This window comes from Streptomyces sp. STR69, from assembly GCF_024519455.1.
Taxonomy (GTDB): domain Bacteria; phylum Actinomycetota; class Actinomycetes; order Streptomycetales; family Streptomycetaceae; genus Streptomyces.
This window is the reverse complement of record NZ_JALJRY010000016.1, coordinates 114,643-227,369: the sequence shown is the minus strand read 5'-3', so window position 1 is coordinate 227,369 and position 112,727 is coordinate 114,643. Positions and strand designations below refer to the sequence as shown.

At 69.3% G+C, this 112,727-nt stretch carries 113 protein-coding genes, 4 tRNA genes and 3 pseudogenes (2 of these 120 only partly in view); 61 read left to right on the top strand and 59 right to left on the bottom strand.

The genetic code is table 11. The features are described 5' to 3' along the window. From OC490_RS29035 to OC490_RS29025, 3 genes are all read right to left on the bottom strand, one after another. Positions 1-1,510, bottom strand: partial view of a tyrosine-type recombinase/integrase gene (locus OC490_RS29035; protein WP_262060958.1) — the 5' portion only. The gene continues 230 nt to the left of window position 1, outside the view; the window shows 1,510 of its 1,740 coding nt (coding positions 1-1,510); its start codon is at positions 1,508-1,510; its stop codon lies beyond the left edge, outside the window. Between the two features lie 10 nt (positions 1,511-1,520). Then, positions 1,521-1,820 carry a helix-turn-helix domain-containing protein gene (locus tag OC490_RS29030; RefSeq protein WP_262060957.1) on the bottom strand — a complete coding sequence of 100 codons (300 nt, stop codon included), beginning with the start codon at positions 1,818-1,820 and terminating at the stop codon, positions 1,521-1,523. A gap of 130 nt (positions 1,821-1,950) precedes the next feature. Continuing rightward, the gene (locus tag OC490_RS29025) at positions 1,951-2,496 is read right to left on the bottom strand and encodes a helix-turn-helix transcriptional regulator (RefSeq protein WP_262060956.1); all 546 of its coding nucleotides are present in this window, start codon (positions 2,494-2,496) and stop codon (positions 1,951-1,953) included. Between the two features lie 277 nt (positions 2,497-2,773). Between OC490_RS29025 and OC490_RS29020 the strand changes: the two genes are divergently transcribed. The 6 genes from OC490_RS29020 (at position 2,774) to OC490_RS28995 (ending at position 10,261) form a co-directional block, all read left to right on the top strand. Continuing rightward, a complete protein-coding gene (locus OC490_RS29020; protein ID WP_262060985.1) occupies positions 2,774-4,303 on the top strand; it encodes a DnaB-like helicase N-terminal domain-containing protein in 1,530 nt (509 codons plus the stop codon). Positions 4,304-4,491: 188 nt separating this feature from the next. Further along, positions 4,492-5,388 carry a DUF2637 domain-containing protein gene (locus OC490_RS29015; protein ID WP_262060955.1) on the top strand — a complete coding sequence of 299 codons (897 nt, stop codon included), beginning with the start codon at positions 4,492-4,494 and terminating at the stop codon, positions 5,386-5,388. 239 nt (positions 5,389-5,627) lie between these two features. Beyond that, the gene (locus tag OC490_RS29010) at positions 5,628-6,275 is read left to right on the top strand and encodes a MobC family plasmid mobilization relaxosome protein (RefSeq protein WP_262060954.1); all 648 of its coding nucleotides are present in this window, start codon (positions 5,628-5,630) and stop codon (positions 6,273-6,275) included. After that, positions 6,272-7,972 (top strand): relaxase/mobilization nuclease domain-containing protein, encoded by a 1,701-nt coding sequence (locus OC490_RS29005; protein WP_262060953.1) that lies wholly within the window; start codon positions 6,272-6,274, stop codon positions 7,970-7,972. Before OC490_RS29010 ends, OC490_RS29005 begins: the two co-directional genes overlap by 4 nt. A 293-nt stretch (positions 7,973-8,265) precedes the next feature. Further along, positions 8,266-9,840 carry a hypothetical protein gene (locus OC490_RS29000; RefSeq protein ID WP_262060952.1) on the top strand — a complete coding sequence of 525 codons (1,575 nt, stop codon included), beginning with the start codon at positions 8,266-8,268 and terminating at the stop codon, positions 9,838-9,840. Between the two features lie 25 nt (positions 9,841-9,865). Next, positions 9,866-10,261 (top strand): hypothetical protein, encoded by a 396-nt coding sequence (locus tag OC490_RS28995; RefSeq protein WP_262060951.1) that lies wholly within the window; start codon positions 9,866-9,868, stop codon positions 10,259-10,261. 16 nt (positions 10,262-10,277) lie between these two features. On the opposite strand, the gene OC490_RS28990 is transcribed toward OC490_RS28995, so the two are convergent. Both OC490_RS28990 and OC490_RS28985 read right to left on the bottom strand, forming a co-directional pair. Beyond that, positions 10,278-10,817 (bottom strand): flavoprotein, encoded by a 540-nt coding sequence (locus OC490_RS28990; protein WP_262060950.1) that lies wholly within the window; start codon positions 10,815-10,817, stop codon positions 10,278-10,280. Then, positions 10,814-12,085 carry a helix-turn-helix domain-containing protein gene (locus OC490_RS28985; RefSeq protein ID WP_262060949.1) on the bottom strand — a complete coding sequence of 424 codons (1,272 nt, stop codon included), beginning with the start codon at positions 12,083-12,085 and terminating at the stop codon, positions 10,814-10,816. Before OC490_RS28985 ends, OC490_RS28990 begins: the two co-directional genes overlap by 4 nt. A 176-nt stretch (positions 12,086-12,261) precedes the next feature. Between OC490_RS28985 and OC490_RS28980 the strand changes: the two genes are divergently transcribed. The 7 genes from OC490_RS28980 to OC490_RS28950 all read left to right on the top strand — a co-directional run bounded on the left by OC490_RS28980 (position 12,262) and on the right by OC490_RS28950 (position 18,586). After that, a complete protein-coding gene (locus OC490_RS28980; protein WP_262060948.1) occupies positions 12,262-12,693 on the top strand; it encodes an ATP-binding protein in 432 nt (143 codons plus the stop codon). A 39-nt stretch (positions 12,694-12,732) separates the two neighbouring features. Further along, the gene (locus tag OC490_RS28975; protein ID WP_262060984.1) at positions 12,733-14,016 is read left to right on the top strand and encodes a UDP-N-acetylglucosamine 1-carboxyvinyltransferase; all 1,284 of its coding nucleotides are present in this window, start codon (positions 12,733-12,735) and stop codon (positions 14,014-14,016) included. After that, complete coding sequence (locus OC490_RS28970) at positions 14,013-15,242, top strand: metallophosphoesterase (protein ID WP_262060947.1); 1,230 nt, start codon at positions 14,013-14,015, stop codon at positions 15,240-15,242. The genes OC490_RS28975 and OC490_RS28970 overlap by 4 nt, the downstream gene beginning before the upstream one ends. Further along, entirely contained in the window at positions 15,239-15,778 is a 540-nt protein-coding gene (gene dcd / locus OC490_RS28965; protein ID WP_262060946.1) for a dCTP deaminase, read from the top strand. The genes OC490_RS28970 and dcd overlap by 4 nt, the downstream gene beginning before the upstream one ends. Beyond that, positions 15,775-16,311, top strand: a complete 537-nt coding sequence (locus OC490_RS28960) for a dCTP deaminase domain-containing protein (protein WP_262060945.1) — start codon at positions 15,775-15,777, stop codon at positions 16,309-16,311. Before dcd ends, OC490_RS28960 begins: the two co-directional genes overlap by 4 nt. After that, positions 16,308-17,423: a glycosyltransferase family 4 protein gene (locus tag OC490_RS28955; RefSeq protein WP_262060944.1), complete on the top strand. Its 1,116-nt coding sequence runs from the start codon at positions 16,308-16,310 to the stop codon at positions 17,421-17,423. The genes OC490_RS28960 and OC490_RS28955 overlap by 4 nt, the downstream gene beginning before the upstream one ends. Before the next feature lie 119 nt (positions 17,424-17,542). Next, entirely contained in the window at positions 17,543-18,586 is a 1,044-nt protein-coding gene (locus OC490_RS28950) for a serine hydrolase domain-containing protein (RefSeq protein ID WP_262060983.1), read from the top strand. 24 nt (positions 18,587-18,610) lie between these two features. Here the strand turns inward: OC490_RS28950 and OC490_RS28945 are convergent. Both OC490_RS28945 and OC490_RS28940 read right to left on the bottom strand, forming a co-directional pair. Then, positions 18,611-19,345: pseudogene (locus tag OC490_RS28945) on the bottom strand (NAD(P)/FAD-dependent oxidoreductase); the annotation flags it as partial. Beyond that, on the bottom strand, positions 19,342-19,755 hold the full coding sequence (locus tag OC490_RS28940) for an arsenate reductase ArsC (RefSeq protein WP_262060943.1): 414 nt from the start codon (positions 19,753-19,755) through the stop codon (positions 19,342-19,344). The pseudogene OC490_RS28945 and the gene OC490_RS28940, both read right to left, overlap by 4 nt. Positions 19,756-19,858: 103 nt before the next feature. Here OC490_RS28940 and OC490_RS28935 point away from each other — a divergent pair, with 103 nt between their 5' ends. The 3 genes from OC490_RS28935 to OC490_RS28925 are packed head-to-tail and all read left to right on the top strand — an operon-like array spanning position 19,859 to position 22,312. Beyond that, the gene (locus OC490_RS28935; RefSeq protein WP_262060942.1) at positions 19,859-20,167 is read left to right on the top strand and encodes an ArsR/SmtB family transcription factor; all 309 of its coding nucleotides are present in this window, start codon (positions 19,859-19,861) and stop codon (positions 20,165-20,167) included. After that, a complete protein-coding gene (locus OC490_RS28930; protein ID WP_262060941.1) occupies positions 20,164-20,946 on the top strand; it encodes an aquaporin in 783 nt (260 codons plus the stop codon). The genes OC490_RS28935 and OC490_RS28930 overlap by 4 nt, the downstream gene beginning before the upstream one ends. Before the next feature lie 58 nt (positions 20,947-21,004). Continuing rightward, positions 21,005-22,312 carry a hypothetical protein gene (locus OC490_RS28925; RefSeq protein ID WP_262060940.1) on the top strand — a complete coding sequence of 436 codons (1,308 nt, stop codon included), beginning with the start codon at positions 21,005-21,007 and terminating at the stop codon, positions 22,310-22,312. A 16-nt stretch (positions 22,313-22,328) separates the two neighbouring features. Here OC490_RS28925 and OC490_RS28920 read toward each other — a convergent pair. Together OC490_RS28920 and OC490_RS28915 are read right to left on the bottom strand one after the other, a co-directional pair. Beyond that, a pseudogene (locus tag OC490_RS28920) lies at positions 22,329-22,565 on the bottom strand (N-acetyltransferase family protein); the annotation flags it as partial. A 46-nt stretch (positions 22,566-22,611) separates the two neighbouring features. Then, positions 22,612-22,989, bottom strand: coding sequence for an ArsR/SmtB family transcription factor (locus OC490_RS28915; protein WP_262060939.1), 378 nt, complete (start codon positions 22,987-22,989; stop codon positions 22,612-22,614). Positions 22,990-23,135: 146 nt separating this feature from the next. Between OC490_RS28915 and OC490_RS28910 the strand changes: the two genes are divergently transcribed. From OC490_RS28910 to OC490_RS28900, 3 genes are read left to right on the top strand one after another with little or no spacing between them, the layout of a single operon-like run. Continuing rightward, positions 23,136-24,500: an NAD(P)-binding domain-containing protein gene (locus OC490_RS28910; RefSeq protein WP_262060938.1), complete on the top strand. Its 1,365-nt coding sequence runs from the start codon at positions 23,136-23,138 to the stop codon at positions 24,498-24,500. 28 nt (positions 24,501-24,528) lie between these two features. Further along, the gene (locus tag OC490_RS28905; protein WP_262060937.1) at positions 24,529-24,942 is read left to right on the top strand and encodes an ArsI/CadI family heavy metal resistance metalloenzyme; all 414 of its coding nucleotides are present in this window, start codon (positions 24,529-24,531) and stop codon (positions 24,940-24,942) included. Positions 24,943-24,949: 7 nt separating this feature from the next. Further along, positions 24,950-26,167: an MFS transporter gene (locus OC490_RS28900; protein WP_262060936.1), complete on the top strand. Its 1,218-nt coding sequence runs from the start codon at positions 24,950-24,952 to the stop codon at positions 26,165-26,167. Between the two features lie 527 nt (positions 26,168-26,694). Here the strand turns inward: OC490_RS28900 and OC490_RS28895 are convergent. The 11 genes from OC490_RS28895 to OC490_RS28845 form a co-directional block, all read right to left on the bottom strand. Next, positions 26,695-27,945 (bottom strand): tyrosine-type recombinase/integrase, encoded by a 1,251-nt coding sequence (locus OC490_RS28895; RefSeq protein WP_262060935.1) that lies wholly within the window; start codon positions 27,943-27,945, stop codon positions 26,695-26,697. A 10-nt stretch (positions 27,946-27,955) separates the two neighbouring features. Then, entirely contained in the window at positions 27,956-28,189 is a 234-nt protein-coding gene (locus OC490_RS28890; protein WP_262060934.1) for an excisionase family DNA-binding protein, read from the bottom strand. After that, positions 28,182-29,486, bottom strand: a complete 1,305-nt coding sequence (locus OC490_RS28885) for a replication initiator (RefSeq protein ID WP_262060982.1) — start codon at positions 29,484-29,486, stop codon at positions 28,182-28,184. Before OC490_RS28885 ends, OC490_RS28890 begins: the two co-directional genes overlap by 8 nt. Positions 29,487-29,638: 152 nt before the next feature. Beyond that, entirely contained in the window at positions 29,639-29,884 is a 246-nt protein-coding gene (locus OC490_RS28880) for a SpdD protein (RefSeq protein WP_262060933.1), read from the bottom strand. A 25-nt stretch (positions 29,885-29,909) separates the two neighbouring features. Beyond that, positions 29,910-30,104 carry a hypothetical protein gene (locus tag OC490_RS28875; protein WP_262060932.1) on the bottom strand — a complete coding sequence of 65 codons (195 nt, stop codon included), beginning with the start codon at positions 30,102-30,104 and terminating at the stop codon, positions 29,910-29,912. Between the two features lie 16 nt (positions 30,105-30,120). Then, positions 30,121-30,312, bottom strand: coding sequence for a mobile element transfer protein (locus tag OC490_RS28870; RefSeq protein WP_262060931.1), 192 nt, complete (start codon positions 30,310-30,312; stop codon positions 30,121-30,123). Between the two features lie 2 nt (positions 30,313-30,314). Continuing rightward, positions 30,315-30,497 (bottom strand): hypothetical protein, encoded by a 183-nt coding sequence (locus OC490_RS28865; RefSeq protein ID WP_262060930.1) that lies wholly within the window; start codon positions 30,495-30,497, stop codon positions 30,315-30,317. Between the two features lie 3 nt (positions 30,498-30,500). After that, entirely contained in the window at positions 30,501-31,142 is a 642-nt protein-coding gene (locus OC490_RS28860; RefSeq protein WP_262060929.1) for a DUF2637 domain-containing protein, read from the bottom strand. 82 nt (positions 31,143-31,224) lie between these two features. Continuing rightward, complete coding sequence (locus tag OC490_RS28855; RefSeq protein ID WP_262060928.1) at positions 31,225-32,607, bottom strand: FtsK/SpoIIIE domain-containing protein; 1,383 nt, start codon at positions 32,605-32,607, stop codon at positions 31,225-31,227. After that, positions 32,607-32,963: a hypothetical protein gene (locus OC490_RS28850; RefSeq protein ID WP_262060927.1), complete on the bottom strand. Its 357-nt coding sequence runs from the start codon at positions 32,961-32,963 to the stop codon at positions 32,607-32,609. Before OC490_RS28850 ends, OC490_RS28855 begins: the two co-directional genes overlap by 1 nt. A 168-nt stretch (positions 32,964-33,131) precedes the next feature. After that, positions 33,132-33,920, bottom strand: a complete 789-nt coding sequence (locus tag OC490_RS28845) for a GntR family transcriptional regulator (RefSeq protein WP_262060926.1) — start codon at positions 33,918-33,920, stop codon at positions 33,132-33,134. Positions 33,921-34,030: 110 nt separating this feature from the next. Here OC490_RS28845 and OC490_RS28840 point away from each other — a divergent pair, with 110 nt between their 5' ends. From OC490_RS28840 to OC490_RS28825, 4 genes are all read left to right on the top strand, one after another. After that, positions 34,031-34,438: an NUDIX hydrolase gene (locus OC490_RS28840; protein ID WP_262060981.1), complete on the top strand. Its 408-nt coding sequence runs from the start codon at positions 34,031-34,033 to the stop codon at positions 34,436-34,438. 46 nt (positions 34,439-34,484) lie between these two features. Beyond that, entirely contained in the window at positions 34,485-34,913 is a 429-nt protein-coding gene (locus tag OC490_RS28835) for an ATP-binding protein (RefSeq protein WP_262060925.1), read from the top strand. Further along, positions 34,907-35,290: a hypothetical protein gene (locus OC490_RS28830; RefSeq protein ID WP_262060924.1), complete on the top strand. Its 384-nt coding sequence runs from the start codon at positions 34,907-34,909 to the stop codon at positions 35,288-35,290. The genes OC490_RS28835 and OC490_RS28830 overlap by 7 nt, the downstream gene beginning before the upstream one ends. Positions 35,291-35,387: 97 nt before the next feature. Then, the gene (locus OC490_RS28825; RefSeq protein ID WP_262060923.1) at positions 35,388-36,005 is read left to right on the top strand and encodes a hypothetical protein; all 618 of its coding nucleotides are present in this window, start codon (positions 35,388-35,390) and stop codon (positions 36,003-36,005) included. Between the two features lie 174 nt (positions 36,006-36,179). Here the strand turns inward: OC490_RS28825 and OC490_RS28820 are convergent, their stop codons facing one another. Continuing rightward, the gene (locus OC490_RS28820; RefSeq protein WP_262060922.1) at positions 36,180-37,883 is read right to left on the bottom strand and encodes a PIN-like domain-containing protein; all 1,704 of its coding nucleotides are present in this window, start codon (positions 37,881-37,883) and stop codon (positions 36,180-36,182) included. A 1,006-nt stretch (positions 37,884-38,889) separates the two neighbouring features. On the opposite strand from OC490_RS28820, the gene OC490_RS28815 reads away from it, so the two are divergent. From OC490_RS28815 to OC490_RS28805, 3 genes are all read left to right on the top strand, one after another. Further along, positions 38,890-40,128: a type II toxin-antitoxin system death-on-curing family toxin gene (locus OC490_RS28815; protein WP_262060921.1), complete on the top strand. Its 1,239-nt coding sequence runs from the start codon at positions 38,890-38,892 to the stop codon at positions 40,126-40,128. A gap of 966 nt (positions 40,129-41,094) precedes the next feature. Beyond that, positions 41,095-43,521 (top strand): helicase C-terminal domain-containing protein, encoded by a 2,427-nt coding sequence (locus tag OC490_RS28810; protein WP_262060920.1) that lies wholly within the window; start codon positions 41,095-41,097, stop codon positions 43,519-43,521. 64 nt (positions 43,522-43,585) lie between these two features. Next, entirely contained in the window at positions 43,586-45,007 is a 1,422-nt protein-coding gene (locus OC490_RS28805) for an ATP-binding protein (RefSeq protein ID WP_262060919.1), read from the top strand. Positions 45,008-45,330: 323 nt separating this feature from the next. Here the strand turns inward: OC490_RS28805 and OC490_RS28800 are convergent. Further along, a pseudogene (locus OC490_RS28800) lies at positions 45,331-46,165 on the bottom strand (tyrosine-type recombinase/integrase); the annotation flags it as partial. Between the two features lie 77 nt (positions 46,166-46,242). Between OC490_RS28800 and OC490_RS28795 the strand changes: the two are divergent. Beyond that, entirely contained in the window at positions 46,243-46,647 is a 405-nt protein-coding gene (locus OC490_RS28795; protein ID WP_262060918.1) for a hypothetical protein, read from the top strand. 382 nt (positions 46,648-47,029) lie between these two features. On the opposite strand, the gene OC490_RS28790 is transcribed toward OC490_RS28795, so the two are convergent. After that, positions 47,030-47,515: a hypothetical protein gene (locus OC490_RS28790; protein ID WP_262060917.1), complete on the bottom strand. Its 486-nt coding sequence runs from the start codon at positions 47,513-47,515 to the stop codon at positions 47,030-47,032. A gap of 533 nt (positions 47,516-48,048) precedes the next feature. Here OC490_RS28790 and OC490_RS28785 point away from each other — a divergent pair. Together OC490_RS28785 and OC490_RS28780 are read left to right on the top strand one after the other, a co-directional pair. Next, on the top strand, positions 48,049-48,492 hold the full coding sequence (locus tag OC490_RS28785; protein WP_262060916.1) for a hypothetical protein: 444 nt from the start codon (positions 48,049-48,051) through the stop codon (positions 48,490-48,492). A 398-nt stretch (positions 48,493-48,890) separates the two neighbouring features. Further along, the gene (locus tag OC490_RS28780; RefSeq protein ID WP_262060915.1) at positions 48,891-49,739 is read left to right on the top strand and encodes a tetratricopeptide repeat protein; all 849 of its coding nucleotides are present in this window, start codon (positions 48,891-48,893) and stop codon (positions 49,737-49,739) included. 35 nt (positions 49,740-49,774) lie between these two features. Here the strand turns inward: OC490_RS28780 and OC490_RS28775 are convergent, their stop codons facing one another. Next, a complete protein-coding gene (locus OC490_RS28775; RefSeq protein ID WP_262060914.1) occupies positions 49,775-50,332 on the bottom strand; it encodes a hypothetical protein in 558 nt (185 codons plus the stop codon). A gap of 216 nt (positions 50,333-50,548) precedes the next feature. Between OC490_RS28775 and OC490_RS28770 the strand changes: the two genes are divergently transcribed. The 3 genes from OC490_RS28770 (at position 50,549) to OC490_RS28760 (ending at position 53,068) form a co-directional block, all read left to right on the top strand. Then, positions 50,549-51,196, top strand: a complete 648-nt coding sequence (locus tag OC490_RS28770; RefSeq protein WP_262060980.1) for an ABC transporter ATP-binding protein — start codon at positions 50,549-50,551, stop codon at positions 51,194-51,196. Further along, complete coding sequence (locus OC490_RS28765) at positions 51,193-51,978, top strand: hypothetical protein (protein ID WP_262060913.1); 786 nt, start codon at positions 51,193-51,195, stop codon at positions 51,976-51,978. The genes OC490_RS28770 and OC490_RS28765 overlap by 4 nt, the downstream gene beginning before the upstream one ends. 121 nt (positions 51,979-52,099) lie before the next feature. Beyond that, positions 52,100-53,068, top strand: a complete 969-nt coding sequence (locus tag OC490_RS28760; protein WP_262060912.1) for a cytochrome c oxidase assembly protein — start codon at positions 52,100-52,102, stop codon at positions 53,066-53,068. Positions 53,069-53,075: 7 nt separating this feature from the next. Here OC490_RS28760 and OC490_RS28755 read toward each other — a convergent pair whose 3' ends face one another. Beyond that, positions 53,076-53,711 carry a TetR/AcrR family transcriptional regulator gene (locus tag OC490_RS28755; RefSeq protein ID WP_410099084.1) on the bottom strand — a complete coding sequence of 212 codons (636 nt, stop codon included), beginning with the start codon at positions 53,709-53,711 and terminating at the stop codon, positions 53,076-53,078. A 108-nt stretch (positions 53,712-53,819) separates the two neighbouring features. On the opposite strand from OC490_RS28755, the gene OC490_RS28750 reads away from it, so the two are divergent. Then, entirely contained in the window at positions 53,820-54,623 is an 804-nt protein-coding gene (locus OC490_RS28750; RefSeq protein WP_262060911.1) for an SDR family oxidoreductase, read from the top strand. Further along, positions 54,620-55,492: a haloalkane dehalogenase gene (locus tag OC490_RS28745; RefSeq protein WP_410099100.1), complete on the top strand. Its 873-nt coding sequence runs from the start codon at positions 54,620-54,622 to the stop codon at positions 55,490-55,492. The genes OC490_RS28750 and OC490_RS28745 overlap by 4 nt, the downstream gene beginning before the upstream one ends. A gap of 11 nt (positions 55,493-55,503) precedes the next feature. Here the strand turns inward: OC490_RS28745 and OC490_RS28740 are convergent, their stop codons facing one another. The 4 genes from OC490_RS28740 to OC490_RS28725 all read right to left on the bottom strand — a co-directional run bounded on the left by OC490_RS28740 (position 55,504) and on the right by OC490_RS28725 (position 61,358). Further along, positions 55,504-57,264 carry a copper resistance CopC/CopD family protein gene (locus OC490_RS28740; RefSeq protein ID WP_262060909.1) on the bottom strand — a complete coding sequence of 587 codons (1,761 nt, stop codon included), beginning with the start codon at positions 57,262-57,264 and terminating at the stop codon, positions 55,504-55,506. Positions 57,265-57,420: 156 nt separating this feature from the next. Beyond that, entirely contained in the window at positions 57,421-58,197 is a 777-nt protein-coding gene (locus OC490_RS28735; protein ID WP_262060908.1) for an SDR family NAD(P)-dependent oxidoreductase, read from the bottom strand. Beyond that, positions 58,185-58,658, bottom strand: a complete 474-nt coding sequence (locus tag OC490_RS28730; protein ID WP_262060907.1) for a cupin domain-containing protein — start codon at positions 58,656-58,658, stop codon at positions 58,185-58,187. The genes OC490_RS28735 and OC490_RS28730 overlap by 13 nt, the downstream gene beginning before the upstream one ends. A 9-nt stretch (positions 58,659-58,667) precedes the next feature. After that, positions 58,668-61,358 (bottom strand): GNAT family N-acetyltransferase, encoded by a 2,691-nt coding sequence (locus OC490_RS28725; RefSeq protein WP_262060906.1) that lies wholly within the window; start codon positions 61,356-61,358, stop codon positions 58,668-58,670. A gap of 98 nt (positions 61,359-61,456) precedes the next feature. Here OC490_RS28725 and OC490_RS28720 point away from each other — a divergent pair, with 98 nt between their 5' ends. The 5 genes from OC490_RS28720 to OC490_RS28700 all read left to right on the top strand — a co-directional run bounded on the left by OC490_RS28720 (position 61,457) and on the right by OC490_RS28700 (position 64,225). Next, the gene (locus OC490_RS28720; protein WP_262060905.1) at positions 61,457-62,170 is read left to right on the top strand and encodes a siderophore-interacting protein; all 714 of its coding nucleotides are present in this window, start codon (positions 61,457-61,459) and stop codon (positions 62,168-62,170) included. A 142-nt stretch (positions 62,171-62,312) separates the two neighbouring features. After that, complete coding sequence (locus tag OC490_RS28715; protein WP_262060904.1) at positions 62,313-62,909, top strand: HhH-GPD-type base excision DNA repair protein; 597 nt, start codon at positions 62,313-62,315, stop codon at positions 62,907-62,909. A gap of 62 nt (positions 62,910-62,971) precedes the next feature. Continuing rightward, positions 62,972-63,637, top strand: a complete 666-nt coding sequence (locus OC490_RS28710; protein WP_262060903.1) for an HdeD family acid-resistance protein — start codon at positions 62,972-62,974, stop codon at positions 63,635-63,637. Positions 63,638-63,716: 79 nt separating this feature from the next. After that, complete coding sequence (locus OC490_RS28705) at positions 63,717-64,040, top strand: hypothetical protein (protein WP_262060902.1); 324 nt, start codon at positions 63,717-63,719, stop codon at positions 64,038-64,040. Positions 64,041-64,102: 62 nt separating this feature from the next. Next, positions 64,103-64,225, top strand: a complete 123-nt coding sequence (locus OC490_RS28700; protein ID WP_262060901.1) for a hypothetical protein — start codon at positions 64,103-64,105, stop codon at positions 64,223-64,225. 24 nt (positions 64,226-64,249) lie between these two features. Here OC490_RS28700 and OC490_RS28695 read toward each other — a convergent pair whose 3' ends face one another. Beyond that, positions 64,250-65,761, bottom strand: coding sequence for a DUF853 domain-containing protein (locus tag OC490_RS28695; RefSeq protein ID WP_262060900.1), 1,512 nt, complete (start codon positions 65,759-65,761; stop codon positions 64,250-64,252). Positions 65,762-65,866: 105 nt separating this feature from the next. Here OC490_RS28695 and OC490_RS28690 point away from each other — a divergent pair, with 105 nt between their 5' ends. Both OC490_RS28690 and OC490_RS28685 read left to right on the top strand, forming a co-directional pair. Further along, positions 65,867-66,163: a type II toxin-antitoxin system VapB family antitoxin gene (locus tag OC490_RS28690; RefSeq protein WP_003999914.1), complete on the top strand. Its 297-nt coding sequence runs from the start codon at positions 65,867-65,869 to the stop codon at positions 66,161-66,163. Positions 66,164-66,286: 123 nt separating this feature from the next. Next, positions 66,287-66,910, top strand: a complete 624-nt coding sequence (locus OC490_RS28685) for a LytR C-terminal domain-containing protein (RefSeq protein ID WP_262060978.1) — start codon at positions 66,287-66,289, stop codon at positions 66,908-66,910. Positions 66,911-66,993: 83 nt separating this feature from the next. On the opposite strand, the gene upp is transcribed toward OC490_RS28685, so the two are convergent. Continuing rightward, positions 66,994-67,629: a uracil phosphoribosyltransferase gene (gene upp / locus OC490_RS28680; RefSeq protein ID WP_262060899.1), complete on the bottom strand. Its 636-nt coding sequence runs from the start codon at positions 67,627-67,629 to the stop codon at positions 66,994-66,996. Positions 67,630-67,725: 96 nt separating this feature from the next. On the opposite strand from upp, the gene OC490_RS28675 reads away from it, so the two are divergent. The 9 genes from OC490_RS28675 (at position 67,726) to OC490_RS28635 (ending at position 72,982) form a co-directional block, all read left to right on the top strand. Then, positions 67,726-67,920 carry a hypothetical protein gene (locus OC490_RS28675; protein WP_262060898.1) on the top strand — a complete coding sequence of 65 codons (195 nt, stop codon included), beginning with the start codon at positions 67,726-67,728 and terminating at the stop codon, positions 67,918-67,920. 244 nt (positions 67,921-68,164) lie between these two features. Continuing rightward, positions 68,165-68,698 (top strand): hypothetical protein, encoded by a 534-nt coding sequence (locus tag OC490_RS28670; protein WP_262060897.1) that lies wholly within the window; start codon positions 68,165-68,167, stop codon positions 68,696-68,698. A gap of 56 nt (positions 68,699-68,754) precedes the next feature. Beyond that, positions 68,755-69,186, top strand: coding sequence for a tRNA adenosine(34) deaminase TadA (tadA, locus tag OC490_RS28665; RefSeq protein ID WP_262060896.1), 432 nt, complete (start codon positions 68,755-68,757; stop codon positions 69,184-69,186). 67 nt (positions 69,187-69,253) lie between these two features. Continuing rightward, positions 69,254-69,338 (top strand) — tRNA-Ser (locus tag OC490_RS28660). 103 nt (positions 69,339-69,441) lie between these two features. Beyond that, on the top strand, positions 69,442-69,684 hold the full coding sequence (locus tag OC490_RS28655; RefSeq protein ID WP_262060986.1) for a hypothetical protein: 243 nt from the start codon (positions 69,442-69,444) through the stop codon (positions 69,682-69,684). 25 nt (positions 69,685-69,709) lie between these two features. Then, on the top strand, positions 69,710-70,003 hold the full coding sequence (locus OC490_RS28650) for a Dabb family protein (protein ID WP_262060895.1): 294 nt from the start codon (positions 69,710-69,712) through the stop codon (positions 70,001-70,003). 172 nt (positions 70,004-70,175) lie between these two features. After that, complete coding sequence (locus OC490_RS28645; protein ID WP_262060894.1) at positions 70,176-71,024, top strand: RNA polymerase sigma factor SigF; 849 nt, start codon at positions 70,176-70,178, stop codon at positions 71,022-71,024. Between the two features lie 268 nt (positions 71,025-71,292). Then, positions 71,293-72,183, top strand: a complete 891-nt coding sequence (locus OC490_RS28640; RefSeq protein WP_019073292.1) for an RNA polymerase sigma factor SigF — start codon at positions 71,293-71,295, stop codon at positions 72,181-72,183. A gap of 355 nt (positions 72,184-72,538) precedes the next feature. After that, positions 72,539-72,982 carry a GNAT family N-acetyltransferase gene (locus tag OC490_RS28635; protein WP_262060893.1) on the top strand — a complete coding sequence of 148 codons (444 nt, stop codon included), beginning with the start codon at positions 72,539-72,541 and terminating at the stop codon, positions 72,980-72,982. A gap of 23 nt (positions 72,983-73,005) precedes the next feature. On the opposite strand, the gene OC490_RS28630 is transcribed toward OC490_RS28635, so the two are convergent. Further along, the gene (locus OC490_RS28630; protein WP_262060892.1) at positions 73,006-73,209 is read right to left on the bottom strand and encodes a hypothetical protein; all 204 of its coding nucleotides are present in this window, start codon (positions 73,207-73,209) and stop codon (positions 73,006-73,008) included. A gap of 198 nt (positions 73,210-73,407) precedes the next feature. Here OC490_RS28630 and OC490_RS28625 point away from each other — a divergent pair, with 198 nt between their 5' ends. From OC490_RS28625 to OC490_RS28610, 4 genes are all read left to right on the top strand, one after another. Continuing rightward, positions 73,408-73,932, top strand: a complete 525-nt coding sequence (locus OC490_RS28625) for a MarR family winged helix-turn-helix transcriptional regulator (RefSeq protein WP_262060977.1) — start codon at positions 73,408-73,410, stop codon at positions 73,930-73,932. 21 nt (positions 73,933-73,953) lie between these two features. Beyond that, a complete protein-coding gene (locus OC490_RS28620; RefSeq protein WP_262060891.1) occupies positions 73,954-76,482 on the top strand; it encodes an MFS transporter in 2,529 nt (842 codons plus the stop codon). 87 nt (positions 76,483-76,569) lie between these two features. Further along, a complete protein-coding gene (locus OC490_RS28615; RefSeq protein ID WP_262060890.1) occupies positions 76,570-77,409 on the top strand; it encodes a YceI family protein in 840 nt (279 codons plus the stop codon). A gap of 28 nt (positions 77,410-77,437) precedes the next feature. Further along, the gene (locus OC490_RS28610) at positions 77,438-77,908 is read left to right on the top strand and encodes a PPOX class F420-dependent oxidoreductase (RefSeq protein ID WP_262060889.1); all 471 of its coding nucleotides are present in this window, start codon (positions 77,438-77,440) and stop codon (positions 77,906-77,908) included. Between the two features lie 9 nt (positions 77,909-77,917). Here the strand turns inward: OC490_RS28610 and OC490_RS28605 are convergent, their stop codons facing one another. The 10 genes from OC490_RS28605 to OC490_RS28560 all read right to left on the bottom strand — a co-directional run bounded on the left by OC490_RS28605 (position 77,918) and on the right by OC490_RS28560 (position 89,546). Next, positions 77,918-78,688, bottom strand: coding sequence for a TetR/AcrR family transcriptional regulator (locus OC490_RS28605; RefSeq protein ID WP_262060888.1), 771 nt, complete (start codon positions 78,686-78,688; stop codon positions 77,918-77,920). Between the two features lie 133 nt (positions 78,689-78,821). Continuing rightward, positions 78,822-80,276 (bottom strand): MFS transporter, encoded by a 1,455-nt coding sequence (locus OC490_RS28600; RefSeq protein WP_262060887.1) that lies wholly within the window; start codon positions 80,274-80,276, stop codon positions 78,822-78,824. A gap of 105 nt (positions 80,277-80,381) precedes the next feature. Continuing rightward, positions 80,382-82,619, bottom strand: a complete 2,238-nt coding sequence (locus OC490_RS28595) for an ArnT family glycosyltransferase (RefSeq protein WP_262060886.1) — start codon at positions 82,617-82,619, stop codon at positions 80,382-80,384. After that, positions 82,616-84,121 (bottom strand): bifunctional glycosyltransferase family 2/GtrA family protein, encoded by a 1,506-nt coding sequence (locus OC490_RS28590; RefSeq protein WP_262060885.1) that lies wholly within the window; start codon positions 84,119-84,121, stop codon positions 82,616-82,618. Before OC490_RS28590 ends, OC490_RS28595 begins: the two co-directional genes overlap by 4 nt. Positions 84,122-84,134: 13 nt before the next feature. Further along, positions 84,135-85,787: a sensor histidine kinase gene (locus tag OC490_RS28585; RefSeq protein WP_262060884.1), complete on the bottom strand. Its 1,653-nt coding sequence runs from the start codon at positions 85,785-85,787 to the stop codon at positions 84,135-84,137. Beyond that, complete coding sequence (locus OC490_RS28580) at positions 85,784-86,524, bottom strand: response regulator transcription factor (RefSeq protein WP_026179246.1); 741 nt, start codon at positions 86,522-86,524, stop codon at positions 85,784-85,786. The genes OC490_RS28585 and OC490_RS28580 overlap by 4 nt, the downstream gene beginning before the upstream one ends. A 205-nt stretch (positions 86,525-86,729) precedes the next feature. After that, positions 86,730-87,695: an amidohydrolase family protein gene (locus tag OC490_RS28575; RefSeq protein WP_410099078.1), complete on the bottom strand. Its 966-nt coding sequence runs from the start codon at positions 87,693-87,695 to the stop codon at positions 86,730-86,732. A gap of 30 nt (positions 87,696-87,725) precedes the next feature. After that, positions 87,726-88,208, bottom strand: a complete 483-nt coding sequence (locus OC490_RS28570) for a hypothetical protein (RefSeq protein ID WP_262060883.1) — start codon at positions 88,206-88,208, stop codon at positions 87,726-87,728. Positions 88,209-88,247: 39 nt separating this feature from the next. After that, the gene (locus OC490_RS28565) at positions 88,248-89,147 is read right to left on the bottom strand and encodes a DUF2797 domain-containing protein (protein ID WP_262060882.1); all 900 of its coding nucleotides are present in this window, start codon (positions 89,145-89,147) and stop codon (positions 88,248-88,250) included. Between the two features lie 36 nt (positions 89,148-89,183). Beyond that, a complete protein-coding gene (locus OC490_RS28560; protein ID WP_262060881.1) occupies positions 89,184-89,546 on the bottom strand; it encodes an HGxxPAAW family protein in 363 nt (120 codons plus the stop codon). Between the two features lie 115 nt (positions 89,547-89,661). Here OC490_RS28560 and OC490_RS28555 point away from each other — a divergent pair, with 115 nt between their 5' ends. Next, entirely contained in the window at positions 89,662-90,147 is a 486-nt protein-coding gene (locus OC490_RS28555) for a MarR family winged helix-turn-helix transcriptional regulator (RefSeq protein ID WP_262060880.1), read from the top strand. 156 nt (positions 90,148-90,303) lie between these two features. After that, complete coding sequence (locus tag OC490_RS28550) at positions 90,304-90,834, top strand: hypothetical protein (protein WP_262060879.1); 531 nt, start codon at positions 90,304-90,306, stop codon at positions 90,832-90,834. On the opposite strand, the gene OC490_RS28545 is transcribed toward OC490_RS28550, so the two are convergent. After that, complete coding sequence (locus tag OC490_RS28545; protein WP_262060878.1) at positions 90,818-91,774, bottom strand: phosphotransferase family protein; 957 nt, start codon at positions 91,772-91,774, stop codon at positions 90,818-90,820. The two genes, OC490_RS28550 and OC490_RS28545, sit on opposite strands and share 17 nt — an antisense overlap. An 80-nt stretch (positions 91,775-91,854) precedes the next feature. Here OC490_RS28545 and OC490_RS28540 point away from each other — a divergent pair, with 80 nt between their 5' ends. Continuing rightward, positions 91,855-92,601, top strand: coding sequence for an SMI1/KNR4 family protein (locus OC490_RS28540; RefSeq protein WP_262060877.1), 747 nt, complete (start codon positions 91,855-91,857; stop codon positions 92,599-92,601). A 752-nt stretch (positions 92,602-93,353) separates the two neighbouring features. On the opposite strand, the gene OC490_RS28535 is transcribed toward OC490_RS28540, so the two are convergent. The 4 genes from OC490_RS28535 to OC490_RS28520 all read right to left on the bottom strand — a co-directional run bounded on the left by OC490_RS28535 (position 93,354) and on the right by OC490_RS28520 (position 94,729). Then, positions 93,354-93,575 carry a hypothetical protein gene (locus OC490_RS28535; protein ID WP_019073270.1) on the bottom strand — a complete coding sequence of 74 codons (222 nt, stop codon included), beginning with the start codon at positions 93,573-93,575 and terminating at the stop codon, positions 93,354-93,356. 200 nt (positions 93,576-93,775) lie between these two features. Then, the gene (locus tag OC490_RS28530; protein WP_262060876.1) at positions 93,776-94,252 is read right to left on the bottom strand and encodes a hypothetical protein; all 477 of its coding nucleotides are present in this window, start codon (positions 94,250-94,252) and stop codon (positions 93,776-93,778) included. Between the two features lie 118 nt (positions 94,253-94,370). Next, positions 94,371-94,443, bottom strand: a tRNA-Arg gene (locus OC490_RS28525). Between the two features lie 195 nt (positions 94,444-94,638). Continuing rightward, positions 94,639-94,729 (bottom strand) — tRNA-Ser (locus OC490_RS28520). Between the two features lie 169 nt (positions 94,730-94,898). On the opposite strand from OC490_RS28520, the gene OC490_RS28515 reads away from it, so the two are divergent. Together OC490_RS28515 and OC490_RS28510 are read left to right on the top strand one after the other, a co-directional pair. Further along, positions 94,899-95,369, top strand: a complete 471-nt coding sequence (locus tag OC490_RS28515; RefSeq protein WP_262060875.1) for an SSI family serine proteinase inhibitor — start codon at positions 94,899-94,901, stop codon at positions 95,367-95,369. A 175-nt stretch (positions 95,370-95,544) separates the two neighbouring features. Then, entirely contained in the window at positions 95,545-100,224 is a 4,680-nt protein-coding gene (locus tag OC490_RS28510) for a PAS domain-containing protein (protein ID WP_262060874.1), read from the top strand. A 98-nt stretch (positions 100,225-100,322) separates the two neighbouring features. Here OC490_RS28510 and OC490_RS28505 read toward each other — a convergent pair whose 3' ends face one another. The 8 genes from OC490_RS28505 to OC490_RS28470 all read right to left on the bottom strand — a co-directional run bounded on the left by OC490_RS28505 (position 100,323) and on the right by OC490_RS28470 (position 108,759). Further along, positions 100,323-101,999, bottom strand: coding sequence for a long-chain fatty acid--CoA ligase (locus OC490_RS28505; RefSeq protein WP_262060873.1), 1,677 nt, complete (start codon positions 101,997-101,999; stop codon positions 100,323-100,325). Between the two features lie 148 nt (positions 102,000-102,147). Then, on the bottom strand, positions 102,148-102,786 hold the full coding sequence (locus tag OC490_RS28500) for a SigE family RNA polymerase sigma factor (protein ID WP_410099098.1): 639 nt from the start codon (positions 102,784-102,786) through the stop codon (positions 102,148-102,150). 234 nt (positions 102,787-103,020) lie between these two features. Further along, complete coding sequence (locus tag OC490_RS28495) at positions 103,021-104,187, bottom strand: lipid-transfer protein (protein ID WP_262060871.1); 1,167 nt, start codon at positions 104,185-104,187, stop codon at positions 103,021-103,023. Then, positions 104,184-104,603 carry a MaoC family dehydratase gene (locus tag OC490_RS28490; protein WP_262060870.1) on the bottom strand — a complete coding sequence of 140 codons (420 nt, stop codon included), beginning with the start codon at positions 104,601-104,603 and terminating at the stop codon, positions 104,184-104,186. The genes OC490_RS28495 and OC490_RS28490 overlap by 4 nt, the downstream gene beginning before the upstream one ends. Positions 104,604-104,662: 59 nt before the next feature. Further along, on the bottom strand, positions 104,663-105,889 hold the full coding sequence (locus OC490_RS28485; RefSeq protein WP_262060869.1) for an acyl-CoA dehydrogenase family protein: 1,227 nt from the start codon (positions 105,887-105,889) through the stop codon (positions 104,663-104,665). A 1-nt stretch (position 105,890) separates the two neighbouring features. Then, positions 105,891-106,907: a bifunctional MaoC family dehydratase N-terminal/OB-fold nucleic acid binding domain-containing protein gene (locus OC490_RS28480; protein WP_262060868.1), complete on the bottom strand. Its 1,017-nt coding sequence runs from the start codon at positions 106,905-106,907 to the stop codon at positions 105,891-105,893. Further along, positions 106,904-108,133: an acyl-CoA dehydrogenase family protein gene (locus tag OC490_RS28475; protein WP_262060975.1), complete on the bottom strand. Its 1,230-nt coding sequence runs from the start codon at positions 108,131-108,133 to the stop codon at positions 106,904-106,906. The genes OC490_RS28480 and OC490_RS28475 overlap by 4 nt, the downstream gene beginning before the upstream one ends. Positions 108,134-108,447: 314 nt before the next feature. Then, positions 108,448-108,759: a hypothetical protein gene (locus tag OC490_RS28470; protein ID WP_033285529.1), complete on the bottom strand. Its 312-nt coding sequence runs from the start codon at positions 108,757-108,759 to the stop codon at positions 108,448-108,450. Positions 108,760-109,128: 369 nt separating this feature from the next. Between OC490_RS28470 and OC490_RS28465 the strand changes: the two genes are divergently transcribed. Next, positions 109,129-110,067, top strand: coding sequence for a bifunctional DNA primase/polymerase (locus OC490_RS28465; RefSeq protein ID WP_262060867.1), 939 nt, complete (start codon positions 109,129-109,131; stop codon positions 110,065-110,067). A gap of 42 nt (positions 110,068-110,109) precedes the next feature. Beyond that, complete coding sequence (locus OC490_RS28460; RefSeq protein ID WP_262060866.1) at positions 110,110-110,316, top strand: hypothetical protein; 207 nt, start codon at positions 110,110-110,112, stop codon at positions 110,314-110,316. A gap of 58 nt (positions 110,317-110,374) precedes the next feature. Here the strand turns inward: OC490_RS28460 and OC490_RS28455 are convergent. The 4 genes from OC490_RS28455 to OC490_RS28440 all read right to left on the bottom strand — a co-directional run. Beyond that, a tRNA-Ser gene (locus OC490_RS28455) sits at positions 110,375-110,461 on the bottom strand. 92 nt (positions 110,462-110,553) lie between these two features. Further along, positions 110,554-111,522, bottom strand: coding sequence for a GNAT family N-acetyltransferase (locus OC490_RS28450; RefSeq protein ID WP_262060865.1), 969 nt, complete (start codon positions 111,520-111,522; stop codon positions 110,554-110,556). Positions 111,523-111,585: 63 nt separating this feature from the next. After that, on the bottom strand, positions 111,586-112,515 hold the full coding sequence (locus OC490_RS28445) for a CU044_5270 family protein (RefSeq protein ID WP_262060864.1): 930 nt from the start codon (positions 112,513-112,515) through the stop codon (positions 111,586-111,588). Then, a protein-coding gene (locus tag OC490_RS28440) for an RNA polymerase sigma factor (protein WP_262060863.1) crosses the window boundary here: on the bottom strand, positions 112,508-112,727 show its end. The gene runs 428 nt beyond the window's last position; only the last 220 of its 648 coding nucleotides appear in the window; the start codon falls outside the window, past its right edge; its stop codon occupies positions 112,508-112,510. Before OC490_RS28440 ends, OC490_RS28445 begins: the two co-directional genes overlap by 8 nt.

The window sequence follows — 112,727 nt, the reverse complement described above, 5'->3', positions numbered from 1 at the left end:
TCAGCCTCTCGCCGCCAGGTGCGAAGAGGGCACGGGCATGGAAGACGATCCTGTGGTCGGGCATCCGCTCGCGGATGGCCCGCACGTCGGCCAGCCCGTTGCTCTCCCACTTCCGCCGGTCCCACTCCTCGACCTCGGCGGAGCGGTCGGGCCGGTTGGCGTCCCATCGGGCGACCACAGCCTCGGCGTGCTCGCGGTGTAGGAAGGGAACGCGGCGTTCGCCCAGGAGAGCCACGTAGACCGTCCGGCCGACCGAGACGGGGTTCTCGCTCGGGCTGGGTAGGGAGTTCGGGGGCGGGGTTCCCCAGAGCAGTCCGCCGATCTTGGCGGCCGTCTGCTGCAGGACAGGGCCCGTGACATGCTGGTAGCGGCGGCGCATCCTCGCGGACTTGCCGGGTTCCCACCCCATGATGGTGTCGACGACCGTGTCGGGGACACCGAGGATCAGCAGGACCGTCGCGGCGGTGTGGCGGGCGTCGTGCAAGCGACCGTCGCGGACGTCCGCCGCCTTCAACAGGTCCTTCCACCTGTGGAAGTCGGTGTTGGGGTTGAGCGGCTCGCCGGTCGGCGAGGTGAACACGTACCCCTTCTCCACCCACAGATCACGGGCGAGAACCCGCTCACGGTCCTGCTCCTGCTTGTGCAGCCGCAGCAGCTTGATCAGCTCGTCGGGCACGCCGATGGGGCGCTTGCCCGCGCGGGACTTGGTGTCCTTCGTCTCGCGCCGGATGCTGATCTTCTTCGGGCAGTAGCCGGGCTTGCGTCCGCACTTGTCGCCGCAGCCGTGCTTGTAGCGGGGTCGCAGGCGGCCACGGCGTACGCGGATCACGCCCGTCTCCGTATCGACGTCCGTCCATTGGAGGCCGAGGACCTCGCCCTGGCGCAGGCCGAGCGCGAGTGCGATGACCCAGCGGGCGGTGTTGCGGTGCTTGCCCGCTTCGAGGAGCAGGCGCTGGACCTCCTCCAGGGAGTACGGCTCCACCTCCTCCTCTTCCAGCTTGGGAGCCTTGGCGATCGTGGCCGGGTTGAGGGTGAGGTGGCGTCGCCGCTTGGCTTCGTTGAGCGCCGTACGGACGGTGCGGTGAGCCTGATGGGCCGTACCGGCTGAACTGCCGTTCGCCTGCATCTTCTTGTAGAGGCGCTCCAGGTGCTCCGGCTCCAGCTTCTCCAGTCGGTGGGCGCCAAGTCCGGGGATGAGGTGGTGGTAGACCGCGACCCGATAGCCGTCGATGGTGTTCTCGGAGACGCTCGGCGCGGCGATGCTCTCGACCCAGTGGGTCAGCCAGTCCTTGACCGTCCAGGTCTGACCGGCCTTGCGGACGCCACCGGAGTCGCGCAGCTTCTCCAGTTCGCGTACGGCCCTGGTGACCTCGGCGCGCGTCTTGCGTCCCACGTGACGACGATCGGGGGTGCCGTCGTCCTTGACACCGACGGTGACACGGCCGTGCCAGCGGCCGTCCTTGCCGAAGTAGATGGTGGAAGCCCCGTTGGGCTGGCGGGAGGTGGTCATGTCCGCCCCCTCAGGCCGCGATGCCGAGGTCGCCACGACCGAGGCGGCGTAGGAGGAACTCGTTCACCGCCTCGGCGGGAACGCGGCGCAGGCGGCCGACCTTCGCGGAGGGGATCTCGCCGGAGGAGATGTACTCGTACATCTTGGTACGGCTGATACCGATGCGGCGGGCCGCCTCGGCGACGGTGAGGCCGACGAGGGTGGGGTCGCCTCCGGCGGAGCCACGGTCGGCCATCAGGGAGCGCAGGGCGTCCTCGGGGATGTCCAGGAGTCGGGCTATCTGGGCAAGCGGCAGGTCGTCTCGGCGCAAGGGAGAGTCCTCTTCTGGCGAGCCGCGGGACGGCGAATCCCGGGCTGCCGGTCAGTCGTTCAGGGATGGGCGTAAAGGGGTGAGCGGGTGTCGCGGTACCACGCCGTTCGTAGCAGCGCGGTGCACGAGTTCAGCTCTGTTCGGGCGGCGCGTCCATGCGGTCGCCGAGGAAGCTGCGGAGCCTGCTCGGGGCTCCGAGATGGTGGTGGAACTCACCGTTGGAAGCGACGGTCAGCTCGTGCGTCAGCAGAGCCTTGACCATGTCCTCCTGGTTCGGGTTGGCGTCCGTGTACGCCTTGAGCTCGTCCTGGATCCGGCGCATGTCCTTGCCCAGGGCGCGCCACTCCTTCCATCTGGAGACGTACTCGCCGACCAGACGGCGGACCAGCGGATTGGCGAGCTGGCCGGGTGGGGTGGTCAGTTCGTCGAGGTCGAGGTCGAAGACCTTGCAGAAGCCGAGCGCCTCGTCGAGGTTGACCCGCCGGCGGGGCTTGCCGCTCTCGATGCGCCAGATGGCCGCCTGGTTGACCGGATGGCCGGCCTCGGCCATCCGCTCGGCGAGTGCGACCGTGCTCCACCCCCGCGCCTCGCGTTCGAGCTTGACGCGTTCGGCGACGTAGTCCTCCGGCAACGGCCGGTCCGGGCCGGCACGGGCCGCGCCTTCGTCGCTGCTCACCACTCCACCTCCTCCACAGGGCCCAGAGCACATCCGGGGCGATGGTGACAAGGAAACACCATTGCGGAGACGAATGCAACCGTTGCAATGCCGAAGACGTCAGGTACTGTGTGTCGTCCGCCCCCGTACGGGGGTGAACGCAAAAAAACCCCCGGTGCTACGAACACCGGGGGCCACGCTCGAACTCTCCTAACCGCCCATCCCTGAACGATTGACCCGCGTGGCCTGGGATTCGCCGTCCCGTATGGCCCGCGAGCTGAGGAGCTCAGTGTCCAGTATGGACGACCCCCGGCCGAACGCGCCACACCTCACCGGGAACGGCCACCTGCCCTCGCCCGCCGACATCACCGCGATACCGCCACACGATGCGGCCGCCGAAGCCGCCGTGCTGGGCGCCTGCATGCACGACGCGGCCATGGTCGACACCGTGCGCAACCTGCTCGACGGGCCCGACTTCTACCGCCCGGCCCACGAGACGGTCTGGCGTGCGATCCTCGCCCTGCGCAGCGAGGGCAAGCCGACCGACCCTGTCGTCCTCTGCGATCGGCTGCGCGCGCAGGATGATCTGGAGCGGGTCGGCGGCACGGTGTACGTCCATCAGCTAGCCGGCGCCGCACCCGCGGTCAGTCACGCCGTCCACTACGCGGGCATCGTGCGGAAGATGTCCGACCTGCGCCGTCTGCGCGCCTCCGGCATACGTACCGTGCAGCGCACCATGGAGCCGGGCGCCGACCCCGACCTGATCCGCAGCGAGGCCGAGGCGGAGGTCCGCGCCGAGCGCGAGCGGGCCCTTGCCTCGGGCCAGGGTCGGCTCTCCCGCTACATCGTCGACGGGTGGTGGTTCGTCACCGAGACCGGCGCCGACAAGGAACCCCTGTGGGGAACCCGCGCGCAGACGGCCTGGGCCTCGGGCGAGAGCCTGATGATCGTCGGAGCACCGGGTGTCGGCAAGACCACCCTGGCCCACCAGGTGATCATCGGCCGCCTCGGACTGGCCGACCGAGTCCTGGACATGCCGGTCGCGCCGGGCAAACGCGTGCTGTACCTGGCCATGGACCGGCCCCAGCAGATCGCCCGCGCCCTGGCCCGACGCGTCGAGCCCGAGCACGAGCAGCGCATGCGCGACGGGCTAGTCGTCTGGCAGGGCCCATTGCCCGCCACCCTCGACAAGGAGCCCGACCTCCTTGCAGACCTCGCCGCCGCCCACCAGGCCGACACCATCGTGATCGACAGCCTCAAGGACGGAGTGAGCACCCTGGTGGACGACGCTCTGGCCAGCGCGTACAACAACGCGCGCCAGCGAGCCATCCGCAACGGCGTCGAGGTCATGGAACTGCACCACCAGCGCAAGGCCGCCGAGGGCACTCCCCGCGCCCAGCGACCGGCACTCGACCGCGTCTACGGCTCGACGTGGATCACCTCCGGCGCGGGCAGCGTGCTGTTCATCTCCGGAGAGGCCGGCGATCTCGCGGTTACCGTGCACCACCTCAAGTGCCCGACCGGCGAGATCGGTCCCCTCCAGGTCATCCACGACCACGAACGCGGCACCACCACGGTCGATCCCGCCCTGGATCCGGTCGAGATCCTGCGCAAGCGCCCCGACGGGCTGACCGTCCGCGAACTCGCCACCATCCAGTGCGGCGAGAACAACCCCGACCGCGCCGCCACCGAGAAAGCCAGGCGCACCCTGGACCGCCTTGTCAAAGCCGGACTCGCAGCCAAGGCCGAAGGAACCGCAGGCGGCACCGGAGGCGGCCAGCAGGCCCGCTACCGCGCCTCGGCCCGCCACATCGGCGCCGTCTCCTAACCCCACACGTCAGGCGCCCGGACCGTACACGAGGGCGTACACGCGCCCCTCCCCCGCAACCGGGCCCACGCCACGGCTCACGCGTACACGCTCACCGCGAATCCGCTGGTCAGACGTTCACGCAACCACACACGCCGTACACGCGGCTCAGCGTTCACGCGCGAGCCCCCCTTTAGAAGGGGGCTCGCGTGTACGCCCCCCTCGTGAACGCCGTGAACGCACCGGCTCCCCAGTCCCACCGCAACACCCTTGGAGTACCCGCCCACATGCCCCCGGCCCCGAACCCCGCGCCCGGAAGCACCTCCATACGCATCGGCATCGCCCTGCTCGGCGCCGTCGCCTTCGCTCTCTCCTACGACGCCCTGCGCCAAATGGCCATCGCCAGCCACGTGCGCGGGCTTCTCACCTACCTCTTCCCCCTCGTGATCGACGGCTTCATCGCCATCGGCATCGTCGCCCTGCTCATCCTGCGCACCGCCCCGCTGCGCTCCCGCCTGTACGTGTGGACGCTCGTCGGCGCGGCTACCCTCACCAGCATCGGGGCCAACGTCGTACACGCCGTCGGCCTCAACGAAGGGACCCGCCTCCAGCTCAACAACGTGACGGTCGGCGCCCTGTCGGGCATTGCCCCACTTGCCCTCGCCGGCGCCGTTCACCTCTACCTCGTCATGAACCGTCATCTCGGCGGCAACGGCGCCATGGCGGAGGCGCGCCCCGCCACGCCACCCGCCAAATCCGCCATGCCAAGGCCGGACCACCAGATCCGCCACGAGCAGGCCGCCGCCAACAGCACCCCGCCCGCCAAGGCGAACAACACACCCACCCCCGAGGCGAAGCCCGCCACGGTCATGACGCCGACCGCAAAGAAGGCGCCCAAGACGGGCCAGCGCAAACGCACCGTCCCCGAAGAGGAACTGCTGGCCATTGCCCGCGCCATGGGCGCCGAAACCGGCCAAGTCCCCCGCCCCGCCTTGGAGAAGGCGGTCCGCGCCAAGGGCTACACGATCAACAAGGACGACGCTCAGAAGGCCGCCAACACCGTCAAGGCGGAACTGAACGCCGCCGAGAACGCCGTCGCCGCATGACCGCCACGGCAGAACGTCAGGCTCGGACGGATCACGTTCCGCCGACGCATGGCACAGCCATCCGAGCGTCGCCGGCGGCCCGTGCCCCAGCACTGCGGCGCTTCACCTGAACCACGCCAATCCCCGAGTCCGCCACTTGTGGCCTTCGCAGAGCCAACTCCAACTCGGCCGTCCCCGACCCCGGCTCCACGGCGGCGAGTACGGCCCACATCGCGCACGACTCCATGGAGACGAACCGCATGCATGACGAGCACCGCGAACTCCCCACCCCCAAGCGGGGGATGACCACCACCCCAGCCACCCAGCCAGCAAGGTATCCCGTTGGACCGTCCAAGGGCCGGTCCAACGAGGGCCCCTCCGCCCCGGGGGTGGCGGAGGGGCTCGGGCACCAGGGGATGCCCGAGGAGGACAAGCTCGTCGAGACCCCCGCCTTTCCACTGACACGAGCAGCCGATGCCGCCGCACTGCACCGAGTCGCCCGCCGCCGTCAGCGCGAACCCGTCCAGCGCAAAGAGCGCGTCGACGTGCGCTACAGCGCCGACGAGAAGACCGCGATCCTCGCCAAGGCCCGGTCCCTGAACATCGCCGGCGCCCACTACGTCGGCGCCGTCGTCATGGCCCACCTCCACGGTGACCTTGCTCTGCCCGGCCAGCGCACCCCACTGGACGACTACATCGACGAACTGACCTCCCTGCGCAGGGAGGTCGCCAGGATCGGCCACAACATCAACCAGATCGCCAAGAAGCTCCACTCCGGCGGCCATCCACACCCTGGGGACAACGCCGTGCTGGCCCAGGTAGAACCCACCTTGGACGCAGTAGGCGCCACCGTCCTCCACATCGCGTCCGCCGCGAACCAAGCCGTCGCCCAAAGGGCCGCCCGATGATCGCGAAGATCAGCGGCGGCAAGGACACAGCCGGTCTGATCCGGTACCTGTTCGACACGAAGAAGGCCAAGGACCACACCGACCCCCACCTGGTCGCCTCCTGGGACGGCTTCGCCCCCGACCCCGGCCGCGCCGACAACTTCGACGCCACTCGAAAGCTCCTCGTGGCCGACCTCGACCTGCACGTCAAACAGGCCCGGCGACTGGGCCACGCCCCCGAGAAGCACACGTGGCACTGCTCGATCCGGGCAGCCGAGACCGACCGCCACCTCAGCGACGAGGAGTGGGCCGACATCGCCCGCCGGGTCGTCGCGGCCACCGGCATCGCCCCCGACGGAGATCCGGACGGCTGTCGGTGGGTCGCCGTCCGCCACGCCCCCGACCACATCCACATCGCCGCCACTAGGGTCCGCGCGGACCTGCGCACCGCCCGCCACTGGAACGACTACCTCACCGCCGACCGCGAACTCGCCGCCATCGAGAAGGAATACGGCCTCTTCCAAGTTGCCCGCGGTGACCGCACCGCCGCCAAGCGCCCCACCCGCGCCGAACAGGAGAAGGCCCGCCGCGCTGGCCACGACAAGACCGCCCGCGAACGCCTGCGCACCACCGTCCGCACCGCCGTGGCCGCCGCCTCCACCATCGAGGAGTTCGTCGACCTGCTCGGCCACATCGACGGCGTGCTCGTCGAAGTCGTGCACTTCCCCTCAGGCGACGTACGGGGATACAAGGTCGCCGTCGCGGACGACGTCCAAGGCCCCATCTGGTACTCCGGCTCCAAACTCGCCCCGGACCTGTCCCTCCCCAAGATCCAAGAACGCCTGGCGAGCATGGGGCCGCAGCCCACCAGCCAGTCGGGCACGCGCAGGCCCAACCCCTGGCACCAGGCCACCGCCGCAGCCGAATGCATCCCCCACCACCTTGACCAGGTCGACGACCAAGCCTCCCAAGCACACCTGGCCGCCTTCGGTGAAACTCTCGACGCCCTTCTCCTTGTCACGCCCCAAGCCGTACGCCCCCAACTCCGAGAGGCAGCAACCTCGTTCGAGCGCGCCACTCGCTCCCGCATCCACGCCGAACATCACCACGCCCGGGCTCTGCGCGGCGCCGTACGCGCGATGCTCCGGGAACCTGCCCCCAAAGACGGCGCTGTCCTGGCGATGTTTCTCGACGCCGCGATCCTCGTCGTCATCGCCGCCGCCCGCTGGCACCAACTCCACCACCACGACCAGCAGGTCGCAGCCGCCCACCAGACCCTGCTCCACCTCAAAGCCGCCTATGGTCAAGCCGCAGCCGCCCCCTTGGCCGCTCTCGCGCAACGCCGACCACCCCAGAAGACCGTGGACCAACACATTCGGCACCTGCATCAGACCGTGCCCGTCCATGCCGAGCAGGTCGTCGAAGACCCCGCCTTCGGCGCCCTCACCGCCGCCCTCGACAAGGCCGAGGCGGCAGGCCACGATCCGCAGCAACTCCTCCAACAGGCCGCCGACCAGCGTGCCCTGGACGACGCCGACTCTCCCGCACGAGTCCTGACCTGGCGCATCCAACGCCTCAGCGCACGGCCGGCACCCAGCGCCCGAGCCCGTGCGGCACAGGCCCGCAGCGCCACCGCACAGCACACCGGCGCTTCGGTTCCGACAGCAGCCGCCCCAGCCCCGCAACAGCCAGCACAGGCACGGCCGCGCTCCCGGTGAGGCCCGACGATCGGGTTCCGGCGGAACCCCGTCTGTGTCGTCGGTAAACCCCACAACACGGAGGCGCCTTTCGGTCATTGTTCGATCCGAATGTCTCTGTGCGCCGCTTGTGCGGGTTTGCGCTATGGCAGCGCTTGCCATGCGCGAGGACGATGCCCCTCTGCGTCCGCCGTATTCAGGTGTCGCGGTGGGGCATCGAACACACGGGGGTGGAGGACTTGTCCTACGCGGAGCATCATTCTGTCTTTTCGGCACCAGCGGTGCCGTTGGGGACTGCGACTGATGCGCGGGAAGTGATCAAGCATGGGGTCTATACCGAGGAGATCACCCGCCGGTTGAGCGCTGCGGCCTTCGCCCGTACGGACTGGCTGGCCGTGTTACGCGCCGAACTGGCCCGGCTGTGGAAGGAGTTGAAGGCAGCCGTACGGAAGCGGTTTCGGTGGCTCTTTCCTCCCAAGGAAGCGGAGAAGGCCGCCGGTTCCTCCGAGCCGGTACCACCGTCGGTCGTTGTGGGTGAGGACTACGCGGTCTGGGTTCGGCGGAGGATCAAGAAGTCGAAGCGGCCGGTGCCGGTGTACGGCTTCCACCAGGAGCCCGTGGTGGAAGCCTCGGACCGCGCCATACGCCATATGCGGAAACGGCGATGGTCCGTCGCTGCGGTAGTCGCGGTTGTCGTCTGGCAGGCCATCGCCGGCAGCCTGACGGTGGGGTGGGCCGCCCTCACTCTGATCGTCGGGGTGTGGGGCGTGTACCTGGTCGAGCGCTACCTGGCACAGACACGCCTCAACGCCCTGTTGGCCGGGGAACTGCACGCGGCTCCGACAGCCGTTCAGGCCCACGCTCTGCCGTATCTCCGCGAGCGCCGCCAGAGCGGCGACCGGGACCGCTTTCTCGGAGCGGGTCTTCAGGCATGGCCGCCCGCGGTCATCGGCATCGACGTCGAGCCAGCCCCCGAGAACCAGGATGTCGGAGACGACGACACCGGACTGCCTTCGGGACTCGCTTCGCCAGCACAACGCCCGGGTCAACCCGACATGGCCGAGGTGGCAAAGGCCGTTCTGGATGCCCTGTCTCAGCACAACAAGCCAGTGGCCCGCAAGCCGCTGAAGCACTTCACCGTGGCCCAATTGCACACGCATGTCGCGCGCCGACTGGACGACCCGGCACCCGCCCATCACCGCGATCACCCCATCCCACGCATGGAGGTCATCGGCATCGCCGGCATCCACTACAAACGCTGGGACCAGATCGACGACGACGCCTGGCGCACCCTGCACGCCCTCGCCGAAGACAACATTGGCGACAAGCCCGTTGAGGAGATCGCCCGCCGCTATATCTGGGCCCGGGTCACCGCCTGGAACGGTGATCTCATCGCCGCCGTCCTGGTCCACCTCGCCTACCAGGGCGGCTTTCTGCGCGTCACCGTCCGGCCGCACATCATGGCCCCGCTCAACCCGAAGGTCGCCGGTCTCAAGCCCGCCGACCCGCGCAGCCTGAGATGGCTCGGCCGCACTGCGTTCAACGCCCTCGGTGACGTCTACGTCGGCCTCGACAGGCTCATCCGTCGCAAGGCCCGCAAACGCCCCGAACTCGACACGGGCAGCGGACCGGTCAGCCTCCGCGAGGTCTACAGCGTCCGCTGGATCGAGGACATGCACACCAATGACGACGCCCGTTACTACGTGCAGATGATGCAACGCCGCGTCTTCGACTCCACCGAGATCTTCCTGCGCGACCACAACGTCGACATCGCCGCCTACCAGCAACAGGCCACCGCGATCTACAACTTCGGCGTCATGAACGGCGGCACCATGATCGGCCCCGCACAGGCCGCCCCGTTCTCCCAGAACCCCTCCCAGAAGAACTGACCCGCGCCCCCACCAGGAGCCTCGCATGGCCATCCGCCGCCAGCCCGACCCAGTTCCCAACGGACCCAACTTCGGCATCATCAACACCGGCAACATGACGGGACCCGCCCAAGCCGCGGCGTTCTCCCAGAACGTCAGCCAGACCAACAACATCACCAACGAAGCCGTCGACAAAGCCCGCGACAGTATCGACGACCTCCGACGGCGCCTGGAAGAATTACGCGGCCAATACCCCGAGGTGGACGCCGCCCTGCGCGACCTCGCCATGATCACCCCGCGTCTGGACGAACCCGACCGCGACCCCGGCACCCTGCGCTACATGCTCCAGAACCTCGTCGAGCGCTGCGGCGGATTCCCCAACCTCCTGGCCGCAGCCCAACTCGTCCAATCCACCGTCATGGCACTACTACCTGGATCCTGACCACCCCTGGCTGCGGTTACCGAGCGAGCCGGGGTTCCAGCAGGTCCAAGGCTTCCTCCCAGCGGAAGCGGTCCGCACCGCCGCCGGCCTTCGGCCGGTGCGGCTCGTAGCTGCCGATCAGGATGCCCATCTCGCGCAGCCGCTCCAGGCTCTGCCGGTACGCGGGGTGGGCAGCCTGGGCGGAGTTCAGGTACGGCAGCACGGCGACCGGTACGCCCATGGCGGGGGCTTCGCACAGGATGCCCAGGGCGAGGTTGTCGGAGATCCCGGCGGCCCATTTGTTGACGGTGTTGAAGGTGGCCGGGGCGACCGCGATCGCGTCTGCGGGGCGGGTCGGGCGCGGTTGGTCTGGTGTCCGCCAGGCCGAGCGGATGGGGAGACCGGTCTGTGCCTCGATCGCGTCGACGTCGAGGAAGCCGAGCCCTTGCGGGGTGGCGACGACACCGACGTCCCAGTTCCGCTCGTGCGCTGCGGTGATCAGCTTGCCGACGTCGGCGGCGACCCCGGCCGCGCAGACGACGATCTGGAGGAACGGCTTGTCGGGCTGGTCACTCACGCGGGCACTCCCAGTTGGCGGCTGAAGTGGTGCAGCTCGGGCAGTGCCCGGCGCCGGTCGCGGGCTGCCATGTCGGCGACCAGTTCGCGTACGGCCGGGCGGCGGATGTCCTGGGCCGCGCAGCTCTCGGCGATGCGCAGGGCCTGGTAGCCGTCGGCGAGTCTGCCCTGCTGACTGTAGGCGCGGGCGGTCTCCACCCAGAGCGCGGCCCGGCGCTCAGGGACGGGAATGTGGCGCCGCATGAGTGGCCGCGCGGTTTCCAGCGCGATGCCGGCGTCGCCGAAGGAGACGGCCGCGCTGATCTCATGCAAGGCCACGTTGGTGGGGCTGAAGTTCGCCCAGGCGTCGGGTCGGTCGAAGGAGACGTAGCGCGCCACCTCTTTGGCCTCGGTGAGGAAGTCCTGGGTGGTGGCGCGATCGCCGTTTCTACTGGCGGCGGTCGCCCCGCGCAGCAACAACAGGCCGACCGCTGCCAGATACCGGGGCGAGCGCTGGTCGTAGGAACCGGTGAGCTGGTCGGCAGTGTGGCGGACCATGTTCACGGCCGGGGCAGTGTGCTTCTCGCGCACGAGGACGTGGGCGTGAACGCGGACACTGGCGGCGAGGACGATGGGATCCCCCGACCGTTCCGCCTCGGCCATGGCCCGACCGGCCGCGAGCCAGGCGTTGCCCTGATCAGCGCGCTTCAGCAGCAGACTCACCGACGTCTGGTACGCGGTGGCGAGCAACCCGGACGCCTCCGCAGAGCCGGATGAGCCGCCGGCGGTATGGCGCAGGTCGGTGATCAGACCCGGCAGCGTCCGTTCCAGATCCGTGTAGTCGCACGTGCAGAACATCCGCCGTACGTCCCGTGTCCGGTCCCGTAGCTCGTCGATGTCCAGGGCTTGCCCGGTGGCAGCAGGGATCGTGCCTGGCAGCAGGACCTGTACCAGGTCGAAATGGGCTGCGGTGGACGACGGCGGAGCCGCGAGAGCTGCGACGCTCGCGGCCAGGAAGGTACGGCGGTGCATGTCCTCTGTTCCGGGGTCGGCGGGGCTGGTGTCGGAGGAGGCGGCGAGACCTAGACGGTGCGGTGGAATGTCCAGCACCTGCGCGATCTCGCGCAGCGTGCGCACGTCCTCGGTGCCCCTGCCGCTCTCCAGACGGCTCACCTTCGACTGGTGGTACCCCAGGGCGGCGGCAACCTCCGTCTGCGAACGCCGCTGTAACACGCGGGCCTGACGGATCACTTCGCCGATCCGTCTCGCTTCACTCTGTGCCTCGGCCATCTGTGCCACGGCCCCTTCTGCCGTCGCCGATCCTGCCTGCTCAACCGAGCCTAACCGAGCGGCAATTGACCGCGATGCAGCTCCTGCATAAGTCATGCGGCGCCGGCACACGGCGTGGCCCCGCCTGCCTCCGAAGCGGTTGCGTGGAGCTGCCACACCGATCCAGGAGGCCGCTCATGGAAGCGCATCAGATCCATTTCCCCGTTCACGGCACACCTGCTGCCGCCAGCTCCGCGCGGCAGCAGCTCGCGATCGGGATACGGGCCTGGGACGCCTCTCTCGATCAGGAACTCCTGGAGACAGCGGAGTTGGTCGCTGCTGAGTTGCTCGCCAACGCGGTACGGCACGCGGGCCACGGCCCCATCTCGGCCGGCGCCTGTCTGAGCGACGAACGCCTGCTGATCGAGGTGACCGATGCCAGCTCCAAGGCCCCACAGGTCGGACTGCCGGACGCGGAAGAGGAAGGCGGGCGCGGCCTGTTCATCGTCGCCGCCCTCGCGGACCGCCACGGGATCGAACCACTGCCATCCGGCAAGCGGTGCTGGGCCGAGTTCAAGGTCAGCGGCCCGGACCAGCCCTCACGATGCCTTCCCCTGCAAAGGAGTTGACGGTTGACAGCCGTACGGATCCCCCCAGTCGCCGCCGAAGTGGTCGCCATCCGGCCCGGCACTCCCCTTGCCGGTTCCGTAACTGTCGACGGGTCCAAGAACGCAGCCCTGCCACTTCTGGCCGCCGCCGCGGCCATGCACCGCCCAGTGCACCTGGGCAACGTCCCGACAAACACCGACGTCGAAACGATGCTCACCCTGCTCCAACAGTCCGGCTGGCACACAGCCCGCCCCGTCTCCGATCCGCACACCGCGGTCATCCTGCCCAGCGACAGGCCGCAACCTGGGCCCGACCCCGAAACCGCCGCACGCATCCGAGCCTCGTACTACCTCGTACCAGCGCTGCTCGGTGCATACGGACGGGCCCGACTTCCCTGGCCAGGCGGATGCCGGATCGGGGAACGCGGCATGGAACAACACTTCACGGTCTACGAGCACTTCGGCGACCGTACGACCATCGACGACCGGGGCTACCTCGTGGAAGCAGCCCCCGCACGGACCGGAACGGTCTCGATCATGCTGCCCTTCCGCTCCCGAGGCGCGACCATCGCCGCCGTCCTGCGCGCCGTCGTGGCCGGACGGCCACTGCGGCTGGGAGGACCCAACCTCTCGCCGGAAGTCCTCAGCGTCGTAGAGGCGCTACGGCTGGCCGGATGGCAGTGCCGAGTCAGCGAGTCCCTCCTCTCGCTCGCACCCCCACCGTCTGCCCCTCCGGAGCCCATCGCCTGGAAGGTGCCCGGCGACAAGATCGAGGCAGGCACGCTGGCCTGTGCCGTTGCAGTGACGGGCGGCGAGGCACGTATCTGCGGCGTACGCGGCGAGGACGTCGTTCCCCTGGTCAGCGCTCTACGACAGCTCGGCGTGCCCGCGAGCACCGAGGACGACGTACTGACCATCCATGCCCACGACACCCGCCCCACCAGCCGGCCGCTACGAGCCGTCGCCTCCCTCGCCCCCGGCGGCCTGGACGCCGACTTCGAACCGCCCCTGATGGCCTTGGCCCTCACCCGCCCCGGCACCCATCTCTTCTCCGACACCATCAACCCCGGCCGCCACGGCAACCTACTGCCCCAATTCGCCCGCCTCGGCGCCGAGATTCACGACCTGTCGCCCACCAAGTGCCGTCTCACCGGTCCGCAGCAGTTGACCGGGACCGGAGTGGAGGCCACCGACATCCGCACGGGCTCCGCCCTGCTCATCACCGGCCTCACCGCACGCGGTGTCACCACGCTGGGCGGCCTCGACCAACTCCGCCGCGGACACGCCGATCTGCCCACCAAACTGCACGCCCTCGGCGCCGACATCTGCGAGGTCACCCCATGAGCCGACACTTACGGAAGATCATCGCTACGACCGACGTCCACTCGGCCTTCGACGCGGCCACGCCGATGCTCACCCACCTCCACACCGCCAGGGCCGAGAGCCTGATCGTGGACTGCGGCGACTTCTTCGAAGGGAGCGGCTACTACCGCTTCGGCAAGGGCCAGATCGAGCGCGAGATCCTCACCAGCCTGTACGACCTACTCGCGCCCGGAAATCACGGCTGGCCGCACTACTTCGAGCCAGGGCTGCACGAGATGACCGTGTGCGCCAACGCCTCCGACGCCAACGGCAAATCCCTCTTCGACCGAGTACGCATCAAGCGGATCGGCGGTCAACGGGTTGCCATCACTGCGGTGATGGGCCCCCAGGCGTTCAACACGATCCCCACCCGCGACCGCAACGGCCACCACGTCACCAACCCGGCTCATGCCCTGCGTGAGGTGATGCTGGAGAACCACCACCGAGCCGACGCCTGGATCGTGTTCTCCCACTCCGGCTTCGAGGAGGACCTGAAGCTGGCCGCAGCCTGCCCGTTCGCGGACGTCATCTTCGCTGGCCACTGCCACAGCGACACCTACGGCCCCGTGCGTATCGGCGACACCCTGGTCGTTAAGGGACGCGAACTCGGCATCGGTTACGCCACCGCAGAACCCGTTGGCAGCGGCTGGGCCGCTCGCACATGCACTTTTCCCAACACAACCGTAGTTCCCGAAGACCTCGCCACGGTGCAGGAGAAGATCTCCCGCGTTAGCCAGAAGCTGGCAAGTCCGCTCGGCACCGTGAACGAGCCCTATCGCAATAGGGAGTTGGACCGCAGCTATCTGCTGGGAGAGATCGCCAGCCGACTCCACTCCGGCCTCGGCGCGGACGCGGTCATCCTCAACGAGACCGCCCTCCGTTCCGTACCGCTCGGCGAAGTACTCACCCTCGGCGACCTGTTGGCCATCGAGCCCTTCGACAACCACCTCGTCCACGCCGTCCTTCCTGACGAGCAGGCCCAGGACCACGACAAGCTGCTCAGGCAACTCGCTGAATGTGTCGGCCCGTTGGCCATTGCTCCCACGCCCCTTCCGTCGGCGATGAGCAGCGTGCTGACGACGGGCTACCTCGCCGACAGCCACTTGGACGGTCGAACGCATCAAGCCGGACTCCGGCTCAGCCAAGCCGTACGCCGTCTCCTGGCTACCGCCTTGCCCGGCGGCGCCACCGAGGGAGGCGAGCAGTGATCCTCACCGGGCCAGAGATCACCGCCGCTGCCCGCGACGGTCGCCTGACCATCGACCCCTTCGAGTTGGAACAGGTCAACCCCAACAGCTACAACGTCCGCCTCGGTCCCACCCTGCTGACCTACGCCGACACCGTTATCGACTCCCACCGCCCCAACCTCACGCGTGAGATGGAAATCGGTACGGACGGATACGTACTCCAACCCGGCGAGTTGTACCTCGGGCACACCCTCGAACAGGTCGGCTCCAACTCCTTCGTACCGCTGCTGTTCGGCCGCTCCTCGGTCGGCAGGCTCGGCCTCTTCGTCGAAATCACCGCCCCCATCGGCGACATCGGCTTCCACGGCCAGTGGACGCTGATGCTCTCGCCAGTCCGTCCGCTACGGGTGTACGCCGGCATGAAGATCGCGCAGATCATGTTCTTCGTCTCCACCGGTGAAATCGACCCCTACCAAGGCAAGTACCAGACGGCCACAGGCCCGCAGCCGTCGAAGTTCTGGCGGGACGTCGCCCCGCTAGAGGCGGTCGCCTCGTGATCCTCACCGGCCCCGCGATCAGCGCTGCCCTCCAGACCGGCGAGATCACGATCGACCCGTACGATCCCGCCCGTCTCTCCCCGAACGCCTACGACTGGCGGCTCGGCGACACGCTCCGCGTATGCACCGGTGACCTGGACGCCGCCGCCCCGACCGCATTCGTCGAACAGACCATCCCTGTAGCGGGATTGGTGCTGAAGCCGGGGGTGCTCTACCTCGGTGTCACGCTGGAGAAGACCGGTTCGGAGGCGTACGCGCAGATGCTCAACGGCGATCGGACCATCGGCGCACTCGGCATCTGGGTCCATGTCTCCGCCCCGCTCGGCCACCAAGGCCACGCCATTCGCTGGACGTTGGAGATCCGCGCCGCCAAGCCCGTCCGGGTCTATCCGGGGATGACCTTCGGCAAGCTCGTCTTCCTCACCGCCTTCGGCACGCCGGCCAGCTACCAGCAGCAGTTTTCCAAGTACGCGGCGACCGACGGCATCGACATCTCCCGCCTTTACGAGGAGATCCCCGGAGGAGTCCTGTGAGTCCCCGCCCAGCCGCCGGGCCACTGGCCGCCACCCTGCTGGACCTGCCCGCCGGAAGTCCGGGCGGCAGCGTCGAACTCTTCCTCGACCTCTACACGGGCGAGTGCCCCCTTATCCCCGCACGGGCGTTCATGCTCGGCCCGTCCAACCCGAGGCGTCTTCTCCCCGCTGGGCTCGACCTGCTACCCGTGGCCGGCAAGTGCCTGGAAGGCCCGGCCTTCGGCAGCTACGTCACAGCCCTACGCAGGGCCCTCAGAGCCGCGATCGACCCAAACCAGATCGGCGTCCTGCACCTCCAGCACCTGACATTCGGCGCCACCCCAGCCCTGATCCGAGCCCTGCCCCTGCATCCCCGCATCGCTCTGGTCCACGGCACCGACCTGATCTTCGCCGAGGCCCATCGCGATCAACTCCGAGTCCTGCGCGAGACCGTGAGAGCCGCCGACGCCATCGTCGTACCGACAGAGGCAATGGCCGACCGCTTGCTCAAGCTCGCGCCGCAGACCGACCGTCGGAAGATCACCCACATCCCCTGGGGCATCCCCGACCACCTGCTCACCGCTCCGCCGCCCCGACCAACCCACGCCTCCACCAGCCACCTACGACTGCTGTACGCAGGACGGCTGACCGCCGAGAAGGGCGTGGCGGCCCTGATCAAGAGCTTGGCCCCTGTGCCAGGTGTCGAGCTGAGCATCGCCGCGCCCCGGGCCCAATTCCACGCCCTGGCCCCGCTGTTGAAACGGGCCGGCGTGAGGGCCCACTACCTCGGGTGGCTACCCCGTCCACAACTGTGGAAGGTGTTCGCCGAGCACGACGTACTGGTCATGCCGTCGACCACCCTGGAGGCCATGGGCCTGGTCGCGCTGGAGGCCCAAGCCTGTGGCCTGCCTGTCCTGTACCAACCTGTACCCGGCCTCAACGAGGCCCTCGCCGCCTCCGGAATGGCCACCGATTTCACCAACTCGGCTGCTCTCGCCCGCGATCTGGATCGGCTGCGAACCTCTACCTGCCTTATGTCTGCGCTGCGGCAGGCGGGCTACGCGAACGCTGCTCGCTACCCACTGTCGGTTGCCGCACAAGCTCTGATCGACCTCGGCCACCAACTCTCCTGAGCAGGTCCGGAAACCGGGCCATCCGGCGGGGCGAGGGCAGCCCCGCACGCCGTTCCTCCACTCATCCCACCCGCGTCACTACGCTGACCGGCGGGATGCCCACTGCGAACAGGGAGACCATGACGTACCGCACCGACCGCATCGAACAGCTCCTGAGCGAAGGCGTCCGCGACAAGGTCTACCCCGGCGCTGTATGGGCCGTCGGAGACGCCGCCGGAACTCACGTCCATGGCACCGCAGGTGTCCTCGACCCCGAGCAACCGGACGTGCCGATGCGGCCCGACACCGTCTTCGACGCTGCCAGCCTCACCAAGATCCTCGCTGTGTGGTCCTCCATCGGCTCCCTCTGGGAGGAAGGCAAGCTCGACCTCGACTCTCCCCTCGGTACCTTCTGGCCCGAGGTCGAAGGCCACGCGCTCGGATCGGCAACCGCCCGCCAGTTGCTGACCCACATGGCGGGCGTCCCCCTGCGGGCCCAGCTCAGAAACCTCTACGGCACGGACCCGCAGGACATCCGCGACGGCGTACTGAGGGAAGCACTACACCGACAGCCCGGAGAGGCCGTCGAATACACCGATCGGGCCGCCCTCATCCTCGGCTACCTCGCCGAACACCTCTCGGGCCAGCGCCTCGACCGGCTCGCCACGGAACGGACCTGGCAGCCGCTCGCCATGAACACCACCCGATTCGGACCCCTGCCCTCCGAGATCGCCGCACGGTGTGCACCGACCGAACTCGACGAGGACACCGGCATTCACCTCAAAGGCGTCGCCCACGACTTCTCCGCGCGGCTCCTTGGCGGCGTGTGCGGCATCGCCGGCGCCTTCACCGTCCTCGACGACCTCGCCGCTTTCCTGCGATACATGCTGAGCGACACTTCCGCATCTGAGCAGGTTGGCTTCGGTCCAGCCTGGGCAACCGAATCGCTGACGATCCAGACTGGTGGACTGGAGCCCCTACGCGGCCTGTTCTGGCACCCAGCTCCTGGTACCAAGTCGACCCAGGATGTCTGGGTGCACTACGGCTTCACCGGAACCGGCATGTGGATCTCGCCCGACCAGGGGCGCTGGGCCGTACTGCTGACCAACAAGCTCTACTACACCCGCGACCGCCAGCCCCTCACCGAGATCCGCAACGCCTTCCGTGAACTCGCCTTCGGCTGAGTCGGCGGCCAGACTTACGCCGCCGACGAACAGGCCGGTGGCCGGGAGTTCGGAGGTCTTGCCGGTGACGGTGTCGCGCAGGACGAGCCCGGCGAGCTTGCCGCCGTCCTCGCGGATTTCGGCGACCTCGCTGTTCCAGGCGAAGGAGATCTTCGGGTCCGCGAGGGCGCGGTCCTGCATGGTCTTGGAGGCCCGCAGGGTATCGCGGCGGTGGACGATCGTCACGGACTTGGCGAACCGGGAGAGGAAGGTGGCTTCCTCCATCGCCGTGTCGCCGCCGCCAACCACCAGGATGTCGTGCTCGCGGAAGAAGAAGCCGTCGCAGGTCGCGCAGTACGAGACTCCCCGGCCGGAGAGCGCGTCCTCGCCGGGCAAGCCCAGCATGCGGTGCTGCGAGCCGGTCGCCACGATGACGGCCTTGGCGCGGTGGACCGTACCCGCGCTGTCGGTGACGGTCTTGACCGTGCCGGTGAGGTCGACCTCGACGATGTCATCTGGGACGAGTTCGGCGCCGAAGCGGTCGGCCTGGGCCCGCATGTTGTCCATCAGGTCCGGGCCCATGATGCCGTCGCGGAAGCCGGGGAAGTTCTCCACCTCGGTCGTCTGCACCAGCGCGCCGCCCGCGGTGACCGCGCCCTCGAAGACCAGCGGCTTCAGCGAGGCGCGGGCGGTGTAGAGGGCGGCCGTGTACCCGGCGGGGCCGGAGCCGATGACGATGACGTTGCGTACGTCCGCAGTCGTGTCCGTCGCCGTGCTCATGCCTGCGGCTCCGGCGCCATCTCCTTGATCAGGCCCTCGACCAGCACCTTGATCTCGTCCCGGATCGGACGGACGGCCTCGACGCCCTGGCCCGCCGGGTCCTCCAGGTCCCAGTCCAGGTACCGCTTGCCAGGGAAGACGGGGCAGGTGTCGCCGCAGCCCATGGTGATGCAGACGTCGGACTCCTTCACCGCGTCCACGGTGAGCATCTTCGGGACCTCGGCGGAGATGTCGATGCCGACCTCGGCCATGGCCTCGACGGCGGCCGGGTTGACGTTGGCGCCCGGGTTGGAGCCGGCGGAGCGGACCTCGACGCGGTCCCCGGCCAGGTGGGTCAGCCACGCGGCGGCCATCTGGGAACGGCCGGCATTGTGGACGCAGACGAACAGCACGGAGGGCTTGTCGGACATCAGAGGTCTCTCTCTTGTCTCACGACGGGATCAGGCAGCATCAGGCGCGATTGACATCAGCACCTGATGGTGTCAGCCACCACTGATATGAAAGTATCAGTCCATGCTGACGTCAGTCGACACTGATCTGATCCGGGTTCTGGCCGACCCGCTCAGGCTCCAGATCGTGACCCTGCTCGCCAAAGAGACGCTGTGCACCACCCACCTCGTGGAGGAGACCGGTGCCAAGCAGACCAACCTCTCCAACCATATGAAGGTGCTGCGCGAGGCCGGGGTCGTCGAGACGGAACCGTGCGGCCGGTACACGTACTACCGGCTCAAGCCCGACGTCCTCGCGTCACTCGCCGGCCAGTTCGCCGAGCTGGCCGAGTCCGCGCGCGCCGCCGCCGAGAACAAGAGGGCCTGCCCATGACCGCCGCCGAAGCCGCCCCGACCGCGCAGTCCGCGACACCCGCTCCGGCACCCGGCACCGTCGGGTCCGCGCCGGGTGCCACTCCGCCGCGTACTCCCCTGGTCGCCCGGGCCGCCGCCGAACTCATAGGCACCGCCCTGCTGGTGGCGGTCGTGGTCGGCTCCGGCATCCAGGCCACCGAACTCACCAAGGACGTCGGCCTGCAGCTGCTCGCCAACTCCACGGCCACCGTCTTCGGCCTCGGCATCCTGATCCTCCTGCTCGGCCCGGTCTCCGGTGCCCACTTCAACCCGGTCGTCACCCTGGCCGAGTGGTGGACCGCGCGACGCGGCGGCGCCGGGGTCACCCTGCGCGAGGTGGCCGTCTATCTGCCCGCGCAGATCGTCGGCGCCATCGCGGGCGCGATCCTGGCGGACGCGATGTTCGCCGAGCCGCTGGTGAAGTGGTCCACGCACGACCGTTCGTCGGGGCACTTGTTGCTCGGTGAGGTGGTCGCGACGGCCGGTCTGGTCCTGCTGATCTTCGGCCTGGCACGCGCCGACCGGCTCCAGTTCGCGCCCGTGGCCGTCGCCTCCTACATCGGCGCCGCGTACTGGTTCACCTCGTCGACGTCCTTCGCAAACCCGGCGGTGACCATCGGCCGCGCCTTCACCGACACCTTCGCGGGCATCGCGCCGGGCTCGGTCCTGGGGTTCATCGGCATGCAACTCGTCGGTGCCGTGGTCGGGTTGGCGCTGGTGGCGGTCATCTTCATGTCGGGTCGGAAAGCCGCCGAGTGACACGTACTACGAGAAAAGGGCAGGCGTCGGCTGCCGTACGTTGCGTCTAATAGAGGACGTGACTGATCAGGCTTCTCCCGCGTTGTGGCGGTTCATCCAGGACGACGACCCCGACGCGTTCACGCTCATCGTGGAGACCGCGAACGGGCAGTACGTGCGGCGCATACGTCCGGCGCTGCCCCTGCCGTCCGGCGTGGAGCACGGCACAGGTGCCGAGGTGGCGGCGCACACCGCCGCCGCCACCTGGGGACTGTCCGACTTCGTCTTCCAGCCCGCCTACGCGAGCAAGGGCTCCGGGCGACGCGAGCTCGGTGACAGGCTGCTGCTCGCCGGTGGACGCGGAGCGGTGATCCAGGTCAAGGCACGCACGATCCGGCCCAAGGACGCGGACAGCGAGGTGGCCTGGATCCAGAAGGTGGCGACCAAGGCCGTGCGCCAAGCCAAGGGCACCGTACGCCAGTTGCGGTTGCTGCCCGCCAACATGACCAACGGCCGTGATCGCACGCTGTCCGTCGACGGCAACGCCTACGAGTGGATCGGGGTCTTCCTGCTGGACCACGAGCAGATACCCGAGGGCACGATCTGCTCGCTGGAGCCGATCGGCATCCCCATGGTCGCCCTGACCCGGCGGGACTGGGACTTCCTCTTCGACCAACTGCGCTCCACCACCGCCGTCCTGGACTACCTCTTCCGCGCCGCCGCCGAACCTCCCGTAGCCCTGGGCGAAGAGCCCGTGCGGTACTACGAGTTCGCCGCGGCCGACGCCGCTGCACCTCCCGGCCCCCTCAACCCTGCGGTCGCCGCACTCGGCGGAACCTCCTACTCCACCCCGCTGCTCCCGCAGGCCCCGGTGGGGTCGGACCACGCGCACCGGGTCATGCGCATCATCATGGAGGACGTCGCCACCAGCGCCATCCGAACGCAGATCAGCGAGCCCAACAGGCAGCTCCTCCTCTCCGACCTGGACAAGCTGCCGGTCGGATCGCGCGCCGAGTGGGGACAACTGCTGCTGGACATGCTGGCCGACGTACGCGAGGTGCCCGACGGCGAGACCAAGTGGCGCTGGCGCCGCTCCATCGACCCGTACGGCACCCGCCAGCTCATCTTCGGATGCACCGCGCGCTTCGGCCCCGAGGTGGAAGCCGCCTTCAAGTCGTACGTACTGCTGCGCCATCACCAGCTCCACCAGCAGACCGGCCTGGCCGAACAAAGCTCCACCCTCGGCGTGCTGCTCACCCCGCGCCCCGATGGCAACAAGCCCTGGGACACCACCCTGGTGCGCACCGAGGGCAACAACGACCTGAGTTCCGAAGAGGTGGAGCGGTACACGCAGCTCTGGAACCCCCAGCCTGCCGAAGCTGCCTAAGCGCGGTCTCCGGCGTTCAGTTGATGGTGGGACTGCGGTGCTCGATGAGCACGGCGTCCCGCCAGCGGCCGTGATGCCGACCCAGGCGTTCGCACGTGCCGATGCCGCGGAAGCCGCCACGCTGGTGCAGCGCGACGGTGGCGGTGTTCTCGGGGAAGATCCCGGACCGAATGGTCCGGATCCCGGCGGCCTCGGTGGAGTCGATCAACGCCTTGCGGAGCGCGGAGGCCACTCCGCGCCCGCGAGCGCCGGGGGGCGACGTACCGCGACGGTGCGCCCCTCTCGGTTGCCGGTCGCCTTCAGGCCGAGGTTGGCACAATGGTCAGCAGTTTGCCCATCGCGGCCAGGACGGACGGCTCGACGCGGTAGTAGACCCAGGTGGCGCGCCGCTCGGAGGTGAGCAACCCGGCCTCCTTGAGCTTCTTCAGATGATGGGAGACGGTCGGCTGCGACACGCCGACGTCGGAGATGTCGCACACGCAAGCCTCGCCGCCCTCGTGCGAGGCAACCAGGGAGAACAGCCGCAGCCGCACCGGATCACCGAGCGCCTTGAACATCCGCGCGGCCGTCTCGGCCTCCCCAGCTGTGAAGGGGCGCTCGGTCAGCGGAGGACAGCACGGTGCCACGGCCTCGGAGACCTCGGGCTCCAGCAGCGGCAGCACCTTCGTATTCGACATGCATCTATGTTGACATACGTCGAACCAGCCTGGCGAGGGTTCACCATCCACCCAGATTCGATGGATGTCTATGTTGACGCTTATCGATTCAGGTGTCATTCTGGCCGAGCAGAACATCGACAAACGTCGAAGTAAAGGGGAACCCAGTGAACGCGCTCACCACCGACCATCTGCCCGTTGTGGTCATCGGCGCCGGCCCCATCGGCCTGGCCGCCGCCGCCCACCTCGTCGAGCGCGGCATCGAACCCCTGGTCCTGGAAACCGGCCCGGCCGCCGGGAGCGCCGTACGCGAGTGGTCGCACGTCCGCCTGTTCTCCACCTGGGGCGAGGTCACCGACCCGGCCGCCGAGAAGCTCCTCGCCCCGACCGGCTGGGTGCGTCCCGACGCCTCCACCTACCCGACCGGCGGCGACTGGGCCGAGCGCTACCTCCAGCCCCTGGCCGACGTACTCGGTGACAAGGTCCGCTACGGCACGACGGTGACCGGGGTAGCCCGAGCCGGCCGCGACCGCCTCGTCGACGCCGGCCGCGATGAGCAGCCCTTCACCGTGCACCTCCAGTCCACCGACGGCCGCGAGGAGCGGATCACCGCCCGCGCCGTCATCGACGCCTCCGGCACCTGGTCCACCCCCAGCCCGCTGGGCGCGGACGGCCTGCCCACCCTCGGCGAGAAGACGGCCGTCAGCCGCATCTCCTACCGCGTCCCGGACCTCAAGGACCCGGCCGTACGCGCCCGTTACGCGGGCAAGCGCACGGCCGTCGTCGGTTCCGGTGCCTCCGCCTTCACCGCCCTGGCCCTCCTCGCCGACCTGGCCAAGGACGAGGACGGCACGCACGCGGTGTGGATCCTGCGCCGTGGCATCGGCTCGAACACGTTCGGTGGCGGCGACGCCGACCAGCTCCCCGCCCGCGGGGCGCTGGGCCTGCGAGCCAAGGCAGCAGTCGAAGCGGGCCACGCGAGCGCGGTCACGGGATTCCGTACACAGGCTGTGGAACACGACGGCGACCAGCTCGTCCTCGTCGCCGAGGACGACCGCCGCCTCGACCCGGTCGACGAGGTCATCGTCCTGACCGGCTTCCGCCCCGACCTGTCCTTCCTCTCCGAACTCCGCCTCGGCCTCGACGAACGCCTCCAGGCCCCGACCGCCCTGGCTCCGCTCATCGACCCGAACGTCCACTCCTGCGGCACGGTCTACCCGCACGGCGTGAACGAGCTCTCCCACCCGGAACAGGGCGTCTACCTGGTCGGCATGAAGTCCTACGGCCGCGCCCCCACCTTCCTCGCGATGACCGGCTACGAGCAGGTCCGCTCCATCACCGCCGCCCTCGCCGGAGACCAAGAGGCCGCCGAACGCGTCGAGTTGACCCTCCCGGACACGGGTGTGTGCGGCGGCGCGGGCCTGTTCGACGAGCCGGAGAACGCCGAGCAGTCCGGCGGCGGATGCTGCGCCGCCCCGTCCACCCTCCAGATCGGCATCGGCGCCCCTTCCTCCACCGCCGGTGGCTGCTGAACTCCCCACCCACCCCAGGAGGTTCGCCATGACGTCCCGCGTACAGCTCGCCCTCCGCGTCCCCGACCTCGCCGAGTCCATCGCCTTCTACACGAAGCTCTTCGGCATCGAGCCCGCCAAACTCCGCGACGGCTACGCCAACTTCGCCATCGCCGAGCCCTCGCTCAAGCTCGTCCTCATCGAAGGCACCGCAGGCGAGGCGACCCGCATGGACCACCTCGGCGTCGAGGTCGACAGCACCGAGGCCGTGGTCGCCGCCGCCACCCGGCTGAGCGAGGCCGGCCTGACCACGGCCGAGGAGAACGACACCACCTGCTGCTACGCCCTCCAGGACAAGGTCTGGGTCCACGGCCCCGGCCAGGAACCCTGGGAGGTGTACGTCGTCAAGGCCGACGCCGACACCGGCTCGAAGGAACCGGCCATCGCGGACGGCTGCTGCTGACCCGCCGATGACCACCCTTCGCGCCGACGAGGCCGTGACCGGAACGGGAGACCGGTCACGGCCTCGCGCCGCGTTACCCGCCCTGTGCGCCACCCAGATCACCAGCTGGGGAATCGTCTACTACGCCTTCCCCGTCCTCAATCCGCAGATCACCGCAGCCACGGGCTGGTCGGCCACCTCCACCACCGCCGCCTTCTCGGGCGCACTCCTCGTCTCCGCCGTCACCGGCATACCCGTCGGCCGCATCATCGACCGCCGAGGCCCGCGCGCCGTGATGACCACCGGCTCCGCCCTGGGCGTCGTCGCCGTGCTGGCCATCGCCTACGCGCCCAACCTGATCACCTTCACCGCCGCCTGGCTGCTGGCCGGCGTGGCCATGGCCACCACCTTCTACCAGCCCGCCTTCGCCGCCCTCACCCGCTGGTGGGGAAGCGACCGCGTCCGCGCCCTCACCATCGTCACCCTCGCCGGTGGACTGGCCTCCACCGCCTTCGCCCCGCTGACCGCCACCCTCGCCGAGCACCTGAGCTGGCGCAGCACGTACGCCGTCCTCGCGCTGCTCCTGGCCCTCGTCACCATCCCCGCCCACGCCCTCGCGCTCCGGGCACCGTGGCCACCCGCACCGGCGCCACCCTCCCAACAGGACAGCTCCAGCGGGCCGGTGACCCGCAGCCGCCCCTTCCTGATGCTCGCCACCGCCCTCACGCTGAACAGCTTCGCCATGTACGCCGTCGTCATTGCCCTCGTGCCCCTGCTGATCGCACGCGGCGCCAGCCCCACCGCCGCCGCCTGGGCCCTCGGCCTGGGCGGCGCAGGACAAACCCTCGGCCGCACCCTGTACGCGACCCTCGCCCGCCGCACCGGCGTCACCACCCGCACCGTCACACTGATCGCCCTCGGCGGGACCACCACCGCCGCATTCGCGATGGTCTCCGGCCCCTTCCCCCTGCTCGTGGGCATCGCGATCGCAGCCGGCATGGTGCGCGGCAACCTCACCCTGCTCCAGGCCACCGCCGTCACCGACCGCTGGGGAACCACCCACTACGGACGCCTCTCGGGGCTCCTGGCCGCGCCTGCCACCATCGCATCCGCCCTAGCTCCATTCGCGGGAGCCGCGCTAGCAGGACCGCTCGGCGGCTATCCCGGCCTGTTCATCGCGCTTGCGTTGGCTTCCGCCGCAGCAGCCCTCTTCGCCCTGGGAAGTGATCCGAACCGTCACAGCTAGCGTTGTGACGACTCGGGAAGCAGAACAGGGCAAGAAGGAGCGAAGGTGCCCCTGGCCCGCCGGAATGGCTCCGGATCAGCTTGCTGAATTCATGCAGTGCTGGATCTTCTTCAGGGTGTCCAGGCTGAGGACTGTGCCGGGTTGGAAGCCTGCCGGGAGGACCTTCGCCACGTAGCCCAAGAACGCCTGGGACAGAGGAGTCGCCGGTTCAGGCTCGAACTCGCCACGGCCAGCTGCCATCCACCTCTCAACCGGCGAGACCCTGACCGAACACCGTGGTCTCAATCCTGGTCTCATTCACCCACGTCCGGGACCGTTCAACGGCCCACCGGCCGGCCTCTCCGCCGCAGGTCAGAACGCGCCCGTCCCTCCCCGTACCCCCAGACGAACATTTGGAAAGCGTGTTGGGGGCAACCCCTCACGAGTTCGAATCTCGTATCCTCCGCCAGTGCCTCACCGGGCACGATGTCGAAGGGCCCCACCGTTCGCGGTGGGGCCCTTCGTCGTTGTCCGTCTCAGTTTCCGTCTCAGTTTGTCTCTGAGTCCGTTTTCGGGAGCTCCCAAAGGGCGTCGCCAACTTGCTGGGCGACTTTGCGAAGCATGGTCCCCGTCACGTGCATGTACCGAGCGCGCATCCGGGCCGCTCCCCCGGGCTCCCAACCCATGATCGAGTCGATCACGACGTCAGGGACCCCCAGGATCAGGAGAACGGTCGCGGCGGTGTGGCGAGCGTCGTGGAGACGGCCGTTGCGCACGCCCGCGTCCCTGAGGAGTCGCTTCCAGGTGTGGAAGTCGGTGTTGGGGCTGAGAGGGCCGCCGATCGGCGAGGCGAAGACGTACCCCTTGCCTTCCCAGTCGGTGCCGGCCGCGATCCGCTCCCGCTCCTGGGCCTCCTGGTGCTGGCGGAGAATCTTGATCAGCGGGTCGGGAAGGCCGATGGTGCGTCGGCCCGCGCGTGACTTGGTGGACTTGTGCTCGCGCCGGGTCTGCTCCCGCTTGGGGCAGTAACCGGCTTTCCGGCCACACGGGTTGGCGCCGCAGCCGTGCGCGTACTTGGGGCGGAGCCGGTTCTTGCGAATACGGACGTATCCCGAGGCGAGGTCGACATCTTCCCAGTGCAGGCCAAGAGCCTCACCCTGCCGGAGGCCGAGCGCCAAGGCGACGACCCACCGCGCGCTGTTGCGGAGCTTGGCCGCTTCGACGAGCAGGCTCTGAACCTCCTCGATCGTGAACGGCTCGATGTCCTCCTCTTCGAGTCGAGGCGCCTTGGCGATCTCGGCCGCGTTGGTGGGCACGTGTCCGCGCCGTACTGCCTCGCTGAGGGCGGTACGGACGGTGCGGTGCACGTGGTGGGCGGTGCCGGCCGCGCTGCCGTTGCTCTGCATCTTTTGGTAGAAGCGCTCCAGGTGCTCGGGCTCCAGCCGATCGAGTCGGTGGGCGCCGAGGCCCGGGACCAGGTGGACACGTACGTCCACCTCGTACCCGGCGTACGTGTTCTCGGAGACGTACGGCTTGGCGATGTTCTCGACCCAGTGCTCAAGCCAGGCCTGGACGGTCCAGCCCTTGCCCGGCTTCCGGAGCTTCTTGTCGTCGCGGGCCCGTTCCAACTCGCGGACCGCCTTGGTCACTTCGGCTTTCGTCTTCCGCTCGACGTGGCGGCGGTCAGGCTTGCCGTCATCGCGGACGCCGACCGTCACGCGGCCGTGCCATTTGCCGTCCTTGCCGAGGTAGATGGACGAGGCGCCGTTGGGCTGGCGAGTGCGTTTGGTCTCTGCCATGTCGCCCACCTCAGGCCGCTACGGAGGGACGGCGGCGGAGTTGGGTGACGTAGGCGGGCAGCGCCTCAGCCGGAACTCGGCGTAGGCGGCCGACCGTGACCGATTCGATCTCGCCCGCGAGCACGAGCTTGAAGCAGGTTGTACGGCCGATACGGAGTCGCCGTGCCGCCTCTTCGACGGTCAGCAGGACCAAGGACGGGTCGGCCAGTTCCGGGACAGCGGTCAGGGCTCGCGGCTCAGCCACGGGTGGGCTCTCCTTCCGTTCCGAGGGCGGGTTCGAGGGTCTCGGCTAGCCAGGCTTCGGTGGACGAGAGGCCGGTTCCGGCAAAGACCCAGTGGGCGAGGACGTATGTCGTGTTGGTGTGGGGTTCTGTTGGCGTGGGGGTCGCTTGGGCGCGGCGCCATTCGGCTCGGGCGTCGCGGAGGGCGCCGAGGGTGGTGGAGTAGCGGCGGGATTTGGTGGAGAAGTGGCCGCGGAAGCCGAGCATGTGGGCCCAGGCGCGCAGGCGGAGGTGTTCGAGGTCCTTGCGGGCGCCGAGGGTCCAGGCAGTGCGGATGAGGCGGCGGGCGTGGTCGCTGATGTCGAGGTGGGCGAGTTCGGCGGCGAACTTGAGCGGGCGGTCGAGAGCTCCCGTCGCGGTTTCGGCGCCCTTGGTGGCGTACTTGGCGATGTAGGCGGCGACGGCTCGTTCGGTGAGTTCCTGGCCGTCGTTGAAGTCGGCGGATCGGATGGTGCGGACGTCGAGTTGGCGGCCGAAGGTGAAGGTGTGGGCGCGGCCGTCGATGGTTGGGCCGTCGACTTGGACTTTGGCGGTCGCGGTGCGGATGGCGTCGGTGAGCAGGTCGGCGGTGGCCCAGGGCGGGGGTGGGGTGTCGCCGCCGGTGGGGCCGTCGATGCGGATGACTGCGTGGAAGTGGACGGCTCCTCGCTTCTGGTACTCGGCGACCTTGGCGAAGGACACGCGCGCGTGGTCGCGGAAGCGGCGTTGGGAGAGGCCTGCGCGCTTGGCGACCTCTCGGCGCAGGTAGGTGGAGAAGCGGCGCCAGAGGGGACCGGCGTGTGCGTTCCAGAGGACGGCGGCTTCGTAGTCGTAGGTGTCCGGGTTGAGTGGGGTGCCGAGGGTGTCGTCGTCCTGGGCGTGGGGGGTGCCACAGCGGCATGGGCGGCCGTCAGTGCGGCGATTGTGGACCGGGCCGAAGCCGGGGGCGGTGAAGGTGGCGAAGACGCGGGGGTGGGTGGCGACGTGTTCGGAGGTGCCCTTGCCGCCGCGCAGGCCGGAGGTGATCAGGTGGAAGGTGTCGCGGCGGTAGACCTCGGAGCAGGCCGCGCAGCGAGTGGTGCGGCGGTTGTTGCAGCGGACGAGGAGTTGGCCGGCCGGGAGCGTCGAGGAATCGAGGTGGTGGAGGACCGTGCCGATCTCGCCGGTTGTGGTGTTGACGTCGTATTCGGTGCGGTGGCCGTCGAGGCGGATGGGGTTGGTGCAGCCGCCGAGGCCGGAGAGCTGGCGGAGGATACCCGGGAGGGTGCCTTGCGCGGCCAGGTTCGCTAGTTCGGGGAGTGGGGCCGGGGTGGGGCGGGTGAAGATGGCTTGCTCCTTCTGGCTGGCTCGGTCAGGAGAGACGGGCCCCGGGGCGGCGAAATGCTTGGTCGTGTGCCGCCGCCCCGGAGGCCAGGGGTCGTTCCGGGAGTCGTTCAGCGCCGGTGGTGGTCGCGGAGCATCGAGCGCAGGACCACGGCGGCGATGGCCACGGAGATGGCTGTTACGGCGACGGCGGCCAGGAGCGCGGTGAGGACGACTCCGCCGACGATCAGGGCGACGACCGTGTTGCGGTCGACGGCGACCGGCGGGAGCGAGCGCCGTGCGGGCATCGGGTCGGCCGGGGTGTGGGTGTGTGCGGGCGGCGGGGTCGGGTTGTCGGGGTACTTGGGCAGGAACACGACGAACCCTCTCTCATCTACTCGTCTAGTCATGTGAGCCGTTTACGACACCCACGCCGGAGCGCGTGCCGGACTCGATGGCGGGGGCGAGGAAGGTGTGCGAGAGCCAGAAGCCGAACAGGGCGACCAGCACGACGATCCAGGTACGGACACCGAGGAACTTGACCGCTCCCCAGGCGAAGAAGCCGAGGACGACGACGAGCGGCAGGCTGACGGTCACGGGGTGGAACTCCCTTTCAGCGGACGGGGCAGCGGTGGGTGTGCGCGGCCAACTCGGCGGCGGCGCGGCTGTCGTAGTCGTGCGAGGCGCCGCAGCGTGGCGCGGTGCAGGCGGCGGTGTGCTTCTCCTGGCCCCGGTCGTCGTAGGACGTGGCGACCTGGACGGGGCCGATGCGGATGACGTTGCGGAAGCGGCGGTTGGCGGTCATCGTCAGTCCTCCTCTCGGCGGTTCGGGGCGGGGAACTCGGCGAGGATGCGGGCAGCTTGGGCCGGGTCCGAGGTCCGGTCGGCAGCTTCCTCGGCGAGGAGCCGGGCCAGTGCCCATCGGTTGCTGCGGGCCATCTCGCGGGCCGCGTCGAGGTAGTCGGCGGCGGTGTTGAAGGTGAGGGGCACGGGTCAACTTCCTGTCGGTGTGAGGTGGGCGGCGATGGCTTCGGCCATGGGTGCGGGGACGCCGAGGCGGGCGCGGAGGGTCGGGGTGTCGATGGGGGTGCCGGTGCGGGTGTGGTGCTCGGCGGCGACTTTGCGGGCGTGCTCGATCAGGGCGGCCGGGACCGGCACGGCGGGGCGCTCGGGTGGTGCCTCGATGGCAGCCGGTTGCGCGGGCGTCTGAGGCGGGGGTTCGGGTGCCTCCTCTTGGACGTCGACGACCTCAATGTCGGTGGGTGCTGGGGGCGTTGTGGTGTGGGCGAGGAGGGTCCCGCCGAGGAAGGCGACGGCGGGCCAGCCCGCGACGAGGATGCGCAGCCAGGCGGGGACGTCGCCGAGGTCGAGCAGGCCGGCGGTGGCGACGTTCGCGCCGAGGGATGCGGTCAGCGCGATGACGAACCAGCACCAGCCGGAGGCCTTCGCCTCGCCGGTCCGCAGTCGGCGCCAGGCGGCGACGAGGAGCAGGTCGACGCTGATGGGGTAGGCCCACGCTTTCCACCCGTCCTGTCCAGCCGCCGAGGCGATGTCGTGCAGGTGGGCGAAGGAGAGGGCGGCGGCGATGAGTGCTTGGACGAGCACCGCGTCGACGCGGGCCAGTTGGGCGCGCATGATGCGGCTCCTTCCGGGTTCGGGCATGGGAGGGGTAGGGACCTGGCGCGAGGCGGTCACGCCAAACCGGGGTCGGAAAAGGTCAGTTGGTTGCCGGGCGCGGCTGGACGTTGGGGCCCGGGGCCTTGACCGGTTGCGCGGGTGCGTACGGCTGGAAACGCTTGAGCGCGGGCAGGTCGGGGACCAGGTGCGCGGAGTCGCGGCAGATTTCAGCGGCGTCGCCAAGGGACAGGTACGGGGTGCGGATGCGGGACCAGCCACCGGAGGTATCCCCCGCTACGGCCAGGCCGGGGCGTTCGGGGGCGATGGCGCAGGCGGCGCCGACGGCTTCGGGGGCGATGTCGCCGAGTGCCATTTTGGCGGAGGCTTCGTCGTTGACGCGGTGACAGACACGGCCGGTGAGCTGGGCGCGGAGCATGGTGGCGCCCTTGCCGAGTTCGGCGCCGAAGCGCTGCCCGCAGACCTCCAGGTAGATGCCGGCGGCGCGGCCGAGCTGAGCGAGCCGGATGAGCTGGGTGACCATCTCGTCACGCCGTTCCTCGTCCTTGCGGGTGGCGACGAGGAAGAGTTCGGCAACCTCGTCAACGAACAGCACGATCGGGACCGGGCGTTCGCGTTCGGGCAGGCCCCAGATGTCTGAAGTGATCTCCTCGTCGGGGGGGTTGGGGGCGACGCCCTGTCGGGACTTGATCAGGTCGTAGCGTTCCTCCATCTCGTCGATGAGCGCGGGCAGCAGGTCGGCCGCCTGGTCCGGGTCGGTGGCCAGGGCCGAGAGCCGGGCAGCGAACGGGGACAGTTCCACGCCCCGCTTGCAGTCGATGCCGACCAGGGCGACCGGCTGTCGGGCGAGTCCGGCGACCAGGTGGCGCAGGTACATGGACTTGCCGGACAGGGTTGCGCCGAGGGTGAGTTGATGCGGAACGGTGCGGTAGTCGCGTACGAACGGGGTGGCGTCCTCCCGCAGAGCGACCGGCACTTTCAGGAGGCCGGACGGGAGTTTGCGGGTGCGGGGCATGCGGACCCGGCGCAGTACGTCGTAGCCGACGAGCCGGAGTTCGACGACGCCGGGCTTGAGGGTGGTGACGTAGACGGCGTGAACTCCCCAGGCGTGCCGCAGCCGTTCGGCGGAGGCGGCGACGTCGGCGGGTTCCTGGCCCGGGGCGAGCCGCAGACGTATCCGCAAGCCGGTCGTGGTGGGTCGGATGATGCCCCGGCGCGGCGGTACGGGGCGGACCTCGCGGCGGGTGGTGGCTTTGACGGCGAGGATGCGCAGCCGGGACGGGGCGACGGTCAGGCCGCAGGCCTCCATGACCGAGCCGTACGAGCTGAGCAGGCGGGTTGTGGATATCGGCAGGCCGATCGTGGACCAGTACGCGGCCGGGTGCTTGGCCCGGGTGTAGGCGGCCCCGCCACCGATCGCGGCGAGGGGACCACCCGCCTCCAGGAGCGTCGTCAGGTCGGTCATCAGGCGGCAGCCCCGGCGACGGCCGGGAACGCGGCCGGGGTGACGGCGGCGGCGCGGAAGGCGATGCCGTGGCGCTGCTGCCCGTTGAACACGCTCTCCCACGGCCGGGCGACGAGCCCCGGGAGCGAGACCGGGGCGCCGAGCGCCAGCCCCTCGGACACCCCGCCCTCGGGGACGGTGACCTTGATGAGGGACGACTCGCCCTCCTCGATGTAGACGACGCCGAGCGTCATCAGCGCCTCGCCGCTGACGGCGTCCTTGGCGATCTCGCCGGTCTGACGGTCGCGGACCTTCGGCTCCGGGGCCTCGGTCAGCAGGATCGTCGCGGCGGCGGTCTCAACACGGATGGTACGCAAGGAAGTTTCCCTATCTACTCATCTATACAAGCAGCGACCCGCGAACCCGATCTCCGGGTTCGTGCGGACCACCCTGCCACACAACTTGCCCACTCGTCTATACGAGTATGCACGTTGGGGTGTACGAGTTCGGGAAGCGTCCCCCGCGCACCACCGCCCATCACGCGATCAGGTCGCCGGAAGCTGGTACGACAGCACGTAGGCGTCCGCCGCCATGACCGTGTCGCAGACCTCTACGGCCCGCCCTTCCGTGTCGTACGCGGTGCGGATGAGGTGGATCACGGGCACGCCGGAGGCCAGCCGGAGCGTCTTCACCTCGGTGGGCGAGGGCATCCGGGCGCGGATCTCCTCCTCGAAGTGGTCGAGATGGTGGCCGAGTTCTTCGAGGCGGGCATAGATGCCGCCGGGGCCCGGGTTGGGTTCGGCGATCTGCGTACCGCGCGCGATGTCGAGCGGGAGGTAGGAGGTGGCGAACTCGACCGGCTTCCCGTCGAGGAGGTAGCGGCGCCGACGGGCGAGCACGCGCCGTACGGAACCGAGCCGGGTGGAGATGTCCTGGCTGGCCTTCTCCTCCTTGACCTCCAGGCTGTCGACCTGGGGGTGACTGCCGGCGGCATCCGCTTCGACGATGAACGCGGACTTGCCCTGCTCGCGGTGGCGGCGGGCAAAGCGGTCGGAGGCGAGCCGCCGTACGGGCGGGCGGGGCCGTACGAAGACGCCCTTGCCGTGCTCCGCATGCACCAGGCCCTCACCCTGGAGGACGGAGAAGGAGTTGCGGACGGTCATCCGGGAAACGCCGTAGTGCTCGACGAGGTCAGCTTCGGAGGGCAGCTTGTCACCCTCGTGGAATCGCCCACGATCGATCGCCTCACGCAGTTGGTCGGCGATCTGCCGGAAGACCGCACGATCACTCGTGGGGTCGAGATCACCGAGCAGGCCGGAACGGAAAGGACTCACGTCGAGTACTCCTTTAGGTATCTAGACGAGTGGGCGAGTGTTGTTGCTACGGTGGAGAGCCTAGCCAGCCGGGAGGGCCGAGGAACGTGAGCACTGAGCGTCCGCACTCCGTGAGCGTCGCCGGAGTCATCGTCGACGACCACGGCCGCGCCCTCCTGATCAAGCGCCGCGACAACGGCAAGTGGGAACCCCCGGGTGGCGTCGTCGAGCGAGACGAAACCCTCCCCGAGGCCCTCCAACGCGAAGTCCTCGAAGAAACCGGCATCAAGATCGCACTCCCCGCGACCCTCACCGGCGTCTACAAGAACATGACCGGACTGATCGTCTCCCTGGTCTTCCGCTGCCAGGCCGCCGACGGCACACCCACCACCGGGGACGAGACCCGCGCACTGCGCTGGGCCACCCGCGAAGAAGTATCCGAACTCGCCGACGAGGCATACGCGATCCGCGTCCTGGACGCACTCGACGCGGCATCCCCGCCGGCCATCCGCGCCCACGACGGCATCAAACTCGTCTAGCCCGAACCCGCTGCACATGGCGGCCTACCAGCACGAAGGAACTTGTATGCACGAGTATACGAGCACTGCGCGGGTCTGGGGACTCACTTGCCCAGGTTTCCCCGAAGAGGTCAGCCGGGCGCGGCGCTGGACCCGCGACATCCTGCGCGGCTCACCGTTGGCAGAGGACGCCGAGCTGATCGTGAGCGAGCTGAGCGCAAACGCGATCCTCCACACGGCCAGCGGCCGGGAGGCCGGCAGCTTCCATCTGGCACTTGCGGTGTCGTCGCAGGTGGTCGCCCTGTCGGTGACGGATGGCGGGGGCGCCGGTACGGCTCCGAAGGTCGAGCACCAGGACCAGGACGCGGAGCACGGCCGGGGACTGGGCATGGTCAGCGCGATTGCGCACCGCGTCGTGGTCCACGACAGCGACGGCGGCCACACCGTCACCGCGGAACTCTTCACGGACGTACGACGAGGAGGGCACCCGTGCTGAGGGTCACGACCAGGAGCGGGTTCTGGTGCGAGTGCTGGACGGAAGGGTTGGACGAGCGGTTGCCGCCGACCCTGTTCGGTTCCTTCGACGCGTACTCGGAGCGCGAGGCGGACATCTGGGTGTCGACGATCCTCCGCACCATCTCACCGGCCCTCGACACGGATGCTTCTCAAGAAGCGTGGGAGCGGCTGTACGACCACCGCATCGACACGAGACGAGCCCTCTTGCGCAGGGAACCGTGGGCGGTATCCGTCACCCACCTCACCACACGCATCACATGGACAGTCCGACCGGCACTCTTCCTGCCGCTCGCACACCGCCAAGGCGCCGAACTCACAACCTGCGCATACGACTTCAAGCCGCACTCCGCACTCTGAAGCGGTCGCCTGGGTACCTCTTCGGCTGCCGAAGCGTCCCGCCGTGACATAGCGGGTATTGAGGACGCGCGCTCGTCGCACGTACAGGAGGGCAACGATGACCATTCTGATCTCGGTCCTTGCAGTGCTCGTCTCACTAGGCTCCTTAACCATCGCCTACGCATCCAGCCGACGCTCCCACATGCCCGTCCTGCAGTTCATGTGGGAGAGCGGGCAAGGCGGCTCTGGGGAGCCCAAGTGGTGGCTCGTCAACGTAGGAACGGGTCCGGCGACCAACATCGTTGTTGCCCAGGCCGTCAGGACCGGTCTCAAACGAGGCCTCAACAGCGAGGTCTGGTTCAACCCAGTGCTCGTGCCGTCAATCCCTGCCAGCGAAAAGCTGGCCCTGACGTGGCTCGGCGGAACCATGGGGTTGGACTGCGGTCTGGGCGCCAGCTACACCGACGTTGACCGATACTTCTACACCACCAAGTGCGGAGACGACGTCTCGATGTTCTTCACCGGATTGCATCTCCCACGCTGGCCGCTCTTGAAGCTACACGGGAGCAAGGCCGTCAAAACGTGGTGGGGCGTGGAAGACCTCTCCGGCCCACAGTGGTCCTCGGTCAGCGCCATCCACTTCACGCGACGCTGGTGGCTACCTTCACGATTCGGGCTCTCCCGCCGCCTCGGAGGATGGGCTGACCCCGTGCTCTCGTACCGGCCCAGTGAGTAACAGAAGTCAATCCCAGCCCCACGCAACCGACTGAGTTACAACTTTCTCTACTGGTTCAAGGCGGCTCGCTTCGCTCCCCGCGCGCGGCCCGGCCCCCGGCCGAGCCTGCACTCCTGTCTCCGCCCCGCTCCAGCCCGGCCGGCGCCCGGGCCGCGCACACATCGATGATCCGCCTCAAAGCATCGATCTCAACAGAGCACGCACCACGAGGTGATCATCGTCCGAATTTCTCCACTGCACAACTTCCATATAGCGGCGCCCTCCCAACGTGACTGGACTTTCACCAATGGCGGAGGCGTTGAAGGCTTGCACAGTCTCCACAAGAGGCGCATTCGTCACCACGAGTAGAGAGGTCACGTTATCCGGCAACGAAGAGAGCCGCTCCCGCTGCAGATCAAGCGCCTTTGCGCCGAATGACCCGCTCGAATAATACTTAACCTGGATTGCAACGAACGATTCCGGCCGCGAACGATTCGCAACACGGAAGCTGTAACTTTGGTCAACCAAAAGATCAGCAGATGTCATCTCGAACCCAGCAACTCGAATGAGGTCAATAATCGATTTCTCAAACCGCAGCCCTTGCGCTTGAGGAGTGGCCGTCACAGCCAGAGTCTCGATGAGATTTCTTGCGGCAGATACGAACGAAAGCGCACCTTCTTGCGTTAGATCCGATTCCCCCGTGTGTGCGATGCGATTACGAATCTGATTCAACTCTTTGGCGGAGCGTGCCAGTTCTTGAGAAATTAGACCTTGCTGTGCCATTTCTCCGATCATCTGCATCGCAGTTGTCCGGCGATGCTGCAATGGGTCGTCTGGGAGCGTCCTACGGAGCGCCTTTTCAACTTCAACCCATGTACTGACAACAGCATGGGCGCTATTTGATTCCGCCAGTCGTTCTAGATGTCGAAATAGCTCATCGGATTCAGACTGAGCATTTACCATCTCCACATTTTGCACCGAGTCTTCGCTGACGGCGACCTGCAGGAAGTCTCGGGCGTAAGTGAGCAGTCGATCTGGCTTCAGCATGTATAGCCGGACACCGGCCTCGCGGAGCAGCTCCTCGGTTAGCTCATTCCGAGGCCCCAAAGGTATGCGGTTTCGAGTGCGCCACCAATCTTCCTTTGTGTCTCCTGTTACCAAAAGAACATCTTTGGCTCTTAGCTTAGCCTCATGGATCAATTGAAGCCACACGAGGTAGTCTCCCACCTCCGTATCATCGCCTCGCGATTGTTTCTTCTTATCTTTATAGCCAGGTGGGACTTCTTTCTCAATGCGCCGCTTTCCTTCAACTACGGCAACGTCATGATCCTTCGCATCGAGAGGTCCGCCAATTTTCCCTTGCAGCAAGGCAGTAAGGTTGGCCACTACTGCATCTTTTGACGTATCCGCCTCCATCTCAATTCCGCTACTATCAACCACGACTTCCATGGCGCCGATTACGTCTTCAAGCGCACTCGTCAGCTTTGATTCAAGCTGGATGGCGCTTGCCCGATCCAAGGACACACGGTTTACCCAATGACGCAGATCAGAAATTGGCTTCTCTAGGCCGGACCTCAGAGCTGAAATAGATTGCTGAAGCTGTCTTTCTGGATCTTCAAGAGCACTCTCACGGTTACGCCAAAATTCATCCATGACTTGATGCGGCACCCAAAGGCGCGCCTCGAATTTCTGCAGTGTGGCCAACAGAGAGCTCCGCGCGTCCTGATTGTATCGATAGAGGTTCAATAGAACATTCGTATCGACAACTATCAGTCCGTCACTCAGGACATTTTTCCAGTCATCTTCAGTAGGGGTTGTGTAGCCGGAAAACCCATCAAAGATTCCGCGTTCGAGCGGTTCACCAGAACTCGGTACATCACTCGTCTCTTCGTCTGTCACGACGGCAGCGTAGCGCCAAGGTCGCCAACAAGGCAGGGCATCGCAGACTTCCGCAGTAGATGGCTATGGCTGGATGGAGCTGTCAACTCCCGGCCTCCACAAGGGCACTTCGAAACAAGAAGCCGAGGCTCGTGTCACTCATGTGCCAGATACAGCGGAGACTCAGGGGAGCAGCAAGAACTAGGCAATGGATGCGCCGAGGTGGGAACGCCGGTCCGTCGTAGATCAACCCACCAGCTACCCATGGATAGCTGAGTTTCCCAAGCTGAAGGCTCCGGCGCAGTCGTCACGGGCCGGCCGCCGCGGCTTACCGTGGTCGACGACAAGCCCGATAGCGTGGCTGAGGCCGGTAACGGTGTAGCGAGACACACGCGCGCCTGACCGGTCGGCGCATCCACCGTCGTGGCTGACTTTCGTCGGCTGAGGTACAGACTGATCACATCGAAGGTGTCTGTCGTGAGTCGAGCGCGACCCTGCACCCGGCAAGGCTGGGCCGTCCGAGGCCGCTCAACGGTGGCCAATGATGACCGCCGACGACCACCAGGCGCACGGGTCCATAGAGGGGGTGCAGCTCTTGGAGCGGCACCCCCTCCGCCGGTTTTCAAGACTGTCGGCTGGATGGCCGCACCTCAACCGCACCAGATCGAGCGGGGAGCAACGGGGAACCACGGTGAAGGTGGCAGAGTCCGACAAGACCGCATCACGACCATTCGCCCAGGTCAACGCCCGAGCCGACCGCAAATGCTCGCAGCTTCCCAAGCTGAGAGTGCGAGTTCGATTCTCGTCACCGCTCCATGACAAAGGCCCAGGTCAGCGACCCAGGGGTCTGCGATGTCCATACGCTCAGTCTGCAATAAACTGATGCCGATATATACCTTTTTTCGTATTCACTCTCATCCGTCGAGGGTTGGGCATTACGGCTCGGCTCGCACCAACCCCAACTTGGATGAGGCTTGCCAATGATCAATTTCTCCAAGCCTCGCGCAGAGGGCCCCTCAGTCGTAATATGACCTTGAAGGTCAAAAGAATCATGTATGAGGAGTCCTTGTTGTCCAAGGTGAAGACCATTAGAGAACTGGCCGACGAAGCTGGACTTGACTACGATCTCGCACTTGTAACCCTATGGGACGCGGGTTATGGGTCGCTAGAAGACATTGATGACACGATACCTGTACGCGATATGTCTGGTGCGTGCTCAACGCTCGGGGTAGTCACAGCTAAGAAGATGCAGTGTCTAGCATACTGGGTACAGGCTTGGGAGGTGACGGAACAAGAAGCGCGTGAGCGTCTGCTGAAATATGGAATTTCCGTATCTACAGATGCGCGCATGCTACCTAAAGGCGCCCTCAAAAAACTAAGAAGGGCGGGAGCTTTCTCCCCGGTCCTTACTTCTCCTACTCCCACGTCAAGCAAGCAGACAGACGAACCAGAATTCGTCTGGCAGACGGTCGGTCGAGAGCGAGAGGCCGAGTTGCTTTCGTCTGCAGACATTCACAGCATCCACGACGCTCTTGTGGAGGATTTCAGAGTTTCTAAGGACCCAATTGATCCACCCGGAGTGCGAGACAATAACCTTCTGGAATCTGCTGCGTTTCGCCCTGGCACCTCTCTGGGCGGTGAGCGTAAATACTCGACCGTCGAACTGGCTGGTGCGGCATTGCTGCACTCAATTATCCACAACCATCCATTTCATAATGGAAACAAGCGTACCGCTCTCGTCTCGGCCCTAGCCTTCCTAGACCGGAATAATGTGCTTCTCACTTGCACAGAGCGCGACTTGTTCAAGTTGGTTTTGAAGGTAGCTCAACACCGTCTTGTGCCAACTGGCTGGAGTTCAGTCGCCGATCGAGAAGTTCAAGAAATTGCTCGATGGGTCCTGAAAAATAGTCGGCAAATACAGCATGGAGACCGCCTACTGAAATGGCGCGAACTCCGTCGAATCCTTTCTCGATTTGACTGTCAGATCGGCTCTCCAATGCCTGGAAATAGGATCAAGGTACAGCGTACGGTTCAAGCGAAAGGCTTGTTCGGTCTCTCAAAAGTGAGAACTTACGGCGCTACAGTCGGGTACCGCAGCGACGGCCACGAAGTAGACGCAACCCTTCTGAAGCACCTGCGTAAAGAGCTCCGACTAGACGACGAACACGGTGTCGACTCCGCCTGTTTCTATGGGAGCGACCCTCGCGAACCTGATGAATTTATCACTCAATATCGAACGCTTTTGAAGCGACTGGCAAAATTGTGACGGCGAACTTTGACGGAACTTGGGCGCAAGACCGACCCAATAGGCTTCTATGCATGTTTATCCGAGATTTCCCACGGGTCGTACCAGAGTCACGCTTGTCTTCCATTGGGGTGCACCGAATGATCAGTGAGGGCCCATTATTTCCGAGTGCGGAAAGCCGTGACGTCCGACAGCATGCTGTCCTCCAAACTGGTTAAAAATGTGCCTGCCGACCGTCCGCTGTTCTATTCACCTGGGACAAGAAAACGGATGTTGCCCTCGAAGTCGATCCCAAGCGCGGTACCCACCGCCCGGTCACGGCCTACTGCGAAACTTCTCCCACCTTGAGCAGACCGACCAAGTGGTCGCTTCCATCCTGGGAGGCGGCTGGAGGTCGTGCTGAAAGGACCCGGAACCCGACAACGGGCCGTTTACTGTGCAGGTGCTCGACGCCCACGGACAGATGGACGACGCCGACCGCCTCATCCCCATCTGGCGAAGAGTGAAGCAGCCTCCCCCGTCTCAGTTTCCGTCTCATTCACCACCGTTCACGGTTGTTCAGTGGAGGCCGCGCGTCGGGCTCACCACACGGGCCAACCGCCCATGAACCCAAGTGAACGCCCCCGAATGCACCCCGCCACCTCACCCCCACAGTTGGAAAGCGTGTTGGGGGCAACCCCTCACGAGTTCGAATCTCGTATCCTCCGCCAGTGCCTCACCGGGCACGATGTCGAAGGGCCCCACCGTTCGCGGTGGGGCCCTTCGACATCGTGCACTGGTTGCATTTCTGGTTGCATTTATAAGCTTCCATTTCAGACATTTAGCCGATCCGTCGGCCCTCTCGCGCCGCAATTGCGGCGGCCCACAAGCCGCCGACGCCCGCCAAGGGGGAACCTGCCCCTTGCGGCACCCGCGGATCACGGGGATACGCCATCCTTGAACCCGGGCCCGCTACGAAGCTCCCTGGTCTGACGAGGTGCACGTCGCATGAAGTCCCGATCCACGCTGGCGACATGGCTCGGCAGCCTCGACGGCTCTCGTCTGGCGCGCGTGCTCGGGGCACGGCAGGACGCCGTGTCGCTTCCGGAGCCGCGTTCGCTGGGGGAACTGGCGGATCGTCTTCAGCGCCCGGGATCGGTGGCGCTGATCCTGCCGCGGCTCGCGCTGCCACACCTCCAGGTGGCCGAGGCGCTGGCGGCGCTTGGGGTCCACGCATCGCGCGATGCTCTGGTGAAACTGCTGGGAGTCGTGGACGACGCAACCACCCGCGAACTCGACACCGTGCTGGAGACGCTGGCCGATCACGCTCTGGTCTGGCCGGACGGCGCGGGGCAGCTCCGTATGACCGGACCGCTGCGGCAGGCATGGGACACACCCCTTGGGCTGGATGCTCCGCTGGAGGAACTGCTCGCGGGCACGACCTCCGACGAACTGCGCGGCATGCTGGTGAGACTGGGCGTCAAGCCGCCGGGCGCCAAGCCGCACCGACTGGCCGCCGTGGTGGAGCACCACAGCGACCCGGAGCAGATCACCTCCGTGATCGCAAAGGCCCCCGAGACCGCCCGGAAACTGCTCGACCGCCTGGCGCGGGCCGCTACGAGGCAGCCGCAGTTCGTCGTGTCCGGGTTTCCTGGGCCCGACCTCGAACCGGGTGCGCGATGGGCACTGGACCGGGGGCTCCTGATCCAGGACCGGCACCGATACGGCCCGGCGCGTATGCCCGCCGAGGTGGCACTCGCGCTGCGCGGGCCCGGCTGGCACGTCCCGTTCGAGCCCGTCCCACCGTGCCCCCGGTCGGCATCTGTCACCCCGACGGAGACCGATCGCGAAGCATCGGCCGCGGCCACGGCCTTCGTAACCCATGCCGCCTCGGTCCTGGCGGCCTGCTCGGCAACGGCACCGGCCCGGCTGAAGTCCGGCGGGATCGGTGCACGTGAACTGGCCCGGATCGGCAAGGCGGCCCAGGCCGACGACGCTGTCGTACGCATCACCCTGGAGACCTCGTACGCCGCTGGGCTTCTGGGCCGGGACGGCGACCGTGTGGCCCCCACCGAGGCATACGACGCCTGGGCGGAACAGGAACCCCCGGAGCAGTTCGCAGTGCTGCTCCAGGCATGGCAGAACCTGCCGCTCACCCCCACCCAGGCGCGCGACGAGGACAACAGAGCGCTCCCCGCCGTCGCCGGAGCGCCACCCTGCGGCGGCTGTGTGCAGGCCCGCCTCGGGCTGTTGGCCGCAGCAGCACAGCTCCCGGCAGGGCAGGGCGCGGGAGTCGCCTCGGATCTGGGGCCACTGATCGCCTGGCACCGCCCCCTCGCCGACTCGTCACCCCAGGACGGAACGCCGTTCGCCACCGTGATCCGTGAGGCCGAGCTCCTCGGCGTACTCGCACGTGGCGCCCTGTCCGCTCTCGGCATCCACCTGCGGACCGGCGATACGGAGGGGCTGAGCATCGAGTGCCGGCGACTGGTCCCGTCGGCCACGGCAGTGGCTCGGATCGGCGCCGACCTCACCGCCGTCGTCACCGGCCCGCCGTCCACGCGGCTGACCGCGCTCCTGGATTCCGTCGCCGATCGAGAGACCAGCGGCACGGCATCGGTGTGGCGGTTCAGCGTCGGCGGCATCCGCCGGGCTCTGGATGCCGGCCGCATCCCCGAGGACATCACAGCCGACCTGGCCGCTGTCGCCGGCGGGCCCCTGCCACAGCCGCTGTCGTATCTGATCGCCGACACCGCGCGCGGCCACGGACGCGTGCGCATCGCCCCCGCCGCCTGCGTCATCCACGGCGAGGAACCCGCGCTCCTGGCCGAGCTCGCCGCCCACCGCGGGCTCGCCAAACTTGGACTGCGGCAGCTGGCACCGACGGTGCTCATCAGCCGCAGCCCGATCGACACGACCCTCGCCGCGCTCCGGGCCCAGGGGTACGCCCCTGTCGCCGAGACGGCCGAGGGCACGGTACGCATCGAGAAAGCCCGGCCTCAGCGGGCCGCCGCTCCCGTTCCCACTCCACGCGGCACGAGCGCGAGGAACAGCGGCCGGATCGCTGCCACACGCGCGGCGAAGGCTCCCACCGCTGCCGACCCGAGCATCCTGGCGGCCCAACTGCTGGCCGCCCCGCCGACGACTCCCGAACCGGCGCCGTTCGAGGGAGGAGTGCCCTTCGCCACGGACACCGAGGAGATCGTCGCAGGGTGGGCGAAGCGCCTGTCGTACAGCGACATCCGCCAACTCGCGCATGCCATCGACGCCGATCAGGCCATCACCGTCGAGTACGTCGCCGCCTCGGGAAGCCGGACCGTGCGCACCCTCAGCCGCCTCGCACTCGACCCGCCGTACCTGGAAGCCTGGTGCCACCTTCGGGAGGCCGAGCGCGTTTTCACCCTCTCCCGCATCCACAGCGTCATGCCCGAATAAAAGAGGCGATGGTATCGACAGGGATAGTATCTCTTCCGATACTATTGCCTACGGGAGGCTTGCCATGCGTCGCTTCATCGGGCGGGACCGCGAGCTGAACGTGCTCGGCAACGCCCTGCAGGCGGTTCATGATGCCGCCGGGTCGGCGAAACCAGGCCAGTGCATCCTCATGCGCGGACGGCGGCGGGTCGGCAAGTCCAGCCTCGTCGAGGAATTCCTCCGGCGCACCGAGACGCCGCACCTCTTCTTCACCGCGGCGGGCGGCACAGCGGACGACGAGCTGACGGAGCTGCTCGACGCCGTCGCCAGATCCACCCTCCCGGAGCGGGGACTGTTCTCGGAGGAGGCCCCGGAGCAGTGGAATGCGGCGTTCAGGCTGCTTGCCGAGGTCCTGCCCGACGACAGCCCGAGCGTGGTCGTCATCGATGAGGTTCCGTATCTCATGGACCGAATCGACGCGTTCGAGGGGATGTTGCAACGGGCCTGGGACCGGCTGCTCAGCCGCAAGCCCGTGCTCCTCCTCCTGGTCGGATCCGACCTGTCGATGATGGAGGCGCTGAACAGCTACGACCGCCCCTTCCATCAGCGGGGCCGGGAAATGGTCGTGGGACCGCTGAACCCGGCCGACATCCGCGAGATGCTCGACCTGTCGCCGGCGGTCGCTTTCGACGCCGCCCTGATCACGGGCGGTCTTCCGCTGATCTGTGCGGAGTGGCGGGCCGGAGCGGACGTCTGGGAGTTCCTCCGCGACTCGCTCGACAACCCGATCTCGGCGCTGCTGGTCTCCGCCGAACGCTCACTGGCCGCGGAGTTCCCACCGCAGGCGATGAGCAGGGAAGTCCTACGTGCCATCGGAGCCGGAGAACGAACCTTCACCAACATCGCGCGCGCCGCCGGCGGCATCGCCCACACCACGCTTACCCGGGCAACGGACGTCCTGACCGAGAAGCGGGTGGTGGCAGCCGAACTGCCCCTCTCCCTGCGCCCGTCGAAAGAACGCCGCTACCGAGTGGCAGACCCCTACCTGCGGTTCTGGCTCGCGTTTCTGGATCCGCACATGGCGGAGATCGAGCGGATGCGGGGAGATCTCACACTGAGCCGGATCAGGGAGCAGTGGACGAGTTGGCGGGGCCGCGCGATCGAGCCCCTGGTCCGGGAATCCCTCGCCCGCCTCCTGCCGGACGGACTCCTGCCCGCCGCCCCTGCGATCGGCGGTTACTGGACCCGCAGCAACGACGTCGAAATCGACTTGGTGGGCGCCGACCGGCAGCCGGTGGCCAAGCAGTTGCTCTTCCTCGGCTCGATCAAGTGGCTGGAGAACTCCCCGCTCGACAGCCACGACCTGGCCGCACTGCAGAAGCACCGGGCGGCGATCACCGACGAGCCAGTGCCGCTCGTGGCGGTTTCCCGAAACGGAACCAGCTGTGCTGGGCTTCATGCGGCGTACGGTCCCGACGAACTGCTCAGCGCCTGGCGCAGACCATGAGCAGCGGCTGAGATGCCCTGGTTGCAGTTCTGGTTGCGTTCACCTGCGTACGGCACTGTCCAGAAGTCCCGACCACCCCCACTCCATCGCAGGTCAGAACGCTCCCGTATGCCCCGGAACCCCCAGACGAACATTTGGAAAGCGTGTTGGGGGCAACCCCTCACGAGTTCGAATCTCGTATCCTCCGCCAGTGCCTCACCGGGCACGATGTCGAAGGGCCCCACCGTTCGCGGTGGGGCCCTTCGTCGTTGTCCGTCTCAGTTTTCGTCTCAGTTGGTTTTCTTGTCCGCTCCGGTGTTTTTGTTGTCCGCACCGGCTGGCTCTGGCTCCCAACCCATGATCGAGTCGATCACGACGTCAGGGGCCCCGAGGATCAGGAGGACGGTCGCTGCGGTGTGGCGAGCGTCGTGGAGACGGCCGTTCCGTACGCCCGCGTCCCGGAGAAGCCGCTTCCAGGTGTGGGAGTCGGTGTTGGGGCTGAGAGGGCCGCCGATCAGCGAGGCGAAGATGTATCCCTTGCCCTCCCAGTCAGTGCCGGCCGCGATGCGCTCCCGCTCGTGGGCCTCCTGGTGCCGGCGGAGAATGTCGAAGTCTTCCCAGTGCAGGCCGAGCGCCAGGGCGACGACCCGACGTGCACTGTTGCGGAGCTTGGCCACTTCGACGAGCAGGCTCTGAACTCCTCGATCGTGAACGGCTCGATGTCCTCCTCTTCGAGTCGAGGCGCCTTGGCGATCTCGGCACAGCGTTGGTGGGCACGTGTCCGCGCCGTACTGCCTCACTGAGGGCGGTACGGACTGTACGGTGCACGTGGTGGGCGGTGCCGGCCGCGCTGCCGTTGCTCTGCATCTTTTGGTAGAAGCGCTCCAGGTGCTCGGGTTCCAGCCGATCGAGCCGGTGGACACCGAGACCCGGGACCAGGTGCACGCGGACGTCCACCTCGTATCCGGCGTAGGTGTTCTCGGAGACGTACGGCTTGGCGATGTTCTCGACCCAGTGCTCAAGCCAGCCCTGGACGGTCCAGCCCTTACCCGGCTTCCGGAGCTTCTTGTCGTCGCGGGTCCGTTCCAACTCGCTTACGGCCTTGGTCGCTTCGGCTTTCGTCTTCCGCTCGACGTGACGGCGGTCAGGCTTGCCGTCATCGCGGACGCCGACCGTCACCCGGCCATGCCATTTGCCGTCCTTGCCGAGGTAGCTGGACGAGGCCCCGTTGGGCTCGCACGACGAGGAGCACGCCCATGCTGAGGATCACGGCCAGGCGCGGTTACTGGTGCGAGTGCTGGACGGAGGGCTCGGACGGGCAGTTGCCGCCGACCCTGTTCGGCTCCTACGACGCGTACTCGGAGCGCGAGGCTGACGGTCGGGTGTCGACGATCCCGCGCACCATCTCACCGGCCCTCGACGCTGATGCTTCTCAGAAAGCGTGGACGCGGCTCCACGACCACCGCATCGACACGAGACGAGCCCTCCTGCGTGGGGAACCGTGGGCGGTGTCCGTCACCCACGTCGCCACGCGCATCACGTGGACAGTTCGACCGGCACTCTTCCTGCCGATGGCACACCGTCAGGGCACAGAACTGCCCTCATGCGCCTACGACTTCAAGCGTCAAGCAGAGACTTCGGCAGCCGACGATCCTGATTAAGTGCTCGCATGGCGAAGCCGGACGGGACAAGGCACGCGTTCAGGCAGGTCGGGGAACTCACCGATGTGTACGACTTCCAGGAGGAAGTACAACTCCGTCCAGGCATGCTGGTTCGCCCCCAACTCCTTGCAGCACTTGGACTCCAGCTCACCGGCCACCACGTCACCCCGGGCCTCTACGCCGCCGTAGAGCCGTTTGACTTCTCGAGCCCCTCGCAGGCTGATCCACCTATCCGATTGACCCTGGCAACAACTGGAACCTCATTCCGCCCTCGGTTGGCGTGGGCGAGTGCTTGAGTTGGCCGCTTTGGTGCTCAGCTCGGTGGCGGGCCTGACCTCATCCCACATGTCAGCCGCAGCGTTCGAGGCACCCCCGTGGCTCCTCATGAGGCTCCCCACACTGTGTAGCCCTTGAGGCTGTCGAGTTTCTGGAAGGGGCCGGGGGATCGAGGCATTTCAAAGCGCCAGTCTCCGCTGGATCCACCCTGCCACTGCACGGTGGTGGTATTGGCCTGGATAAGGGCACCTCCGGCTTGCCGGTAGGCGACGGAGATGACGGCACGCTGATCGGAGTAGCTGTCGAAGCGAAACCCGGCCGGTTGCAGCATTTTGCCGGGTTTGGGCGAGGGGGGCTTGCCCACCTCGGCTTCGCGCCTGGTGCGCGCACCCACGTAGCCCTCACGGCCATCGCCGTAGGTTTGCGCTGCCACTACCGCTTTCCACTGCGGCGACAGCGGAATGCGGGTGCCGATCTGGAAGACGGCGAGAAGTGCACCGGCAGAGTTGTGTGCGTAGCAGCGCGCGATGTCCCCGGCGGTCCTCTTCGGCCCCAGAGTGGGAGACGTAGGTACGGCGACGGTGCGGAACATCTGCCAGGAGACCCCCTCGGGCGGGGTTGCGAGACCGGTTCGCCGGCCGGAAGCCCGTGTTGTCGGGCAGCTCTTTTCACTTCCCGTGGAAGCTGTATCAGTTGTGGCTGTTGCCGGCGGCTTGTTTGCTGCAACCGGTGCGGACTGGCAGCCAGTGGCCGCCGCTGTGGCGAGGAGTGTAAACGTCAGCCACGCCATGATGCGGTGTCGTGAGAGAGCCACGGTCGTTGTGTCTCCGGTGTTCGGGGCTGGTGTCGTCAGGAGTGCGGGGTTCAGCCGTCGCCGATGATGCCGTACGTCTCCGCGAGTCAGACCCCCATGGCGGTCACAAGCAGGAACGCAGAGACGGGCAAAATTCTGCGATCACGATAATTCGGCGCTGATGGCTCGCGCCCAGCCCCAGGCGCCGCACTGAACCAACTGCGGAGACTCAACAGCCCCACGGGACCGTGTCGAGTGTCAGTTGATTGTTGACGGGTTGGCGTCGGGTGATGCTTGACGTCTGACCTAGACATCGTGGCTTACTGGCTGTCATGGCGGATCGTTTCCCTGAGATCACCTCCGTGGAGGAGTTCATCCGGCTGCGGGAGAGTGAGGACCCGGCGGAGTACAACCGCTCGGCGTGGGCAGCCATGCCGCTGCCCGTCTGGTGGGACCTGGTGCGCAACCATCCCGACATGCGTTTCTGGGCCGCGCATAACAGGACTGTGCCGTCGCAGATCCTGGCCGAACTGATCAATGATCCGGACTGGCGGGTTCGAGACCGGGTGGCCAGTAAGCGCAACTGCCCGCCTGAGCTGCTGGAACAGCTGGTCGACGATCCGCATGACGCCGTGCGGAGGCTCGTCGCAGGCCATCCGCACTCGCCACGGTCGGCGGTAGTGCGTTTGGTTGATGACCCGTGGCCTGTCATTGCGCAGGAAGCCCGCGCTCGGCTGGCCGACTGGCCGTCCGTGCAGCCGTCCGAACCCTCCTGACGCAGCGATCACACGATCTTCCGGCGGTTGTGTTCGCCGGAGTTACGGACGACCACCTCCTTCCTGGTGACGCGGGGGACGGTGGTGATCAGCTCGGTGAAGTAGCCCCGGTCCGCGGGAACGTGGATCGGGGCTTCTTTGCTCGGTGTCGGTGTGTGCTGCGGCTCGCTGGCGGCAGGTCGCTACGCAAGACGCTTCGGTGATCGGCAAGCGGCATTGGTTCGGCGGCCCGGGCCGAGGAGTCGACGCACATGCGCGCAACCCCCTCCGGTGTGCTGGGAACTGGTCATGCAGTTCTCGACGTGGGGATCTGAAGCCGTTCGCGCAGGTCGGCGTTCCAAGTAGCCGTGAATGCCCGCAGTTTCCCGAGGTGAGGTCGTGCGGCAGGATGTGTCCTCGTGAGCGATGCGGCCGTGCCCTCAGTGAGTGAGTCCGTCGAGCGAGGTCGGCGGGCCGCCGCGGAAGGGGACTGGAAGACGGCTGTCACGGCCTGGATCGCCGGTTCCAATGCCGGGAGTCTGGAATCGGCGAACCTGGTGGTCACGGCGGTCCCACCCCTGAAGGCGCAGGCCGATGAAGGGGACGTCGACGCGATGGCTCTTCTTGCCGGTGTGATGCTCGACTTCTTCCACGAGTCCGCCCTGCCGATGGTGCTGACCTATGCGACTGCCGCGGCACAGGCCGGGCATCCGTCGGCTCAGCGCACGCTGGGCCTCATGTACCGCACCGGCCGCGGAGTCGAACCGGACGCCCGCCGAGCCGAGGACCTCTTCACGGCGGCTGCGAAGGCCGGCGACGCATTCGCCGCTTTCAACCTGGCCGGCATGCACATCACGGGCGACACCCAGGCCAGGGACCACGACCAGTGCCTGCGTCTGCTGCGCCAAGCCGTCGCCGGGGGCGTCACCCAGGCCGCCGCCGTGCTCGGTGACAGGCTCGCCTCCGTCGATGAGGACACCGAGGCGCTGAGCTGGTACCTGTATGCCGCTGAGCGGGGTCACGCGGGTTCGATGTTCGCCGCCGGGTGCTGGTACCGCGACGGCCTGGGAACGGCACCGGACCCGGTCCAGGCCGTGCGGTGGTTCCTGGCGATGCTCGACAAGGGCAACGGAGACGGGCTCCATGAGGCGATCCAACTGGTGCAGCGGGGCATGACCGACGAACAGATACGCACCGCCGGTCAACTGGCCGGCCGCTCCTCCGAAGCCGAAACGCTCATCCGCACGGCCCGCCGACACAGCGGCTGATACTGACCAGCGTGTTGGGGCCCCGCCGGCGGCCGTCAAGCAGGAGGAGCGAACGGGTTCTCGTCCGGTGTCGGTGGGGTGGTCGGCCAGGTCGGCGGGGGTGGGACCGGGTTCCAGTCGGGGCCTCGATACGTCAGCCACCACGTTCCGATGACGTGGAACTTCTCCTCGAAGTGGTGGTCCCAGGCCAGGAATCCGGTGCTGGGTGCCCGTAGGCGGGTGCGGCGGCCGTTCGCCTCGTAGAGGACGATCGTCATGGTGCCGAGGATGGATTCGGTCTGGACGGCCCGGATTTCCGACCAGGGGATGGTGCGGCGGCGCAGGTTGTGGACCACTGCCGACGACGGGGTGAGGGTGATGCCGAAGCGGTGGGGGAACAGGGCGGTCAGTATCAGCAGGACGATCCAGAACGCCGCCAGGCCGGGCAGTCCGCCCGGAGGTGTTGTCCCGGCCCCGGCTGCGGACGTGGTGAAGACGGCCGCCGTGACGACGACCGCCGGCAGGAACGGCACTGTCCGTTGCCACATGGTCATGCGGTAGCGCACCTCGGCCGGCGACGCGACCCCGCTCAGTGAACTCTCCACCACTGCCACCCACCCCGTTGAAGAAAATTTCTCGAGAGGTGACAACCTCCCATTCCTGTATGCCCGTTCGATAGGCATGAAGTACGTCTCACCGCGCACCGCGCCGGTGCCGGGCGGAGGTGGCCTGTGATCCGGACGCCGGTCGGGCAGGACGTCTCCGATGCCGGTGGTGTCGTCGAAAACGGTCTGGACTTCGACGACTTCGCGCGCAGCCGGCAGGCGCATCTGCGTCGTTCGGCCTATCTGCTGTGCGGGGACTGGCACTTGGCCGAGGGGCGCGGCGAACACCTGGCCGTCGTCGGGCCGTCCGGCTCGGGGAAGTCGACGCTGCTCAACACGCTCGGGCTGCTGGACCGGCCCACGGCGGGGTCGTATCTGCTGGACGGCGTGGAGACCACCGGGCTCGGCGACCTCGAACGAACTTCCCTGCGCGGGAGCCGGATCGGGTTCGTCTTCCAGTCCTTCCACCTGTTGCCGTACCGGACGGTCGACGAGAACGTCATGCTGGCCGAGGCCTACCGCAGGCCGCGTGCCGGACGTGGGCGCGGCGGTCGGCTCGCCCGGGCCCATCTGGCGCTGGAACAGGTGGGGTTGGGGCGCCGGGTGGGCTTCCGGCCCGACCGGCTGTCCGGCGGTGAGCGTCAACGGGTCGCCATCGCGCGGGCGTTGCTCAGCGACCCGGCACTGCTGCTCTGCGACGAGCCGACCGGCAACCTGGACACCGAGAACACGCTCTCCGTGCTGGAACTCTTCGACGATCTGTGCGCCCAGGGCATGACCCTGGTCGTGATCACCCATGACGACGCGGTCAGCCGGCGGGCGGGCCGCCGGGTCCGCATCACCGACGGGCGCCTCACGACGGAGGAGCGGTGACAGGGAGAAGAGGGCTGGTCGAACGGCCGTGGATGGATCCGCGGGACCTGTGGACGGAGGCCCTCGCGGGGGTCCTCGCCCGGCCGGTGCGGTCCGCGCTCACCACGCTCGGCACGGTCCTCGGCATCACCACGCTCGTCATCACCATCGGGGTGGCGTCCACCGCGGGCAACCAGATCGTCGGCCGGTTCGACGCCCTCACCGCGACGTCGGTGACCGTGACCGTGCCGGCGCCGCTGCCCGGCGAGGAGGACGCCGGGCCGCGGGTGCCGTGGTCGGGGCGGGAACTGGACCGAGGCGACCCGGGCCGGGACGCACCCGTACGCGCCCGGCGCTGGCGCCGCTACACGACTGGTCAGTCGATGGGCGCGATGATGTCGCTCGGCCTCAACATCAAGTACCCGGACCTGTTCGCGGCGGCGTTCATCGTGGCCGGGCAGTGGCCCGAGGCGCAGGCCGCGCCGCTGGCGCAGAAGGACCTGTGGATCGTCGTCTCCGCCGACGACACCAAGGCCTGCCCCGGTGAGCAGGCCATCACCGCGGTCATCCAGGAACAGGGCACGCAGGTCAGTACCGCGTTGTGGGACGGGCAGTCCACCGCCGCCGGGTTCGCGGCCGACGTGCGCGGCATGAAGGCGCAGCGGACCCCGGTGAACTTCGCCGCGTTCGAGACCGGCACGGTCGTACCGACCGGCTCCACGACCAGTGCGCACATGGCCACCTGGCAGGTCGCGTACACGATCCCCGGCATCCGGGACTGGATCATGCGCCAATCGTCGTAGTCGTCGTAGTCGTTGCAGTCGATGTAAAGGTGCTCCGCCACGGGGGCGGGTCCTGGCCGCGGCACTCGGCGGCATAGAGTGCTGCGGCAGGTCCGGCAGGCGTGGGTGGAGGTAGATCGCGATGGAGAACCTGCCACAGCTCACCGTGGGACGGCTGTTCTCCTCCTGGCAGGCGGACGTCCCCGCGCTGCTGGTCGTCGTACTCCTCGGCGGCCTGTACGGCTGGGGCGTCCTGCGGCTGCGTCGCCGCGGCGAGAGCTGGCCGGTGGCGCGGACCGTCGCGTTCGCGGTGTTCGGGCTCGGCACGATCGTGGTCGCCACGATGTCCGCGCTCGCCGTGTACGACCGCGTGCTGTTCTGGCCGGCCGCCGTCCAGAACGTCCTCCTCGACCTGATCGCCCCGCTCGGCCTGGCCCTCGGCGATCCGCTGCGGCTGGCGCTGCGCGCCCTGCCCGAACGCGCGGCGGCGCGGGCGCAGGGAGCCCTGACCGGCCGCGTGCTCCGGCTGCTCACCTTCCCCTTGGTGAGTACGGCGCTGGTTCTGACGACGGAACTGACGATCTACTTCACGCCGTACTTCGAAACGGCGTTGGCCAACAACTGGCTGCACCAGTTGATGTACCTCCAACTGCTGCTCGCCGGGAGCCTGTTCGTCCTGCCGGTGCTCACCCGTGAGGAGGCGCTGCCCGCCTGGTGCACGCATCCGGTGCGGGCGGCGCTGGTGTTCGTCGACGGGATCATCGACGCGGTCCCGGGCATCGTGGTGATGACCCACGGCACGCTGATCGCCGGTTCCTGGTACCTCGCCCACGCTCCGTCCTGGGCCCCCGATGTCCAGCACGACCAGCAGCTCGGCGGCGGCGCGATGGTCGGCATCGCCGAACTGGTCGCGATCCCCTTCCTGCTCGCGATCCTGGTCCAGTGGGCCCGGACGGAACGCGCGGAGACGGTGGCGCTGGACCGACGGCTGGACACGGAGCTGGAGCGGGCCACGCCCACGGAAGCCGTGGTGGACGGACCGGAACTCGTCCGCCCCTGGTGGGAAACCGAGAACAGCGAGGTCGCGCAGCGCATCCGGGGCCAGCGGTAGGAGCTCCTCACATCACGGTCAGGGCGTCCAACTCCCGTGTGAGCCGGGCCCCTTCGCGGGTCATGATCTCCGGGTCGCGCAGGGCGTTGGAGAGCAACGACATGCCCTGGTAGGCGGCGACGAGGGTGAGGGCGAGCCCCGCGGGATCGGCCGCGCCGAGCAGCCGGTACTGCTCCTCCACCCAGTCCACCAACCCCCGTATGACCTGCCCCGCGGCGAGATCGAGACCGTCCTCGTACCGCTTGTCCAGCTCTACGGCGAGGGTGCCCATGGGGCAGCCGTGGCGGGCCGCGATGTCCTTCTGGTCGACCCAGCCGCCGATGAGGGCCTTGAGGCGTTCGCGCGGGTCGGGGAGCTGGTCGAGCTGTGCGGTCAGGCTCGCCAGGTTGCCGGTGTGCTCGGAGAGGGCCGCCTCGATCAGCTCGTCCTTGGTCTTGAAGTAGTAGTAGACGTTGCCCGTCGGGACGTCGGCGGCGCGGGCGATGTCGGCGATGGTCGTGCGCTCCACGCCCTGCTCGTGCAGGACCCGGGCGGTGGCGGTGGTCAGCCGCTGCCGCTTGCCGACGGCGGCGGACCGGGCGGACCGAGCGGGCTGGTCGGGCTGGTCGGTCCTGTCGGGCCGGGAATCCTTTGAGTCAGTCACCTGACTAACTATAGACAACGGGCGGGTCGATCGTGCTAGCGTCGTTCCCGACGGAGTTAGTCAGCCAACTAACTCACAAGAGCTCACACATGCGACGGGGGTAGCGACATGATCGTGGTGACAGGTGCGACCGGGAACGTGGGGCGGACGCTGGTGCGGATCCTCACGGAGGCCGGGGTCCCGGTGACGGCGGTGGCCCGGCACATCGCCGGGCCGGGGACGGTGGCCGGCGACCTGGGCGAACCGGAGGGTCTGCGGGGCGCGTTCGAGGGCGCGGAGGCACTGTTCCTGCTGGTGGCGGGCGAGCGGCCGTACGACATCCTGGACACGGCGAAGGCCGCCGGTGTCCGCAGGGTGGTGCTGGTGTCCTCGCAGGGGGCGGGGACCCGGCCCGAGGTGTACGCGCAACCGCGTCGATTCGAGGCGGCCGTACGGGAGTCGGGGCTCGACTGGACGATCCTGCGGCCGGGCGGGCTGGACAGCAACGCGTTCGCCTGGGCCGAGTCGATCCGTGCCCGGCGCGCGGCGGCGGCACCCTTCGGTGACGTGGGCCTGCCGTTCGTGGACCCCGACGACGTGGCCGCGGTCGCCGCCGCTGTTCTGCGCGACGGGACACACAGGGGCGCGACCTACACCCTGACCGGTCCGGCGCCTACGACACCCCGCGCGCGGGCGGCGGCGATAGCGGCGGCGCTGGGCGAGCCGGTGACCTTCACGGAGCAGTCCCGCGCGGAGGCGTACGAACTGATGGCGAGCTTCATGCCGCTGCCCGTGGTCGAGGGCACGCTGGCCGTGCTGGGCGAGCCGACCGAGGAGGAGCGGCGGGTGAGCCCGGACGTGGAGCGGGTGCTGGGGCGGGCGCCGGGTACGTTCGCGGCGTGGGCGGAGCGCAACGCGGCGGCCTTCCGGTGACGGCCTCGCAGGTGACGCACGTCCTCGACTCGACCATGGCCCACCGGGAGTCGGGGACCGGAGTGCCGATCGTCTTCCTGCACGGCAACCCGACCTCGTCGCACCTGTGGCGGAACGTCCTGCCGGGCGTGCCGTCCGGGTGGCTGCTGGCGCCCGACCTCATCGGCATGGGCGCGTCGGGCAAGCCGGACATCGCGTACGGCTTCGCCGACCAAGCCCGCTATCTGGACGCCTGGTTCGACGCGCTCGGGCTGCGGGACACGGTGCTGGTGGGGCACGACTGGGGCGGTGCCCTGGCCTTCGACCGGGCCGCGCGCCATCCGGACCGGGTGCGGGGCATCGCATTCACGGAGACCATCGTGAAGCCGATGGCCTGGGGGGAGTTCCCCGAAGGGGGCCGGGAGCTGTTCCGGGCGATCAAGACGGACGGCGTCGGTGAGGCCATGATCCTCGACGAGAACGCCTTCGTCGAACAGGCGCTCCCCGCCTCCTCCGCGACCCCGCTCGCACCGGCCGACCTCGCCGTCTACCGCGAGCCGTACCCGACCCGGGAGAGCCGCAGGCCCCTCCTGCGCTGGGCGCGCTCGATGCCGCTGGGCGGCGAACCCGCCGACGTCGTGACCAGGATCGAGGCGTACGACCGCTGGCTGGCGTCCAGCCCGGACGTGCCCAAGCTGCTGCTGACGTTCACACCCGGGGCGGGGACGATGACGACCCCGGACACCATCGCCTGGTGCGCCGCGAACATCGCGGCCCTGGAGATCGAGCACTCCGACACCGTGGCCGGCCATCACACACCGGAGGACCGGCCGGAGGTGATCGCCGGCGCGATATCGAGGTGGGTGGAGCGGCTCGGGCTCCTCGACTGAGAAGCCATCGCCTACCGCACGATCCGTACCTGCCGCTCCACGCTCACCTGGTCGATGTCCGACGTCCTGACCGTCACCTTCATCGTCCAGGTGCCGGCGATGGGGATGTTGAGGGAGTTGGTGCCCCAATAGCCGCCCTCGTCCTTGATGTTGGCGTCGAGGGGGCCGATCTTCTGGGCCGGGAGGGTGAAGGAGAGGCGGAGTTCGGGGACCGTGGCGAAGCCGCCGTCGGGGCCGTAGACGACGGCCTCGACGGAGTTCAGGCCGACGCGGCCGGGGTCGAGGGTGATCTGTACCTTGCCGCCGGCGTTGCCGACGCGGAAGGGGACCATGGTGACGGAGGCCGCGGGGATGCCGGCCGGGGTCGCCGTCTGCTGGGCCTCCGCCGCTGCCCGGCCGGGCAGTGTGTTGGTCAGCAGGGTGGTGATCACCAACACGGTGACGCCGACGGCGACTTCGAGCAGTACCGAGCGGCGCAGGCCACGGCGGTACCCCTCCGGAGAGCCGTCACCGGCACCGGGGTCCGGGAGGCCCTCGTCGTCACCGGTGGAGGCTTTCGTCGTCGTCGTGTCCGCGCCCGTGCGCACCAACTCCGGTACGGAGAGCTGCACTTCGGCCCCCGCGAGCCGGGCCGTCCACTGGCGCGACCAGCCCGCCGCCGCGAGCAGCAGGACCACCGCGCCGAGCTTGACGAGCAGGATGCGGCCGTACGACGTTCCGGTCAGGGCGTTCCAGGAGCCGAGGCCGCGCCAGGACTGGTAGACGCCGGTGACGACCAGGACGGTGACCGAGATGAAGGCGAGGCGCGAGAACCGGGCGACCGGGGCCGCGTCGAGGTCGGGTGAGCGGTAGAGGACGGTCAGGAGGGCCGTGAGGCCGCCCAGCCAGACCGACATCGCGAGCAGGTGCAGGACCGCCGAGGTCATCGCCACCGGTACCTGGATCCCGGCGGACGCGTGCTCCGCCGACGCCCAGGTCAGCGCCAGCCCCACCGCCAGGGCGGCGCCCGTCCCCAGGGCGATCCGTCCGAACCGGTCCCGCCCCCGGAGTCGTAGGAGGAAGAAGGCGGTTGCGGTGAGGAGGAGCAGGCGGGCCGCGAGTGCCTCGCCCGGGCGGGTGGTCAGGGTTTTGGGGAGAGCGGAGGGTTCGAAGGCCGTGGCCAGGCCCGTGCCCGCCTCGTAGGGGGCGCGGAGGATCAGGAGGGCCAGGGTTGACGCCAGGAGGGTCCACCAACCCGTCAGGATCGGCTTGTTGAGGACCGTGGGGTTCGGGGGGCGGCACAGGGCAAGGAAGGTGGCCGTGCCGATGAGGAGGGCCGCGGCAATGTACGCGAAGTAGCGGGCTGTGTCGTACAGGCTGGCCGTCAACGGGTTCTCGTTCGGGGCCGTGCTGATCGGGGTGGTGGTGGCGGAGGGTTTGCCGATGGAGAAGGTGAAGGCGCCCGAGACGGGGTGGCTGTCGGCCGAGACCACGCGCCAGGCGACCGTGAAGGTGCCGGTGCCGAGCTTGGCCGGGAGGGTGACGCTCGCCGTGTCACCGGCATCCTTCGCATGGTGCGCGGAGCTGGTCTTCACCCGCCGGTTGTCGGGGTCGTAGACGCGGAAGGAGTCGTCGAGCAGGGCGACGGACTCGGAGAAGGTGAGGGTGAGCGTGCGGGGGGCCGACTTGAGGACGCTTCCGTCGGCGGGGGTGGTGGATTCGAGGGCGGCGTGCGCGGACGCGGTGCCCGCGCTGCCGAGGAGGAGCAGGACCAGCACGGTGCCCAGCAGCACCAGCCCTTGAACTCCTCGCCGCCGACTGCCTCGGTAGTCTCCATCGACTCCGTCGCGTCCAAAACGCTGTCCCTCGTTCCGTCGTCGGCGCACGTCATATCTCCGTCTTCGGACTTGCAGGCTTCGGGTTATGTACGGAAGAACCGTTCCCTTCGCTCACCACGTGGGCCGGGCCGAGACTCCGCCGTCCACGACCAGGTCGTGCCCGGTGATCCAGGAGGCCAGCGGCGAAGCCAGGAACACGCACGCGTCGCCCACGTCCTCCGGGCGGCCCAGCCGCCCCGTCGGTGCCGCCTCCCGCCACCTCCGCACCCCTTCCGGCCAGGCCTCCCCCAGTCCCTCCCGGTCGATCAGGCCGGGCGAGACCGTGTTGACGCGGATGCCGTAGGGGCCGTACTCCAGGGCCGCCGACCGCGCGTGCATCACCACGGCCGCCTTGGACGCGGAGTAGTGCGCGTGCAGCGGTGCCGGGGCGCCCGCCTCGATGGACGCGATGTGCGTCACGGAGCCGGCGCCCTGCTCCCGCATGATCTCCACCGCCGCCTGCGTGCAGGCGAACACGCTCATCAGATTCGTGTCGACGACCGCCCGCCAGTCCGCCGCCGTCATCCCGTCCAGCGGCTGCGTCGGCTGTACGCCCGCGTTGTTGACCAGCCCGGTCAGCCGCCCGCCGCCGAACTCCGCCGCCTCGCGCACCAGCGCCCGGCAGTCGTCCTCGTCGGTCAGATCTGCTTGCAGTACGACGGACCGGGCGCCCAACTCCCGTACGCGGGCCGCCACTTCACTCGCCGCACCGACCGCCGTACGGCAGTGGACCGCGACCGCCGCCGCGCCCTGTTCGGCGAAGCGCAGGGCGATGCCCCGGCCGATGCCGCCGCTCGCGCCCGTGACCAGGGCGACCTGCCCGGTCAGCAGGCCGCTCACGGGCGGCACAGCCCGGCGATACGGGCGGCCTCGGCCGGGTGGCGGGCGGTCAGCTCGGCGGCGTCGCCGTGCTCGTAGCCCTCGTAGGTGAAACCGGGCGCCATCGTGCAGCCGAAGAACGTCCACGCGCCGTCGGCCGCGACCCGCGCCCCCATCCAGGTGCCGGCCGGCACAGTGAACTGGAGGTGCTGGCCGTGCGTGATGTCCGGGCCGAGGACCGCCGTGCGGGAGGTGCCGTCGGGGGCGAGGAGCAGGAGTTCGAGCGGGTCGCCGAGGTAGAAGTGCCAGACCTCGTCGCTGGGCAGCCGGTGCAGGGCGGAGAAGTCCGGGGCGGCGAGGAGGGCGACGATCGCGGTGCCCTCGGGGCGGCCGTCGGACCGTTCCGGGCCCGCCCAGGTACGGCGGAACAGGCCGCCCTCGCGGGGGATCGGCTCCAGCCCGTAGTGGGCGACGAGGTCTTCTGGGGTCACTCCGGCAGGCTACGGGAAGGCCACCTCACGAGGGAGAAACGCCAGTTGGGCGCGCTTCTCGGGCAGATACACGTCCGGGATGTCGATCTCCGGGAGCACCACCTCCGGGCCCGCCACGAAGCCCTGCCGCAGGAAGCGCGCGACCGCCTTCTCGTTGCGCACGTCCGGATCGACCACGATCCGGCGCCGGTCCAGACCGAGCAGGACGTAAGCGGCGAGGACACCCATCAGCGCCGCCGACCAGCCGGGGCGTACACCGTCCGGTCCGGCGGGGGCGAGGAGGAGGTGAATGCCGATGTCTCCCGGTTCTACGGCGTAGCAGTCGCCGACGCGGTCGGCGGCGGGCTCGTAGGTCTGGAGGAGAGCGACCGGTTCGTCGTCCCTGAGCACCAGGTGGGCGTGGTGGGTGTCGAGGGTGTCCATGTGGGCGTAGATCTCGGCGACTTGGGGCTGGGTGAGACCGTTCATGCCCCAGAACGCGGCCCGTTCCTCGCTGACCCAGCGGTGGATCACCTCGGCGTCGGCCGCCGGGTCCAGGGGCAGGACACGGACGGTGCCGAAGCCGTCGACATGCTGTTCGTGGACCGGTTCGCGGGTGAGGGGTCCGGGTTCGGGTTCGGGTTCGGGTTCGAGGCGGCTGAAGTCGGTGATCACCGGGGCCAGATCTCCCTTGAGCCACAAGGGGAGTTGGTCGTGGTGGTGCGGTGAGCCGGGCAGCCCCGACGCGCCCAGCGGCACCACCCACAGGCTGTCCTCCCGCCGGGCCAGGTCCCACACGAACCGGGCCGCCGGGCCCCGCGCGCTCAGGTCGGTGAACCCGGGCACGGAGGAGGTGCACAGCACGCAGTCGTGGTCACCGGACAGGCCCGGACCGGGAGTCGGGGTGTCGGCGAGTGCCCGCCAGGGAGTCAGGCGGTGGGTGTCGCCCCAGGTGCCGAGGGGTGCGGCGGCGACTTCCTCGACCGCCGCCCGTACGGTCTCCGGCCGGTCGATGCCGTACAACTCCGGTGCCCGCAGCAGGTGTTCGAGCGCGAAGCCGACGCGCGGGAGCAGCGCGAGCCACGGCAGGAACACCTCCGGGTAGGCGGGCGCCTCGGCCAGGGCGGCGAACGCCGGGTGGGCCGCGAGCCGTCGTACGACCGCGCCGCGCACCGCCGCGTAGGCGGCGGCGTCGGAGCTGTCGGCGTCCATGCGGCGGTCCCAGTTGTGGAGCCGGTCGCGGAGTGCGGCGGCCCCGGGGGTGAGGTCGGTGAGGGCGGCCAGGTGCTCCAACAGGGGTGCGGCGGAGCCGAGATGGGTGTCCAGGTGGATCGCGGGCATGTCGGCGGCCGACCAGTGGGCGCGCCCGGCGAGCAGTTCGGCGATGCGGTCGGCGCGGTGGGGCGGGGCGAACTCGACGCCGAGCGGGGTGGCCGGGCCGCGCTGGTTGGCCATGACCGCGATGCCGTCGGCGGCCGGTTCGGCTCGGGGCGGCTCGTGCCAGCCGTGCCATTCGTGGCCGGGTTCCCAGGCGGGGACCAGCCGCACGCGGTTGGCCTCGGCGCGCAGCGGGACCTTTCCGGCCACCCGGTGCAGCAGTCCGCCCCGGGTGTCGGCGGCCTGGACGACGTTGACGGGCTCGGCCCAGTCGTCGAACGCCCGGTCCACGTCGGCTACTTGGCGGGCGCGGAGGAGGGGGAGCAGGGTGGTGAAGCCGAGGTCCTCGGTGACGCGGGGCGGGTGGCGGAGGCTGATGGCGAGGGGTGGGGTGCCGGGTGGCGCGGTGACTCCGCCGTCGAGTCCCTCCGGCCCGCCGATGACGACCGGCCCGCGTTCGGTCTCGATGACCTCGACCTCGACGGGTTCCTCGCCCGCCGCCTCGACGGTCTCCGTGTGCCGGGCCGCGCGCCGCCACACACCGTCCGGGCCGAGGGCCTCGACACCGGCGCCGGTGCGGCGCAGGCGCTCCCGGTAGAGGTCCTGGTAGTCGGCCATCGCGTTGGTGATGGCCCAGGCGACCGTGCCGGTGTGGCCGAAGTGGGCGATGCCGGGGATCCCGGGCACGGCGAGGCCCACGACGTCGAACTCCGGGCAGGAGAGGTGGACTTGCTGGTAGACGCCGGGGTCCTCGATGAAGCGGTGCGGGTCGCCGGCGAGGACGGGCAGGCCGGTCGTGGTCCGTGCGCCGCTCACCAGCCAGCCGTTGCTGCCGGAGGTGCCGGGCCCGTCCGTGGCGAACAGGCCGACGGCGTCCGGCCCGAGGTGCCGTATCGCCTCCTCGCGCCACAGCTTGGCCGGGAACCCCGCGAACAGGATGTGCGTGGCGAGCCAGACCGCGAGCGGGGTCCAGGGCTCCCAGCGGCCGGGCGCGAGGCCCGACTCGGTGAACTCCGGGGCCGAAGTCCCCTCGCTCAGGCCCTCGTTGACGCCGTCGACGTACGACCGCACCCAGCGCGCGGTCTCCGGGTCCCGCCGCTCCAGGGCGGCGAAGCAGCGTCTCGCGGTGTCGGCGAGGCGGGCGCGGCGGGCGAAGAGGTCCCAGGGCAGGGCGCCGATGCCGAGGAAGGCGGCCGAGGTGCCCTGTGCGCGATGCCGTTCGGCCTCCAGCTGCCAGGCGCGGTCGTGGGCGGTGACGCGGCCCTGGGCGCGGGCGAGTTCGTCGGCGCTGCCGGCGCGCAGGTGGGGGATTCCCCAGGCATCGCGGTGGATCTCGGTCGTCACCCTGTGGCCTCTCCGTTGTTCCTGTTGCGAGGCTGTTTTTTAGGTTAGCCTTGCCTAAGTTACTCGTGGGGAAATCGTACGCGAAGGGTGAAGAGGCGATGGTGCAGGGGCGCGGTTGGGAGGGCGCGGTACTCAAGCTGCTGCGCGCCAAGGACTTCGAGTTCACCGTCACACGGGCGGAGGACGTCACCCCGCACTATCGCCGCCTCCATCTCACCGACGGCGGCATGCTCGCGGCGACCGGCGTCCACCCGACGATGTGGGTCCGGCTCTGGTTCGACAACGCGGGCAAGCCGCATCAGCGGGCGTACACCCTGGTCGACCCCGACCCGGCGGCCGGCACGTTCGGCCTCGAATTCGCCCTGCACGAGGGCCGCGCGAGCGACTGGGCACGGTCCGCGAAGCCCGGCGACACGATCGAGGCGACGGTCCAGGGCACGGGTTTCGAGGCTCCCGACCCGACCCCCTCACACCTCTTCGCGATCGGCGACCCGGCATCCGTCCCCGCCGTCAACTCCCTGCTGGGAGCGGTGGGTTCGACGGTCCCGGCGACGATCTGGTTCGAGGGCGAGCCCGACGGACTCCCCCTCCGCACCGACCCGGACCGGCACGAGATCCGCGCACTCCCCCGGGGCCGGCTGGCCGAGCGGATCCGCACGGAACTCCCCGACCTCCTCAAGGCCACCCCGGACCCCTACGTCTGGATCACCTGCGACACGACGACGACCCGGGCGTTGTCGTCGTACGTCCGCAAGGAGTTGGGCGTACGACGGGAGCGGGTGCACGCGCTCGGGTACTGGCGGGCGACCTGAGGCGAGCCGGAGGGGACCCTCTTCAAAAAAGTGTGTCACTTTTCATGCAAAGTGACACACTTCTAAATGGCACCCTCCCCGAGAGCCGGGCCTCCCCGCGCGCAGGGAGGCATCCCGACCCCGGACGCGCCAGAATCGACCCATGGACGTCACCCTTCACCTCGCCCAGGACCCCGAGGCCGACGAACTCCTCGGCCGATCCCCGCTCGCCGCGCTGGTCGGGATGCTGCTCGACCAGCAGGTGCCGATGGAGTGGGCGTTCAAGGGGCCGCGGACGATCGCCGACCGGCTCGGGGCCACCGATCTGGACGCCCACGAGATCGCGGCCCGTGACCCCGAGGCCTTCGCCGCACTCCTCTCCGAGAAGCCGGCCGTGCACCGCTACCCGGGCTCGATGGCCAAGCGCATCCAGCAGCTCTGCCAGTACCTCGTCGAGCACTACGACGGGGACGCGAGCGCCGTCTGGGAAGGCGTCGGCACCGGTGCCGAGCTGCTGAAGCGGCTTGGGGAACTGCCCGGGTTCGGCAAGCAGAAGGCGCAGATCTTCCTCGCCCTGCTCGGCAAGCAGCTCGGGGTGACGCCGAAGGGCTGGCGCGAGGCCGCCGGCGCCTACGGCGAGCCCAAGTCCTACCGCTCGGTCGCCGACATCACCGGGCCCGAGTCGCTGACCAAGGTGCGCGCGCACAAGCAGGAGATGAAGGCGGCGGCCAAGGCGGCGAAGGCAGCCGGCGGCAAGTAGCCCGTCAGCCAGGTGGCCCGTCCCCGGTGGCGGGACGCGCGATCCCGGTCAAAACATGGACCATGACCGAGGCACCGAGCGGCTCCCCCAGGGGCCCGGAGTTCGACGACCGCCGCGCCCACGCACCGCGGCCCCCGCACGACGAGCGGTACCGGGAACCTGATCTCGAAGGTCCCCTGCACGCCCTGTCCAAGGCCGCCTGGCAGGTCGTCCTGCTCACCGGCATCGCGTCACTGGTCCTGGGCGTCCTGGTCCTGGTGTGGCCGGGCGCGTCCCTCTTCGCGGCCGGCATCCTCTTCGGCATCTACCTGCTGATCAGCGGCGTCTTCCAGCTGGTCTCCGCCTTCGGCACCCACAAGGCGACCTCGCTGCGCGTACTGGCCTTCATCAGCGGCGCGCTGTCGATCGTGCTGGGCCTGTTCTGCTTCCGCGGCCCGATGCAGTCGATCCTGCTGCTCGCCCTGTGGATCGGCATCGGCTGGCTGATCCGGGGCATCACGCAGACCCTGGCCGCCGCCTCCGACCAGAACATGCCCGCGCGTGGCTGGCAGATCTTCCTCGGGATCGTCACGTTCATCGCCGGCATCGTCCTCATCGACTCGCCCTTCCGCTCGGTCGCCGTCCTCACCCTCGTCGGCGGCATCTGGCTGGTCGCGGTCGGCGTCGTCGAGATCATCACGGCGATCAGGATGCGCGGCCGGGCCCAGCAGGTACCGACCGCCCTGTGACAGGTCCCCCTACTCCATGCGGGCGTATCTCGCTCCGGACGCGATGAACGCCGTAGACCCACAGGGCAGATTGACCCCCGTGAGCACCGCACGCAGCCTCCCCCGCAGCCGTGCCTGGCTGCGGGCGCTCGTGCTGCTGCTCGCCCTCCTGATGCCGGGCACGCACGCCGAGACGCGCGCGATGCCTGTCGCGTCCTCCGTCGAGACGACCATCGAGTACGACGTCCTCGACACGGCCACCGCAGCCCTACGGCCCTCCTCCCTCGCCGTCCACCGGCCCACCGCACCCCTGCGCCCCGCGCCCGCCCCGGCGTCGCACGACCCCGAGGGCCGCCCTCTCCCCGCACCGCACGGGCCGTCGTACACCCTGCGTGCCCAGCGCACCGTGGTCCTGCGCTGCTGACGGACCGACCGCCCCACCAGGCCAGTCAGTCAGTCCGGCAGTACGACGCGAGGAACACAGCCATGCCCATCGACCCGTACGCGGTCCTGCGCGCCCTGTTGCGCGCGGAGGCCGTCCGCAACGCGCCCAAACCCGAGGCGCGCACACCCGAACCGCAGCGGCCCCCGGAGGAACCCGAGCGCTGACCCGACCGCGCGGTCCGGCGGCGGCTACCGCTTCCGCCGGGCCGTGCCGAAGAGGGAGCGGGTGATCTCGCGGCCGATCTGGGTGCCGACGGAACGCGCCAGGGACTTGAACATGCCGCTGCCGACGACCTGTTGGACCATCGACTCGTCCTCCTCGGCCGGAGCCTTCTTCGCCGCCGCCTTCGGCGTCTCCTGCGGCTGCGGACGGGACGTCAGCTTCTCGTACGCCGACTCTCTGTCCACAGCCTGTGCGTAACGGCCGTAGAGGGACGAGGACTTGACCGCCTGGTCGAGGGTCGTCGGGTCGATCGGGCCCATCAGGGACTCGGGGGCGCGGAGGCGGGTGACGGCGACCGGGGTCGGGGCGCCGTTCTCGCTCAGGACCGTGACGACGGCCTCGCCTGTGCCCAGGCCGGTGAGGATCTCCTCCAGGTCGTAGGAGGAGTTCGGGAAGGTCTTCACGGTCGCCTTCAGGGCCTTCTGGTCGTCCGGGGTGAAGGCGCGCAGCGCGTGCTGGACACGGTTGCCGAGCTGGGCCAGGACGTCGCCGGGGACGTCCTTCGGGGTCTGGGTCACGAAGAAGACGCCGACCCCTTTCGAGCGAATCAGCCGGACGGTCTGCGTGATGGAGTCCAGGAAGGCCTTGGAGGCGTCGTTGAAGAGCAGATGCGCCTCGTCGAAGAAGAAGACGAGCTTCGGCTTGTCGGCGTCGCCGACCTCGGGGAGATCGTGGAAGAGGTCCGCCAGCAGCCACATCAGGAAGGTCGAGAAGAGCTGCGGCTTGTCCTGGACGGCGGGGAGTTCGAGGACCGAGACCATGCCCCGGCCGTCGCCGGCCGTGCGCAGCAGTTCGCTCGTGTCGAACTCGGGCTCGCCGAAGAAGTCGGCCATGCCCTGCGCCTCGAAGGCGGTGAGGGAGCGGAGGATCACGCCGGCCGTGGCGGTGGACAGGCCGCCGATGTTCTTCAGTTCCACCTTCCCCTCGTCCGAGGTGAGGAAGGTGACGACCGCCCGCAGGTCCTTGAGGTCGATCAGCTCCAGGCCCTTGGTGTCGGCGTAGTGGAAGATCAGGCCGAGGGACTGCTCCTGGGTCTGGTTGAGCTGGAGGACCTTGGAGAGCAGCACCGGGCCGAAGCCGGTGATCGTGGCGCGGACGGGGATGCCGTGGCCGATGCCGCCGAGGGCGTAGAACTCGGCGGGGAAGCCGGTCGCCGTCCACTGCTGCCTCACCTCGGCGGCCCTCCCCCCGACCTTGTCGTTCGAGGTGCCCGGCGCCGAGATGCCCGACACGTCACCTTTCACGTCCGCGAGGAACACGGGCACGCCCTGCGCCGAGAGCTGCTCGGCGATGAGCTGGAGCGTCTTGGTCTTGCCGGTGCCGGTGGCGCCCGCGACCAGGCCGTGGCGGTTGAGCATCGGGAGGGGGATGCGGATCTGGGCGTCGGGCAGACAGGCCCCGTCCCAGAGCAGGGCGCCCAGATCGAGTGCAGGTCCTGTGAAGGCGTACCCGGCGGCGATCGTCTCGCTGTCACTCATATCAGGCCCCTGTTCCCTTTTTGCCCGCCTTTGCGGCATCTTTTCCAGCGTCGCACTCCGTCTCCATGGCTGCGCCCGGAACGTCATGACCGGTAGGCTTTCCGTGTGATCTTCAAGCGCATCGGAAACGGCCGGCCGTACCCCGACCACGGCCGGGAAAGCACCCGGCAGTGGGCGGATGTCGCGCCGCGCCCGGTCCGCCTCGATCAGCTGGTGACGACCAAGGGCCAGCTCGACCTGGAAACCCTCCTCGCCGAGGACTCGACCTTCTACGGCGACCTCTTCGCGCACGTCGTGAAGTGGCAGGGCGACCTGTACCTGGAGGACGGCCTGCACCGCGCGGTCCGCGCCGCGCTGCAGCAGCGCCAGGTGCTCCACGCGCGCGTGCTCGAACTCGACTGAGCCTCCCGCTCACGGGGCGTTCGCCCTTTCGGGTTGGTCTCGGCGCTGTCGAATGATCATCTAGTAGGCATCGTCGCCCGGGCGCACTACGCTGCGCTCATGAGCATGCTGACTCCCCCAGGCATGGGCGGCCAGTACCGGATCACGGGGGACAAATACCCGCGCATGCGCCGTCCGCGGCGCCGCGGACGGCTCGTCCTCATGGTGGTCGCGTCCGTCGCCGTACTGGGTGTGGGCGGGTGGGGCACGTTGCAGCTCATCGACGTCTTCACCGGTGGCGGCAAGCAGGCCGCGGCGGCCGGTCCCAAGGCGGACTGCGCCTCCAAGGTGAGCCCCTCGCCCACCACGAACGCCGCCGTCCCGAAGCCCGCCCAGATCACCGTGAACGTCTACAACGCCACACCCCGCAGCGGCCTCGCCAAGTCGACCGCCGACGAACTCAAGAAGCGCGGCTTCAAGATCGGCGACGTGGGCAACGCGTCCACGCAGTTCGACAAGAAGGTGAAGGGCACCGGGATACTGCTCGGCCCCGCCGCCTCCCTCGACACCTCGCTGCCCGTCCTCGCCACCCAGCTCACCGGCGCCGAGCGCCGCACCGAGGCCACTCGCAAGGGCACCGCCGTCGACCTGATCATCGGCACCGCCTTCAAGGACCTCACGGCGAAGGCCGCCGCCGACAAGGCCCTGGCCACGCTTAGCGGGCCCGCCGCACCGGCGGCCAGTGCTTCACCGAAGGCGTGCTCGTAGCCGTACGACAGCACACACGCAGATACCCGTACGGCAGGTAAGAGCCGTACGGGAATCGGGTGTTGACCGAGTCCTACCCGGCCTTACTCGGCCGCCCCGTACAGCCGGTCGCCCGCGTCGCCGAGGCCCGGGACGATGTAGCCGTGCTCGTTCAGGCGCTCGTCGACCGAGGCCGTCACGACCGTCACCGGGGTGCCCGCGAGCTCGCGCTCCATGACCTCGACGCCCTCGGGGGCGGCCAGCAGGACCACGGCCGTGACGTCGTCCGCGCCGCGCTTGATCAGCTCGCGGATCGCCGCGACCAGGGTGCCGCCGGTGGCCAGCATCGGGTCCAGGACGTACACCTGGCGGCCGGAGAGGTCCTCCGGCATGCGCGTGGCGTACGTGGAGGCCTGGAGCGTCTCCTCGTCGCGCACCATGCCCATGAAGCCGACCTCGGCCGAGGGCAGCAGCCGGACCATGCCGTCCAGCATGCCGAGGCCGGCCCGCAGGATCGGCACCACCAGCGGGCGCGGGTAGGACAGCTTGACGCCGGTGGTCGGGGCGACCGGCGTCGTGATGTCGACCTGTTCGGTGCGCACGTCACGCGTGGCCTCGTAGGCGAGCAGGGTGACCAGCTCGTCGGCCAGGCGGCGGAAGGTCGCGGAGTCGGTGCGCTGGTCGCGCAGCGTGGTGAGCTTGTGGGCGACCAGGGGGTGGTCGACGACGTGGAGACGCATGTCCACAACAGTAGCCGCCACTCCCCACCTGCTCGCGCTGGCATCAAACCGCCCGTCCGGGGGAAAGTGGGAGGGACGGACCGGGGTGGTGAGCCGATGCCTGACCGTGAGTCCCACGAGGACCCGTCACAGCACGAGAGCCGGGAGACCGATGCCGAGCGCAGACGGCGCCGGGCGGAGTTCCTGCGCGAACTGACCGAGGCCCGTGAGCTGCGCGACCGCGTCCAGCCCCGCCGCGCCAAGGCCGCCCGGCTGCGCCACGCCATGCGTATGCGAACCTTCCGCTGGTAGTTGAGGCCTGTCTCACAGCACCTTGTATGGCCAACCGGGTGCGTGCGCACGGCGATCGCCGCGTACGATCCCGCTGGTGGTCGATCAAACACGGGCGGACACAGGGAGCCGAAGACGTCCCCTGAACGCCTTGTTTCTGCCACGATTCCGAGTGGGTGGGGCTCGGAGCACGAGCTCTCCCCGCCCGCAACCTCCGCCGGGGGGACCCCCAACCGGCACGCCTAAGACCAGTGGGAGAGTCACGGTGTACTTCGCCGCACTGCTCGCGCGCACCGAAGACGGGTGGGAAGCGAGCGACACAGAGCTCGACGATGTCGAGAGCCTGTCGGATCTGGCCGAACTGGCCCGTGAAGCCTCGCCCGAGGACGACACGGTGCTGGTGCTCATCGAGCAGGAGGACGCCTGGTTCGGCGTCGTCCGTATCGACGGCGAGGACGACCCCCGGATCTACGTCTCGGACGCAGCTGCGGCAGCCCGCAGCTCGTACGGCGAGATCCTGCTCACGGACGAGCTGCTCGGAAGGGATCCGGACGACGACGACGTCGTCGATCTGGACTCCCTCGACCTCGACGGCACCGAGGACGGTGACTCCGAGGAGGACGACGACGAGGACGGCACCTCGGCCGAGGCCGTTCCGCACAGCCCGGTCGGGGACAGCCAGATCCTCGACGACCTGGGCGTCGGCGAGAAGGAGCTGCGCCAACTCGACGCCGACGACGCGCTGAGCTCCATCGCCGAGGCCCTGGGGGCCTCGGAGGTCCTGGAGACCGTCCGCTGACCACAGCACGCACAGAAGGGACTCCGGACCCGGTACGCGACCGCTGGCGGGCCGCGATGCGGCTCGCCCTGGTCGAGGCCGGACAGGCCGCCCGGGGCGGCGACGTCCCGGTCGGCGCGGTCGTACTGTCCCCGGACGGTACGACCGTGCTCGCCACCGGGCACAACGAACGCGAGGCCACCGGCGATCCGACGGCGCACGCCGAGGTCCTCGCGATCCGCCGGGCCGCTTCTCACCTCGGTGAGTGGCGGCTCTCGGGCTGCACCCTCGTCGTCACCCTCGAACCCTGCACGATGTGCGCGGGCGCACTCGTGCAGTCCCGGGTCGACCGGGTCGTCTACGGCGCCCGCGACGAGAAGGCCGGCGCGGCCGGCTCGCTCTTCGACGTCGTACGCGACCGGCGGCTCAACCACCGCCCCGAGGTGATCGAAGGCGTGCTCGCGGACGAGTGCGCGCACGTCCTCACGGAGTTCTTCCGCGGCCGGTAGCAGGATCGGTGGCGGGGCTCGATTACCGATTTCAAACCACGCCCCACCTTGTTGTAAGGTCTCTCTCGGTAGCGTGTCCGAGCGGCCGAAGGAGCTCGCCTCGAAAGCGAGTGTGGCGCAAGTCACCGAGGGTTCAAATCCCTCCGCTACCGCTTCTGGAGGGCCCCGTCGAGAGACGGGGCCCTTCTTGCGTGATGTGGGGCAACAGCCCTCCACCTGCGGGCCGTTGGTCCCTGATTGATCCAAAAAGAGGCCGTGAAGGTTACACTCACCGCCGACAACAGGGGGCCCACGGGCACGGACGTCACAGGGGAGGCCGCGATGGCGGTGAACGCGAAGAAGGTCGCCGTCTATGTGCTCGTGGTCTTCGCGCTGTACGTGATCATCACGAAGCCCGCCAAGGCGGCCGACTACGTCCAGATAGGCTTCGAGGGCATATCGGACGCCGCGAAGGCCATCGGAGACTTCATGACCTGGCTGGCCGACGGGGCACACTAGCCAACCACCACCCGGGAGCGCGCAGATGATCCGCCACCTCGTCCTCTTCAAGCTCAACGAGGGCGTCCGGCGCGACGACCCGCGGGTGGTGGCGGGCGTCGAGGCCTTCCGCCCGCTCGGCGACCTGATCGGGGAGCTGCGCTCCTGGGAGCTGGGCTGGAACATCAGCGACCGCCCCATCGCCTACGACTTCGCGATCAACTCGTCGGTCGACGACGCCGACGCCCTGAAGCGGTACGTCGAGCACCCCGCGCACCAGGCGGGCGTCGTGCTGTGGCACGAGTTCGCTACCTGGGTGATCGCCGACTACGAGATCTGAACGCACCGCCGAGAAGCCCCCTGCCGTGACGGCGGGGGGCTTTTCCGCACCCAATGCCACAACTTGCCCGTCAACACGGCCTAACAAGGTATTAGTCGGTGCTTGCACACAGTGCACATGTCTTGTGATGCTATGACCGCTTTTGACGGATGAGTTGACCTATTGAAGAGGTGTGGCGTTGACCGTGTCGGCCAGTACAGCGCCGCCTCAGGAAGAGGCTCCCGCCCAGCCCCCGGCGGCAGCCGCTCCGCCGCGCAGTCGCGGTGCCGACACCCGGGCTCTCACCCAGGTGCTGTTCGGCCAGCTCAAGGGGCTCCAGCCGGGTACGCCGGAGCACAACCGGGTGCGCGGGGCGCTCATCGAGGCCAATCTCCCGCTCGTGCGCTACGCCGCCGCCCGCTTCCGCTCCCGCAACGAGCCGATGGAGGACGTCGTCCAGGTCGGCACCATCGGTCTGATCAACGCCATCGACCGCTTCGACCCGGACCGGGGCGTGCAGTTCCCGACGTTCGCGATGCCGACCGTCATCGGCGAGATCAAGCGCTACTTCCGTGACAACGTTCGCACGGTCCATGTCCCGCGCCGGCTGCACGAGTTGTGGGTGCAGGTCAACGCGGCGACCGAGGACCTGACGACCGCGTTCGGCCGCACTCCGACGACCGCCGAGATCGCCGAGCGGCTGCGCATCGGCGAGGACGAGGTGCTGTCCTGCATCGAGGCCGGCCGCTCGTACCACGCGACCTCCCTGGAGGCCGCCCAGGAGGGCGACGGACTGCCCGGCCTGCTGGACCGGCTCGGCTACGAGGACCCGGCCCTGGACGGCGTGGAGCACCGCGACCTCGTCCGGCACCTTCTCGTCCAACTCCCGGAACGCGAACAGCGGATCCTGCTTCTGCGCTACTACAGCAATCTCACCCAGTCGCAGATCAGCGCGGAACTCGGCGTCTCCCAGATGCATGTCTCACGGCTGCTCGCGCGCAGCTTCCAGCGACTGCGCTCCGCGAACCGCATCGAGGCCTAACCGAAAGCGCGAGCGAGTTGTCACCGTTACGAACGAATCGCTCACCAGGGCGCTTCCCGCCAGTTCTGCGCTGAAAAACCGTCAGACCCCCTTTTTCCAGGGCCGTTTCGTAACAGACAAGTCGACATGTCACTACAGCGTGTTGCCGACATGTGACATTCTGCGGGAAGCGCGTTTGCCGTGGCCCAGGCTCCGGTATTCAGGTGAAGGCACCGCTCCCCAGACGGGGGCGATCGCCGCGACCGTCCCGCGACCCAAAGGGGGTGGCATGTCCGCAGACCAGGGCAGCTCGAAGGTGCTCACGCTCACCAAGAGCGAGGCTGAGCCCGCACTCGACGCCGTTACGGTCCTGGAGGCCGTACCCGCCGTACCGGCCCCGGCCCTCCCGACCACGGGAGCCATCGACACCCGCACCCTGTCCCGCTCCCTCTTCCTGCGGCTCGCCGCACTCGACGAGAACAGCCCCGAGCGCGGTTACGTCAGGGACACCCTCATCGAGCTCAATCTCCCGCTGGTGCGTTACGCCGCCGCGCGTTTCCGCTCCCGCAACGAGCCGATGGAGGACATCGTCCAGGTCGGCACGATCGGCCTGATCAAGGCGATCGACCGGTTCGACTGCGAACGCGGGGTGGAGTTCCCGACGTTCGCGATGCCGACCGTCGTGGGCGAGATCAAGCGCTTCTTCCGCGACACGTCGTGGTCGGTGCGCGTCCCGCGCCGGCTCCAGGAGCTGCGGCTGGCCCTCACCAAGGCCAGCGACGAGCTCTCCCAGAAGCTGGACCGGTCGCCGACCGTCCCCGAACTCGCCGCGGTCCTGGGCGTGTCCGAGGAGGACGTCGTCGACGGCCTCGCGGTCGGCAACGCCTACACGGCCTCCTCGCTCGACTCCCCGGCCCCCGAGGACGACGGCGGCGAGGGCTCACTGGCGGACCGCCTCGGCTACGAGGACACGGCCCTGGAGGGCGTGGAGTACCGGGAGTCCCTCAAGCCGCTCCTGGCCAAACTCCCGCCCCGTGAGCGCCGGATCATCATGCTGCGCTTCTTCGCCAACATGACCCAGTCGCAGATCGGCGAGGAGGTCGGCATCTCCCAGATGCACGTCTCCCGCCTCCTCACGCGCACCCTGTCCACCCTGCGCGAGGGCCTGATCTCCGACTGAACCCCTTCTGAACCCGCCGCCAAGGGTTCCTATGCGACGAAGCGTCAGTCGGTCACCCCGGCCCGATGCGTCGTCCCACACGGACAACTGGCCGCCGAGGCGCCCCGCTGGGTGCGTCGGCGGCCGTCGTCTGCCCGACACCGACCGCGTGCGCGGGCGGCAACTCCGGGGGAACGGCGGTGAGTTCGGGGCGTCTCGGTCAAGTAGCTCTGGGCAGCGCCCCAAAGGGGCGCGGGGCTGTTTCGATACGTGGCTCCGCCGCCGTGGGCGCGCGCAGCCACGCAGACACCGCAGCCAACCACCGACAGATCGCGGCTCCTCCAGTGCCGGCAGCCCGATCGATAGGCTCCCCGCCATGGACGTACAGGTGGAGGTCGTGCGCGAGGCGACCGACGAACTCGTGGACGCGTTCGGCCGGTTGCTGCCGCAGTTGTCCTCGACGGCGGAGCCCCTCGACAGGGCCGCGGTCGAGCGGCTGGTCTCGTGCGCGACGAACACGGTGCTGGTGGCACGGGCGGAGGGCACGGTCGTCGGCACGCTGACGCTGGTGCTGTTCCCGGTGCCGTCCGGGCTGCGCGGGCGCGTCGAGGACGTGGTCGTCGACGGCTCGGCCCGAGGGCGGGGAATCGCCGCGCTGCTGACCGGCGAGGCGTTGCGGATCGCCCGGGAGGCCGGCGCCCGGACCGTCGATCTCACCTCGCGGCCGGACCGCACCGCGGCCAACCGGCTGTACGAGCGGCTGGGCTTCCGGGCGCGGGAGTCGACGGTCTACCGGTTCCCCGTGGAACCGGCCCGGTAGCCGCCCGAATCGCGCGGCCGGCGCTACATCATCGCCAGGTACACCACCGCCGCCACGACCAGCACGGCGACGACAACGCCGACGATCAGGCCGATACGCGGTCCGGCGGGAGCGGCGGCCTGCTGCTGCCGGCCGCCCTGGGGGGTCTCGTCGACGAAGGCACGGAACATCTGGGTGCTGCCGGCGGGGTCGTAGTTGCCCTCGGGGCCCTGGGTGTTGTTTGCCATGGGCCGAGACACTAGCGAATCCCCGGGGGACACCCAAGTGCGGGGCTTCGCGCAGCCGTTCCCACCTGTGGGTTTACGGTCAGCAATGCTTGCCTTTGCCAACTTTTTATGCCACACCCACCCGTTTTATTTGCCTGTAGCAACCAACCTCTCTTATGGTTGCCCTAAGCAACGAACATGGCGAGCAGGGGAGGTGTGATGGCCGAGCGGACGCAGTACGAGGAGCTGATGCGTCAGTTCAGTGCCTTCGGCGCCGTACGCAGGGAGCTGGGCCGGATCCTGCCGTCCGACTGCCCCAGCGGCTCCGCGGCCGTACTGACCCTGCTCGGCCGGCACGGCGACATGCGCATGAGCAGGCTCGCGGAGCTGCTCGCCGTCGACATGTCCGTGACCAGCCGCCATGTCGCGCACGTCGCCGACCGGGGCTGGATCGAGCGGTCCGCCGACCCCTCGGACAAGCGCTCCCGCATCCTGCGCCTCACCCCCAGCGGCCTGGCCCGGCTCGACGAACTGTCCCGGCGCACCGCCCAGTTGCTCGCCGACCGGCTGAGCGACTGGAGCGACGACGAGGTCGGCCAGCTGATCGGGCTGATGGCCCGGCTCCGGGCGGACTTCGGCGACTGCCGTACCGCGACCCCGTCCCGCCTCAATGCCCCCCACGTCCCCGAAACCCCCCACACCCCCCACCACGAACTCGACCACACCACCCGTACACCCGCATAAGCACGGAAGAAAAGGAAGCCCATGGCAACGACCACACCAGCCGGTGTGCGGGCTCACGCCAAGCACGGAGGGGGATCCCCCGCGGCCCCCGACGGCGCTCCGATGACACACCGGCAGATCATGGAGGCGCTCTCCGGGCTGCTGCTCGGTCTGTTCGCCGCGATCATCTCCTCGACGATCGTCACCAACGCCCTGCCGACCATCATCGGCAGCCTCGGCGGCGGCCAGGAGGCCTACACCTGGGTCGTCACCGCGGCCCTGCTCTCCATGACGGCCTCGGTGCCGCTGTGGGGCAAGATGGCCGACCTGGTCAGCAAGAAGGCCCTGGTCCAGATATCCCTGGTCATCTACATCATCGGCTCGGTCGTCGCCGGCCTCGCGCAGAACCCGGCGATGCTGATCGGCGCCCGCGTGATCCAGGGCCTCGGCGCCGGCGGTCTCTCCGCCCTCGTCCAGGTCGTGATGGCCGCGATGATCGCCCCGCGCGAACGCGGCCGGTACTCCGGCTACACCGGCGCCACCTTCGCCGTGGCGACCGTCGGCGGCCCGCTGCTCGGCGGCGTGATCACCGACACCTCGTGGCTCGGCTGGCGCTACTGCCTGTTCGTCGGCATCCCCTTCGCGCTGATCGCGCTGATCGTCCTGCAGAAGACGCTGAACCTCCCGGTCGCCAAGCGGAAGGTCAAGGTCGACTGGACCGGCGCCTTCTTCATCACCGCCGCCGCCTCGCTGCTGCTGGTCTGGGTGACCTTCGCCGACGACAAGTACGACTGGCTGTCGTGGCAGACGTACACGATGGTGGGCGGCACCTTCGTGCTGGCGCTGCTGTTCGTGTTCACCGAGACCCGGGCGAGCGAGCCGATCATCCCGCTGCGCCTGTTCCGCAACCGCACGGTGTCGCTGGCCTCGCTGGCGTCCCTGTTCGTCGGCGTCGGCATGTACTCGGGCACGGTCTTCTTCTCCCAGTACTTCCAGCTGGCCCGCGACAAGTCCCCGACGATGTCCGGCGTCATGACCATCCCGATGATCGGCGGCCTGTTCGTCGCGTCGATGGTCTCCGGCCGCTTCATCACCAGGACGGGCCGCTGGAAGGGCTGGCTGGTCGCCGGCGGCCTCTTCCTCACCGCCGGTCTGGGTCTGCTCGGTCTGATGCGCTACGACACCCCGTACTGGGAACTGTCCATCTACATGGCCCTGTTGGGCATCGGCGTCGGCACGATGATGCAGAACCTGGTCCTCTCCACGCAGAACCAGGTCACCCCGAAGGACCTCGGCGCGGCCTCCTCCACGGTGAGCTTCTTCCGCTCGCTCGGCGGCGCGGTCGGCGTCGGCGTGCTCGGCTCGGTCATGTCCGGCCGGATCACGCACTACGCCAGGGACACCGTCACCTCGCTCGACCCGCAGTCGCAGGCCGCCGCCGCGAAGGCCGTCGGCAGCAGCGCGCTCCCCGACATGGACGCCCTCCCGAGCACGGTCCGCACCTGGCTGGAGAGCGCCTACGGCCACGGCATCGCCGACGTGTTCCTCTACGCCGCCCCCTTCGCGCTGGTCTCCTTCATCGTCGTGATGTTCATCAAGGAGGTCCCGCTGCGGACGTCCGGCGGACTGGCCCAGGCCGCGGAGGAAGCGGTGGGCGTGCTGGACGCGGCCGAGATTCCCGCGCCGGCCGAGGAGAAGGTCCCCAGCTGGGCGGCCGAAGGTACCGAGCAGCAACTCGCCGCCGTGGCAACGGTGGTGGGGAAGGAGACCGCACCCGTGACCGCATCCGACTCCACACCCGTCCCGGGTGGGATTCCCGTCAGCGGCTACGTCCGCGGCGCCGAGAGCGCGCCCGTCCCGCAGGCCGCCGTCACCCTGATCTCCCTCGGGGGACGCCAGTTGGGCCGCTCGGTCACCCAGGCGGACGGCTCCTACGCGCTGGACGCGCCGAGCGTCGGCTCGTACGTCCTGATCGCCTCCGCCGACGGCTTCCAGCCGCAGGCGTCGACGGTCGTCGTGAACGGCAGCGACCCGGTCTCCTACGACGTCCTCCTCAGCGGCACCAGCGGCCTCAACGGCCTTGTCCGGGCGGCCGATTCGGGTCTGCCGGTCAAGGACGCGATGGTCATCGTGACGGACGTGCGCGGGGACCTGCTGTCCAGCGGAACCACCGGTGAGCAGGGCGAGTTCGCGTTCGCCGAGCTGGTGCCGGGGGCGGTGACCGTCGCGGTGAACGCCGACGGGTACCGGCCGCGCGCGCTGCCCGTCGAGGTCGGCGGCACCGGGGTCACCCGGGTCGAGATCGACCTCGACTCCGGTGCTCAGGTCCTGGGCGTGGTCCGCGCCCCGCACGGCCCCCTGGCCGACGCCCGCGTGACCCTCGTGGACGCGGCGGGCAACGTGGTCGGCACCGCCACGACCGGGACGGACGGAGCGTACGCCTTCACCGACCTGAGCGGCGGCGAGTACACGGTGATCGCGACGGGCTACCCGCCGGTCGCCACCGCCCTCACTCTGAACGGCCGCGGAGCCGACGGCCACGACATCGAACTCGCCCACCCCGGCGAGTAGTTCACACTCAGGCCTGCGCAACGCGTCCCGAGCGGAGACGTGTTGGGCAGGCCGGTTCTCATTTGCACGGCAAGGAGTTAGAGGGACATGGGACTGACCGCGAAGATCCGTACCCGCGACGGATGGGCCGTGTCGCACGCGGTCGTCACGGTGACCGACGCGACCGGGGCACAGGTACTGCGGGCCGAGGCGGACGCGGAGGGGGCGGTGCGGGACGTGAACCCGCTGGCCCCAGGCCCGTACACGGTGATCGTGACCGCCGTCGGATACGCGCCCGCCGCCGCCACCGCGATCGTCACCGCTGGGGGTCCCCCCTCTGGGGGAGGCCGGGCCGAGGTCGGCACGGTCACCCTGGCCCGGCAGGGTGGCACCGAACTCCCGCCGCCCGGCCCCTGGACCGTGGACCCCGCGCACTCCACGGTCGGCGCGGTCGCCCAGCACCTGGGCATCTCCAGCGTGCGCGGGCGTTTCACCGACTTCACGGCGACGGTCGAGATCGCACCCGACGACATCGCCAAGTCCCGTGTGGACGCGGTCATCCGAGCCGCGTCCATCGACACGGGCAACGGCATGCGCGACGACCACCTGCGCTCCCCGGACTTCCTGGACGTCACCCGCTACCCGGAGATCACCTACCGCTCCACGGCATTGGCCCCCGCCGGTTCCGACCGCTGGACGGTCTCCGGCGAACTGACCCTCCACGGTGTCGTACGACCCGTCGCCCTCGACCTCGCCTACCTCGGCACCGGCGCCGACCCCTGGGGCGGCACCCGGGCCGCGTTCCGCGCGACCACCGAACTGCACCGCGAGGACTTCGCGATGAACTACAACCAGGTCGTCCAGGCGGGCATCGCCGCGATCGGCACGACCCTCAAGGTCGAGCTGGACATCCAGGCGGTGCAGGGGGAGTCGCTGCCTCAGGCGTAACGAGGTGCCGTGCGCCTAGGGTGGCGGTATGGCACCGAACATCGCGACCAACACCACCGTCTCCCTGGACGAGTTGCTCGACTTCGTACGACCCCGCCACCGGGCCCTGCTGCTCACCCGGCGGGCCGACGGCAGCCCGCAGGCCTCGCCGCTGACCTGTGGGGTCGACGACTCCGGGCGGATCGTGGTCTCCACCTACCCCGAGCGGGCCAAGACCCGCAACGCCAAGCGGGACCCGCGGGTCAGCATCGTCGTCGTGAGCGACGAGTGGAACGACCCGTGGGTCCAGATCGACGGCACGGCCGAGGTCATCGACCCGCCGGAGTCCGTGGAACCGCTCGTCGAGTACTACCGCAACATCGCCGGGGAGCACCCGGACTGGGACGAGTACCGGGCGGCGATGATCAAGCAGGGCAAGTCAATCATCCGGATCACACCGGAGCGGTGGGGGCCGGTTGCCACCGGCGGTTTTTCCGCGCGGCTGGCGGACGACGAGTAGCGCCCATGCTCAACCCCGCTTCACCATCGCCTCGATGCCCGCCACCAGCAGGTCCAGGGCGAAGGTGAAGTCCCGTTCCATCATCTCCGCGACCGTGTCGCCGCCCCGGGCCGCCATGAGCTGCTTGGACTCCTCGACGACCTCGGAGGTGGTGGGGGCGCCGTCGAAGGTTGTCATGGCATGGCGGAAGTAGTCGTCGGGGGTCATGCCGGCGTCGGCGACCCGGGCGAAGAAGTGGCCCTCGATCGTGCCGTAGCCGTAGACGAACTGGAAGACGGCCGAGATGGCCCCCGTCAGCCCGTGGTCCGGCAGCCCCGTGCGCCGGATCACGCGCTGCACAACTCGGGAGAAGGACAGGTTGTTCGGCCCGATGTTGAGATACGTCCCGGCGAGCGGCGACAGCCACGGGTGCCGTACCAGCAAGGCCCGGTACGCCGTTGCCAGCATGCGGAGCTGGTCCCGCCAGTCCGCACCGTCGGCCTCCGGATCGGGCAACGGCAACTCACCGAAGACGGCGTCCAGGGCGAGTTCGAGAAGGTCGTCCTTCGTGTCGACGTACCAGTAGACGGACATCGCGGTCACGTTCAGCTCGGTGGCGAGCCGCCGCATGGAGAACTTCGCGAGTCCCTCGGCGTCCAGTAGTCGTACGGTGGCGTCGGTGATGCGATCACGATCAAGCCCGGAGGGCTGTCCGCCCCCACGTCCACTCCCGCGCGTCCGGCTCTCCAGCCAGACACTGGTGCGCGCGGAACGCCCGGACGACGGGCTTGTCTTGGCCATGACGCACCTACCTCACTTCTAGATCCCGGCCCAGGTTAATTAGGGGCGCGGGGCTGTGACATTTGCGGCTCCGCCGCGTGGGCGCGACCAGCCACAACGCACCCGCAGCCGCCGACGCACCCCGCCACCCGAGCTACTGGGCGACCACCATCTCCGAGTCTGCCCGCTCCGCCCGCCACAACAACGCCGCCGCAAGCAACCCCCCGGTCAAGACAGCAACCGCGCCCACAAGCTGACTGACCTCCAGCCCGGCGGAGAAGGAATCGGTCACCGTCCTCCTCTCCTCGGCGGAAGAAGCCCCCGCCAACGCCACCGGCAGGGACACCGCCGCGAAGCGAGAGCTCAGCACCGCCCCCAACACCGCGACTCCCAGCCCGTTCCCGAACTCCCCCAGCGTTCCATTGACGCCCGCACCGACCCCCGCCTTCTCCGGCGGAATGGCACTCATGATCGCGTGAGCCATCGCCGGGTTCGCCAGCGCCGCCCCCGCCCCGATCAGCAACAACCCCACCAGAGTCCCCGCATACCCACCGGACGCGAGCGACGCGATCGACACCAGCCCCGCCGACATCAGCACCATGCCCAGCCCGATCGCGACCGGGGCTCCGAGCCGCGCCGTCCACTTCGCCGCCAGCCCCGAGAAGTTGAGCGCCACGATCGCCAGGGCGAGCGGTGCCGTCCGCACACCGGCCTCCAACGGGCCGTAGCCGAGGACGAATTGGAGGTGCTGGGTGAGGAGGAAGAGGGAGCCGGCCATGCCGAAGGTGATCAGGACGACCCCGGTGACCGCGCCCGTGAACCGGCGGTCGCGGAAGAAGTCGAGGTCGAGCATGGGGTACGGGACACGGCTCTCCCAGTACGCGAAGGCGGCCAGCACCGTGATCGCCACCGCGCCGGTGAGCAGCACCCGGCCGGACGTCCAGCCGTGCGCGGGGCCGGAGATGATCGCGTAGACCAGCGCGGCCATGCCGACGGTGGAGAGCAGGGCGCCCAGGAGGTCGGGGCGGTCGCCGCGCGGGTTCTTGGACTCGGGGACCAGTACCACCGCCGCGACCAGGGCGAGTGCCGCCACCGGGAGGTTGATCAGGAAGATCGCGCCCCACCAGAAGTGGTTGAGCATGAAGCCGCCGAGGAGCGGGCCGGTCGCGAAGCCGAGGGCGTTGACGGCGGCCCAGATGCCGATCGCCTTCGGCTGTTCCTCGGGAGTGAAGATCTGCATCACGACGGCGAGGGTGGTGGTGATGAGCAGCGCCCCGCCCACTCCCATACCGGCGCGCGCAGCGATCAACTGCCCTGTGGAGTCGGCCAGTCCGACGATCAGCGAGCCCGTGCCGAACAGCACGAGTCCCGTGATCAGCATCTTCTTGCGGCCGTAGCGGTCGGCCGCGCTGCCCGCGGTGAGCAGGAGTCCGGACTGCACCAGCGAGTACGCGTTGATCATCCACTGGATGTCGGCGGTGCTCGCGTCCAGTTCGCGGGTGAGCGAGGGGATCGCGACGTTCAGGACGGTGTTGTCGAGCAGCACGGTGAGCTGGGCGAGGCAGATGACCCCGAGGACGATCCAGCGCTTCGGATGGGAGGTCGGCATGTTGTACACCGTAGAACAGTTCCTATACGGCGTACAACAGAGTTACGGCGGACACGAAGAGGGGCGGTGACCGTGTGGTCACCGCCCCTGCTCAGTGGAGAACCGTCAGCTGCTCGTCTTCTGCGTCAGGTCGTAGAAGGTGGCCGAACCGACCGTCACCTTCTTGTAGTTCTTCTCGACCCACGAGGTGATCTGCGAGGAGCTGCCGGTGCTGCTGCCGCCCATGCCGGTGCCGCCCGAGATGAAGTAGTGGATCTTTCCGTCCGCCACGTACTTCTGGAACTGGGCCAACGTCGGCGACGGGTCGGTGCCGTTGAAGCCGCCGATCGCCATCACCGGGTCGCCGGTGGCGAGTTGGTAGCTCGCGGCGTTCTGGGAGCCGATGGACGCGGCGACCCAGGTGTACTTGCTCGCGTCCGTCTGCAGCAGCTTCTTGGCCGCTGAGGTGACCGTCGCGCCGTTGAGCAGGCCGCCGACGCCACCGCCGCCGCCCATGCCGCCGCCGTCGCCGGTCTGGCCGCCGAAGCCGCCACCCTGGTTCTGGGTGCCGCCGCCGGGCGCGGTGCCGGTACCGCCGCCGGGCATCGTGCCCGTGCCGCCGCCGGGGAAGCCGCCGCCCTGGTTCTGGGTGGTGCCGCCGCCCTGCTGACCGGGCATCGTGCCCGTGCCGCCGGTGCGGTTGCCGCCGCCGAAGCCGCCGCGACCGCCGCCGCCCGGACCGCCGCCGCCCATCATGCTGGCGCCCGCCGGACCCGCCGTCGGAATCGAACCGGTGTGGGCCGAGTTGACCGTCGACATGGTGTACGCCGCCGGGCCCGCCAGGCCCGCCACGATGCTCAAGCCGACTGCCGCGAGGGCGAGTTGGCGGCCGATCTTCGCCACGAAGATCAGGCCGAGCGCGCCCGCCAGGGAGCCGAGGAGGACCAGCCACTTCAGCCAGGGCAGGTAGTCGGAGGTGCGGTTGAGGAGGACGTAGCCCCACACGCCCGCGGCAACCACCGCCGCCGCGAGGGTGATCGATGCCCAGATCTCACCGCGTCGCTCCCAGAGGGAACCCGCGCCGATGCCGATCACGGCCGCGATGTAGGGGGCGAGGGCGATCGTGTAGTACTGGTGGAAGATGCCGGCCATGTAGCTGAAGACGACCAGGGTCGTCACCAGCGAGCCGCCCCACACGAGCATCGAACTGCGCCTGACCGACGTGCGGTTGAGCTTGCGCGTGGCCACGAGGCCCGCGACGAGGAGGATCAGCGCGGTGGGCAGCAGCCAGGAGATCTGGCTGCCGATCTCGGAGTTGAACATGCGGTTCCAGCCGGTGGCACCCCACATGCCCGTGCCGGTGCCACCACCGCCGCCTCCGACGCTGCCGGTCTCGTCGCCGCTGAGGCGGCCGAACCCGTTGTAGCCGAAGGTCAGTTCAAGGAAGCTGTTGTTCTGCGAGCCGCCGATGTAGGGGCGCGAGGACGCCGGCCACAGCTCGACGAGCGCGACCCACCAGCCGGCCGCGACGACCAACGCGCCGGTGGCCAGGCCCAGTTGGGCGAACCTCTTCTTCACGCTCACCGGCGCGCACACCGCGTAGACGATGGCCAGCGGCGGCAGGATCAGGAAGGCCTGCAGGGTCTTCGACAGGAACGCGAAGCCGATCGCGACACCGGCCCACACCAGCCACTTCGTACGGCCGTCCTCCAGGGCCCGGACGACGAGGTAGCAGGCCACCGACATCAGCAACGCCAGTGCCGCGTCGGGGTTGTTGAAGCGGAACATCAGCGCGGCGACCGGGGTGAGCGCCAGCACGGCGCCCGCGATCAGACCGGCCTCGGGGCTGTGGCGACGGCGGACCGCCGCGTAGACGACCGCGACCGTGCCGACGCCCATGAGGACCTCGGGGACCAGGATCGCCCACGAGTTGAGGCCGAAGATGCGGACCGAGATCTCCATCGGCCACAGGAACGCCGAGGGCTTGTCGACGGTGATCGCGTTGCCCGCGTCCAGCGAGCCGAACAGCATCGCCTTCCAGCTCTTGCTGCCGGCCTGGACCGCCGCCGAGTAGAAGGAGTTGGAGTAGCCGGACGCGCTCAGGTTGTAGAGGTAGAGCAGGCCGGTCGCCAGGAGCATGCTCCAGAAGGCGGGGCGCACCCAGCGCGGGTCCTCGGGACGGCCACGCCACAGGCGGCGGCCGAGCGGCTGCTTGGGCTCACCGGCCTGGGGGGTCAGGGTGTCCGAGGGCGCCACCGGTTCGTGCACGGCCGTGTCTCTGGCACCGGCGTCACCGGTCGGCGCCCCCCAGGACGAGGGGCCGCCTCCTCCCGGATAGGTCGTCTGATCGGTTTCGGTGGTCATCGGGGGTCCCTCGGGTCGGTGTCGTGGGGACGCACCGGCTGCAACTGCATCGTCGCGTCCCTCCAGGTGCCGTCCGCGGCTTCACCGGCGCGGAACTGGGTGGTGGTGTCGTACGGCGCTCCCTGCTGGGGCTGCGGCTGCCGGTGGGGCAGCGGGCCGTAGGAACCGTGGTGCTGCGTGTGCTGGGGTGTCGTCGCCGCCGTCGAATAGGTGGGCGACGAAGGGGAGTTGAGGGCTGCGAGCGTCGACTCGTCGGTGCTGTCGCCGCGGTCCGGGAAGACCCAGGCGCGGAAGAGCAGGAAGCGCAGGACGGTCGCCGCGAGGTTGGCGGCCACCAGGACCGCGAGTTCGGTGGAGTGCGCCGGGTTGCTGCTGGCCGCGTTCAGGGCGGCCAGGGAGCCACTGGTCAGCGCGAGGCCGATGGCGAAGACGACCAGGCCCTGTGCCTGGTGACGGACGGCTCCGCCCTTGCCGCGGACCCCGAAGGTGAGGCGGCGGTTGGCGGCCGTGTTGGCGACCGCCGAGACCAGCAGCGCGAGCGCGTTGGCGATCTGCGAGCCGGAGAACTGCCGGAAGGCGCTGTAGAGCACCAGGTAGAAGAGGGTGGAGAGACCGCCCACGACACAGAATCCGACGAGCTGGCGGGCCAGGCCCTTGGGCACGTCCTTGATGTCACGGTCGCGGGGGTCGTCGCCGAAGGGGCGCGTGACACGGTCGAGCGGCAGCGAACCGGAGGCCAGGGCCTTGCCCACGCGCCACACTCCCTTCAGGTCCTCGGTCGCCGTCTTCACGATGTGGACGGTCGAGTTCGGGTCGTCGACCCAGTCGACCGGCACCTCGTGGATGCGCAGTCCGGCCCGCTCGGCCAGCACCAGCATCTCGGTGTCGAAGAACCAGCCGGTGTCCTCGACGAGCGGCAGCAGGGCCTGGGCCACATCACGCCGGATCGCCTTGAACCCGCACTGGGCGTCCGAGAAACGGGCCTGCAGCGAGCCGCGCAGGATCAGGTTGTAGGTCCGGCTGATGAACTCGCGCTTGGCGCCACGCACGACACGCGACGAGCGGGCCAGCCGGGAACCGATCGCCAGGTCGGAGTGACCCGAGATCAGCGGCGCCACCAGGGGGAGCAGCGCGTTGAGGTCGGTGGAGAGGTCCACGTCCATGTAGGCGAGGATCGGGGCGTCCGAGGCGGACCAGACGGTGCGCAGTGCTCGACCGCGCCCCTTCTGCTCCAGCCGGAAGGACTTGACCTCCGGGATTTCCGACTCCAGCCGCGCAGCCACCTGAGGAGTGGTGTCGATCGACGCGTTGTCCGCGATGGTGATGCGGAACGCGTACGGGAACGTGCGCTTGAGGTGCTCGTGCAGTCTGAGCACACATGGCTGGAGGTCCTTCTCCTCGTTGTAGACGGGGATCACTACGTCCAGGACAGGCGTACCGGCGTCTCCGGCCGGGAGGTGCTCCCGCGCCGGCAGGGTGCCGGGAGAAGAGTCGGTTCGCATGAACCGACTCTCCTCAAGCGCCCTGTTGCACCCATGTGGTGGCACTGTGCTGTGCCTGTGAGTGCGATTGCCAATTCGTTTCGGGGGCGGGCGTGGGCACAGCCGGTGCAAGCGCGGGCAGATGCACGGTGAACACAGTGCGTCCGGGAACGCTGTCCACGGTGACCGCGCCGCCGTGCGCGGTCGCGACCGCCTGCACGATGGCGAGGCCCAGACCGGTCGACCCGGTGGAGCGGGAACGCGCCGAGTCACCGCGCGCGAACCGTTCGAAGACGTGCGGCAGCAAATCCGGCGGGATGCCCTGACCGTTGTCCTCGACGTCCACGCACATCCACGGTCCGCGCCGCTGCACACGTGCGGTGATCGTCGTACCCGGTGGAGTGTGCTTTCTCGCGTTGCCCAGCAGATTGACCAGCACCTGTTGGATGCGGGCCGCGTCCGCGGACACGAGGGCCGGTTCGTCGGGCAGGTCGAGCCGCCAGTTGTGCCCCATGCCGGCCGCGCGCGAGTCGCTGATGGTGTCCACGACGAGCGGGATCAGGTCGGTCTGGTCGAACTGGAGCGGTCTGCCCGCGTCGAGCCGGGCGAGCAGGAGGAGATCCTCGACGAGGAGGGTCATACGGCCCGCCTCGGACTCGATTCTCCCGAGGGCGTGCTTGGTGTCGGGCCCGGTCTGTTCGCGCCCGCGACGGGTGAGTTCGGCATATCCCCGGATGGAGGCGAGGGGCGTCCGCAGCTCATGACTCGCGTCCGCGACGAACTGCCGTACCCGCATCTCGCTCTGCTGTCTCGCGTGCAGGGCGCCGTGCACATGGTCGAGCATCCGGTTCAGCGCGGCGCCCACCTGGCCGACCTCGGTGTGCGGGTCGGTCTCGGACTCGGGGACCCGCTCGTTCAGGGTCACCTCGCCTGTGTGGAGCGGGAGTTCGGAGACCCGGGTGGCGGTGGCGGCGACGCGGCGGAGGGGGCGGGTGGCGATGCCGACCAGGATGTAGCCGGCGATGCCCGCGGCCACGAGGCCCGCGGCGGTGACGCTGAGCTCGACGAGGATCAGGGTGTTGACGGTGTTGGTGACCTCGGAGGTCGGCAGGGCGATGTAGTACGAGTCGCCGCTGTCGTTCGTGGCGTACTGGACCCGGTACTCACCGAGACCCGGCACGTCCACCGAGTGGTTCTTGCCGTCCTTCGCCACGGAGGCGATGGCCGCCTTCTGCGCCGTGGTGAGACTGCCTGCGGCCATGCCGTTGAAGACGCCGTTGCTGTCGCTCTGCTGCTCGGCGATGGCGGCACTGACGATCTTGCCCTTCTGCACATACGCGGCGATGGTCTTGGGCTGCGTCGGGGGCTGCTTGGCGAACTGGGCGGCCTTGGCGCTCGCCGGCGTGGCGTCCTTCGCCGGTGCGTTGCCCGTTTTGCCACCCGGAACCAGGTTCCCGCCCGGCTGCTTGCCGTCCAGGCGATTGCCGACCGCACGCCTGGCGGCATCGGTCACCTTGCCGTCGAGCTGCTGGTACAGGTGATCCTGCAAGGCGATCGTCGTCACCGTACCGATCACCGCACACACCACCGCGATCAGCGTCACGGACGCGACGACGAGCCGGGTCCGCAGGGTGCGCGGCTTACCCGCTCGCTTCTTCTGCGCACGCGGCCGTCGTCGCCCGCTCATGAGGCCGCGGGCTTGATCAGGTAACCGGCACCGCGTCGAGTGTGGATCATCGGCTCACGTCCCGCGTCGATCTTCCGGCGGAGGTACGAGATGTAGAGCTCGACCACATTGGCCTGCCCACCGAAGTCGTACGACCACACACGGTCGAGGATCTGTGCCTTGCTGAGTACACGACGGGGATTACGCATCAGGAAGCGCAACAGCTCAAACTCGGTGGCGGTGAGGTGGATGCCCTCCCCGGCCCGCGACACCTCGTGGCTGTCCTCGTCGAGGGTGAGGTCACCCACGACCAGCACGGAGTCGGAGCGGCGGTCCGCCGCACCGGAGCGGCGGATCAGCCCGCGCAGCCGGGCCACGACCTCTTCGAGGCTGAAGGGCTTGGTGACGTAGTCGTCGCCGCCGGCGGTGAGACCCGCGATCCGGTCCTCGACCGCGTCCTTCGCGGTGAGGAACAGCACCGGAACGTCCGGCAGCTCACGGCGCAGCCGACCCAGGACGGTCAGGCCGTCCATGTCGGGCAGCATCATGTCGAGGACGACGGCGTCGGGCCGGAACTCGCGCGCGGTCTGGATCGCGCCGGTTCCGTCACCCGCGCTGCGGATCTGCCAGCCTTCGTAGCGAAGGGCCATGGACAGCAGCTCGGTGATCGACAGCTCGTCGTCCACCACAAGCACTCGGACGGGGCTCCCGTCCGGCCTCAGCAGTTCGGTGCGCCCCTGGGGCGAGGTCGTGGTCATGGTGGACACGTTGTCGTGGTCCTCTTAGAGCACGCTTTCTAGAGTCTGTGATTTTCCTGAGAAACACACAGGGGCCTCTCAGGGAACGCCTTGGAATCTCTTGCCCGGGACTTATCCCGTGCCGCACACGGATCCGGCGGACCTGTGCGTTCCGCCCGTGCCGCCTCGGTCTCCCCTGTATCCCCCCCCAACCTCCTTCTCTGCCTCACAGTCCGGCGCCCAGCCCGAACAGCTCCGCCCCGTTGTCGTGGCAGACCGCCCGCAGCCAGTCGTCCCCGAGGTCCAGTCGCTCCAGGGCGTGCAGCTGGTGCAGGTACGGATACGGGATGTTCGGGAAGTCGCTGCCGAGTAGAACGCGGTTTCCCAGGGCGGCCAGCCGGGGGAGCGCACGGGGCGGGAAGGGGGCGAGGCGTTCGCTGAAGTCCGTGAACGCCATCGTCGTGTCCAGCCGCACCTCCCCGTACCGCTCGGCGAGGTCGAGGAAGTCCTCGTACTCCGGCATGCCCATGTGCGCGACGACCAGCCGCAGCCGCGGGTGCCTCGCCAGCACCTGGGCGATCGGCTCGGGCCCGGTGTGCTTGCCGGGGGCGGGCCCCGATCCGCAGTGGATCACGACCGGTGTCCCGGACTCGGCGAGCAACCCCCAGGCGGGATCGAGGAGTTCGTCGGCCGGGTCGTACGCCCCGACCTGCACATGCGCCTTGAACACCCGCGCTCCGGAGTCGAGCGCCTCCCGGACATAGTCCTCAACTCCCTCTTCCGGGAAGAGAGTCGAGGTGTGCAGACAGTCGGGAGTGCGGGCGGCGAAGTCGACGGCCCAGCCGTTGAGCCACCGGGCCATGCCGGGCTTGTGCGGGTAGAGCATGGCGGTGAAAGCGCGTACTCCGAACTCCCTGATCAGCGCGACCCGTTCCGCTTCCTCCTTCCGGTAGGTGATCGGCCATTCGAGGGCTCCGCCGGTCGATGGCCCGAGCGCGTCGAAGTAACCCCAGACCTTGCGCAGCACCCGCTCGGGCATGAAGTGGGTGTGCACGTCGACGAGACCGGGGAGCCCGAGCCGTCGCCAGAACTGCCGGATCCCGACCGCCTCGGCCACTCCGACTGTCTCAGCCACCCCGACCGCCTCAGCCGCCGCGCCGGCTTCACCGCCTTCACACCCTTCACTGTCCATTTTCATAGGGGACCCCCCTCCTGCCCATCGCTATCGAACCGGCCCCTGCTCGTCCACATGGAAGGCGGGCGTACCCAGAAACACGTCGACGGTCACCGGCCCGTAGGCGACGTTGAACGTGTCCAGCCAGTACGACCAGTCCCGCACACCGGCCGCGCTGCTGAAACGGTAGTTGAGCTGCCACCGGACCCACTGTCCCGGCGCGAGCCGGACCGCGGGAGGCCGGCGGGGCCTGGGCGGCAGCCCGAACATCGGGTCCACGCGCGGGAACACTCTCAACCGCCCCTCGGTCTCCCGGAGTCCGACCGCGACATCCCTCCGCTCCGCCCGGCCGTCGCACGGAGTGAAGTCGTCCTGCTCACGCATCCGGACCGTGTGGACCGTGCGGACCAGCGACGCCACCCCGTCCGGCAGCAGGAATCCGACCGGGGCCGCGTTTCTGCGCGCGGCTGCCTCGCCTCCCCGTGACCGCTTCGTCCAGGACGTGCGGACCCACTGGACGGTGACCTCCATGACGACCCTCCCCGACTCCTGCCCGACTCCTCCCCGTTCTCAGAACAACCCTTCCTGGACCCCCGGCGCTTCCCTCCTGAACTCCCTTACCGGCACGGTGAGTTCAACCGTGTCGCCCCCGGCCGGGATCAGCTCCCACCCCGTCATCAGCCGTGTGTCCAGCACGACCACGCCCCGCCCGGTCGCGAGGTGGAGATCCGGTCCCGCAGCCGCGAGCACCTCCCCGCTCACCACCCCGCCCGTGACCAGCCCGCTCACCTCGCCGACGGCGGCCGGGAGGTCCGTGAGGCCGAACGCGTCGACGTGGTCCACCGGTTGGTACGGCTCGCGGTGGAGCGACTCCGGCCACTCGCGCAGCGCGAGGGCCCGGGCGTGCAGGTCGGCGATCTCGGCCGCGCGCTCCGCAGCCGAGCCCGGCAGCGCGGAGCGGACGGCGCGCTTCTCGCCGTAGGGAATCCGGTCCGGTACCCGGAGTGCGGCGCGCAGGAGTTCTTCCGAGCGGCGGGCCGCCATCAGCGGGCCGAGGCCCAGCCAGCTGAAGCAGACGGCGCCCTGCTCAAGCAGTCGCGCGGAGCCGCGCTCTTCGGCGGTGATGCCGACCTTGAGCAGGCCGGGGCCGAACCAGGCCAGATATACGTGATACGGGCGCGGGTCGTCCGCGATCGTGTCGGCGGCCACCGAGTGCGCCCGGTCCAGCCGCGCGCACTCCTCGCATCGCGCGCCCGTGCTCCGCTCCGGCACGGCCGCCCGTACCGGACAGGGATGCCCCCGTGCTCCCACGCATGTCCGCCCGCCCCCTTCCGCGACCTCGAAGGCCACCCGCTTCCCCCGGGGCAGCGGGCTCCCGTGCCCGCCGTCCCACTTCAGCTCGGGACCGCCCACCGTCCATCGGAGTCCCGAGCACTTCCACGTCCGTGGTGCACGTGATGTCTGTGCCATCGCTCACGAGATTAGAGGGCGGCACTGACAACGTCCTCAACCTGCGGTTTCTCCGACCGGAACGGGCTGCCGGGTCTCCTCCGTGCGTCCCTCCCCCCGTTGTCCCCGCCCCGCCAGCCGGCACCCGACACACCCGGCGTGCCCGGCCCGCGCCAACGGGTCCCGTACCCGCATCCCCCACTGCGCCCGGTCCCGCCGCCCGGGCGGCTTGCCCCAGCCGTTGAGGTGGAGCGCCCAGGTGACCAGGACGCCGACGACGACGATCCCCAGCCCGCCGCCGATCAGCGTGGCGGAGACCGTACACACCCCCACGCCCGCGACGGCCGTTCCGACGGTCGCGATGCCGAATCCGGTCCACCCGGCGACCGTATGCCCCTCGTCATACTGGTGTGCGCTCACGTGCCAGCCCCCTTCGACAGACCACAGACCACAGATGACAGATGACAGATCCCTCAGATCTCTCACCATCTAAGAAGTTTAGAGTATTAACCTCTCACTACCTAAGGCAATATCCATGCAAGCCAAGCCCCGCCCCGCCGCCACCCCGGCCCAGGCACTGGACGCGATGGACTCCCTCATCGCCACCGCCCAGCTCGGCCAGCAGGAAATGGCCGAACGGCTGGGCCTGAACGTCACCGATCTCCTCTGCTTCGCCTGCGTCCTGAAGGCGGGCGAGAACCTCCTCACTGCAGGCGACCTGGCGGAGCACGCCCACGTCACGACGGGTGCGGTGACCGGGATCCTCAACCGGCTGGAACGGGCCGGTTTCATCACCCGCGTCCCCGACCCCACCGACCGCCGCCGCGTCCGCGTGGCCTCGGTACCGGCCGCGGTGACCCGGGTCGTCGCCCTCTACGGGCCGTACTACGACCGCCTCAACGCCCAGTTCGCCGACTACTCCCCCGAGGAGATCGCCGTACTGGCCGACTGGTTCACGCGGACGTCGACGCTGGCGCAGGACTACATCGAGGAACTCCGCGCGCGGGACCGGGAGGAGTAGGGCGGGGGGTAAGCCCGACCCCGTTGGTGGAGCCCGCTACACCAACGGTTCGGGAGAGCACTCCATCGTGCCCGCAGCCGTACGACGGCATCGTTGATCTCAGCCGGTCAGGAGGACCGGCGCAGGTCGAACGGCCGCCGTACGGAGGGAAATCCCATGAAGTCGCCGCTCTCGCAGAAGCAGGGAAACGCGGGGACCGAGGGGACGACCGGGACCACTACGACCGCTCCCGGTCCGTTCGCTTCCTTCGTCCGGTTCGTGGTGTGCGGGGGCGGAGTCGGGGTCCTGTCCAGCCTGGCGGTGCCGCTGCTCGCCGCGCTGATGCCCTGGGCGGCGGCGAACGCGCTGATCACGGTCGCGTCAACCATCCTCTGCACCGAACTGCACGCCCTGTTCACCTTCGGCACCGGGCGCCGTCCCGGTCTGCGCGAGCACTGGCAGTCGGCGGGTTCGGCCACGGCGGCCTACGCGGCGACGTCCGCCGCGATCCTCGTCCTCCACACCGTCCAGGCCTCCCCCAGCATGCTCACCGAACAGATCGTCTACCTCAGCGCCTCGGCCCTCGCCGGCATCGGCCGCTTCCTGGTCCTGCGCCTGTTCGTCTTCGCCGACCGGAGCACACCGGCCACCGTCGCGATTCCGGTACGGCCGCTGCCGGGGGCGCCTGTGTTCAGCGCGGCGGCGTAAGCGGCCCGCGCCCCAACAGCGCGGCGCACCAACGGAAGTGACCGTCTCCGCCGTCCGAGGAGAACAGGTCGTAGGTCGTCAGGGCGTAGGCGCGCTGGTACAGGGCGAGCGTGGCCGGGGAGTGGTGGAGTTCCGCGGCGAACAGGTGGGTGAGCGTGGTGGTGTGCGGCTCCGCGTACGGGCCGTACATGTCCCACACGGCGGCTGCCACCGCGGCCTCGAAGGCCGGGTCGCCCGCTGTCGTGAAGAACCCGAAGTCGAGTACGGCCGTGGGGGCGCCGGTGTCGTCGACGTGGATGTTGGGCGGTACGAGGTCGCCGTGCACGACGGAGACGAACGGGCTGTCCGGCAGCGCCACCAGGGACTCGACGGTCCGCCGCACGACAGCCGCGAGGTCGGGGACCCTGGCGGCGAGCAGGTCGCCATGGCGGCGGACGGCACGCCGGACGAGGGCGGCGAGCGCGTCGGGGAAGCGGGCGTGGCCCTCCCAGAGGGGGCGGTCGTCGCCCTGGACGGTGAGGCGGCGCATGGCCTCGGTGCCGGGTACGGCGGCCAGGGCGCGCAGGACCGTCAGCAGGGCGTCGGTCTCCCGCACGGGCAGGTCCCTGGGCGGCGCCGCGACCGCCGAGTCGGACCGCAGGGGTGCCCCTGCCAACTCACGTTCATAGGTGACGAGGACGCCTTCGTGCTCCTCGACGGTGAGGATCTCCGGGGTGGCGAAGGGCAGCGGCGCCGGGTGCCGGGCGATGTCGTCGTAGACCCGCCGTAAGAGGTCCACAGCGGCCGGCCGGTGCCCGGTCCACACCTTGGCGACCGTCCCGTCGCCGAGGCGGTACACGGCACCTTCGACACCGGCGGCGAGCGGTCGGGCGTCTCCGTGACCACGGTCGGCGAAGTAGCGGACCCAGGTGGTGGAGTGCTGTTGACGATGGGTGGTCATGGCTGAAGTAGAGCCGCGTGGAGCCGCGTGGAGCCAAATGGAGACGGTCATCCGCTCTTCGACTGGCTAGCGTCTGCACCATGCCGAAACCCACGCCCATGCCCGAACCACGGCTCGATGTCTCGGTCGCGCTGCGTGGCGGAGTGACCGGTCGGGCCCATGCCTGGGGCTTCCTGCGCCGCTTCGCCGACGAATGGACGGGCCTGCCACTGCAGCCCGAGGACGGCTGCACCGCGGCCGAACTGGATGCGGCCGAGGCCGAGTTGGGATTCCGGTTCCCCGCCGCACTGCGGGAGGGGTACGCGCTGCTGGGCCGTCGTGACGACCTCACGCGGCAGCAGGATCCCCTTCTCCCGCCGTCCGCCCTCCGGGTCGTCGACGACTTCGGCGGTGTCCTGGTCTTCCGCCACGAGAACCAGGGCTGCGCGTCGTGGGGCGTTCGCCTGAACGAGATCGAGCAGGACGATCCCCCCGTGGTGATGGAGGCGTACGAAGGCTGGGTCCCGTTCCTGGACAGGCTGTCCGTGGCCTGGGTGGAACTGGTGCTGAGCGAGTCACTGCTCGGCGCCGGCAGCCTGTACGACGCCTGCGAGTTGCCGGACGGGCTCCTGCCGGACCTGCGGGCGCGCTACACGCGAGTGGATCTGCCGGACCATCCGCTGTGGGCCAGTGCCGCATGCTCACCGCTGCGCTGGTACGCGGCCCCGGGCCGGCTGCTGCGCCGGGACGGAGTGTTCGACCACTCCTGGGTGCACGCGCGCGGACGCACGGCCGCGGACCTGGAGACGATCCGCGCGGACCTGCCCGGACCGTGGGTCGTCGGCTGACCACCGCCGGAGCACGTCCTTGACGGCGCGGATACACCCCCCGATTTGAATGGTTTCGTGAACGAACCGTTCGATGCGTGGGCAGCATCCTTGGGGTCTCGCCGAGGCCGTGGACACGACAGCTGAGCAACTGCCCTTCCCCGACGGGGCGTTCGACACGGCGATGACGACGTTCAGCGCGCACGGGCTGAGCGCACCGGGCGGCTCTACGACGACCACTTCGTCTCCGTGGTCACTGTCAAGAACCGCGAGGTGACGTACTGGCGCGACCACAGGGATCCGGTCGCCGTCTTCCGTGCCGTCGGACGGCTGGCGAGGGATCAGTGAAAGATCGCTACCGCTGGGGAACTGGCCCGTGGTTGACGGACGGACGAGGTAGACGGGCTTCACCGGACATGGCCGGACATGACCGTGCAAGCCCGGTCCACCGCCGGAAACCCGATTCCGCTCCGGAAGCCCGGCCCGCCGTGACCGACGCGTCGGCACCCGTGGCCGGCCCGTCTTTCCTAGCCCGCCCGGCGGTAAGCCTCGTCCAGCTCCGAGAACGATGCCGGCCCGTCGTCGAGCGGCAGCGTCTCGTCGTCCCCGAAATCAGGGGCCTGGAAGGGGTTCGTCGCCGGAGGGGGCGATCCCGCGTTGGCATGGCGGGACGCCCCTTCCGGGGCGGAGAACAGCGAGGTCAGTTCGATGAGAGGTCTCCCGTTCGTTACAGGCCGCCAGGACCTGGTGTGCCGTGACCGGGCACTGCGGTCCTACAGCTTGCTCATCTTGGCGTACGGACTCAGGATGCGCTCCTGAACCGACCCGAAGTCGACGAGCACCGCGATTCCGTCCTCGATGCCGATGACCCGGCCGAGGCCGTACATGTCGTGTGTCACCTGGTCGCCCACGGCGAAATGCTTGGGGGCCGCCGCGGCCGGTGCCTTGAAGGGACTGGTGGGCAGATAGCGCTTCGGTGCAGCTGGCTTTGTCATTGCTTCCAGTATGGGCCTAGACACGCCTCTCGCTGAGGCCGTCCGCATCGCTTGTTCATCACAACCTGGTGGACGACCCCCTGGACGACCTCGCCGAGCGCCCGAAATCATGTGAGCAACGTCACTTTGGGGTAGGAGTGGGTGGGTGTGCGACAGGTGCGGGTGCCTGACGGTCGCGGGCGTTGCCGTCAGGGTTGCCGTCAGTCGCGGGTGGCTCCGGCGGGCCACAGGACCCGTACGGGTACGCCGGTGCGCCGCGCGTACGTCACCACGTCGGCGGTACCGCCGTGGCCGCGCGCGGGCTGCCCGTCCCAGACGGCGAGCAGCTCGTCGACCATCCCGACCAGGACCTCGCTGCCGACCATGTAGGCGTGGGAGTCGGAGTCCGTCAGCCCGGTCTCGTGCACCTCGGACGCCCGGCGCACGAGGTCGTCGTAGACCGCGTGGTGCCAATCCGGCAGCGACGCACGGTACTTCCCGGCCGGTACGACGATTTCGAGCGAGCCGCCGTGCTCAAGGATCGCCCGGGCGAACCATGCGTCGGGGCCGTCCGCGACGCAGGAGACGCCGACGAGGCCGGTCGCGGGGCAGGCGCTCACGGCCTCCCGGATGGCCGCGGTGACCGATCGCTCCGTGTCGACGGGCAGTCCTCGGTGGCCGGTGATCCCGATGCGCATGGCTTGCCTCATGTCCCGCAGGTCGCCGAGCACCGTCGTCAAGCAACGTCGTCGACCAACGTCGTCAATACAAAAAGTCTAGGGCCCCGTGGATCTCTCCGCGGGGCCCTGTCTGCTGTGCACTCGGCAGGATTCGAACCTGCAACCTTCTGATCCGTAGTCAGATGCTCTATCCGTTAAGCTACGAGTGCTTGATTTTCTCTTGTTTTTCTTCGGCGCTCCCGGCCCTTCCGGCCCGCTCGCGGCGACAGGAAGAACATTACATGACTGCCGCCGCCATGTGAAATCCGTTAGCCATACCCCTTGTGAGCTGCGGAAACGGCCTGAAAACGACCTTGTGGACGACCGAAGCCCCGGTCGCTTCGACCGGGGCTTCGGATGGGGTGCGGAGGCGGAGGGATTTGAACCCTCGATGGGATTTGCGTCCCAAACCGCATTAGCAGTGCGGCGCCATAGACCGGACTAGGCGACGCCTCCAGCAACGACCTCCCGCGCGAGCGCGAGTGGTGCGTGCAGATGATGACACAGACGAGCGCGGTGCCACCAATCGCGCCCTACGGTACTAGGCAGGCGGGCCGCAGGGCAAAGCCGTTGATGCCGGCCGCCGGGTCCGCAACGTCCCGGGGCGGCGGGCGTTAGTCAGGTCATGTTGCAGGTCAACCGTCTCCTCGTGATCGCCGCCGCGTCCGCCGCCACCGTCGGCGCACTGGCCGCGACGCCCGCCACCGCGTCCCCCACGACCGCCCGCACCCTCGCGCCGCCGCCCGTCCGTGACGAGGACCGGTCCGGCGGCGACCATCTCACCGTCACCGTCCGGCACGCGGGCGGCCCGGCCGACGGGACCTTCGAGCTGTACTGCCACCCCGGCGGCGGCACCCACCCGGACGTCACCGGCGCCTGCGAGGCCGTCGGCCGCAACACCCAGTGGGGGAAGGACCCCTTCGCCCCGGTGCCGCCGGACAGCATGTGCACGATGATCTACGGCGGCCCCGCGACCGCCCATGTCACCGGCACGTGGGCCGGACGCCCCGTCGACACGACGTACGACCGCGGCAACGGCTGCGAGATCTCCCGCTGGAACGGGATGGTCCCGCTGCTGCCCGACCTCCGTCAGTAGATGCCCGACGACGGTCGGTCACACGTTCTATGTCACTTCACCGTGCGACCTCCCTCTCATCTCACTCCGCGAGCACAAGGAGTGCCCTTAGACTCCCTCGCGTGACACGTCGTGGGCCGGTTGGCAAGATGGCCTCCGCGGTCGGCAAGGTGCGGTAACAGGGAGGAAGCGTCTCGTGAGCAGCAGGCCATCCCGAGGCGCTGCTCGCCTCGCAGCCATACTCGACGCGCTCCCGGACGCGTTGGTGCTGGTCAACGCCAACGGGACGGTCGTCAACGCGAACACCATCGCGCTGGAAGCCTTCGAGGCGCCCGGCACCGCGCTCGTCGGACGCGGACTGCTGGACCTGCTGCCGGAGTTCGACTCCCGGCTCATCCCCGGTTCCATGCGGCGCCCCGACTCGATGGACCCACGCGGCCGGACCAAGCCGACCCGGATGATCGCACGGCGGACGGACGGGTCCGAGTTCCCGGTCGAAGTGACCAGCGCCAATCTCGAAGACGGGCAGCAGGCCTACGACGGCTACGGCTACACCGCCGACGAGCTGCTGATGCTCGTCGTCCGCGACCTCTCCGGCACCGTCGACACCGAGGCCGAGCTGGCCCGTTCGCAGCGGCAGACCGAGATGATCCTGCGCGCGGCGGCCGAGGGTGTCGTAGGGACGGACACGGACGGGCGGGTCGTGCTCGTCAATCCGGCCGCCGCCCAGATCCTCGGGTACCGCGCCAGCGACCTCGGCGGCAAGGAGCTGCACACCCTTGTGCTGCACTCGCGCGCGGACGGCTCGCCGTTCCCGTACGCGGAGTCGCCGCTCGCCGACACCCTGCGGTCCGGGCGCAAGCACCGGGTGCGCGGGCAGGTGCTGTTCGCCAAGAACGGGGACCGGGTCTCCGTCGACCTCACCACCGCGCCCGTGCGCGACGGCGACCAGCTCGTCGGCGCCGTGATGACCTTCACCGACCGGCGGCCCTACGACTCGCTCGCCGAGGAGAAGGACGCCGCCGACAAGCTGCACCGGGACGAGCTGGAGCGGATCGACGAGGAGCACGCCTCCGAACTGACCTCCCTGCGCCAGAAGCACATCACCGAGGTCGAGGAGCTCCAGGAGCAGCACGACGAGGAGCTCGCGGCGAACGAGGAGCGGTACGCCGCGCTCGGGGAGCGGGAGAAGGACCGGTACGAGGAACTCGCCGCGCGGCACGAGCAGTTGCTCACGCTGCTCGGGCGTTCGCTGCGCGGCCCCCTCGACGAACTGCGCCGGGAACTGGCCGCGTTGGCCGCCGACGACGCCGGGCAGCTGTGGCCCGAGGCCAACCAGGTCCTTCATCACCTGTCGGCCGGTTACTCGCGCATCACCCAGCTCATCGACAACGTGCTCGGCTATCAGCGGCTGGAGACCGGGGTCGAGGAGATCTCGCGGACGAAAGTGATGCTGGACGCGGTCGTCGCCGCCGGTGTCGACGGGGCCGTGGAACTGATCGGTCCCGGTCGCGTGCAGTTCGCCGTGCACGCGCCGCCCATCGAGGCCGAGGTCGACCCCCGGCTCCTCGCCACCGCGCTCGCCCACCTCGTCGCGGACGTCGCCGGTGTCGACGCGACCGGCAACTCGCCCGCGTCGGCGGGCGGTTACATGGACAACACGGTCGTCGTGGCGGCGGCGCAGCGCGGTGAGGTCGTACGGATCGAGGTGCGCGGGCCGTACGCCGGGGGAGACCCGGTGCACGAGCCGATCGTGCGCGGGATCGTGCGGGCGCACGGCGGGGTGCTGCAGACGCACGACGTGCCGGGTATGAGCGGCAGCGCGTATGTGCTGGAGGTTCCGATCGGGGGCGGGGCGGGGGCCGTCGCGGCTCCGGTCGCGACCGGCGGTGCCGAACTCGCCCTGCCCGAGCAGGCCACAGGCGGCAACAGCGGGCGACGGCGGGCCCGGCGGTCCTCCGTCGACGCGTTCCTGGAGAGCGAGGTACCGGGCGGTGCCTCCGACGACACCGGCAGCGAGGCCGCGGTGCCCACCGGGCGGCGCAGAAGGCGTGCGGGCGAGGAATCGGCGGCGGCTGCGGAGGCGGGCGGCGACGGTGCGTCCAGCGGTACCGGGCGACGGCGCGGGCGGGCGGCCGAGGTCGGCGCCGGTGACGGTGACGGTTCTGAGGGTGGCGCGGACGGTGTGTCCGAGGGTGCCGTGATGACGGCGGCGGAGCATGCGGCCGGAACGGCGGCCTCCGGTACGGGTCTGGGCGCGGTACCGCCGGGGGGCGTGCCCGCGCCCGGCGGCGGTGGCGAGCGGCAGGCGTTGCCGCCCGCGTTGCCCGCGGGGGGTGCGTCCGACGGCGCCAATGGCGCTGGTGGTTCTGGCGGCTCCGGTGGTTCCGTTGGCGAGGACGGGCAGCCGACCGGGCGTCGTAGGCGCGCGCTCGCCGCGGCGGCCGAGCGGGCCGCCGCGCAGGAGGCGGGCGCCCGTACGGTGTTCGCGCTGCCGCCGGCCGACGCGGACCGGACGCCGGACACGGGCGCGCAGATGCCTGGGGTCCCGATCGCTCCTGGAGCTCCGGTCGCTCCCGGGGTTCCGATCGCACCTGGAGTTCCGGTCGCTCCCGGGCAGGTTGCCGGTGACGAAGGGCGGCACGACGCCGTTCCGCACGACCAGTCCGACGACCACACTCCACCGCAGCCGCATCCCGCGAGCGCGCCGACCGGGCGCCGTCGCCGTGCCGTGGCCCAGCCGCAGCAGCCCGCGGAGGGCGTGCCGGTGCAGGCGGCGGGCGCGATGGTTCCGGCGCAGGGGACGGCGGGTCAGGGGCAGCAAGTCGCCGCTCCTGGGCAGCAGTCGGTCCAGCAGGGGCCGGGTGTTCCCGCGGGCGTACCGGCGCAGGCCGGGGTCGCCCCCGTTCTGCCCGGGCAGAACACCGGTCAGCTCGCGGCGGCGGGCGACGCGGCCGTGGGACAAGGACTTCCCGGGCAGGTGCAGGGCGCAGGACAGGTGCAGGGTGTGGTGCAGCCGGTCGGCGGGCCGCCCGTCGCCGGTCAGCCGGTGCCCGGCCAGCCCGGTCAGCCGGGCAGTGCCATGCAACTCGCCCCCGCGCAGAGCCACCCCGCCCAGGGACAGACCACCGCGGCCCAGCCGCTGCCGCTCCCGGAGGCGACCCCCGGTCAGGGCATCCCCGCGCAGGCGGCGCTGCCGCAGGGCGGCCCCGGCCAGCCGGTCTCACCTCAGGGCATCCCCGTCGGCCAGCCGGTTTCCCCTCAAGGAGTTCCCGCACAGGGGATCCCGGGTCAAGGACTCGCAGGGCAGCCGATTCCGCCGCAGGGCATCCCCGGGCAGCCCGCGCCCGCCCAGGGCCTTGTTCCTCAGGGGACCCCGGGCGTCCCTGGCGCCCAGGGTCAGCCGGTTTCTCCGCACGGCATTCCCGGCCAGGTGGCCCCGGCTCAGGCCCACCCCGGTGCGGCCGTACCGGCGCAGGCGCTCCCCGCCGCTCAGCCGGCCCCGGGCACCCCCGTACCGGCCAACGGCGCCGGCCCCGCCGTAGCCCCGAACCCGGACCCGAACCTTCAGTCGAACCTTCAACCGATTCCGCAGCCCGTTCCACAGCCGAACTCGCAGCCGGGTTCGCAGCCGAACCCGAACGCCCCGGCACCGGCCGCTCCCGCCGCTGCCGCCGCGCAGGCGCGGGTCGCGCAGCCGTTGCCCGCTGAGGCTGCCGTGCCGGCGCCGTCCGGGGCCGCTGTCGGGGGCGTTGATCCCAACTCCACTCAGGGGCGGGCGATCAGTGTGCGGACGTTGGGGCAGGGGGTGCCGTTCACGCGGCAGGCGGCTCAGGTGCAGCAGCCGGCCGGCACTGCCACGCCTCCGCCGCATCAGGCGGGCGGCGGCGGGCGGCGGCGGAAGCTGGGGACGCGGCCCGAGCCCGCTGCCGGGGCGCCGGAGCAGGCGGCCCGTCCGCATCCCCAGGGTGAGCAGGCCCAGCATTCGATGGCCGGGCAGTCGCGGCTCTCACCGATCACCGAGGGCGCCGGACGGTCGTACGCCATAGGAGCACCGGACGAGAACGCGGCCGAGGGGCCCGAGCCGTTGGACGGTCCCGGTGGGGCCGTCGAGATCGCGGACACGCCGAGGCCGCAGCCGCTCGACGACGAACTGCCTCCCGAGCCGCTCGACAATCCGCGTCGGCTGCTGGTGTGGCCCGCGCCGGACGTGACGACCACGCAGGCGCTGAGCGACCGCGGGTACCGGCCCGTCATCGTGCACTCGCGCGAGGAGGTCGACGCGCAGATCGCCGCGTTCCCGGCGGCGCTGTTCGTGGACCCGTTGACCGGGCCGATCACGCGGACGGCACTTCAGTCGTTGCGGCAGGCGGCGGTGGCCGCCGAGGTGCCGGTGCTCGTGACGGCCGGGCTCGGGCAGGCCACGCGGGAGGCGGCCTACGGCGCCGATCCCGCCGTACTGCTGAAGGCGCTCGCGCCCCGGGACAGTGAGCAGCATCCGCCGCGGGTGCTGTTGATCGAGGAGCACGCGGAGATCGCGCTGGCGCTGACCGCGACGCTGGAGCGGCGCGGGATGCAGGTGGCGCGGGCCGCCAGCGATGCCGATGCGGTGACGCTGGCGGGGCAGTTGCGGCCCAACCTCGTCGTGATGGATCTGCTGCAGGTGCACAAGCGGCGGGCCGGGATCGTCGACTGGCTGCGGGCGAACGGGCAGCTCAACCGCACCCCGCTGGTCGTGTACACGGCTGCGGTGGACGAGGCCGACCTGCCCCGGCTGGCCTCCGGGGAGACCGTCCTCTTCCTCGCCGAACGGTCGACGAGTACCGAGGTCCAGTCGCGGATCGTGGACCTGTTGGCGCGGATCGGCACCAACTAGCCCTGCGGCACGACCTGTTGGTGCCTGTGGTGGGGTGGTTCGCCACCACCCCACCCACCTCGCCACCGCATGGCACCGACGTGGTCGTACTCCGTCGGTCAGAGCTTGGTGACGTCCAGGTCGCCGTCGGCGTAGCGCCTGCGCAGCACCTTCTTGTCGAACTTGCCGACGCTCGTCTTCGGGACCGACTCGACGATCGTCCAGCGTTCGGGGAGCTGCCACTTGGCGATCTTCCCCGCGTCGGCGAGGAAGGCGCGCAGGGACTCGAAGTCGGCGGTGGAGCCCTCCCGCAGGACGACGGTCGCGAGCGGGCGTTCGCCCCATTTCTCGTCCGGTACGGCGACCACGGCGGCCTCGGTGACATCCGGGTGGGACATCAGGGCGTTCTCCAGGTCGACGGAGGAGATCCACTCGCCGCCGGACTTGATGACGTCCTTGGCGCGGTCGGTGAGGGTGAGGAAGCCGTCGGGGGAGATGGTGCCGACGTCGCCGGTCTTGAGCCAGCCGTCCTCGCTGAACTTGTCGGCGGGGCGCAGGGGTTCGGCGTCGGGGCCGTTGTAGTAGGCGCCGGCGACCCAGGGGCCGCGCACCTCCAGCTCGCCCGCCGACTCGCCGTCGAAGGGCAGCCGTTCGCCGCCGGGGCCGGTCAGCCGGGCCTCGACGCTCGCCGGGAAACGGCCCTGCGTCAGCCGGTACTCGAACTCCCGCTCCGTGCCGACCGCTTCGGCCGGCGGGCGGGAGACCGTGCCCAGCGGGGAGGTCTCCGTCATGCCCCAGGCGTGGCAGACCCGCATGCCCAGCTTGTCGAAGGCCGCCATGAGGGCGGGCGGGCAGGCCGAGCCGCCGATGGTCACCTGGGTGAGGGACGAGACGTCGCGGGGCTTGGCGGTCAGTTCGGCGAGGAGGCCCTGCCAGATGGTGGGCACGGCCGCCGCGTGCGTGGGGCGCTGGCTCTCGATCATCTCGGCGAGCGGGGCGGGCTGGAGGAAGCGGTCCGGCATCAGCATGTTCACGCCGGTCATGAAGGTGGCGTGCGGCAAACCCCAAGCGTTTACGTGGAATTGGGGCACTACGACCAGTGAGGTGTCCTGGTCGGTGAGACCCATCGACTGGGTCATGTTGACCTGCATGGAGTGCAGGTAGATCGAACGGTGGCTGAACACCACGCCCTTGGGGTCGCCCGTGGTCCCGGAGGTGTAGCACATCGCGGCGGCCTGGCGTTCGTCCAGCTCGGGCCAGTCGTAGGTGGTCGGCTTGCCGGCGATCAGGTCCTCGTACTCGTGCACGCGCACGTGGGTGCCGTCGAGGGGGGTGCGGTCGCCGGGTCCGGACACGACGATGTGCTCGACCGTCGGCAGCTTGGGCAGCAGGGGTGCGAGCAGCGGGATCAGCGAGCCGTTGACGATCACCACCCGGTCGGCCGCGTGGTTGACGATCCACGCCAACTGGTCGGCCGGAAGACGGAGGTTGAGGGTGTGCAGCACCGCACCCATGGCGGGGATCGCGAAGTATGCCTCGACATGGACCGCGTTGTTCCACATGAAGGTCGCCGTGCGTTCGCCGTCCACCACGCCCAGGTCCTCGCGCAGGGCATGCGCCAACTGGGCCGCGCGGGCACCGATCTCCGCGAAGGAACGGCGTTCCGGCTCTCCCTCACCGGTCCAGCTGATCACCTGCGATGTTCCGTGGACCGTCGACCCGTGGGTCAGGATCCTGGAGATCAACAGCGGTACGTCCTGCATGGTGCTCAGCACGGCGTCCTCCCGGGGCGACATTGCCTACGCGGTAGTAAGGGGTCGCGCTGATTCTGCTCACATACCGCACGGTATGTCACTAGGGACGGATGATCGATCACCCGTCACCCGTCATCCGTCTGGCTTCCTCTGGCTTACGTCTGCCTTCCGTCTGGCTTGCGCCTGGCTCCTACCGGGCGAGGACCAGCTCCGGGTCCTCGCGCAGCTTGCCCAGCGCCCGCGACACCGCCGACTTCACCGTGCCCACGGACACCCCGAGCACCTCGGCCGTCTGGACCTCGCTGAGATCCTCGTAATACCTGAGGACCACCATCGCCCGCTGCCGGTCCGGCAGCTTCGCGATCGCCCGCCACATCGCGTCGTGCAACGCCTGCTGCTCGGCCGGGTCCTCCGCGGCGCCGCCCGTCTCCGGCTCGGGCAGCTCCTCGCACGCGAACTCGTCGACCTTGCGCTTGCGCCACTGCGAGGTCCGCGTGTTCAGCAGCGCCCGGCGCACATAGCCGTCCAGCGCCCGGTGGTCCTCGATCCGCTCCCAGGCGACATATGTCTTGGTCAGCGCGGTCTGCAGCAGGTCCTCGGCGTCGGACGGGTTCGCGGTCAGCGACCGGGCGGTCCGCAGCAGCACCGGCTGCCTGGCCCTCATGTACGACGAGAAGGAGGGGTACGTGAGGGTCGTGGCGGCAGCGGCAACGGTGGCGGTGGCGGTCGGCTGGGTCTGCGCAGCCCGTGCGGTGGGCCGGGTGGCGGGACGGGCGGCCGGGCGTACGGCGGCGGGGCGTACGGCGGCGGGGCGTACGGCGGGGCGGATGCCGGGCCGTGTCGTGGTCCGAGCGTCGGCCCGTTCGGCGGCCTGTGCGACGGCGTTCGAAGCGCTGGTGCAGACGGCTGTGGTCATGGCTCCACGCTATGAGTCATCGCCGCTTCGGCGGATCGGCCGCAGGTCCCGAAGGGGACTCCGCCTCAGGTTGTAGTGGTGGGGCTGGCTCCACCTCCTGAAGGTGGACGAGCGACCGGGACGTACTGCGGGTTTACCCCTGGGGGCTCACTCGTCGGTGGTGAGGACCAGTCCGGAGGTCGGTACCCCGGTCCCCGCCGTCACCAGTACCCGCCCGGCCCCCGGTATTCGGTTCACCGCGGTGCCGCGCACCTGCCTGACGCCTTCCGCGATCCCGTTCATCCCGTGCAGATACGCCTCCCCGAGCTGTCCGCCGTGCGTGTTGAGCGGCACCCGTTCCTCGGCCACGAAGTCCGCCGCCTCCCCTTTTCCGCAGAACCCGAACTCCTCCAGCTGCATCAGCACGAACGGCGTGAAGTGGTCGTAGAGGATCGCCACGTCCATGTCGTCCGGCCCGAGCCCCGCCGTCCGCCACAGTTGCCGCGCGACCACGCCCATCTCCGGGAGGCCGGTCAGGTCGTCGCGGTAGAAGCTGGTCATCTGTTCCTGGGCCCGCCCGGCGCCCTGGGCCGCCGCCGCGACGACCGCCGGCGGGCGCGGCAGGTCACGGGCCCGCTCCACCGACGTGACGACGATCGCCTGGGCGCCGTCCGTCTCCTGGCAGCAGTCCAGCAGCCGCAGCGGCTCCACTATCCAGCGCGAGGCCGCATGCTCGGCGAGGGTGATCGGTCTGCCGTGGAAGTACGCCGCCGGGTTGGTCGCCGCGTACTTGCGGTCCACGACCGCCACCTGACCGAACACCTCGGGTGTGAGGCCGTAGGTGTGCAGATACCGTTGCGCCGCCATCGCGACCCACGACGCCGGGGTGAGCAGCCCGAACGGCAGCGACCAGCCGAGCGCCGCGCCCTCCGCCGAGGGTTCGCGGTGTGTCACGCCCGAGCCGAATCTGCGTCCAGACCGCTCGTTGAAGGCGCGGTAGCAGACCACCACCTCGGCGACCCCCGCCGCCACGGCCAGCGCCGCCTGCTGGACGGTCGCACAGGCCGCGCCACCGCCGTAGTGGACCCGGGAGAAGAAGGACAGCTCGCCGATCCCGCAGGCCTGGGCGACCGTGATCTCCGGGTTGGTGTCCATCGTGAACGTCACCATCCCGTCCACGTCCGCCGGCGTCAGCCCCGCGTCGTCCAGCGCCGCCCGCACCGCCTCCACGGCCAGCCGCAGCTCACTGCGCCCCGAGTCCTTGGAGAACTCCGTCGCCCCGATACCGACGATCGCGGCCCGTCCGCCGAGGGTGTCGCGGGTGCGGGCGCTCATGCCCCGGCCTCCGTCGTCGTCGGTACGGCGACAGCGACGGCGACGGTGACCACGACCGTGCCGGTCACATGCCGACCGATGCCGTTCGTCCCGAGCACGCGCACCGTCGCGGTGTCACCGTCCGTCTCCTCGATCCTCCCGGTCAACACCATGGTGTCGCCGGGGTAGTTGGGGGCGCCGAGCCGTATGGCGACCTTGCGGAGGACGGCTCTCGGGCCGAAGTGGTCCGTGATGTAGCGGCCGACCAGGCCGTTCGTCGTCAGGATGTTCATGAAGATGTCGGGGGAGCCTCTCAGCCGCGCCGACTCCGCGTCGTGGTGCACGTCCTGGTAGTCGCGGGAGGCGATGGCCCCGGCGACGATCAGCGTGCGGGTGATCTCGATTTCGAGCGGGGGCAACTCCTCACCCACCCTCATGACCGCACCTCCTGATCTCACGACCGCACCCCCCGCCCTTATGGCTGCACCTCCTGCCCTCATGACTGCGCCTCCTCACCGACGATCAACTCCCCCAGTTCCTGCAGCACTTCGGCCCCACAGCCGAGGTACCCGTCCAGCTGGCGCCCCCACAGGAAGTGCCGGTGGACCGGATGCTCCAGGTCGGCTCCCGCGCCGCCGTGCAGATGCTGACCCGAGTCGACGACCCGCCGACCCGCCTCGGACGCCCACCAGGCCGCGGTCAACGCATGTGTGGCGTACGGCAGTTCGGCATCGCGCCGCCAGGCCGCCTCGTACGCCGTCACACGTATCGCCTCGATGTCCATGTACGCGTCGGCGGCCCGGAGTTGGACCGCCTGCCGGGTGGCCAGCGGACGCCCGAACTGCTCCCGCGCGTTGACATGCGCCACGGCCCGCGCGAGCGACCCCGCGCAGACCCCCGCCTGAAGACCGGCGAAGGCGGTACGGGCGGTGGCCAGGACGTCGGCGTGGGCGGAGGCCGGGACGTCGGCATGGGCGGAGGCCGGGACATCGGCGTGGGCGGAGGCCGGGACATCGGCTTGAGGGGCGGCCAGGACATCGGCATAGGCGGAGGCCGGGACTTCGGCTTGAGGGGCGGCCAGGACATCGGCATGGGCGGAGGCCGGGACTTCGGCTTGAGGGGCGGCCAGGACATCGGCATGGGCCTCCGTGGCACCGAGCCGTTCCGCCGTCGCGCCGTCGAGTGTCAGCCGCCCCGCCGACCAGGGTGCCGTGAGCTCGACCGGTTCGATGAGCGTGGCATCCGTGACCGGCGTCAGCCACAACTCCCCGTGTTCGTCGGCGACAAGGACATGCGTGGCGTCGCGCAGCCAGGGGACGACAGGGACCGTACCGGTCAACTGACCCTGCGCAGAGGCCCGTACACCCCCCTGCGCCGGAAACGCCCCGCACACCACCACAGACCCGTCCCCGATGCCCGGCAACAACCGCTCCCGCTGCTCGGCGGAACCGTGTGCCGTCACCGCCAACAGCCCGTACACGCACGTCGAGGCGAAGGGCACCTGGGCCGTCGTCCGCCCCTGTTCCTCCAGGAGGAGGACAAGGCCGAGCAGGCCCAACTCCGCTACGGCGCCCACCAGTCCCGCGGCGCACAGCGCCTTCCACAACTCGGGGTCGCTGCCCGTCCCGGCCGCCGCGAGCCGCTCGGGTGTCGCGAGGTCGCCGAAAATCCGGGCGGCCAGATCACGGGCCGCCGCCTGCTCCTCGGTCGGCGTGAAGTCCATGTCAGCCCGCCCCGCCCTCTCGGCCTTCGAGAACCCGGAAGACGGGGAGCACCAACGGGCCGCCCTCGTCCCCACCCTTGTCCTCGTCGTCGCCCCTGTCCTCGTCGTCGTAGCGCCGGAATTCGAGCCGTACCGGCAGCCCGACGCGCACCTTGTCGTACGGCACCCCCACCACGTTGCTCACGATCCGCACGCCCTCGGCGAGTTCGATCAGCCCGACGGCGTAGGGAGGGTCGAAGGCGGGGAAGGGCGGGTGGTGCATCACCACGTACGAGTAGACGGTCCCGTCGCCGCTCGCCTCGACGGTGTCCCAGTCCGGGCCGCCGCAGGTGTTGCAGCCCGGCAGCCAGGGGTGGCGCAACGTCCCGCAGCTCGTGCAGCGCTGGATGAGGAGTTGGTGCCGCTGCACGCCCTCCCAGAAGCCGGCGTTGTCCCGGTTGACGACGGGGCGGGGGCGGCGGGCGCGAGCCCCTTTCTCGTCCTGTTTCCTCTTCTGCTTCTGTCGCTGCCGCGCGGGGGCGTACTTGAGGATGCGGAAGCGGTGGGTGCCGACGAGGTCCTGGCCCACCCGGACGTCCATGCGCGTCGTGACGAAGTACCCCGTGCCCAGCTTCGTCGTCTTGCGGTCCGAGACCGACTCGATCACCGCGTCGAAGGTGACCTCGTCCCCCGGCCGCAGGGGTCGTAGGTACTCCTGCTCGCAGTCGGTGGCCACCACCGAGGTGCAGCCCGCCTCGTCGAGCAGGTCGAACAGCTCGTCGTAGGCCCCCGTGCGTCCCGAGTGCCCGGAGAGGCCGCCCATGGTCCAGGCCTGGAGCATGGTGGGCGGGGCGACGGCGTCCGGGCCCGTGTACGCCGGATTCGTGTCGCCCATCGCCTCGCACCAGTGCCGGATCATCGGCTCGTTGACGGCGTCCTTGCCCGCGCCCGCGACGGCGGCCGGACGCCCTTCGAACTCCTTGAGCCGCGCCCCCAGTTCGTCCACGACCGCTGCGCTCACCGCCGACTCGCCTGTCACCGCCGCCCCCTGGTCATCCCGAGCCGCATCGTCGCGACGATCTCCCGCTGCACCTCGCTCACCCCGCCCCCGAAAGTGTTGATCTGCGCTGCCCTGTTCAACCGCTCCAGCTCGCCGTCCCCGAAGACCCCTGGCGACCCCGAACGCACCATCCCCGTCAGTCCTGTTGACCCGCCTGGTCCGGCCGATCCGCCGCCCGCCCCGGCGACGTGCTGACATATCTGGTACACCGCCACCGTCGATTCGGTTCCCATGACTTTCACGCCGCTCGCGTCGCCGGGCGCCAGCCGGCCCGCTCCCACGTCGCCCACCAGGCGCCAGTTGAGCAGGCGGGTCGCCGCCAGCCGGGCGTGCGCCTCGGCCAACTCCGCCCGCACCCAGGGCTCGTCGGCCCGGCGCCTGCCCGTCACCGGATCAGGTGTGCGGGCGGCGGTCAGCGCGGCCGTGTAGAAGTCCTCGGCCTGCATGCCGGTCGCGGCGAGGGCGACCCGCTCGTGGTTGAGCTGGTTGGTGATGAGCGACCAGCCCTCGTTCTCCGCGCCGACGAGGTTGCCCGCCGGGACGCGGACGCCGTCGTAGTACGTGGCCGTCGTCCGCTGCCCGCCCACCGTGTCGATCGGGGTCCACGAGAAGCCGGGCGCGTCGGTCGGGACGAGGATGATCGAGATGCCGCGGTGCTTGGGGGCCTCGGGGTCGGTGCGGCAGGCGAGCCAGATCCAGTCGGCGTTGTGGGCGTTGGAGGTGAAGATCTTCTGCCCGTCGATCAGCCAGCCCCGGCCGTCCCTCTCACCCTGCTCATCCCTCTCGTCCCGCACCGCCCGGGTCCGCAGCGACGCGAGATCCGTGCCGGCCGACGGTTCGCTGTAGCCGATCGCGAAGACGAGTTCCCCGCGCAGAATGCCCGGCAGCAGGGCCGCCTTCTGTCCCTCGCTGCCGTACTTCATCAGCGTCGGCCCGACGGTGTTCAGGGTGACCATCGAGACGGGCGCGTTCGCCCGGTAGGCCTCGTCGAAGAACACGAACTGCTCGTCCGCGCCGCGCCCTTGACCGCCGTACTCGACCGGCCAGCCGAGCCCGAGCCACCCGTCGCCGCCGATCCGGCGCAGCAAGTCCCGCTGTCCCTGGGGGTCGTCCGCGCGGGGTGGTCCGTCCGGCATCAACGCGGCGAAGTACGCCCGGAGTTCGGCGCGCAACCGCTGCTGGCGGAAGGTGGGGGCGAGGTGCACGACGCGGACCTCCGGGTCGTCGTAGTCGTACGGAGTGGTCGTCATGGTCGTACCGACGCGGGTTTCTGACTGTCCGTCAGATGCCGTGGACTGTCAAGGTCGTTCCCACGCGGACACCTCGCAGCCGCCCTGCATCCATGCACACGCGCGTGGCCCCCGAAAAACGGCTCCGCAAAGGGCTCAACGGCACGCGAAAAACGTCTGCGCGGTGGCACCGAAGCACCACCGCGCAGACGCGTTACGACCCCACAGAGCACACCTCACACACCCTCAGACGCCCCGGCGCATCCCCGCGCGGGAGTCGTCGGGCACGGCTACCAGAAGTTGGCGAAGTTGACGGCGACGTTCGAGTTCCCCTGGTTGATGGCGGTGAACGCGGATCCGTTGACCTGGGCGGTGTTGCTCTGGTTCGAGGCCCCGGAGCCGACCGCCTGCTGCTGTGTGGTGGACGAGTTGCCCTTGTTGTCGTGCCCGACCCCGCTGCCGCTGACGGTCGCCACACCCGCGTTCGATCCGTTGCCCGCGATGGCGCCGTTGTCCGCCGCCGCGACGCCGGTGAAGAGAGCGGCTGCCAGCGGGAGGGCGGAGACGGCGGCGATGACGCGGGCGGTACGGATGCTTGCCATGTTGTTCCTCCAGAACAGGGTACGTAGCGGCTGCTGAGCCGAACGCACAGGAAGTACAGCTTCAAATACGGCTTCCACCAGGGCAGTTGGCCGACCGCCCCGGTGTGGTGCACGACGTCGCGAGACCAGAGTTGCCCACCGAATCCCCGGCGAACCAGGCCGGAAGCGTTTATTCCCCCTGAAGCGTGATGACAAGTCGATAAACCCCTTTGACTGCCCTGAAGCCGCAATTGGGGGCGGTGCGGACATCCCGCCCCGGGTCGCACAAGAGGCGAAGCGTTCCGGCACATTTCCCGGCGACCACCCCATCCCGGGCGCGCCGTCGCGACCCCTCTTCCCTTTTTCGAACACCCGTACGAACATGGAGTCATGGCCACCATCGACCGGCAGGCCACCACGCTGGCCCTCGCACACGCCCTGTCAGCCGCCGAACGCGGACTGGCCGTGATCCCCCTGTCCAGAACAAAACTCCCGGCCCTGCGCTCACCGCACCGCGACCACGCCGGCACGGTGGGCGTGACCTGGGACGCCAGGAGCGGCGCGAGCGCCTCGGATACCTCGGGTGCCCCAGACACTGCGCACACGCCCTGCCACGGCGAGTGCGGACTACTCGGGCACGGTGTCTACGACGCCTCGACCGACCCGGCGCGCATCCGCGAACTGTTCGCCGCCGCCCCCTGGGCCACCGGCTACGGCATCGCGTGCGGACTGCCGCCGTATCATCTGATCGGCATCGACCTCGACACCAAATCCGGTACGGACTCGTCCTCCGCCCTGCGCGAACTGGCCCTCCGCCACCTGTTCACGATCCCCGAGACCGTGGTCGTCCTGACCCCCAGCGGCGGCCGTCACCTCTGGCTCACCGGCCCGCCCGACGTCGTCGTCCCCAACTCCGCGAGCCGCCTAGCGCCCGGCATCGACATCCGCGGCGCCGGCGGCTACCTGGTCGGCCCCGGCTCCCGCACCGAACACGGCCTCTACGGCGCCGCTCCCGCCACCGCCCACCTCGCCCCGGCCCCCTGCCCGCCCTCCCTCCTACGCCTGCTCCTCCCCCCACCCCGCACCAACCACCCGACCCCCACCTCGACCGGCCAACACGGCCAGGGCCTCGTCCAGTTCGTCCTCGCGGCCCACGAGGGCCAACGCAACACCCGCCTCTTCTGGGCAGCCTGCCGCGCCTACGAGAACGACATCGGCCCGGCACTCGTCGCCCCCCTGGTCGAGGCAGCCCTGGGCACGGGACTGTCCGAACGGGAGGCCCGGGCGACGATCGCTTCGGCGGCGCGGATGACGGGGCGGCGACCGTGAACTCGGGTCCCTCGGTGCAACATCCCTCTGTAGCGTGACCGCATGGAAGAACCTCGCATCAAGGTCTACGGCTCGGCCACCGAGATCACCGTGGCGGGCAACGCGGCCGGCCTCCTGATCCTGGCCGAGCGTCTCACCGGCCTCGCCGACCCCGAACTCCGGGACGGCTACCACGAGCATCTTGAGCCCGGCATCGACCTCATGGACGGGCCGATCAGCCTGATCCTGGAACGCGACGAAGCGCTGTAGGCCCGATCAACCACGAACGGCCCCTGACCGAGTCACCCGGTCAGGGGCCGTTCACCTGCGGTGGGTGTGGGATTTGAACCCACGGTGACATCGCTGCCACGACGGTTTTCAAGACCGTTCCCTTAGGCCGCTCGGGCAACCCACCTGCGCACACGCCCATCAGGGGCGGAGCGGGTACAGCGTACCGGCATCCAGGATGCGTGGGTGGCGTGGTCCCGCCGGAGGCATCCCGTGGAGCTACTCCTGCGCCGCGCCCGAGATGTCGTACCCGATGAAGTCGTACCCGATGAAGTCCCCCACCGGTACGAACCCGAGGCGTTGATAGAGCGCGCTGCTCGTAGCGTTGGCCGGGTCCGCGAACAGGACGACGTCCGTCGCGCCGGCGGTCAGTGCGGCTTGGCTCACCGCGGTCGTCACGGCGCCGGCGTAGCCGTGGCCCCGGAGGTGGGCCGGGGTGTAGACCGGGTCCACGCGGACCATGCCGGCGGTCATCGAGGTCACGGCCGCCATGGAGGTGGGCGTGCCGTCCGGGGTCTCCCAGAACGTGAAGTGTCTGTCGCCGAAGCGCGAGGTGCCCCAGGAGCCGGCGTCGATGAGGTCCATGGAGACGGTCTCTCCGACGTCGACGCAGAACTCCCGGCACCAGCGCACGACTTGGCCGTAGTCGTAGTCGTAGTCGTAGTCGTAGTCGTAGTCCTGGTCGTGGTCGTGGTCTTGGTCTTGGTCCTGGTCGCGCGCGGCTCGGCCCCTGCCTTCCGGGGGCGGCTCCGGTGGGGTGAGTTTGCCGAGACGGTGGAGGCGGGCACCCCAGGTGCGGACTGATGTCGCGCCCGTGTGGCGTTGCCAGGCCTCGGCGAACGCGTCGGCCGTGTCATGGTCCGAGATGACGCCGGAGAGCGGTTGGCCGAGCGCGGCCAGGTGCGCGGCGAGGGTGTCGGCCTGCTCGGGGGTGAGCGAGGTGGGGTTCAGGTGGCGGTGGGCGGCCACGCGGTAGAAGGCCGCGTGGACCTCGCCCCCTTGTTCCAGTCGGCCGAACAGCGGGGTCTCGGCGCCGGGTGCGCTGGGTGCGGCCGCTTCGCGCCTCCGTATCTTCTCGATCGTGGTGAGCGCCATGGTGTGCTGTGCGGGGCGTGAGCGCAGGAACTCTCCGGCCCGGGCGAGGAAGCCGTCGACGTCATGGGTGAGGTGCCAGTCGTCCGGTCGCATGGCTCATGGTGGCAGGGGCGCCGCCCGCCGGGCGACACCCCCTCCGACCTGTACGTCACCTCGCTACGGCCGCTGCATCACCCGGTCCACCACGGCGCTCGCCGCGACGTACGACCACTGTTCGTACGTCGTCCCGGCCGCCGTGCGCCGGTCATGTGCGCCCAGGTAGCGGTACGTCTTCGCGTCGAAGATCAGGATCCGGCCGCCGTCCGCCCAGGGGGTTCCGGGGGGTCCGACGTACTGGATCCCGATGCCCACGCGGCCGTCGGCGTCCTTCTGGTGGGGCAGGACCTTGATGCCGGGGACGGCTGCGAGGGCCTCGTAGGCCGCGGAGCGGAGTCCCTTCGGGAGGACGGGAGCGCGGAGCAGGCCCGACACGAAGAACTGGGTCATCGGCCAATCCGCGGCCGTCATCGGCCTGTTGTAGTCCGGCTTCGGGGAGCCGTCCCGGAGGGCGATCAGCAACTTGTGCGGATCCGTGGGGAGTTGCTTCAACAGGGTCCACCTGCGCGGCGGCCAGTTGCCCTGGCCCGGCTGGTACACCGGGACCCACTGCTTGTGGCCCAGTTCGCTGACGTACGACTTCTTTGAGCCGTCGACCGAGTTCCAGCTCTCGTCGACGTACGTCCTGGTCGAACTGCCCCCGGCCGGGCGCTCCTTGATGATCTCCTTGGTGTAGATGAACTGGTCGTCGCGCGGGGCGATCGGCTTCTCCAGTCTGCGTTCCTCGGTCGCCGCTCCCCGCAGCACGGTGGTCGCGCTCACCGGCTGGGTGCGGGGGGAGGAGTCGTTGGCGATCAGTACGGTCGTGGCGACCGCCGCCGTCGCGGCGCCGGCCACCGCGATCCGCAGGAACGGGCGGCGACCGACGGCCACGGAGGTGGCGGGCGCGGTCATCGTGTCGTACAGGCGGAGACGGGCACGCGCGCGTGCGTGGTCCGTGAGCGGGGGTGCGTCCGCGTCCCACTCCCTCAGGAGCCGCATCTCATTCATCGTCGGATTCCTCAACGTCGGTTTCCTCTCGGAAGGTTGTCGGATCGGATCCGCCCAATGCGTCGCGAAGCTTTCTACGGGCCCTGTGCAGCCGTGACCGGACCGTTCCCACCGGTATCTCCAGGGCGCGGGCGACCTCCTCGTAGCCGAGGTCGGCCCAGGCGACCAGCAGCAGCACGTCCCGGTGGCGGGCGGGCAACCGGGCCATGCCC

What these genes read in the sequence shown, in the direction of transcription:
- OC490_RS28930 (WP_262060941.1), top strand. Translation starts at nt 20,164, where the DNA reads ATGACCGCCGCCGAAGCCGCCCCGACCGCGCAGTCCGCGACACCCGCT.
- OC490_RS28900 (WP_262060936.1), top strand. Translation starts at nt 24,950, where the DNA reads ATGACCACCCTTCGCGCCGACGAGGCCGTGACCGGAACGGGAGACCGG.
- OC490_RS28710 (WP_262060903.1), top strand. Translation starts at nt 62,972, where the DNA reads ATGACCGAGGCACCGAGCGGCTCCCCCAGGGGCCCGGAGTTCGACGAC.
- OC490_RS28545 (WP_262060878.1), bottom strand. Translation starts at nt 91,774, where the DNA reads ATGACCACCCATCGTCAACAGCACTCCACCACCTGGGTCCGCTACTTC.
- OC490_RS28530 (WP_262060876.1), bottom strand. Translation starts at nt 94,252, where the DNA reads ATGCGCATCGGGATCACCGGCCACCGAGGACTGCCCGTCGACACGGAG.
- OC490_RS28805 (WP_262060919.1), top strand. Translation starts at nt 43,586, where the DNA reads ATGCGTCGCTTCATCGGGCGGGACCGCGAGCTGAACGTGCTCGGCAAC.
- OC490_RS28835 (WP_262060925.1), top strand. Translation starts at nt 34,485, where the DNA reads ATGCACGAGTATACGAGCACTGCGCGGGTCTGGGGACTCACTTGCCCA.
- OC490_RS28950 (WP_262060983.1), top strand. Translation starts at nt 17,543, where the DNA reads ATGACGTACCGCACCGACCGCATCGAACAGCTCCTGAGCGAAGGCGTC.
- OC490_RS28490 (WP_262060870.1), bottom strand. Translation starts at nt 104,603, where the DNA reads ATGAGGGTGGGTGAGGAGTTGCCCCCGCTCGAAATCGAGATCACCCGC.
- upp (WP_262060899.1), bottom strand. Translation starts at nt 67,629, where the DNA reads ATGCGTCTCCACGTCGTCGACCACCCCCTGGTCGCCCACAAGCTCACC.
- OC490_RS28625 (WP_262060977.1), top strand. Translation starts at nt 73,408, where the DNA reads ATGGCCGAGCGGACGCAGTACGAGGAGCTGATGCGTCAGTTCAGTGCC.
- OC490_RS28825 (WP_262060923.1), top strand. Translation starts at nt 35,388, where the DNA reads ATGACCATTCTGATCTCGGTCCTTGCAGTGCTCGTCTCACTAGGCTCC.
- OC490_RS28685 (WP_262060978.1), top strand. Translation starts at nt 66,287, where the DNA reads ATGGGCGGCCAGTACCGGATCACGGGGGACAAATACCCGCGCATGCGC.
- OC490_RS28460 (WP_262060866.1), top strand. Translation starts at nt 110,110, where the DNA reads ATGGAAGAACCTCGCATCAAGGTCTACGGCTCGGCCACCGAGATCACC.
- OC490_RS28790 (WP_262060917.1), bottom strand. Translation starts at nt 47,515, where the DNA reads ATGTTCCGCACCGTCGCCGTACCTACGTCTCCCACTCTGGGGCCGAAG.
- OC490_RS28715 (WP_262060904.1), top strand. Translation starts at nt 62,313, where the DNA reads ATGGACGTCACCCTTCACCTCGCCCAGGACCCCGAGGCCGACGAACTC.
- OC490_RS28860 (WP_262060929.1), bottom strand. Translation starts at nt 31,142, where the DNA reads ATGCGCGCCCAACTGGCCCGCGTCGACGCGGTGCTCGTCCAAGCACTC.
- OC490_RS28515 (WP_262060875.1), top strand. Translation starts at nt 94,899, where the DNA reads ATGTTGCAGGTCAACCGTCTCCTCGTGATCGCCGCCGCGTCCGCCGCC.
- OC490_RS28640 (WP_019073292.1), top strand. Translation starts at nt 71,293, where the DNA reads ATGTCCGCAGACCAGGGCAGCTCGAAGGTGCTCACGCTCACCAAGAGC.
- OC490_RS28870 (WP_262060931.1), bottom strand. Translation starts at nt 30,312, where the DNA reads ATGACCGCCAACCGCCGCTTCCGCAACGTCATCCGCATCGGCCCCGTC.
- OC490_RS28450 (WP_262060865.1), bottom strand. Translation starts at nt 111,522, where the DNA reads ATGCGACCGGACGACTGGCACCTCACCCATGACGTCGACGGCTTCCTC.
- OC490_RS28750 (WP_262060911.1), top strand. Translation starts at nt 53,820, where the DNA reads ATGATCGTGGTGACAGGTGCGACCGGGAACGTGGGGCGGACGCTGGTG.
- OC490_RS28470 (WP_033285529.1), bottom strand. Translation starts at nt 108,759, where the DNA reads ATGGCAAGCATCCGTACCGCCCGCGTCATCGCCGCCGTCTCCGCCCTC.
- OC490_RS29005 (WP_262060953.1), top strand. Translation starts at nt 6,272, where the DNA reads ATGATCGCGAAGATCAGCGGCGGCAAGGACACAGCCGGTCTGATCCGG.
- OC490_RS28980 (WP_262060948.1), top strand. Translation starts at nt 12,262, where the DNA reads ATGGAAGCGCATCAGATCCATTTCCCCGTTCACGGCACACCTGCTGCC.
- tadA (WP_262060896.1), top strand. Translation starts at nt 68,755, where the DNA reads ATGCGGCTCGCCCTGGTCGAGGCCGGACAGGCCGCCCGGGGCGGCGAC.
- OC490_RS28855 (WP_262060928.1), bottom strand. Translation starts at nt 32,607, where the DNA reads ATGACCGACCTGACGACGCTCCTGGAGGCGGGTGGTCCCCTCGCCGCG.
- OC490_RS28585 (WP_262060884.1), bottom strand. Translation starts at nt 85,787, where the DNA reads ATGAGCGGGCGACGACGGCCGCGTGCGCAGAAGAAGCGAGCGGGTAAG.
- OC490_RS28600 (WP_262060887.1), bottom strand. Translation starts at nt 80,276, where the DNA reads ATGCCGACCTCCCATCCGAAGCGCTGGATCGTCCTCGGGGTCATCTGC.
- OC490_RS28535 (WP_019073270.1), bottom strand. Translation starts at nt 93,575, where the DNA reads ATGACAAAGCCAGCTGCACCGAAGCGCTATCTGCCCACCAGTCCCTTC.
- OC490_RS28810 (WP_262060920.1), top strand. Translation starts at nt 41,095, where the DNA reads ATGAAGTCCCGATCCACGCTGGCGACATGGCTCGGCAGCCTCGACGGC.
- OC490_RS28795 (WP_262060918.1), top strand. Translation starts at nt 46,243, where the DNA reads ATGCTGAGGATCACGGCCAGGCGCGGTTACTGGTGCGAGTGCTGGACG.
- OC490_RS28580 (WP_026179246.1), bottom strand. Translation starts at nt 86,524, where the DNA reads ATGACCACGACCTCGCCCCAGGGGCGCACCGAACTGCTGAGGCCGGAC.
- OC490_RS28695 (WP_262060900.1), bottom strand. Translation starts at nt 65,761, where the DNA reads ATGAGTGACAGCGAGACGATCGCCGCCGGGTACGCCTTCACAGGACCT.
- OC490_RS28905 (WP_262060937.1), top strand. Translation starts at nt 24,529, where the DNA reads ATGACGTCCCGCGTACAGCTCGCCCTCCGCGTCCCCGACCTCGCCGAG.
- OC490_RS28505 (WP_262060873.1), bottom strand. Translation starts at nt 101,999, where the DNA reads ATGTCGCCCCGGGAGGACGCCGTGCTGAGCACCATGCAGGACGTACCG.
- OC490_RS28540 (WP_262060877.1), top strand. Translation starts at nt 91,855, where the DNA reads ATGCCGAAACCCACGCCCATGCCCGAACCACGGCTCGATGTCTCGGTC.
- OC490_RS28815 (WP_262060921.1), top strand. Translation starts at nt 38,890, where the DNA reads ATGACCTTGAAGGTCAAAAGAATCATGTATGAGGAGTCCTTGTTGTCC.
- OC490_RS28570 (WP_262060883.1), bottom strand. Translation starts at nt 88,208, where the DNA reads ATGGAGGTCACCGTCCAGTGGGTCCGCACGTCCTGGACGAAGCGGTCA.
- OC490_RS28575 (WP_410099078.1), bottom strand. Translation starts at nt 87,695, where the DNA reads ATGGACAGTGAAGGGTGTGAAGGCGGTGAAGCCGGCGCGGCGGCTGAG.
- OC490_RS28940 (WP_262060943.1), bottom strand. Translation starts at nt 19,755, where the DNA reads ATGTCCGACAAGCCCTCCGTGCTGTTCGTCTGCGTCCACAATGCCGGC.
- OC490_RS28465 (WP_262060867.1), top strand. Translation starts at nt 109,129, where the DNA reads ATGGCCACCATCGACCGGCAGGCCACCACGCTGGCCCTCGCACACGCC.
- OC490_RS28985 (WP_262060949.1), bottom strand. Translation starts at nt 12,085, where the DNA reads ATGGCCGAGGCACAGAGTGAAGCGAGACGGATCGGCGAAGTGATCCGT.
- OC490_RS28610 (WP_262060889.1), top strand. Translation starts at nt 77,438, where the DNA reads ATGGCACCGAACATCGCGACCAACACCACCGTCTCCCTGGACGAGTTG.
- OC490_RS28630 (WP_262060892.1), bottom strand. Translation starts at nt 73,209, where the DNA reads ATGGCAAACAACACCCAGGGCCCCGAGGGCAACTACGACCCCGCCGGC.
- OC490_RS28635 (WP_262060893.1), top strand. Translation starts at nt 72,539, where the DNA reads ATGGACGTACAGGTGGAGGTCGTGCGCGAGGCGACCGACGAACTCGTG.
- OC490_RS28550 (WP_262060879.1), top strand. Translation starts at nt 90,304, where the DNA reads ATGAAGTCGCCGCTCTCGCAGAAGCAGGGAAACGCGGGGACCGAGGGG.
- OC490_RS28970 (WP_262060947.1), top strand. Translation starts at nt 14,013, where the DNA reads ATGAGCCGACACTTACGGAAGATCATCGCTACGACCGACGTCCACTCG.
- OC490_RS28495 (WP_262060871.1), bottom strand. Translation starts at nt 104,187, where the DNA reads ATGAGCGCCCGCACCCGCGACACCCTCGGCGGACGGGCCGCGATCGTC.
- OC490_RS28445 (WP_262060864.1), bottom strand. Translation starts at nt 112,515, where the DNA reads ATGAATGAGATGCGGCTCCTGAGGGAGTGGGACGCGGACGCACCCCCG.
- OC490_RS28895 (WP_262060935.1), bottom strand. Translation starts at nt 27,945, where the DNA reads ATGGCAGAGACCAAACGCACTCGCCAGCCCAACGGCGCCTCGTCCATC.
- OC490_RS29020 (WP_262060985.1), top strand. Translation starts at nt 2,774, where the DNA reads ATGGACGACCCCCGGCCGAACGCGCCACACCTCACCGGGAACGGCCAC.
- OC490_RS28650 (WP_262060895.1), top strand. Translation starts at nt 69,710, where the DNA reads ATGATCCGCCACCTCGTCCTCTTCAAGCTCAACGAGGGCGTCCGGCGC.
- OC490_RS28605 (WP_262060888.1), bottom strand. Translation starts at nt 78,688, where the DNA reads ATGGCCAAGACAAGCCCGTCGTCCGGGCGTTCCGCGCGCACCAGTGTC.
- OC490_RS28555 (WP_262060880.1), top strand. Translation starts at nt 89,662, where the DNA reads ATGCAAGCCAAGCCCCGCCCCGCCGCCACCCCGGCCCAGGCACTGGAC.
- OC490_RS29010 (WP_262060954.1), top strand. Translation starts at nt 5,628, where the DNA reads ATGCATGACGAGCACCGCGAACTCCCCACCCCCAAGCGGGGGATGACC.
- OC490_RS28615 (WP_262060890.1), top strand. Translation starts at nt 76,570, where the DNA reads ATGGGACTGACCGCGAAGATCCGTACCCGCGACGGATGGGCCGTGTCG.
- OC490_RS28760 (WP_262060912.1), top strand. Translation starts at nt 52,100, where the DNA reads ATGGAGAACCTGCCACAGCTCACCGTGGGACGGCTGTTCTCCTCCTGG.
- OC490_RS28595 (WP_262060886.1), bottom strand. Translation starts at nt 82,619, where the DNA reads ATGACCACCGAAACCGATCAGACGACCTATCCGGGAGGAGGCGGCCCC.
- OC490_RS28565 (WP_262060882.1), bottom strand. Translation starts at nt 89,147, where the DNA reads ATGGCACAGACATCACGTGCACCACGGACGTGGAAGTGCTCGGGACTC.
- OC490_RS28485 (WP_262060869.1), bottom strand. Translation starts at nt 105,889, where the DNA reads ATGGACTTCACGCCGACCGAGGAGCAGGCGGCGGCCCGTGATCTGGCC.
- OC490_RS28720 (WP_262060905.1), top strand. Translation starts at nt 61,457, where the DNA reads ATGGTGCAGGGGCGCGGTTGGGAGGGCGCGGTACTCAAGCTGCTGCGC.
- OC490_RS28620 (WP_262060891.1), top strand. Translation starts at nt 73,954, where the DNA reads ATGGCAACGACCACACCAGCCGGTGTGCGGGCTCACGCCAAGCACGGA.
- OC490_RS28995 (WP_262060951.1), top strand. Translation starts at nt 9,866, where the DNA reads ATGGCCATCCGCCGCCAGCCCGACCCAGTTCCCAACGGACCCAACTTC.
- OC490_RS28675 (WP_262060898.1), top strand. Translation starts at nt 67,726, where the DNA reads ATGCCTGACCGTGAGTCCCACGAGGACCCGTCACAGCACGAGAGCCGG.
- OC490_RS28935 (WP_262060942.1), top strand. Translation starts at nt 19,859, where the DNA reads ATGCTGACGTCAGTCGACACTGATCTGATCCGGGTTCTGGCCGACCCG.
- OC490_RS28785 (WP_262060916.1), top strand. Translation starts at nt 48,049, where the DNA reads ATGGCGGATCGTTTCCCTGAGATCACCTCCGTGGAGGAGTTCATCCGG.
- OC490_RS28915 (WP_262060939.1), bottom strand. Translation starts at nt 22,989, where the DNA reads ATGTCGAATACGAAGGTGCTGCCGCTGCTGGAGCCCGAGGTCTCCGAG.
- OC490_RS28700 (WP_262060901.1), top strand. Translation starts at nt 64,103, where the DNA reads ATGCCCATCGACCCGTACGCGGTCCTGCGCGCCCTGTTGCGCGCGGAG.
- OC490_RS28590 (WP_262060885.1), bottom strand. Translation starts at nt 84,121, where the DNA reads ATGCGAACCGACTCTTCTCCCGGCACCCTGCCGGCGCGGGAGCACCTC.